Source organism: Oceanobacillus chungangensis, from assembly GCF_003369565.1.
Taxonomy (GTDB): domain Bacteria; phylum Bacillota; class Bacilli; order Bacillales; family Amphibacillaceae; genus Oceanobacillus; species Oceanobacillus chungangensis.
This window is the reverse complement of the sequence record NZ_PIOD01000005.1, coordinates 288,358-403,700: the sequence shown is the minus strand read 5'-3', so window position 1 is coordinate 403,700 and position 115,343 is coordinate 288,358. Positions and strand designations below refer to the sequence as shown.

The 115,343-nt window shown below is 36.6% G+C and carries 93 protein-coding genes and 1 pseudogene (2 of these 94 only partly in view); 14 read left to right on the top strand and 80 right to left on the bottom strand.

Annotation, left to right across the window (positions count from 1 at the left end):
- From CWR45_RS05575 to CWR45_RS05545, 7 genes are all read right to left on the bottom strand, one after another.
- On the bottom strand, nucleotides 1-56 hold the 5' portion of the coding sequence (locus CWR45_RS05575) for a thiamine pyrophosphate-dependent dehydrogenase E1 component subunit alpha (RefSeq protein WP_115748806.1). 937 nt of this gene lie to the left of the window's left edge; 56 of the gene's 993 nt are visible here — the first part of the coding sequence; it begins with the start codon at nucleotides 54-56; its stop codon lies off the left edge, out of view.
- A 159-nt stretch (nucleotides 57-215) separates the two neighbouring features.
- Nucleotides 216-1,502, bottom strand: a complete 1,287-nt coding sequence (locus tag CWR45_RS05570) for an NAD(P)H-dependent oxidoreductase (RefSeq protein ID WP_115748804.1) — start codon at nucleotides 1,500-1,502, stop codon at nucleotides 216-218.
- A 24-nt stretch (nucleotides 1,503-1,526) separates the two neighbouring features.
- Nucleotides 1,527-1,904 (bottom strand): PTS glucitol/sorbitol transporter subunit IIA, encoded by a 378-nt coding sequence (locus CWR45_RS05565; protein WP_115748803.1) that lies wholly within the window; start codon nucleotides 1,902-1,904, stop codon nucleotides 1,527-1,529.
- Nucleotides 1,905-2,010: 106 nt separating this feature from the next.
- Nucleotides 2,011-3,078, bottom strand: a complete 1,068-nt coding sequence (srlE, locus tag CWR45_RS05560) for a PTS glucitol/sorbitol transporter subunit IIB (protein ID WP_115748801.1) — start codon at nucleotides 3,076-3,078, stop codon at nucleotides 2,011-2,013.
- 26 nt (nucleotides 3,079-3,104) lie between these two features.
- Complete coding sequence (gene srlA / locus CWR45_RS05555) at nucleotides 3,105-3,647, bottom strand: PTS glucitol/sorbitol transporter subunit IIC (RefSeq protein WP_115748799.1); 543 nt, start codon at nucleotides 3,645-3,647, stop codon at nucleotides 3,105-3,107.
- Complete coding sequence (locus CWR45_RS05550) at nucleotides 3,635-4,030, bottom strand: transcriptional regulator GutM (RefSeq protein WP_115748798.1); 396 nt, start codon at nucleotides 4,028-4,030, stop codon at nucleotides 3,635-3,637. The genes srlA and CWR45_RS05550 overlap by 13 nt, the downstream gene beginning before the upstream one ends.
- Before the next feature lie 119 nt (nucleotides 4,031-4,149).
- On the bottom strand, nucleotides 4,150-5,091 hold the full coding sequence (locus tag CWR45_RS05545) for a sugar-binding transcriptional regulator (protein WP_170138799.1): 942 nt from the start codon (nucleotides 5,089-5,091) through the stop codon (nucleotides 4,150-4,152).
- A gap of 268 nt (nucleotides 5,092-5,359) precedes the next feature.
- On the opposite strand from CWR45_RS05545, the gene CWR45_RS05540 reads away from it, so the two are divergent.
- Both CWR45_RS05540 and CWR45_RS05535 read left to right on the top strand, forming a co-directional pair.
- Nucleotides 5,360-7,009 (top strand): glycerol-3-phosphate dehydrogenase/oxidase, encoded by a 1,650-nt coding sequence (locus CWR45_RS05540; RefSeq protein ID WP_115748796.1) that lies wholly within the window; start codon nucleotides 5,360-5,362, stop codon nucleotides 7,007-7,009.
- Nucleotides 7,010-7,027: 18 nt separating this feature from the next.
- On the top strand, nucleotides 7,028-8,068 hold the full coding sequence (locus CWR45_RS05535; RefSeq protein WP_170138798.1) for an alcohol dehydrogenase catalytic domain-containing protein: 1,041 nt from the start codon (nucleotides 7,028-7,030) through the stop codon (nucleotides 8,066-8,068).
- A gap of 45 nt (nucleotides 8,069-8,113) precedes the next feature.
- On the opposite strand, the gene CWR45_RS05530 is transcribed toward CWR45_RS05535, so the two are convergent.
- The 8 genes from CWR45_RS05530 to CWR45_RS05495 form a co-directional block, all read right to left on the bottom strand.
- Complete coding sequence (locus CWR45_RS05530; protein ID WP_115748794.1) at nucleotides 8,114-9,052, bottom strand: sugar-binding transcriptional regulator; 939 nt, start codon at nucleotides 9,050-9,052, stop codon at nucleotides 8,114-8,116.
- Nucleotides 9,053-9,297: 245 nt separating this feature from the next.
- Entirely contained in the window at nucleotides 9,298-10,398 is a 1,101-nt protein-coding gene (locus CWR45_RS05525) for a galactitol-1-phosphate 5-dehydrogenase (RefSeq protein ID WP_115748793.1), read from the bottom strand.
- Between the two features lie 583 nt (nucleotides 10,399-10,981).
- Nucleotides 10,982-11,653 (bottom strand): deoxyribose-phosphate aldolase, encoded by a 672-nt coding sequence (gene deoC, locus CWR45_RS05520; protein WP_115748792.1) that lies wholly within the window; start codon nucleotides 11,651-11,653, stop codon nucleotides 10,982-10,984.
- Nucleotides 11,654-11,730: 77 nt separating this feature from the next.
- Complete coding sequence (locus CWR45_RS05515) at nucleotides 11,731-12,762, bottom strand: zinc-binding dehydrogenase (protein ID WP_115748791.1); 1,032 nt, start codon at nucleotides 12,760-12,762, stop codon at nucleotides 11,731-11,733.
- A 110-nt stretch (nucleotides 12,763-12,872) separates the two neighbouring features.
- Nucleotides 12,873-14,132, bottom strand: coding sequence for a galactitol-specific PTS transporter subunit IIC (locus tag CWR45_RS05510; RefSeq protein WP_115748790.1), 1,260 nt, complete (start codon nucleotides 14,130-14,132; stop codon nucleotides 12,873-12,875).
- A 66-nt stretch (nucleotides 14,133-14,198) separates the two neighbouring features.
- On the bottom strand, nucleotides 14,199-14,477 hold the full coding sequence (locus tag CWR45_RS05505; RefSeq protein WP_115748789.1) for a PTS sugar transporter subunit IIB: 279 nt from the start codon (nucleotides 14,475-14,477) through the stop codon (nucleotides 14,199-14,201).
- Nucleotides 14,477-14,965, bottom strand: a complete 489-nt coding sequence (locus CWR45_RS05500) for a PTS sugar transporter subunit IIA (protein WP_115748788.1) — start codon at nucleotides 14,963-14,965, stop codon at nucleotides 14,477-14,479. The genes CWR45_RS05505 and CWR45_RS05500 overlap by 1 nt, the downstream gene beginning before the upstream one ends.
- Before the next feature lie 19 nt (nucleotides 14,966-14,984).
- On the bottom strand, nucleotides 14,985-17,060 hold the full coding sequence (locus CWR45_RS05495; RefSeq protein ID WP_115748787.1) for a BglG family transcription antiterminator: 2,076 nt from the start codon (nucleotides 17,058-17,060) through the stop codon (nucleotides 14,985-14,987).
- Nucleotides 17,061-17,316: 256 nt separating this feature from the next.
- Here CWR45_RS05495 and tkt point away from each other — a divergent pair, with 256 nt between their 5' ends.
- Together tkt and CWR45_RS05485 are read left to right on the top strand one after the other, a co-directional pair.
- Entirely contained in the window at nucleotides 17,317-19,317 is a 2,001-nt protein-coding gene (gene tkt / locus CWR45_RS05490) for a transketolase (RefSeq protein ID WP_115748786.1), read from the top strand.
- Nucleotides 19,318-19,638: 321 nt separating this feature from the next.
- Nucleotides 19,639-22,257: a glycoside hydrolase family 10-like protein gene (locus tag CWR45_RS05485; protein ID WP_115748785.1), complete on the top strand. Its 2,619-nt coding sequence runs from the start codon at nucleotides 19,639-19,641 to the stop codon at nucleotides 22,255-22,257.
- Between the two features lie 175 nt (nucleotides 22,258-22,432).
- Here CWR45_RS05485 and CWR45_RS05480 read toward each other — a convergent pair whose 3' ends face one another.
- The 23 genes from CWR45_RS05480 to CWR45_RS05370 form a co-directional block, all read right to left on the bottom strand.
- A complete protein-coding gene (locus CWR45_RS05480; protein WP_245975343.1) occupies nucleotides 22,433-23,263 on the bottom strand; it encodes a MurR/RpiR family transcriptional regulator in 831 nt (276 codons plus the stop codon).
- A gap of 13 nt (nucleotides 23,264-23,276) precedes the next feature.
- On the bottom strand, nucleotides 23,277-24,005 hold the full coding sequence (locus CWR45_RS05475) for an N-acetylmannosamine-6-phosphate 2-epimerase (protein WP_115748982.1): 729 nt from the start codon (nucleotides 24,003-24,005) through the stop codon (nucleotides 23,277-23,279).
- 90 nt (nucleotides 24,006-24,095) lie between these two features.
- Nucleotides 24,096-24,749: a YesL family protein gene (locus tag CWR45_RS05470; protein WP_115748784.1), complete on the bottom strand. Its 654-nt coding sequence runs from the start codon at nucleotides 24,747-24,749 to the stop codon at nucleotides 24,096-24,098.
- A 148-nt stretch (nucleotides 24,750-24,897) separates the two neighbouring features.
- Entirely contained in the window at nucleotides 24,898-25,818 is a 921-nt protein-coding gene (locus CWR45_RS05465) for a carbohydrate ABC transporter permease (RefSeq protein ID WP_115748783.1), read from the bottom strand.
- Nucleotides 25,819-25,832: 14 nt separating this feature from the next.
- Nucleotides 25,833-26,690 (bottom strand): carbohydrate ABC transporter permease, encoded by an 858-nt coding sequence (locus CWR45_RS05460; protein WP_115748782.1) that lies wholly within the window; start codon nucleotides 26,688-26,690, stop codon nucleotides 25,833-25,835.
- Between the two features lie 64 nt (nucleotides 26,691-26,754).
- On the bottom strand, nucleotides 26,755-28,089 hold the full coding sequence (locus tag CWR45_RS05455; RefSeq protein ID WP_115748781.1) for an ABC transporter substrate-binding protein: 1,335 nt from the start codon (nucleotides 28,087-28,089) through the stop codon (nucleotides 26,755-26,757).
- A gap of 192 nt (nucleotides 28,090-28,281) precedes the next feature.
- Nucleotides 28,282-29,841 (bottom strand): FAD-dependent oxidoreductase, encoded by a 1,560-nt coding sequence (locus CWR45_RS05450; protein ID WP_115748780.1) that lies wholly within the window; start codon nucleotides 29,839-29,841, stop codon nucleotides 28,282-28,284.
- A gap of 44 nt (nucleotides 29,842-29,885) precedes the next feature.
- Complete coding sequence (locus CWR45_RS05445; RefSeq protein WP_170138797.1) at nucleotides 29,886-31,394, bottom strand: DUF4127 family protein; 1,509 nt, start codon at nucleotides 31,392-31,394, stop codon at nucleotides 29,886-29,888.
- Between the two features lie 11 nt (nucleotides 31,395-31,405).
- Nucleotides 31,406-32,620, bottom strand: coding sequence for an alpha amylase family protein (locus tag CWR45_RS05440; RefSeq protein WP_170138796.1), 1,215 nt, complete (start codon nucleotides 32,618-32,620; stop codon nucleotides 31,406-31,408).
- Nucleotides 32,621-32,637: 17 nt separating this feature from the next.
- Nucleotides 32,638-33,594 (bottom strand): ROK family protein, encoded by a 957-nt coding sequence (locus CWR45_RS05435; protein WP_170138795.1) that lies wholly within the window; start codon nucleotides 33,592-33,594, stop codon nucleotides 32,638-32,640.
- 183 nt (nucleotides 33,595-33,777) lie between these two features.
- Entirely contained in the window at nucleotides 33,778-34,524 is a 747-nt protein-coding gene (locus CWR45_RS05430; protein ID WP_115748776.1) for an alpha/beta hydrolase, read from the bottom strand.
- A gap of 230 nt (nucleotides 34,525-34,754) precedes the next feature.
- Nucleotides 34,755-37,652, bottom strand: coding sequence for a family 10 glycosylhydrolase (locus CWR45_RS05425; RefSeq protein WP_170138794.1), 2,898 nt, complete (start codon nucleotides 37,650-37,652; stop codon nucleotides 34,755-34,757).
- A 538-nt stretch (nucleotides 37,653-38,190) separates the two neighbouring features.
- Nucleotides 38,191-39,264 carry an SGNH/GDSL hydrolase family protein gene (locus CWR45_RS05420; RefSeq protein ID WP_115748774.1) on the bottom strand — a complete coding sequence of 358 codons (1,074 nt, stop codon included), beginning with the start codon at nucleotides 39,262-39,264 and terminating at the stop codon, nucleotides 38,191-38,193.
- Nucleotides 39,265-39,527: 263 nt separating this feature from the next.
- The gene (locus CWR45_RS05415) at nucleotides 39,528-40,616 is read right to left on the bottom strand and encodes a GNAT family N-acetyltransferase (RefSeq protein ID WP_115748773.1); all 1,089 of its coding nucleotides are present in this window, start codon (nucleotides 40,614-40,616) and stop codon (nucleotides 39,528-39,530) included.
- Between the two features lie 93 nt (nucleotides 40,617-40,709).
- On the bottom strand, nucleotides 40,710-41,684 hold the full coding sequence (locus CWR45_RS05410; protein ID WP_115748772.1) for a Gfo/Idh/MocA family protein: 975 nt from the start codon (nucleotides 41,682-41,684) through the stop codon (nucleotides 40,710-40,712).
- Nucleotides 41,681-42,382: a hypothetical protein gene (locus tag CWR45_RS05405; RefSeq protein ID WP_115748771.1), complete on the bottom strand. Its 702-nt coding sequence runs from the start codon at nucleotides 42,380-42,382 to the stop codon at nucleotides 41,681-41,683. The genes CWR45_RS05410 and CWR45_RS05405 overlap by 4 nt, the downstream gene beginning before the upstream one ends.
- A gap of 119 nt (nucleotides 42,383-42,501) precedes the next feature.
- Nucleotides 42,502-43,335, bottom strand: coding sequence for a sugar phosphate isomerase/epimerase family protein (locus CWR45_RS05400; RefSeq protein WP_115748770.1), 834 nt, complete (start codon nucleotides 43,333-43,335; stop codon nucleotides 42,502-42,504).
- An 11-nt stretch (nucleotides 43,336-43,346) separates the two neighbouring features.
- Nucleotides 43,347-44,321, bottom strand: a complete 975-nt coding sequence (locus CWR45_RS05395) for an acetylxylan esterase (RefSeq protein ID WP_170138793.1) — start codon at nucleotides 44,319-44,321, stop codon at nucleotides 43,347-43,349.
- A 10-nt stretch (nucleotides 44,322-44,331) separates the two neighbouring features.
- On the bottom strand, nucleotides 44,332-45,882 hold the full coding sequence (locus tag CWR45_RS05390) for an FAD-dependent oxidoreductase (protein WP_115748981.1): 1,551 nt from the start codon (nucleotides 45,880-45,882) through the stop codon (nucleotides 44,332-44,334).
- Between the two features lie 9 nt (nucleotides 45,883-45,891).
- Entirely contained in the window at nucleotides 45,892-46,944 is a 1,053-nt protein-coding gene (locus tag CWR45_RS05385; RefSeq protein ID WP_115748768.1) for a Gfo/Idh/MocA family protein, read from the bottom strand.
- Nucleotides 46,945-47,033: 89 nt separating this feature from the next.
- On the bottom strand, nucleotides 47,034-48,032 hold the full coding sequence (locus CWR45_RS05380) for a zinc-dependent alcohol dehydrogenase (RefSeq protein ID WP_115748767.1): 999 nt from the start codon (nucleotides 48,030-48,032) through the stop codon (nucleotides 47,034-47,036).
- Between the two features lie 17 nt (nucleotides 48,033-48,049).
- Complete coding sequence (locus CWR45_RS05375; protein ID WP_211315935.1) at nucleotides 48,050-49,108, bottom strand: dihydrodipicolinate synthase family protein; 1,059 nt, start codon at nucleotides 49,106-49,108, stop codon at nucleotides 48,050-48,052.
- Nucleotides 49,109-50,125, bottom strand: coding sequence for an NAD-dependent epimerase/dehydratase family protein (locus CWR45_RS05370; RefSeq protein WP_115748766.1), 1,017 nt, complete (start codon nucleotides 50,123-50,125; stop codon nucleotides 49,109-49,111).
- Nucleotides 50,126-50,398: 273 nt separating this feature from the next.
- Between CWR45_RS05370 and CWR45_RS05365 the strand changes: the two genes are divergently transcribed.
- A complete protein-coding gene (locus tag CWR45_RS05365; protein ID WP_245975342.1) occupies nucleotides 50,399-51,739 on the top strand; it encodes a GGDEF domain-containing protein in 1,341 nt (446 codons plus the stop codon).
- A 149-nt stretch (nucleotides 51,740-51,888) separates the two neighbouring features.
- Here the strand turns inward: CWR45_RS05365 and CWR45_RS05360 are convergent, their stop codons facing one another.
- From CWR45_RS05360 to CWR45_RS05335, 6 genes are all read right to left on the bottom strand, one after another.
- Nucleotides 51,889-53,013, bottom strand: coding sequence for a mandelate racemase/muconate lactonizing enzyme family protein (locus CWR45_RS05360; RefSeq protein ID WP_115748764.1), 1,125 nt, complete (start codon nucleotides 53,011-53,013; stop codon nucleotides 51,889-51,891).
- Nucleotides 53,014-53,043: 30 nt separating this feature from the next.
- Complete coding sequence (locus tag CWR45_RS05355) at nucleotides 53,044-54,060, bottom strand: Gfo/Idh/MocA family protein (protein ID WP_245975341.1); 1,017 nt, start codon at nucleotides 54,058-54,060, stop codon at nucleotides 53,044-53,046.
- Between the two features lie 28 nt (nucleotides 54,061-54,088).
- On the bottom strand, nucleotides 54,089-54,991 hold the full coding sequence (locus tag CWR45_RS05350; RefSeq protein ID WP_115748763.1) for a Gfo/Idh/MocA family protein: 903 nt from the start codon (nucleotides 54,989-54,991) through the stop codon (nucleotides 54,089-54,091).
- Nucleotides 54,992-55,006: 15 nt separating this feature from the next.
- On the bottom strand, nucleotides 55,007-55,810 hold the full coding sequence (locus CWR45_RS05345; protein WP_115748979.1) for a carbohydrate ABC transporter permease: 804 nt from the start codon (nucleotides 55,808-55,810) through the stop codon (nucleotides 55,007-55,009).
- Nucleotides 55,811-55,846: 36 nt separating this feature from the next.
- Nucleotides 55,847-56,725 carry a carbohydrate ABC transporter permease gene (locus tag CWR45_RS05340; RefSeq protein WP_245975355.1) on the bottom strand — a complete coding sequence of 293 codons (879 nt, stop codon included), beginning with the start codon at nucleotides 56,723-56,725 and terminating at the stop codon, nucleotides 55,847-55,849.
- Between the two features lie 223 nt (nucleotides 56,726-56,948).
- Nucleotides 56,949-58,211, bottom strand: a complete 1,263-nt coding sequence (locus CWR45_RS05335) for a sugar ABC transporter substrate-binding protein (protein WP_115748762.1) — start codon at nucleotides 58,209-58,211, stop codon at nucleotides 56,949-56,951.
- A gap of 426 nt (nucleotides 58,212-58,637) precedes the next feature.
- On the opposite strand from CWR45_RS05335, the gene CWR45_RS05330 reads away from it, so the two are divergent.
- From CWR45_RS05330 to CWR45_RS05320, 3 genes are all read left to right on the top strand, one after another.
- Nucleotides 58,638-59,252: a YesL family protein gene (locus tag CWR45_RS05330; RefSeq protein WP_115748761.1), complete on the top strand. Its 615-nt coding sequence runs from the start codon at nucleotides 58,638-58,640 to the stop codon at nucleotides 59,250-59,252.
- A gap of 242 nt (nucleotides 59,253-59,494) precedes the next feature.
- Nucleotides 59,495-60,205 carry an FIMAH domain-containing protein gene (locus CWR45_RS05325; protein ID WP_115748760.1) on the top strand — a complete coding sequence of 237 codons (711 nt, stop codon included), beginning with the start codon at nucleotides 59,495-59,497 and terminating at the stop codon, nucleotides 60,203-60,205.
- 27 nt (nucleotides 60,206-60,232) lie between these two features.
- Nucleotides 60,233-63,220 (top strand): FIMAH domain-containing protein, encoded by a 2,988-nt coding sequence (locus tag CWR45_RS05320; RefSeq protein ID WP_115748759.1) that lies wholly within the window; start codon nucleotides 60,233-60,235, stop codon nucleotides 63,218-63,220.
- A 195-nt stretch (nucleotides 63,221-63,415) separates the two neighbouring features.
- On the opposite strand, the gene CWR45_RS05315 is transcribed toward CWR45_RS05320, so the two are convergent.
- The 11 genes from CWR45_RS05315 to CWR45_RS05265 form a co-directional block, all read right to left on the bottom strand.
- Nucleotides 63,416-65,008, bottom strand: coding sequence for an FAD-dependent oxidoreductase (locus CWR45_RS05315; protein ID WP_115748758.1), 1,593 nt, complete (start codon nucleotides 65,006-65,008; stop codon nucleotides 63,416-63,418).
- Nucleotides 65,005-66,681: an alpha-glucuronidase family glycosyl hydrolase gene (locus CWR45_RS05310; protein ID WP_170138792.1), complete on the bottom strand. Its 1,677-nt coding sequence runs from the start codon at nucleotides 66,679-66,681 to the stop codon at nucleotides 65,005-65,007. The genes CWR45_RS05315 and CWR45_RS05310 overlap by 4 nt, the downstream gene beginning before the upstream one ends.
- A gap of 384 nt (nucleotides 66,682-67,065) precedes the next feature.
- A complete protein-coding gene (locus CWR45_RS05305; RefSeq protein WP_115748756.1) occupies nucleotides 67,066-68,082 on the bottom strand; it encodes a hypothetical protein in 1,017 nt (338 codons plus the stop codon).
- Nucleotides 68,075-68,626 (bottom strand): sigma-70 family RNA polymerase sigma factor, encoded by a 552-nt coding sequence (locus CWR45_RS05300; RefSeq protein WP_115748755.1) that lies wholly within the window; start codon nucleotides 68,624-68,626, stop codon nucleotides 68,075-68,077. The genes CWR45_RS05305 and CWR45_RS05300 overlap by 8 nt, the downstream gene beginning before the upstream one ends.
- Nucleotides 68,627-68,950: 324 nt before the next feature.
- On the bottom strand, nucleotides 68,951-70,450 hold the full coding sequence (xylB, locus tag CWR45_RS05295) for a xylulokinase (protein ID WP_115748754.1): 1,500 nt from the start codon (nucleotides 70,448-70,450) through the stop codon (nucleotides 68,951-68,953).
- A gap of 25 nt (nucleotides 70,451-70,475) precedes the next feature.
- Nucleotides 70,476-71,801 (bottom strand): xylose isomerase, encoded by a 1,326-nt coding sequence (xylA, locus tag CWR45_RS05290; protein WP_115748753.1) that lies wholly within the window; start codon nucleotides 71,799-71,801, stop codon nucleotides 70,476-70,478.
- Between the two features lie 233 nt (nucleotides 71,802-72,034).
- Nucleotides 72,035-73,528 (bottom strand): arabinosylfuranosidase ArfA, encoded by a 1,494-nt coding sequence (gene arfA / locus CWR45_RS05285; protein WP_115748977.1) that lies wholly within the window; start codon nucleotides 73,526-73,528, stop codon nucleotides 72,035-72,037.
- Nucleotides 73,529-73,608: 80 nt separating this feature from the next.
- On the bottom strand, nucleotides 73,609-74,229 hold the full coding sequence (locus tag CWR45_RS05280; protein WP_147294824.1) for a YesL family protein: 621 nt from the start codon (nucleotides 74,227-74,229) through the stop codon (nucleotides 73,609-73,611).
- Nucleotides 74,230-74,268: 39 nt separating this feature from the next.
- Nucleotides 74,269-75,108, bottom strand: coding sequence for a carbohydrate ABC transporter permease (locus CWR45_RS05275; protein WP_115748751.1), 840 nt, complete (start codon nucleotides 75,106-75,108; stop codon nucleotides 74,269-74,271).
- A complete protein-coding gene (locus tag CWR45_RS05270; protein WP_115748750.1) occupies nucleotides 75,109-76,083 on the bottom strand; it encodes a carbohydrate ABC transporter permease in 975 nt (324 codons plus the stop codon).
- 75 nt (nucleotides 76,084-76,158) lie between these two features.
- A complete protein-coding gene (locus CWR45_RS05265) occupies nucleotides 76,159-77,508 on the bottom strand; it encodes an ABC transporter substrate-binding protein (RefSeq protein ID WP_115748749.1) in 1,350 nt (449 codons plus the stop codon).
- An 842-nt stretch (nucleotides 77,509-78,350) separates the two neighbouring features.
- On the opposite strand from CWR45_RS05265, the gene CWR45_RS05260 reads away from it, so the two are divergent.
- Nucleotides 78,351-79,244, top strand: a complete 894-nt coding sequence (locus tag CWR45_RS05260) for a 2-hydroxy-3-oxopropionate reductase (protein WP_115748748.1) — start codon at nucleotides 78,351-78,353, stop codon at nucleotides 79,242-79,244.
- Nucleotides 79,245-79,364: 120 nt separating this feature from the next.
- Here the strand turns inward: CWR45_RS05260 and dhaL are convergent, their stop codons facing one another.
- The 8 genes from dhaL to CWR45_RS05220 all read right to left on the bottom strand — a co-directional run bounded on the left by dhaL (nucleotide 79,365) and on the right by CWR45_RS05220 (nucleotide 87,919).
- The gene (gene dhaL, locus CWR45_RS05255; protein ID WP_115748747.1) at nucleotides 79,365-80,015 is read right to left on the bottom strand and encodes a dihydroxyacetone kinase subunit DhaL; all 651 of its coding nucleotides are present in this window, start codon (nucleotides 80,013-80,015) and stop codon (nucleotides 79,365-79,367) included.
- 12 nt (nucleotides 80,016-80,027) lie between these two features.
- Complete coding sequence (locus CWR45_RS05250) at nucleotides 80,028-81,029, bottom strand: dihydroxyacetone kinase subunit DhaK (protein ID WP_115748746.1); 1,002 nt, start codon at nucleotides 81,027-81,029, stop codon at nucleotides 80,028-80,030.
- A 111-nt stretch (nucleotides 81,030-81,140) separates the two neighbouring features.
- The gene (locus CWR45_RS05245) at nucleotides 81,141-81,962 is read right to left on the bottom strand and encodes a sugar phosphate isomerase/epimerase family protein (RefSeq protein ID WP_115748745.1); all 822 of its coding nucleotides are present in this window, start codon (nucleotides 81,960-81,962) and stop codon (nucleotides 81,141-81,143) included.
- Nucleotides 81,963-82,016: 54 nt separating this feature from the next.
- Nucleotides 82,017-82,847 carry a carbohydrate ABC transporter permease gene (locus tag CWR45_RS05240; protein WP_115748744.1) on the bottom strand — a complete coding sequence of 277 codons (831 nt, stop codon included), beginning with the start codon at nucleotides 82,845-82,847 and terminating at the stop codon, nucleotides 82,017-82,019.
- Complete coding sequence (locus CWR45_RS05235; protein ID WP_115748743.1) at nucleotides 82,844-83,767, bottom strand: carbohydrate ABC transporter permease; 924 nt, start codon at nucleotides 83,765-83,767, stop codon at nucleotides 82,844-82,846. Before CWR45_RS05235 ends, CWR45_RS05240 begins: the two co-directional genes overlap by 4 nt.
- Nucleotides 83,768-83,844: 77 nt before the next feature.
- Complete coding sequence (locus tag CWR45_RS05230; RefSeq protein ID WP_115748742.1) at nucleotides 83,845-85,137, bottom strand: ABC transporter substrate-binding protein; 1,293 nt, start codon at nucleotides 85,135-85,137, stop codon at nucleotides 83,845-83,847.
- A 192-nt stretch (nucleotides 85,138-85,329) separates the two neighbouring features.
- Nucleotides 85,330-86,901 (bottom strand): glycoside hydrolase family 43 protein, encoded by a 1,572-nt coding sequence (locus tag CWR45_RS05225; protein WP_115748741.1) that lies wholly within the window; start codon nucleotides 86,899-86,901, stop codon nucleotides 85,330-85,332.
- A 256-nt stretch (nucleotides 86,902-87,157) separates the two neighbouring features.
- Nucleotides 87,158-87,919 carry a DeoR/GlpR family DNA-binding transcription regulator gene (locus CWR45_RS05220; RefSeq protein WP_115748976.1) on the bottom strand — a complete coding sequence of 254 codons (762 nt, stop codon included), beginning with the start codon at nucleotides 87,917-87,919 and terminating at the stop codon, nucleotides 87,158-87,160.
- 254 nt (nucleotides 87,920-88,173) lie between these two features.
- Between CWR45_RS05220 and rpiB the strand changes: the two genes are divergently transcribed.
- Complete coding sequence (gene rpiB / locus CWR45_RS05215) at nucleotides 88,174-88,662, top strand: ribose 5-phosphate isomerase B (protein WP_115748740.1); 489 nt, start codon at nucleotides 88,174-88,176, stop codon at nucleotides 88,660-88,662.
- Between the two features lie 456 nt (nucleotides 88,663-89,118).
- Here the strand turns inward: rpiB and CWR45_RS05210 are convergent, their stop codons facing one another.
- The 5 genes from CWR45_RS05210 to CWR45_RS05190 all read right to left on the bottom strand — a co-directional run bounded on the left by CWR45_RS05210 (nucleotide 89,119) and on the right by CWR45_RS05190 (nucleotide 94,464).
- Nucleotides 89,119-90,102 (bottom strand): aldo/keto reductase, encoded by a 984-nt coding sequence (locus CWR45_RS05210; RefSeq protein WP_115748739.1) that lies wholly within the window; start codon nucleotides 90,100-90,102, stop codon nucleotides 89,119-89,121.
- Between the two features lie 408 nt (nucleotides 90,103-90,510).
- Nucleotides 90,511-91,638: a Gfo/Idh/MocA family protein gene (locus tag CWR45_RS05205; protein ID WP_115748975.1), complete on the bottom strand. Its 1,128-nt coding sequence runs from the start codon at nucleotides 91,636-91,638 to the stop codon at nucleotides 90,511-90,513.
- Nucleotides 91,639-91,661: 23 nt separating this feature from the next.
- Nucleotides 91,662-92,630, bottom strand: a complete 969-nt coding sequence (locus CWR45_RS05200; RefSeq protein ID WP_115748738.1) for a sugar phosphate isomerase/epimerase family protein — start codon at nucleotides 92,628-92,630, stop codon at nucleotides 91,662-91,664.
- Nucleotides 92,631-92,694: 64 nt separating this feature from the next.
- Entirely contained in the window at nucleotides 92,695-93,774 is a 1,080-nt protein-coding gene (locus CWR45_RS05195) for a Gfo/Idh/MocA family protein (RefSeq protein ID WP_115748737.1), read from the bottom strand.
- 39 nt (nucleotides 93,775-93,813) lie between these two features.
- Nucleotides 93,814-94,464, bottom strand: a complete 651-nt coding sequence (locus CWR45_RS05190; protein WP_115748736.1) for a ThuA domain-containing protein — start codon at nucleotides 94,462-94,464, stop codon at nucleotides 93,814-93,816.
- 290 nt (nucleotides 94,465-94,754) lie between these two features.
- Here CWR45_RS05190 and CWR45_RS05185 point away from each other — a divergent pair, with 290 nt between their 5' ends.
- Nucleotides 94,755-95,372 carry a YesL family protein gene (locus CWR45_RS05185; RefSeq protein ID WP_115748735.1) on the top strand — a complete coding sequence of 206 codons (618 nt, stop codon included), beginning with the start codon at nucleotides 94,755-94,757 and terminating at the stop codon, nucleotides 95,370-95,372.
- Between the two features lie 44 nt (nucleotides 95,373-95,416).
- Here the strand turns inward: CWR45_RS05185 and CWR45_RS05180 are convergent, their stop codons facing one another.
- From CWR45_RS05180 to CWR45_RS05170, 3 genes are all read right to left on the bottom strand, one after another.
- Nucleotides 95,417-96,238 (bottom strand): carbohydrate ABC transporter permease, encoded by an 822-nt coding sequence (locus tag CWR45_RS05180; RefSeq protein ID WP_115748734.1) that lies wholly within the window; start codon nucleotides 96,236-96,238, stop codon nucleotides 95,417-95,419.
- Between the two features lie 15 nt (nucleotides 96,239-96,253).
- On the bottom strand, nucleotides 96,254-97,132 hold the full coding sequence (locus CWR45_RS05175; protein WP_115748733.1) for a carbohydrate ABC transporter permease: 879 nt from the start codon (nucleotides 97,130-97,132) through the stop codon (nucleotides 96,254-96,256).
- A 95-nt stretch (nucleotides 97,133-97,227) separates the two neighbouring features.
- Entirely contained in the window at nucleotides 97,228-98,535 is a 1,308-nt protein-coding gene (locus CWR45_RS05170; protein ID WP_115748732.1) for an extracellular solute-binding protein, read from the bottom strand.
- Between the two features lie 148 nt (nucleotides 98,536-98,683).
- Between CWR45_RS05170 and CWR45_RS05165 the strand changes: the two genes are divergently transcribed.
- Nucleotides 98,684-99,868, top strand: coding sequence for an ROK family transcriptional regulator (locus CWR45_RS05165; RefSeq protein ID WP_115748731.1), 1,185 nt, complete (start codon nucleotides 98,684-98,686; stop codon nucleotides 99,866-99,868).
- A 123-nt stretch (nucleotides 99,869-99,991) separates the two neighbouring features.
- Nucleotides 99,992-101,602 (top strand): glycoside hydrolase family 43 protein, encoded by a 1,611-nt coding sequence (locus CWR45_RS05160; protein ID WP_115748730.1) that lies wholly within the window; start codon nucleotides 99,992-99,994, stop codon nucleotides 101,600-101,602.
- Between the two features lie 376 nt (nucleotides 101,603-101,978).
- Here CWR45_RS05160 and CWR45_RS05155 read toward each other — a convergent pair.
- The 6 genes and pseudogenes from CWR45_RS05155 to CWR45_RS05130 form a co-directional block, all read right to left on the bottom strand.
- A pseudogene (locus CWR45_RS05155) lies at nucleotides 101,979-102,760 on the bottom strand (Cof-type HAD-IIB family hydrolase).
- 173 nt (nucleotides 102,761-102,933) lie between these two features.
- On the bottom strand, nucleotides 102,934-104,328 hold the full coding sequence (gene argH, locus CWR45_RS05150; protein ID WP_115748729.1) for an argininosuccinate lyase: 1,395 nt from the start codon (nucleotides 104,326-104,328) through the stop codon (nucleotides 102,934-102,936).
- A 162-nt stretch (nucleotides 104,329-104,490) separates the two neighbouring features.
- Entirely contained in the window at nucleotides 104,491-106,176 is a 1,686-nt protein-coding gene (locus tag CWR45_RS05145; protein ID WP_115748728.1) for an ABC transporter permease, read from the bottom strand.
- Between the two features lie 7 nt (nucleotides 106,177-106,183).
- Nucleotides 106,184-107,281, bottom strand: coding sequence for an ABC transporter ATP-binding protein (locus tag CWR45_RS05140; RefSeq protein WP_115748727.1), 1,098 nt, complete (start codon nucleotides 107,279-107,281; stop codon nucleotides 106,184-106,186).
- A 21-nt stretch (nucleotides 107,282-107,302) separates the two neighbouring features.
- Entirely contained in the window at nucleotides 107,303-108,415 is a 1,113-nt protein-coding gene (locus CWR45_RS05135; RefSeq protein WP_115748974.1) for an extracellular solute-binding protein, read from the bottom strand.
- A gap of 25 nt (nucleotides 108,416-108,440) precedes the next feature.
- Nucleotides 108,441-109,604 carry an ROK family transcriptional regulator gene (locus CWR45_RS05130; protein ID WP_115748726.1) on the bottom strand — a complete coding sequence of 388 codons (1,164 nt, stop codon included), beginning with the start codon at nucleotides 109,602-109,604 and terminating at the stop codon, nucleotides 108,441-108,443.
- 407 nt (nucleotides 109,605-110,011) lie between these two features.
- Between CWR45_RS05130 and CWR45_RS05125 the strand changes: the two genes are divergently transcribed.
- On the top strand, nucleotides 110,012-112,507 hold the full coding sequence (locus tag CWR45_RS05125; protein WP_115748725.1) for a PIG-L family deacetylase: 2,496 nt from the start codon (nucleotides 110,012-110,014) through the stop codon (nucleotides 112,505-112,507).
- A 245-nt stretch (nucleotides 112,508-112,752) separates the two neighbouring features.
- Here CWR45_RS05125 and CWR45_RS05120 read toward each other — a convergent pair whose 3' ends face one another.
- The 3 genes from CWR45_RS05120 to CWR45_RS05110 form a co-directional block, all read right to left on the bottom strand.
- Nucleotides 112,753-113,892: a mannitol-1-phosphate 5-dehydrogenase gene (locus CWR45_RS05120; RefSeq protein ID WP_115748724.1), complete on the bottom strand. Its 1,140-nt coding sequence runs from the start codon at nucleotides 113,890-113,892 to the stop codon at nucleotides 112,753-112,755.
- Complete coding sequence (locus CWR45_RS05115) at nucleotides 113,893-114,330, bottom strand: PTS mannitol transporter subunit IIA (protein ID WP_115748723.1); 438 nt, start codon at nucleotides 114,328-114,330, stop codon at nucleotides 113,893-113,895.
- A gap of 95 nt (nucleotides 114,331-114,425) precedes the next feature.
- Nucleotides 114,426-115,343: the 3' end of a BglG family transcription antiterminator gene (locus CWR45_RS05110; RefSeq protein ID WP_245975340.1), read on the bottom strand. The gene runs 1,194 nt beyond the window's last position; 918 of the gene's 2,112 nt are visible here — the last part of the coding sequence; its start codon lies beyond the right edge, outside the window — the gene reads right to left on this strand; the stop codon is at nucleotides 114,426-114,428.

The following is a 115,343-nucleotide window of genomic DNA, read 5'->3' as shown; positions in this document are numbered from 1 at the left end:
TTTAACTTTTCATCCGATATTTCTGGAACGAGCTTTAGTGATTTCGTTTGTTCCATTTTGGTCACTCTCCTTTTAATATATATAACCTAACATTTTTTACAAATGTTCTTATACTGAACTTATGTAAATATAATATCGTTAATCTTTAGAAAAATCAAGTATATTGTAAAAAATAAAATCCCCTCTCAAATGAAATCGGAGGGGATTTTGCTATGTTAAGCATTATCTTGCATCGAACGTAACTTCCAAATAGTTGATTCCTTCGTTTGGATAATATCGTCATACGTAATTATTTCGCCTTTTTTAATCGATCTCGTTAGCTTTACATTAGAATCTACTAATCCTATTGGAAGTGCGCGGCTCTCTTTTGCTTCATCAGCCTTAAGCAATTTTCCGTAGACCGTATATCCTCCGATAGTATCTAAATGATCACCCTCATTTAAATCCTTTTTGGCAACAGTGACCGTTTCAGCTTGCAATCCATAATATGGTGCAATTGTTGCTTCATGGTCAAAGTACGCCTTTGCTATTGATAACGGTGTTTCCAGACTCGTTAAGTGGTACGGACGATAGAGAATATAATTTGGCCCATCACCCATTTTTAGATATTTCATCTCAGCGTTTACTTCTTCTTTATCAGAAGCTATGATAGCAAATACTCCTGGTGCTACTCCATTTACAAAATCTACTACTTTTCTACCATTAAGCACCCCACCACGTTCCTTCTCTAGGAAAATTCCTGGAAGCTCAGATACCGTGCCCTTGAATCCGTGCATGCCGGGTACATCTGGCAAAAATCCTGTAGCATTTGCAACCGCGTTCATTTCTACCATTGTTTTTGTTCCATCTTGAAAAGATGCAAGCATTTTAGGACTGGAACCCTTGGATTTAGCTTCCTCTTCTGCCGTGGTTGGATTCGCTTCCAAATTCAAAGGATTGTTTTTGCCCTTTCCTAATGCCACAATTTCAAATCCCATTGCATCAGCAAAATCATATAGCTCCATAATTGCACCTGGTTCATCCCCAGCAGATCCTGTATATACTACCCCACTAGCATCAGCCACTTTCTTTAGGATTGGCCCGACTGTAACGTCCGCTTCTACATTAAGCATTACAATATGCTTTTTATTTAAAATTGCATCCCATGCAATCTCAGCTCCGATATTCGGTACTCCAGTCGCATCTACTACAACATCTACTTCTGTTAATGATGTAACGAGCTTCATATTTTTAGTAGCAATAACCTTGTTTTCTTTAATAGCATTTTCAGCTGCATCTGAATCTTCTGTGACAATAATATTAGAAAAGTCAATTCCAGCATTCTCATATGCGCTTGTAATGTTATCAACATTCAAGTCTGCAGTTATGACGACACGCATTCCTTTCATGCTTTCAATCTGGGAAATCATTCCTCTTCCCATTTGTCCTGCCCCTACAAGTCCTACTTTTATATAAGCCCCATCATTTTCTAGCCTAGCTAGTTTTCGATTTAATCCGAGCATCCCCTTCACCCCTACTCTAATAGATTAATTTCTAATAAACGAAATAATAGAATCTTTATTTATCTGTGGAATTTCTTTATTTTCTAAACTAACCGTTCCTGGCATATCCGAAGAATCCTCTCCACTAAAGTGAAATGTGGCATGTCCAAGCTCCTTCATTGTCTCACTAACTTTATTCCCAACATGCAGAATCTTGAATGCTTCGCCATCGATTTCCATTTCGTCCCCTGCTTTTAGTTCTGCTGTGATTGATTCATTATCATGCACAACCGCGATACTCTTCAATTCAAACGGAACGGTATCATTAAATAATATTATCATTCCATCTTCAGCCATTAGTGATGCTTCCTCACCGATCTCTGTAACATTAATTTGTAAATAAGGTGACTTTACCATCTCCATGTTCTACCTCCTCAATAATAAACCCTATCTTTTTACAAATGTTCTAACTGTTTACATTTGTAATTATAGAGCGCTTACTTTTATTTGTCAATATTAGACAATTTACTTAGCTGTATAATCCAAAACTTGCGAAATAAGCAATTACTACTGCTGCAGGTCCCGTGATCAAACGTGAAAATAGTACAGCAGGGACTCCAATTTCTATCGTTTCTGGCTCTGCTTCTCCTAACGTTAATCCAACAGGAACAAAGTCTGTTCCAACTTGAGGATTAATTGCAAATAATGCTGGTAACGCCATTTGCGGAGGAATATTTCCTAATCCAATTTCTATCCCAATTAACACACCTACTACCTGTGCAATAACTGCTCCTGGTGCTAGTAGTGGAGAAATAATCGGTATTGCTGCAATCAGTGATAGAATCAGCATTCCTGTTAAACTTGTTGCTAAAGGAGCTACAAAATTGGCAATCCAGTTCCCAATACCCGTATAGTTAATAATTCCGATTAGCGCACTTACAAATGCCATAAACGGCAGGATATTTTTTATAATGGTATCAATTGTATCTCGACCAGATTGGAAGAATATACTGATTACATTACCAACCTTATTGCCTAAAAAATCGATTAAAGCCATAATCGGATTCTTTTTCTTTTCTGTACCAACCTGTTGTTGTGCAACCTTTTCCTTCGCTTCTTGTTTTAATTGTGTCGCTACATTTTTATTTAATAACGAGTCGTTGTTTTTATCTTTTTCTTTTGCTTCATTAGTAGCAATTTCAGGTTTCTCTACAGCTGCTGCTTCCTCAGTCACTAAAATATTTTTGACCTCAACACCCGAAACGAAATTTGTTTCTTTAATATACTTCATTAAAGGGCCAGACGGTGAATTACTAAATGTGTTGATCGTCATAATGCCCATTCTAGGATAGACTCCACTTCTTGCTGTACCTCCGCAGTTAATGACAGCAGCAGCAATCTCTTCTTTTGGTACTGATTTTTCAAATCCATCGATAGCAATACCACCTGTTAGATTAGCAATTTCTTTAGCAACCGGATGAATCCCTCCACCAGTAACAGAAACGATATATTTCTTCTCTTCACTTGGCGTGATTTCTAGAGGTCCTCCCCAACCAGATGACCCTTTTGTAACCTTGACAGAACTAAAATTACTCATCTTACTCCCTCCCCGAATATGAACGATTAAGCAACATTTGCTTGCGTATTTTTCTGTTTACTTTTTATCATGCGGTCAGTGATAAACTCAGTTACCAATCCTCTAAGTAGCATCACAACTAGCCCAACAAGTAAGAACCTTAATGCCAATGGTCCAAGCGAAAGTCCAAGCTCTGTAATACCTGCTGCTATTCCCATATAAACGAATAGTTCTGCCGCGTTTGCATGCGGGAATAATCCAGTTACCGGATGAACAAATGATACTGCTGAATCATAAAATGCAGGCTTTTGTTTTTCCGGTAAGAAGCGACCAAATGTGTAACACATTGGATTTGTTAAAAAGAAAACTGCTAAAAACGGGAATAATGTATATCTGAATATAAAATACTTGGTACACTTTTGTGCAAAGCCATAAACCCTTTCCTCTCCAATAAATCGGATGATAGCATTAACTGCTGTAATTAATACTACTAGCATTGGAATTATCCCTGTGACCATTCCCATGAATTGTTCTCCACCAGCCTCGAACATACCAATAAAACCTTCAGCTAGTTTAATTAAGAAATCCATAACTCATTCCCCTTTCCTTTATTAAATTCTTTTTTTATCATTTCTATAGAGCCTTTTAACGCATTTTTTTCCCTCTTATTTAAAAATTCCGACTCTTTACTTTCCGATAAACTCAATCCGATTAATTCTTTCTTATCTTTAAACCTAGAAAATACAGTCAGTCCTTTCATTATCTTTGCTTCAATTATTTCTAATTCATCATCACAAACTAGTAAAACAACTGCCCCAGCACCAAAAAACTTTTTATAATAACCTGTGCCTAAATAGCCTGATTTCCTTGATATGAACGCTTTAATATTTGATCGATAGTGCCTTACTTGCAATTGGGTTAAAAAGAATTGTAATGCCCAAAGTGATGCAAATATTATTATAAATGTCCCCATGAAATCATCCTTTCGTTTACATTTGTTTTGTAATGTTACTCTTGTAAAGGATTATAAAGCGCTTACAAAAATATGTCAATACGTATTTATTAATTTTACAAACTGCTTGTCATGCCAGATTAATAACTTTCAATTAATGCAGTAGCAGTAACATCATCAATAAACAATGTCGTAATATATTGTTTCTTTAAGGCTACATGAAGTGCTTCAATTTTGTGCACACCGCTTACAATTGTCATAACTTCTGGTATTATCGCTAAGTCCTTTAAGTCCAATCCAATAATCCGATCATTTATTTGGTGTTCTAACTCCATACCTTCTCTGTCATAAAAATTTGAATTAATATCTCCGATTACGTTTGACTCTTCTAAACTGAGACGGTCCTTATCATTTAGATAGCCCATCTCTGTCATCGTCGATTCTAAAGGATTTCCAACACCAACGATTGCTAAATCTACATTTTTACCTTGATTCAATACTTCTGAGACATCCTTTGATTCCATGATATTGTTTCTTAGACTAACTGTTTCGACCATTGCTGGAGCATACAGGTAAGAGCTGCTAGTATCCAATTTTTGTGCCATTTGAAAGGTTAAATGGTTTGAATGCAGATGAACATTATTTTGTCCCAATCCTCCAATTAATGGAATTACATGTATATGTGGTTTGTTTTGATATGTAAAAGCATCAACCAATGCATGTACAGACTTCCCCCATGATATTCCAATTGACTTGATATCGTCGATTTTACTGGAAAGGTAAGTAGCTGCTGTTCTTCCTAAGTGGCGCATAACCATTTCCTGATTATTCTTATTTGTTGCAATTACCGTCACTTCGTTCAAGTCATACTTATTTTCTAGGATTAACTCTAGCTCTACTGTGTGTAGTGATTCATCTTTGATATAAATTTCAACTATTCTTTCTTCCCTTGCTTGTTTTAACCATCTTGATATTATTGGTCTCGATTTACCAACTTTTTTACAAATTTGATTTTGTGTCCATCCTTCTAAATAATATAGCTTAGCTACTTTTATCATTAATCGTCGTTCTTCAGTTGTCATTTCGTTACCCCCAATTACACTTGTAAATATTAAATAATTATATAATAGCATAAATACTCCATTAGGGAAACGCTTACAAAAATATCATCTAATCTTGTCATCTTCATGACCTATTAACAAAGGATTACCTTAATTTAACCAAGCTTTCAAATGTAAGCACTTTCTTGACGGTAGTGAAAACAGTAGATATACTGTAGATAATTATTTTACATTCGACATCACCGTGAACAAATGTAATTAATCACATAGATAAGGGGCTGCTGATAGAATGAATTCAAACACATTTTCAACGCTAAATCGTGATTTATTATTAAATCAATTGGAAGAAGAAACATTTGATATCTTGGTTATTGGTGGCGGGATTACAGGAAGTGGAATTGCATTAGACGCAATAACAAGAGGACTAAAGGTTGCATTGGTCGAGCGATATGATTTTGCATCAGGCACAAGCAGTCGTTCAGGGAAATTAATTCACGGTGGATTAAAATACCTCCAGAATTTCGATATTCCTGTAGTCAAAGAAACGGGACGTGAACGCGATATCGTATATAAAAATGCTCGTCACCTCGTTTATCCAATTAAAATGAATTTCCCTATTATAAAAAAGGAATCTTATAACCTAGTAACATTAAAAGCTGGGCTTACACTATATGATCGACTAGCAGGTGTTAAAAAAGAGGAACGCCATACTATCTATGGTAAGAAAAACACATTAGAAAATGAGCCGCTTTTTAATAGCAAATTAGTTCAAGGAAGCGGCGTTTATGTTGAATATCGAACAGATGATAGTCGCTTAACGATGGAAGTAGCAAAAACTGCAGCAGAAAAAGGGGCTACTATCCTAAACTATGCAGAAATGACAGATTTTCTTAAAGATGCGAATAACCAAGTAAAAGGAATTGTTGTGAAGGATCATATCGATAATAAAACGATAACGATTCGTGCAAAGCATATTGTCAACGCTGCAGGTCCATGGGTTGACAAAGTTAGAGAGAAGGATCGTCCAGTCACAGGTAAATATATGGTACTTGCAAAAGGGATACACATTGTCTTTGATTATCATTCATTACCAGTTAATTCTTCCATTTACTTTCAACATAAAGGTCGAATGATAGCAGTTATCCCGGTAGGTAATCGTACTTATGTCGGTTCAACCGAATCCCTATACACAGAGAATATGGACAATATTATGGTGAATAAATCAGAAGTAGAATACCTACTTGGTTGTCTCCATGATATGTTCCCTACATTAAATCTTAATATTCATGATGTAATTTCTAGCTGGGCTGGGATTCGACCATTAATTGGTGAAGATGGTAAGTCTCCGTCTGAGCTATCCAGACATGATGAAATCTTTGAATCAGATACAGGATTAATAACAATTGCAGGCGGTAAATTAACTGGGTATCGTAAAATGGCCGAACGAATTCTGCAATATATTGAGAAAAAGGAAAAGAAAGCGATAACACCATCAAAAACGGACCATATCAAATTATCTGGCGCACAATTCAATTCAGCAGAAGATATTACGTCATTAACTACGCTCTTACATGGACGTTATATCGAGTTAAATCTAGCAGAAGAAGAAATCTATCAGTACGTATTACGGTATGGATCCAATACTGAAAAATTACTGCAAACCATTAGTGAATATAACGCTAAGGACTTAAACTTAGAAGAAAGAAATATATTAGCTGAATTAGCCTATACCATTGACAATGAAATGGTAGCCTCATTGTCTGACTTTTATGATCGCAGGACAAGTTATCTTTTATTTGATCTTGATAAGGTTAAACGATCACTTGAAATCATTACCAGTGAGATGTCGACAATTTTACGTTGGGATAATAAAAAGAGAGAAGAAGAAAATAGGGCGATGCAATACTTAATTAAACGAACATTAAGCTTTAAAGATTAAGAAAAGGAGATGAATTCCATGTATGCAGTGGCTCTTACAGGTAAGAACGCGTTAACACTACAAAAACGTGAATATCCAACGATAGGCCCTGATGAAGTTCTATTAAAAGTTCATGCAATTGGTGTATGCGGTTCTGATCTAAGAATCTATCAAAACGGAGATGATAGAGTACATTATCCCAGAGTTATTGGTCACGAAATAGCTGGTGAGGTTCTCGAAATCGGCAGCCAAGTAACAAGATTCCGAATGGGGGATAGAGTAACCTTAGGTGCACATATTCCATGTGGAGAATGCTATTTCTGTCAAAAAAACGAAGGGCATTTTTGTGTTCTCGGAAGATCCGTCGGTTATCAGATCGATGGTGGGTTTGCAGAATATGTTGTTTTACCTAAGGAATTTATTGAAAACGGATCCATTCAAAAAATAGCAGATAATACTTCCTATGAATTAGCAAGTTTATCAGAGCCCTTTTCTTGTGTGCTCAGTGGTCTCCATGAGGTAAAAATGGAAGCTGGTGATACGGTTGTTGTATATGGTGCTGGAGCAATTGGTTGCATGTACATCGCAGCCGCTAAAAAAATGGGGGCTGCAAAGGTAATTGCAGTCCAACGCTCAAAACCAAGACAGAAACTAGCACTTGAAGCTGGAGCTGATATCGTAATTGATCCTACTATAACGGATACCGTTCAAAAAGTACGAGAGGAAACTGAGGGGCTAGGGGCTGATACGGTGATTATTACAGCACCATCAGCACAAGTACAAAAGGAAGCACTAGAAGTTGCAAAGCAGCTAGGCAAACTCCTTTTCTTTGCAGGCAATAAAAGCGTAAAAGAAACCTCTTTAAATACAAATCATATTATTTACAAACAATTGCACATTGTTGGGACACATGGTGCTCCCCGTCATTTGCATATAGAAGCTGTGAAATGGATTGATGAAATGCTAATTGACTTTTCATTCTTTGTTACACACACCTTCCCATTAGCAGAAACCGAGAAGGCCTTCCAAACAGCACTAGATAAGGATGGACTGAAGGTTGTCGTTATTCCAACACAGTAATATAAAAAAACGAACTCCTAGTAGAGAGTTCGTTTTTTATATTACTTATAATAAGGCTTGGGCTGTTCGATCATCAGTAATAAGTACATTTAAGCACCCACCAAGGAGTGCTCCTTCAATACTTTCCAACTTATGGGATCCTTCAACAATTCCGATTACTTCTGGGATTTGTTTAATTTCTTCGATATTTAAACCAATAAAGCGATCATTTAATGGATGATCAATTTCTTCTCCAACTTCATTAAAAAAACATGAGCCTATATTTCCTACTGCTCCAGCTTTATGAAGGGATACTAAATCACTGTCATTCAAATATTCCATTTTTTCCAATGTTGATTCTTTAAATGGATTACCAATTCCAACAAGCGCCATGTCTACGTTCTTACCTTCTTCAAGGACAAGAGAAACATCTTTTGTATTTACCAGTCTTTCCTTTAAGTCATCATTTTCTACCATTGCAGGTGCGTAAAGGTATGAACATGTTGCATTCATTTTTTGCGCTAAATTATATGCTAACTGATTAGAATGCAAATAAACATGTGAATTTCCCATCCCGCCAATTATCGGGATTATATGGATATTCTCTCTTCTTTCAAATGGATATTCATCAACTAAAGATAACAGTGTGCTTCCCCATGATATTCCTAGGCTTTTAACATTCGATAAGTTCTTCGATATATATGAAGAAGCTGTTTTTCCAAGTTGTCGTTTTGCCATCTCTTGTGTAAATCCAGAAGTTGAAACAACTAGAACTTCTTTTAAGTCATATTTCTTTCTAAGCTTCTCTTCTAATTCGACTGTATGTACTGTCTCGTCTTTTATGTAAATTTCTACGATACCTTCTTTTTTCGCTGCATTTAACAGTTTAGATATAACAGGGCGAGAAACACCTTGTTTTTTTGCAATTTCCGCTTGTGTCAAGCCTTCAAAATAATATAGCTTCGATACTTTCACCATTAATCGTCGTTCTTCCCAATTTAACATACTATCTCTCTTTTCCTGCATTTTCGCTACATATGTTCCTTATAGTTACATTGGTAAAATCATAAGGTTTTGAGCGGATTTTGTCAAGTATGGAGAAAGAATTACAGTGAAGGGATAGTATTATGTCAGGTTTCTGTGAAAATCAACATTACCTTTTGTCATCGATTATTTTTATACTTGAATTAAATTAAATCAAAAAGACGTTCAACAAACGTCTTTTCAAATAAAATAATAATTAATCTAACCTATATCTCCTGTCCTACCGCTTCCCCAGCAAGCTGACCCGATACTGCCGTTTCTTCCGGATGGAAGATAACTTTAACAGAATCTATCTCTCTATTAATTACCTTTTGAAATGCTTCTGGTCCTTCTTGTAATGATAGCTTGTGAGAAATCATTGGTTTAACATTGATTTGACCAGTACTCATATAATGTACGGTTGATATCCATTCTTTTCCTGGGAATGGCGCTGAAATCGCGTTCCATGAACCGTATATTGTTAATTCATTTCGGACGATTTTCTCAAAATAAAAGCGTTCGATATTAATATCCGCATAGGGAATCCCCATGAATACGACTTCACCACCTTTTCTTGGTAATGCAAATACTTGTGAAGAAGTGATTGGAGATCCTGCTGATTCAATTGCTAAATCTACACCACGTCCATTTGTATATTCTAAAATTTGTTCATGTGCTGGTTTTTCTAATGAATTGATTACTACGTCAGCACCTAGTTCTTTAGCAATTTGGAGTTTCGTATCATCGATGTCGATTGCATAAACTTTTTTCGCACCGAAAATCTTTGCCCATTGTACTGCAAGAAGACCAATGCTACCAACACCCATTATTGCTACTTCTGAACCTGGTTGGATTTTTGTTCGATAGAAACCATGTGCAACTACGGAGGATGGCTCAACTAATGCTGCCGTATCATAGTCCACATTATCTGGAAGGGGAATGATATGGGTAGCAGGTAATTTAGTATATTCGGCGTAAGCACCTGGATGGCGCGCGCCAATTACGCTTAGCTTCTCACAGCGTGCTGGCTCTCCAGTACGGCAATATTCACATTCACCGCATACAAATGCAGGACATCCTGCGACACGATCGCCAATTTTAATCCCTTCAACGCCCGGTCCCACTTCTGTCACTTCACCAGCAAACTCATGGCCAAACGTCATTCCCTCTATATACGGGCCTAGCTTTTTGTATCTAGATGTATCTGATCCACATATTCCAACAGACTTTACTTTAATAATAACGTCATCATCATTCTCAATTACTGGAACTGGTGTGTTATCTTCAAAACGGATATCTTGTATGCCATAAAGATTTAAAGCCTTCACCCTTATCATCCTTCCAATGTCTATATACTTAAGGTTTTTTCTAAAAGTTTGTAGCTATAAGTGCCCAATTATAATTAGCTGTTGATATATGCGACCTTGCGCAATGTTGATTACAGTCACTTTCCGTAAGCAACGTCAGCTACAATTAACGGCCATATTTGGGAGCACAGAAACGATTCTTATCAGTAAATTTATAACAATCCCAGCGGAGGAAATACACGAAGACTCCTGCGGGAGGAACGGCCTAGGTGAGACTCCGAAGTGTGATAGCACAAGGAGGCTCACCAGCCGCCCGCGGAAAGCGCAGTGTATTTCCGCAGCGGCATGCCAAAATGAAAATTTCATCCTAAGCTAACTTGCAGATTCATTATTTGTTTCCTTTTTTTTACTGAAATATAGTTTATAAGCTGCAAACCCAACAATAAGTGAGTTAAATATAAGCTGGTATTCGAAATAAAAATCACTTATTCCTCTCATAGGCCCCAACATGAAATCTAAAAGTGCATCTACCAAAATTTCCCCTTCTCTCCTGAAAAGTGGTAAACGATTAAGCAGCATACTTAACCGTTTCTCACTTTATTATTTAATAAGATGCTGTTGATACATCGCCGTTAATTATTGCGATTGCTCCACTTGCACCAATACGGGTGGCACCTGCTTCTACAATATTTACTGCATCCTCAAAGATTTTAACCCCACCGGCAGCTTTTACACCGATTTTATTGCCTGCAACGGAACGGAGTAATCTAACATCTTCAACCGTTGCGCCGCCACCATTGAATCCTGTTGCTGTCTTGACAAAATCAGCTCCAGCTTCAATGATCAATTCCGTTACTTTTACTTTTTCCTCATCTGTTAATAACGCTGTTTCAATGATAACCTTCGTTGTTAAGCCTTGAGATGCTTTCACAACTTCTTCAATATCATGTTTTACAACATCATGTTCACCGGATTTTAAAGCACCTAAATTTACTAACATATCAATCTCTTCTGCACCATTTTTTATGGCTTCTTTCGTTTCTTCTACTTTTACATATGTAGTTGCGCCTCCGAGCGAGAAGCCTATCGGAACTCCGACTTTAATGCCATGTGGCGATAAGAGGCTATGCGCATAGGAAACATAGTAAGGGTTTACAAAAACTGTTTTAAATCCATATTCGATTGTTTCTTCACAAAATGCTTTAATATCCGCTTTCGTTGCAGTTGGTGATAATAATGTATAATCAATGATTGAAGTTAATTCCTCTTTGTTCATTGTAAGTATCCACCTTCCCTGAATACGTGCAATACAGGGCTGTAGCATATCTGAATTAGCTAAAGCCCTTGAATCGTTTATTTTACTGGAGTTAACAATACTTTTATTGCTTCCCCGCTTTTAATCGCTTGGTATGCCTCTTCCCATTGCGTTATGTCAAATTCATGTGTTACAAGTGCTTTTGCATTTACTTTTCCTTCATTCATTAATGCGAGTGATGGCTCCCAGTCTGCAGGTTTTTGACTTCTGCTGCCTACAACACGAATTTCTTTTTGAATGATTTTTTCTAAATCAAATTGTACTTCTGAATTTGCGAATATACCTACTTGTGCGTACTGCCCTTTTTTTCGTAAAACATCTAAGCCTTGTTTTGCAGCTGGTATGGCACCTGAGCACTCAAGAACAACATCTGCTCCATAACCATCTGTTAGTTTATTGACAAATTCTTTCAGATCTTCTTCTTGCGTATTAACGGTATAATCAATTCCTACCTCTAAAGCTTTATCTAAACGTACTTTATCATTTGTCAATCCGGTTATAATCACAGTTGCTCCACGGCTTTTTGCAACTTGAGCTGCTAATAACCCGATTGGTCCTGGTCCAATGACGACAACGATATCTCCATCATTTATTTCAGTTTTTGCTACAGCATGATATGTACATGCCAATGGCTCTGTCATTGCTGCCGACTGATAATCAACATTTTCAGGAAGATGGTGTACACTCTCTTTACGAGCGATTAAATAGTTAGTAAATCCACCATCTTGCTGCGTCCCTAATCCTTTACGATAGTTACATAGGTTGTAATCACCAGACTTGCAGTATTCACATTCTCCACAAATATAGAAGGTAGTCTCTGATGTAACACGATCACCAATATTAAATTCTGTAACACCTTCTCCAACCTCGACAACTTCTCCCGAGAATTCATGTCCTAATGTTACTGGTGCTGCAACTTTATAATGTCCTTCATACGTATGAATGTCTGATCCACAAATTCCTGCGTATTTTACTTCTATTTTTACTTGGTTTTCTCCTACTTGTGGCTCTTCTCTATCTTGTACTTCTAAGTTTCCAAATCCAAGTTCTGTTTTTACTAACGCTTTCATTCCTGTTTCCTCCTGTTGAATTTAGATTCATATAATATTAATACTTGATTCAAACTAGATTTCTTCACTGAATGAAATATCACTAATCTTGGGTAAGACTTGAGAACAGATTAGTTAAAGATTGCAAATATCTTCCAAATTACCCAGTTCACTAGGTTACCGCCTTGGTCAATACTTGATACCATTGCAGATCCTTCAGGCAAGTTAATGCTTGCTGTAGCAGCCATATCAGTAAATAATGGAGCGATGTCTGTTGCTAGATAAAGCGATATCGCAATCATGATCGTACCAACAATAATGGAGTGAATGATGTTCCCACGAGCTGCACCAACTACAAATGCGATTACAAAAGGAATTGTAGCTAAGTCACCAAATGGCAGTACAGCATTACCAGGTAAAATAACTGCAAGCAGTACAGTAATTGGTGTTAGAATAAGTGCAGTTGAAATTACTGATGGATGTCCTAATAGAACAGCAGCATCCAGTCCGATATAAATCTCGCGATCGCCAAAGTGTTTATTTAACCATGTACGTGCGGACTCTGATACAGGCATTAGGCCTTCCATTAAGATCTTAACCATACGAGGCATTAACACCATTACAGCGGCCATGGAGATACCGATATTGATAATATCGCCAACACCATATCCTGCAAGTGCTCCAATTGCTGCACCAAGGATTAATCCCATTACCATGGAGTCTCCAAATATACCAAAACGTTTTTGAATGGTATCTGGATCAGCCTTTATTTTATTTAGTCCAGGAATTTTTTGAATTAATTTTACTAAATAAATGAATGGTGCATATGAAATCGTACTACCTGTTGCAACAGAAACCCCAGGCATTTCATAGAAATCACTTACCATTGGTTGTGTCCAGTCTGCAACTTTAAGACAGACGATTTGGAACAGCAGTGCTGCAATTAAACCTTGAATAACACTTCCTGAAATCGTATAGACAACAGCAGCCATAAATGTATAATGCCAATAATTCCAAATATCTACGTTCATCGTTTTCGTTGTCTTCGTCAATAACATTAAAACGTTTACAACTAATCCTAGTGGAATAATAAATGCTGCAACGACAGATGCCCAAGCAATCGATGAAGTTGCTGGCCAACCAACATCAATTACATTTAAATCTACTCCTAATCGATCCACCATTCCTTGTGCAGCTGGTCCTAAGTTAAGCGTTAACAAATCAATTACTAAGAATATACCTACAAATGCTACTCCAATTGTTAATCCAGAACGAAATGCTTTCCCTGGTTTTTGACCAAATACTAGTCCAAGGATAAAAATCGCTACTGGCAAGATTACTGTCGCTCCTAAGTCTAGAAAAGCTTGAATAAAATCTACAAATCCTTGCATAGGTATTTCCCTCTCTCTCTAGATATACCTCTCGATTTCTCTTTATGCGAGAAATCGAGATTCTATTTATTTTTTAAGTTCATCCAAAATTTGTTTTTTTGTATCTTCAATGCCAATTCCTGTTAAAAATGCACGTGCATTAATAACTGGGAATCGATATTCTTTCTTAGTCATTGCTGTAGTAACTAAAAGATCTGCTGAATCTTCATACGCACTAACCTCAGCGATCTTGATTTGTTTAATGTCTAATTTAATGTTATTTTCTTTTGCCATTTCTTCAATTGCATTGTTTACTACTGTTGAAGTCGCAATACCTGCGCCACATGCTACGAGTACTTGTTTCATTATCTTTCACCTCCTTCAAAAGCTAAAAATCCTAAATTTTCTTCTAATACGTTTTTTATTTCCGTTTTATCTGCAAGACTTACTAACCGTTTTAATAAATCCTCATTTTGAAACATTGCCATCAATTTTTGCAGCAGACTAAGCTGTGAATGCGCCTCATCCATTGCAAGCATAAATACGAGTTGAACAGGTGTTGTCTCTATATCGTCACCCATAATTACGAAATCAACTGGTTTCTTTAATATAGCGACACTGATTGTTTTATTTATGACATGTTCCACATCCGTATGTGGAATTGCTACGGAAACACCGGCAGTTGGCAGTCCAGTTGCAAATTCAGCTTCCCTTTGAATGATTGCTGGAATGAAGCTTTCCTTTACTAAATCTAAGTCTACTAGGTTACTTCCCATTTTATTTAAAACTTCTTCCTTGGAATCTGCTGCTAAATCTAATAGAATGACAGATTCATCAAAAAATAATTGCCCCATCGATATCTCCCTTTCTGAACTAATTCGTAGTTGCCATTTCTTTTATAGAATATAGCTTTAAAATTTTATGAACTTCCTCAATTGAATCAGTTTCAATTGCATGTTTACGATCAATTTCCGAATTCGCAAACTGCATCAATTGCATCAATGCGCGAATATGCTGCTGCTTATCGACCGCAGCAATTACGACTACAAAATTTATCGCAAATTCCTCGGTATATTGTACTGGTTCCTTTAAACGCAATAAGCTCATCCCCACATCATTTACTCCATCTTCTGGTGCAGCATGTGGAATTGCTATATTTGGACCGATTACAATATAGGAATCTTCTTTAGAACTTCGAATCATTGCATCCACGTAGATTGGCTCAATAATTCCGCTTTCATTTAATGGTTGTGCCGCTTTACGGACTGCCTCTTCCCACGAATCAACGGAATCCAACAATGTAATATTCGCCGGTGTAATCATGTCATCTAAGTTAAGGTCTTGTGGTGGATTCTCTTTCTTCACAATCGCTGTGTCGTCTGCATGATTCAAATAGCTTTCTAATTCTTCTTTTAAAGCCCTTTCATTATTAACGGTTGAATACTTATTTATAATTTCTAGTAACTGATTAACATTTCTATCATTTGGTATATATCCATGGATTTCTAGCATTACCTGTTTTCGCAAACGATATTTCTCTTCTTCTCCTAAAAATACCTTGGAAATAAATAGTTTCTTATTCGTTTCTAAATATGTCGGAGAAAATACAATGTCATATTCCAACTTATAATTTAGAAATTCACGTACCGATAAGGAATCCAAAAATACGAACTCTGGAAATAATTCACTTAAATCATTAAACATTAGTCTTGAAACCGATACTCCCTGTGGGCAAACAACAATTGCTTTCACCTTACGATCAATACTTTCGCCCTGGCGATTCATCCACCCACCAATTAACATGGTAATATAGGTCGTTTCACTAGCTGGAATTTCAGAGCCAATTAACTCTTTAAGTGGCTCTATGGATTTACTTACAAGATGGCGAATTTCTAGGAATTCCTTACTTAGCGAACCTTGAATTTGAATCGTATCTGTAAGGTGATACTTAATTCTGTAGTATGCCGGTTTAATATGCTGCAGCAATTTATCCATCAGCTGCTCCCGTTCCTGGAAATAGATACAAGCACTTTTTTCGAATAATCGTAGCATCGTATCAATTGCTGAAACTAAATTTGGTACAGTATCTTCAGTAAAATCCTCAGCCCAATAAACATTCGTTGTCAATAGATGCAACGTAATGAACAATCGTTCAGAAACAGGGATATCTTTTTTATCATATAAAAGTTCTTCTGTCGCCTGATATTCTTTTGTATCTGATAATTCATCATATTTAATAGAAAAAGCTTCTATTTCACTGCCCTTTTCTATTCTTCTAAGAATGAGAATCAAAGTAAATGGCATCGTTTCTAATTTCTCATCGGTGAACTTAATATTTAATTTATTTTCTACTTTTTCGATACGCTGTTTAAACTCATTGATTTGTTCATTCTTTATTCCTGTTAACGTCATTAATCTTGATTCACCATTACTCATTAGAAGAACTTGTTGTACGACATTATTTAGTAGTTTGCGAATTTGGAATTCATCGCCTTCTATCAAATACCCATGCTTTCTCGAATATCGATTAACTAAATTGTATTCATCTAGAAATACTTGTACTTGCTTCATGTCACTTAATATCGTATTCTTACTGACTTCCAATTCAATTGTAAAATGATTTAGAGACAGCTCTTCTTCTGAACCTAATAGCATTAGGAGTATTAATTGAACACGTTGCTCCTCCGCTAAAATCGTTGAATCCATAATGAAATTCTCATGATTTCCACTAAGTTTTGAAAAAACAGTTTGATCAATGATAAACTGACCTTTTCTCGTTCTTTCTATTAATGGAAGGTTATTGGTATAAAGCCAATCGTTAATTTTGTTAATGCTATAACCAAGCTGTCTACGAGTTAAATTATATTCTTCTTCAATTGTTGTACTAGTAACACTTGGATTATTAATCAATTCATCCAAGATTCTATTGTCTCGTTCATTTAATACCACTCGTAAACCTCCTCCTGAATTTATTGTACCACCAATTATACCATAACTGAATGCGGTTTCATCACAAAATGTTGGAATATTCAAGTACATCACAGTGATGTACATTTTAAAATTTAGAACTTTCTCCATTACCTCACAATAATGTACAAAATAATTAGTTTAACAAATAAACTAATTAATACTTGTCTCTGAAAACGGTTTATAATAGAATATAGAAGTGAAGATAGAATAATTCATAAACAAAGGAGATTACACAATGTCAACTAATATCGAACAGTTATCCATTAATACGATTCGTACATTGTCGATTGATGCAATCGAAAAAGCGAATTCTGGTCATCCTGGTCTTCCAATGGGTGCTGCACCAATGGCATACACATTATGGACTGATTTCATGAATCACAATCCTAAGAATTCAAAATGGTTTGATCGCGACCGCTTCGTACTTTCAGCTGGTCACGGTTCTGCACTTTTATATAGCCTACTTCATTTATCTGGATATCAAGTATCTATCGACGACTTAAAATCATTCCGTCAATGGGGTTCAAAAACTCCAGGACATCCTGAAGTACATCACACAGATGGTGTAGAAGCAACAACAGGTCCACTTGGACAAGGGATTGCAATGTCTGTTGGTTTTGCAATGGCAGAATCACATTTAGCAGCAAAATACAATAAAGAAGACATTTCTGTTGTTGATCATTATACTTACGCACTTGTTAGTGATGGCGATCTAATGGAAGGTATTTCTCATGAGGCAGCATCATTAGCAGGTCATTTAGGATTAGGTAAATTAATCGCATTATATGACTCTAATGATATTTCATTAGACGGTGATTTGAATAAATCATTCTCTGAAAATACGGAACAACGCTTTAAAGCATATGGCTGGCAAGTACTTCGTGTAGAAGATGGTAACGATGTAGATGCAATCCGTGCCGCAATCAAAGAAGCGCAAGCAAATACAGAGCAACCAACATTGATTGAAGTTAGAACAATCATTGGCTACGGTTCACCTAATAAGTCAGGTTCTTCTACTTCACATGGTTCACCGCTTGGTACCGATGAAGTGAAACTTACAAAAGAATTCTACAAATGGACACATGAAGATTTCTCTGTTCCAGAAGAAGTTTATGCTGATTTCAATGAAAAAATCGGTAAAGACGGCGAAGAAAAAGAAGCAGCATGGAATGAATTACTTGCTACTTACAAAGAAAAATACCCTGAATTAGCAAACGAATTCGAAACAGCTATCAGCGGCAAACTTCCTGAGGGCTGGGAAAAAGAACTTCCTGCATTTGAAGTTGGAGACAATATGGCTACTCGTGCATCTTCAGGTAAAGTACTAAATGCTGTAGCTAAAGCGGTTCCGAACTTCTTCGGTGGAAGTGCTGACTTAGCTGGTTCTAACAAAACAACAATTAACGGTGAAGGCGACTATTCACGTAATTCATATAACGAGAGAAACATTTGGTTTGGTGTACGTGAACATGCAATGGGAGCAGCACTAAACGGTATGGCATTGCACGGTGGATTGAACGTATTCGGCGGAACATTCTTCGTGTTCAGTGACTACCTGCGTCCATCTATCCGTTTAGCATCAATAATGAACGCACCTGTTACGTATGTGTTCACACATGATTCAATTGCAGTTGGCGAAGATGGTCCTACACATGAGCCTGTTGAGCATTTAGCAGCATTGCGTGTAATTCCTAACCTATCTCTAATCCGCCCTGCAGATGCTAATGAAACTGCAGCAGCATGGCGCTTAGCGGTTGAATCAACAGATCAACCAACAGCACTTGCATTAACTAGACAGGATCTACCTACTTTAGAAGGTACGAAAGAAAATGCATACGAAGGCGTTAAGAAAGGTGCTTATGTTGTAAGCGAATCTGATAAAGAAACTCCAGATGCATTAATCTTAGCTACTGGATCTGAAGTACAATTAGCAGTATCTGCACAAAAAGCATTAAAAGAAAAAGATATCGACGTTCGCGTTGTCAGCATGCCATCATGGGATCGCTTCGAGCAACAAGACGAAGCTTACAAAGAATCTGTTATTCCTTCTAATGTTAAAGCACGTGTTGGTGTTGAAATGGCATCTTCATTCGGCTGGAACCGTTATGTAGGTGACGCTGGAAAAGTAATCGCAATCGATACATTCGGCGCATCCGCACCAGGTGAAAAAGTAATGGAAGAATACGGATTTACTGTAGAAAACGTTGTTAAGCATGTTGAATCTGTAGTTAAATAAGGATTGATTGGAGAGTGCTCGGGCTTCGGCCTGAGTGCTCTTTTTTTATGAGATTTTAGATGTTTCCGAGGTTTCATATATACAAACAAACTTCTATTTACAGGGTTAGGGATCCATATTTTCAATATTGATATAAGATTCTGAAATGTCAGGGTTTTATTTGACATAAATATCTGCCTGACATTATAATAACAGAAGAAATATTCACCATTTTCTTTCAAAAAGGAGGGTAATTCCATAAAGAATGTTAATTAACAAACATTGAGGGACAAAGTTTCTGTTGTCAGTTCCACGGTAAAACTATATCTTTGGGAGGTTAACATGAAAAAAATTATTTCCGTTATACTTATTTTGTTACTGTTGGTTGGATTTAATACAAGTCTGTATGCAGAGGTAGCTGATGATGAGACGAAAGTTCAGCCATCTATTACCTTATCCGATGGCAGTAGCTACATTCTTACCGGTGTCGATAAACCAATAATAACCGATTCTCTTATCGTCTACACAAATGAAAGCGGTTCCTCTACAGAACCTTTTGATAGTACAACAGTCCAAGCTATCATCGTTAATGATATAGTCGTTGAAGTTGTGACTGATGGTGCAGAAGGCGCTAGTATACCTTCAAATGGATATACCCTTTCTGGAAGTGGCAGTTATAAGGATTTGGTAGAGAGTCTAACAGTCGGGGAAATTGTGACAATGAATAATCTGGACATTACAATATTACCCGAGAAATACTTCACATTTAATGGTAACATTTATCCAATTGATCTAGTTAACGGAGCACGTGGTTCTGCAATGACCGTCCTTTACGACAGTTCGTATGGTGTGGTAACAGATACGAATGAATGGGGACTTGAGATAGCCATTAAAAATGGTCAGGTAACAGATATTCGTTATTTGGGAGAAAAAAATCCACTGGCAATCCCAACAGACGGTTTCGTTTTATCTATACAATCTGACAGTGAATATGATAATTTGCTAGGTCCAGTTGTTAAGGTTGGGGATCAAATAGATATTTCTTTGGAAAACGTAGTAATTTATAACGGAACACGTATTAAATATGATGCTATGAATCCAAAAACAAAGGAGGATAATCCTAATGGATGGGATGAGGCTAATAATCAACCATTTCCAGGTTTCCGTGGTGCAAATCAAGTAATCGTTTATGACAGTTCATATGGAAATGAGACTGGTACCAATAGTTTCGGTTACGAATTTATTGTTGATGCTAACGGGATGATTGTTAGTACTGGTGGTAATAATAGCGTTATTCCTGAAGATGGCTATGTCATTTCAGCACATGGAAGTGCCATACCAGTATTAATGTCAGCTGGAATCTTGGCATCAACTGTGAGTATAGATGAAGAAAACAATGAAGTTGTTGTCATTTATACTCCTCAATCGACCATAGATAGGGCTGCCATGTTAATTGAAAAAGAAACAGCCAATCTAGAACATTCGAAGATTACTTATAAAGATGTAGACTATGAAAAGATTCAAGATTATCTTTCTATTTCAGAAGTTTATCTTGAAAAAGCACAATCTGCTTTAAGCGTTAAGGATTATGTTGGTATGAAGTCAGCAACAGATAAAGTAATAGAAGAAACATCTAATGCACATTTCACAAACTTTGAATCGAGAAATGTGGAAATGCGAGCGGTATGGATGCGACCTACCGAAACAACACGTGAAGCTGTTCAAGCAAAAGTGAATGAATTAAAGGAAGTAGGCGTCAATGCTATTTATCTTGAAACTTCCAATGATCGTTATACCATTTACCCTAGCAGCTCACCATATGTATCAATAAACCCTGCTTTCAATGGCCAAGATATGTTAGAAATTTATATTGAAGAGGCACATGCAGCAGGAATTGAATTGCATGCATGGTATAAGGCCTTCATGGTCGAACCATCTGTTATAGAGAAAGCTCCCGATTTGTCACTTGAAACTCGTGACGGTTTAAAATACGAGCCGAAAACAGGCTATTCATGGATAAGCCCAGCTAATCAGGATGCTCGTGACTATACACTCATGATGGCCACAGACTTGGTAGAGAAATATGACATTGATGGACTGCAGTTAGATTATATTCGTTATCCAGACTATGACATGGGTTATGAGACTTCATCAATTGATCCATTTATTGCAGAATATGGCGTTGACCCACGTACATTAACAGAAGATGATGAAGCTTGGATGGATTGGGCAATGTACAGACAAAGCTTCGTAAACACGATGGTATATGAAATCTTTGAATCTGCACGTGAGATAAATCCTAAGATAGAGCGTTCCGCTTCCGTTTGGCCGCAATATGATCTTGGACCGATAGAAAAAATGCAAAATCCTAAAGATTGGATTGACAAAGGTTATTTAGATGCTTTGTTCCCAATGTCTTACAACATTGATAAAACAGATACTGTTCGTGATTTGAATAATACAATAGACATAGTGAAAGATAACGCATACCAGATCTTTGGCGTTGGTTCTTACTTTGGACTGAGTCATGAAGCTTTATTGGAACAAATGGAAGCCGTTAACAACGCTTCAGAAGGTACTGCTATTTTCGAATCCAGTTCATTCTTAGAAATGGGCTATGGGGATAGAGCTTCACAAGGAATTTACAGCCGTACTGCCATTACGCCGGAAAATAACCCTAATCTTTCTGTAAAATTGATTTTAAATGATATCAGCCGTAAGATTGATGAAATCTATTTACCATTGGGCGGAATAGATCATCGCTCTGCAAAACCGCTACATGCACAGCTAGATAGTCTTATCAAAAAAACAGATGATCTTGACAAACTTGAAAAGCGCTTGAATCAGTTTTTGAAAAAAGTACAAAAAGATGCTAAAATCAGTCCAGAAGTTGTGGCACGAATTACAACCGATATTCACTACGCACAGCGTATCACTAACAAGGCACTAAATTTAAAATAGGATTAGAATGCTCCAACGAGGTTAACACTTACAAGCATCAAAATGGCTGTCTCTATTGAGACAGCCATTTGTTATTAAATATTCAGTTTCAGGATTTCTAATTAGATGTTGAACTGTGCTTCGCTCGTGTATGGTTTTCCTACTTAACTCGCAGTCATAAAAGGACTCTGTCCAATCAATAAATTTTGTTTACAACTGCTTTGGCGGTTTTGTTTTTCATTTCTAATGTTTTATCTTTTGTTAGTAAGGCTAATCCAGTACAAAGCAGGTCTACAACATAAAGTTGGGAAATCTTAGCGGTTAATGAGCCGCCTTCTAAAGGTGATTCTTTAGCACCACCGAGTAAGACGATATCTGCAAATTGGGTGATTGGAGATCTGGAGTAATACGTAACTGCAATAATCTTTGCACCAGCTTTCTTGGCAATTTCAAGTGATTCAAGTGTATCTCTGGTGCTTCCCGAAATACTTAGTCCGACAACAACATCTTCTTTAGAAAGAGCTGCTGCTGACATTGCTTGTAAATGTGAATCAACAATGGCTTCAGTAGATCTTCCGATTCTAAGTAACCTGCTTTTCGCATCCTGAGCAGTAATTCCGGAAGTTCCAACACCAAAGAAATGAATCGAGCGTGCGCCATTTAATAAGTGGATTGCTGCGTTTAGATCCTGCTCATTAATCATAGATGCAGTATTTTCAATTGCTTTTACCGTATTACTGCAAAGCGCCTGAACTAAGTTCGTGGATTCTGATTTGACTTTTTCCTTTTCCTCTTCTGATATATTTTGTGCGATTGTTAGTTTAAATTCTTGATAACCCTTAAATCCGATTTTTCTACAAAACCTCAGGACGGTCGTTTCACCGACGCCAGCCTCTTCCGCTAAGTCCGTTACGGAATAATACATCACTGTATCTAAGTTCGCTAACACAAATGATGCTACTTTTTGTTCAGAGTTTGTCAATGATGGATAGTAGCTATTAATTATTTCAATCATAGGTTTCTTCATTTCTAATACCGCCTTATTTTGACATTATAGCTTTGGTAAATTGCTCTGTTATGAGCTTTGGTCTGGATATAGCTGAACCAACGATAACTGCATGTGCTCCGATTTCTAATAGAAGGACCGCTTCCTCTGGTGTTGAAATTCTACCTTCAGCAATAACCGGATAATTGCTTTGTTTACAAAGCTCGCGGACAAGCTCTATATCAGGCCCCTGATTTTTAGACTTTGTATATTCCGTGTACCCCGACATTGTGGTAGAAATAATGTCAGCGCCTAGCTGCTGTGCATTTAAGCCTTCCTCAACAGTAGAAATATCTGCAAGCACCAATTGACCACGGCTATGAGCATACTCAATTAAATCTTCAAGTTTTTCACCATTAGGCCGCTTTCTTTTAGTAGCATCTAATGCGATGAGGTCTACGCCTACGTCTATTAACGCAGCAATTTCTTTTTTTGTCGGTGTAATATAAACTTCGCTATCATCGTAGTTACGCTTTATTAATCCAATGATAGGTAAGCTAATTTCCTTTTTAATTGCAGCAATATCTTCTACGCCATTTGCGCGAATTCCAGCAGCGCCACCTTGATCTGCTGCCAGCGCCATTTTAGCCATAATCTCAGATCCATAGAGTGGTTCATCATCAAGTGCTTGGCAAGACACAATAAGCTTTCCTCTTACCCTATTGAGGAATTCTTCTCTTTTACATTGTAGCACCTGGTGAACAGAATCACCTTCCACTGACATCTTTGTGTAGGCTTGCTCGTTAGTAATCATTTTCGAAAACCCCTTTATTATTTTCTCATGTTTAGAAATAGCCTTAGTAAAAATTCGCCTCTATACCTTATTAAACCCTTTTGATGCGTTATGTAATTTTGTGTATTTTATTTCTATTTTATTTCTGACAATTTGGTTCATACACGTTAGCCATAAAATGCCACCGCCGCCCGATAAAAATATTAGTGCAGCAGGATATCGAAACGTGATTAACCCAATAGCCAGTACACCGATAAGATTAATGATTGTTAAATGGATGTATGCAGCCCCAGTAAAAAATGCTTTCTGTATTAATTCTTTTAGCCCAAGCCCCTGCTCTATCATCATCGGAAGCATATAAAGATTAACAACTAAAACCAAAAAGAGTAAAATTGAAAAAGCAATGATCATTACATCCCAAATCAGATGATTATCAAAAGAAAGGAATAAGCGAATGTCAACAATTAGAATGAGATAGACCATCGCAAATGAATAGCCAATCACCTGTGATTTCAAAAAATACTTTTTAAATGCTTCTTTATATGTGTTCCAAATAGATACATCTGCATTTCCCTTCACCCATTCATTTGTAACAGCAACGGCCGCAGCAGTTGCTGGGAAAAGACCAACAACAAATAATCCAACGAAACAAGATAACAACCATAATATATTTAATTTCACAATTCTCATAAACCAATCAAAGCCTGCGAAGATACCTGATGTAATAGAATTCATGTAAAAACACCAACCTTCCGAAATTTGATCCAGTATTATGTAAGGTAGCAATAGGGGAGTAGTATTCTTTGAAAAGGAAAATGGTTTTTACCCTCAAAAATCCGATATGCTTCCCTGTTGTCTTGAGATAGTCCCCGTATCATGCTTTTTACCCTTTCACCGAGCTGGAATAGGCAGCTTCGATAAAATATCGCTGGAAGGCTACGAATACAATAATAACTGGAATTAATGCGATCATTGCCCCGGCAGCAACTAATCTTGTATTTGATGAAAATGCTCCTTGAAGTTGATAGAGTCCAAGTGTGATAGGGTAAGTATTTGGATCATTAAGTATAATTAATGGCCATAAGAAACTATTCCATGCCCCCATAAAGCTTAATATTGCAAGGACTCCGAGCATTGGTTTAACCATTGGGAACATTATTTTCCAAAAAAGCTGCCATACATTTGCACCATCAATGATAGCAGATTCCTCCACCTCTCTTGGAATTCCCATAAATCCTTGGCGCATTAGGAATATACCCATTACACTGATTGCACCTGGAAGAATAACACCTGTGTATGACCCCATTAATCCAAGTTTATTAATAATTAGATAGGTTGGAATCATTGTAACTTCACCTGGAATCATCATCGTTGCAATAACTAGCATAAATACGAGATTTCTGCCCCTGAAATTCATTCTTGCTAGCGGGAAAGCGGCAAACGAACATAGTATCAAAGGAAGTACAACACCAAAAACAGTAAGGATAACACTATTTAATAAATACCTTGGAATCGGCAATGTATTCCATACCGTAATGAAATTATCTAACGTTATAGTATCAGGTATTAATTGTGGAGGAATAGAAAATATGATGTCATTTTCCCCTTTTAACGCTGTTGATAAGGCAAACAAGAACGGGACAATTGTAATGACAGTAATCAATAGAAGAAAAATATAGGAAATAGATCCACTCAATAGCTTTCTTTTATTGAACTTTTTTCGCTGTGCAGCAACTTTTGACTTGTTATTATTATTTGGTTCTTTTAACTTTTGTAGATTATTATCTATTAACGGCTGCTCCATAATATTCCCCTCCTTTATTTATTGGGGTTTTGATCCAACAATTTTTGATTTATAAGTGTAATAATTAGGATAAGCGCAAATAAAATAAAGGAAATAGCACTTGCATAACCCATTTCAAGATTTGTAAATGCTTCTTTAAAAACGAGGTATACAGCTGTTGTAGAAGCATCCAATGGCCCACCTTTAGTCATCGTTAGCATCAAAGTAAATTCTTTAAATGCACCCATTGTTGATATTACTGCTACGAAGAAAATCATTGGTTTAATTATCGGGATTGTTATACTAATATGCTTTCTCCAAAAGCCAGCCCCATCTAATTCCGCTGCTTCATATAAATCTTTTGGAACACCTTGTAATGCTGCTAAATAAAACAGCATATAGTAACCAAATCCTTGCCAAATTGTTACAATTGCTAATGCAGGCATAACGGTTACTGTATTTGTTAACCAGCCAAAAGGATCAATTCCAAAAAAGCTTAAGAAATAGTTAATAATACCTTGTTCAGCAAACAACCAGCTAAATAAAATTGCTGTTACAACGACAGATACTAATGTTGGGAAGTAGAAAATTAATCTAAATAATTTTACCCCTTTTAGTTTTTGGTTAACAAGGATAGCAACAAAAATTGGTAATACTACTAATGCAGGTGTTACCAGCAACCAATAGTACACTGTATTAAACATAGCCTTCCTAAACGTTGCATCCTGAAATGCTTCAATATAGTTCGCAAAACCTACAAATTCTAAAGGACGGAATATATTGTAATTTGTAAAACTGAGTGCAAGTGCTGCAATACTAGGTATAAACGTAAATAGAAGTAATAATATAAGTGGTATGGATAAAAAGCCCCATGCATGTCTTGCTTTGTACATTATTTAACCTCCTTATAAGAGTGCGGGTCTCCTTCAATAAATAGGAGACCCTAATAAATCGTGATTATTGGAGAAGGCTATTCACTTCTGCTTCAGCATCTGCAAGTGCATCAGCTGGATCCACATCCTCTAATATCACTCTTTGGAAAGCGGTGTGAATAATCTCATTTACTGCAGATACATGTTCAGTTGCAGGTGTCATATTTACAGCAGCTGCTAGTGATTGGGCTGCATAATATCTGCCTCTGATTGTTGCATCTTCTGATTCTGCTCCTTCTTCAAAAAACGGATCGTTAACTGCTTCTTCAACTGGAGGTAAGACAGATGCAAGTTTACCAAATTCTAATTGGTTATCCGCATTTGTAACAAACTTAGCAAATTCAATTGCAGCTTCTTTTGATTCACTGCTTTCTGCAACTGCTATATTCATTGGATTTGCATGCTGTTTTCCTGCTTCTCCTTCAAGTGGTGGTCCAGCTAATGATTTCTCATAGACTTCTGGTGCAATGTCATTCACTTGACGGAATAACTGTGGTCCTGTACCCCACCATGCAACTTTCTCTTGAGCATACAATTCCGCTAGTGATACTTGGTTAAGCATAATATCTAACGGGTATAACCCTTGATCATAGTATTCTTTAAAGCTAGCCCATAATTCTGCTGCTTCAGGAGTATTAAAAGCTGCTGCCGTGTAGTCTTCATTTAAGATATCAATACCGTTTTTCGGAAATAATAGTTGCATATCTGGAGCAATTACTTCCCCGTATGCTCCTGTTTTTTCTAATATTGTCGCTGACATTTCCCATGCCTCTTCATATGTTGCTGGTGGTGCATCAAAACCAGCCTTTTCAAGTAGTTCAGGGTTGTAAATCAATCCACTTGTTGTTGTATACCATGGTAGTGCATATACTGTGCCGTTTACACCACCCGTTTCCCAGAGACCTTCATAGAAAGTATCTTTAACATCGGCAGCTGCTTCATCCATATTCACTAATGCCCCATTTGCACCGATTTTTTTAACAAATTCAGTATTTAAGTTCATAACATCAGGCATATTACCACTAGATGCTGATGTTAAAACAATTTGTTCCACTTGATCAAATGGTACATCTCTAAGCTCAACGGTTACCCCAGGGTGTTCTGCTTCAAAAGCAGCCTTTACCCCATTTAAGTACTCATCAAAGGTCGGGCTTAATGAAATTGTCATAAATTCTATTTCCCCAGATAGCTCGCCACTAGCTTCTTCATTTGTTCCTTCTGATTCACTTTCATTAGTTTCTTTAGAATTATCCGTATCAGCATTCGTATCCTCTGCGCCTGAGCAAGCGGTTACAATTACTAGTATAGATCCTAAAATAAGCAACAATAAAAATATCTTATTCATTTTAAATTTCTCCATCCGAATTCTCCCCTTGTTATAAGTATTAATGAAATAATAATGAAAAAATATGGAATTAACCTCCTTATTTTATTATAAAAGTGAAAATTTCCTCCTATTGTCATTATAGGCTTATTCCCAATAGTCTGTCAATATTATTTCTGATTATTTTAAATTATCTATGATAATTCTAGTAATTATCATTTCCCCCAACTAGATTGCGCCAACTTCTGGCCAATGTAGGGCTATGCCATTACGTTCTAAAAGAAGCTGAAGTTCTTTTATATGATGTGGATCATTAAAAACTTCCTGTAAACTAGAATTATTTTTCATTGTAAATGCTGCCAGTGTCCCTGCAGCTTCTCCAATATTCCATTCAACCGGATGAACCCTGAAACACCCATTTGTGATTTGGGTTGATCCAATATTTTTACATGCTGGGATTAAGTTTTTAATTCTTACTGGTATTAGACTTCCCAATGGGATTTCAAATGGATAGCTTTTTGCATAGAATAATCGATTCGTTACGGTTGTTGGATGTAAATCAATTCGATAAGCACCTATTCCTACAGAATCACTTAATCGCTTTATTCCTTTATCTTCTCTAAGATCAGCATTAATATCTTCTTCAACAACGGTATGTAATGCTTTAATTCTACGGGACTCACGGATATAAGGATGCAGTGCAAGTCCGTCATTAGTACCCACAATATCTGGTCTTAGCTTTAATTCAGGATATCCAATTCCTCCATTCCTTCTTGGTGCTTCTGTCTGCAGCCAATAAAGCAGGGATAGACTCAGTTGTTTTGCCTCAAATAAATGCTTCTCCTTTTTCTTTTCACTCACATCAATAATCGACCCACCCCAATAATCATTCTGTGGCCAATTAATCAGAGAAATATCTCCTTTGAAAAATCCTTGTTCAAATTGGTCTGCATCGATAATTCTTCTGTAATCCCATAAGCCTAAGGAATTACCATCGGGGAATACTGGTAAATACTTTGATTCACCTGTTGCTGCATCAGGAATGTATTCACTTAACTGATTATGTTTTAAAAATGGGGCACGGTAATTTCTCCAAAAGTCATACATCTCAGGCTTTTGAATGGTATGATTTTCCCCTTTTGCATATTCTAAAGCAAAAACATGTGTGATCGATTGCATATCTTCAGGATTTTTTTCAGCTAATGCATGATACTCACCTGTTTCATCCTTTGATTCAGCTCCGAGTGAATATTCCGCTCCTGCTAATGGCAGCAAGTCTCCAAGTTCTGTTGCATCAAGAAAAAACTGTGCCTCGATACTTTGTTCTTCTGCATTACGAAGGTTTTTTATAAATACTTTTTTTATTTCGTCATGTTCGACTTCAGCTCTGGTAATCTTATGTTCTAGTAATAAATGAATTTGCCCATTGGATAGGTAAGGTTGCAAAAAATCATAAAGTACTTTCAGCGCAACTTTTGGCTCATGTGCAATTCTTGAGACCCAAGCATTTCCCGGATTTAGATGATTACTTTTCATTGCTGTATCATTTAATGGATAATTTCGTTTATAATAGGCCCTAATTTCATTTCTAAATTGTCGATATGTTTTTGTACAGCCAAATTCCTCAATCCATTGGTGTTCATCTGGGGGAACAGCTTGACTTGTTAGCTGCCCCCCAATCCATTTGGTTTCTTCTGTCAGCACCACATTTTTTCCAAGCTTTGCTGCGGATAATGCTGCAAGACATCCGCCAATTCCCCCGCCTATAATTGCAATATCTTTCTTCAAGACAAGCCCTCCTTAAAAGAAAATCAGAAAAACTAAACGAACTTTTAATTTTGAGATTTTAACGTAATACCAATTTCAAATGTTCGATCCCATGGAAGATAAATATTCTCTATGGTGTGCGTAAAGCCAGTTTCCTCTATTAATTGTCCTGCTTTTTCCTGAAATAACTCTTTCACTTTCTTCACCAAGTCTCTTGATGATACATTTTCTTCAATAACAGCTTTTCTTACCTCTTGCCTAATAATGGTTTGATATAAATAATCATCTAAAAGGCGAATAAGCAATAGAGTTTCCTTTTTCTTCTTTGTATCATTACCTTTTTTATTTGCTAAATGGACTAATGCGGCTTGGGCAACTACCGTACCAATTGTATTTCCAGCTGTATTCCAGGCAGCATACCCAGCTAATTGTTTTAATGAAAAGGCAGATAATAAACGTGGTGTCATTGCTAGATCTGCCCCATTTGCATAGGCCACATCAGCAATTGCTATTTGCTTACCCTGCTTATAATAATGGTTAAGTCTGCTTATCCACTCACCAATATTTCGATCATTAGTGTCTACATCATGTAAATATAGTTGAAGTGCCAGGTCACCTTGCTTTCTCCCAGGAACATTCACCCCAAGAATCAGATTTGCATCTTCTGGTCCATCTACTGTATGACTGCCAAAAGCATAAATCTGCCCTTTTACAGACTCCTGCAGTGGTCGATCTTCATACATTGCAGTTGACAATGAGCCTTTAATCCCACTGTAGACTGGATAGAAGGTCGGCACTATTTCTTCTTCCAGTTGGTAGATCAATCTTGCAGTTAACACACTTGCTACTTCATCTGCTCCTGGATAAATATATATTTTCTCATGCAGATTAAGTCGTACAACCTTCTCCTGCAATTTTTCCTGTTCCATTATATTTAGACCATATTCACTCGTATCATCTTGAGGAAATACTAGTAAATCGATTATTTCTTGTTGGACATAGTCAATCAGTGATTGATTGATATGGAAGTTCCGTTCCCGTGTTTGTAAATAATCCTCTAAAATCCATTCTGGAATTTTTGCTTTCATTGATGAAAAAATTATTTCATCTTCATCTGACTGGTATTTTAAATAACGATGATAATGGTAGGAATACGACCATATCTCTTTTCCATACTGATCCCAGTAATCTTTTTCTTCTTGATTTACGTAACTATTGGATAAACGCATCGTCGAGCTGAAAGCCATGATTTCGATTGCTGGATAAATTTCTTTTATCTTGATAAATTGGCTTAGTCGCTCTTCGATGATTGACTTACTGTCATTGTTAATTCTTGAAGGTACTAAACCACCATATAAAATCATATCAATCGATACAATAATGCCTTCAACTTGTGGTGACACTGCTTGCATCCATTGAAAAAGCTCGGTGAAATCGGCTGGCTCCTTTAAAAAACCAAGTACCGATTTTGGCGGTGTCAATAGTTGCCAATCTGCTACCATTGCAAGTTCTTTAGGTAGATCATATGTCACAGGTCTTGCATCAACAGGAATTAAAGCTAGCTTTCTAGTCATGTGCATCCCTCTTAGCCTTTTTTAGCGGTGTTCAATTCATCATATAGAATATTCCACCAATTATAGTCTTCTAGATAAACCGTATCAAATAGCATGACACCATTTGATTTTTCTTTACACATTTTTATTGCCTTTCTAAATTGATCTGGATTACCTTTGTAATTCTTTAAAAATAAGCTCCCAACTACTGGTATACTTCCATTGATAACTTCGAGGCTTTTTTCAACTGCACCTTCAACACTATACCAATCCGCTGGTCGATTATTAGCTCTTGCTTCTTCGATTGTTACTTCCGGATAATAGCAGCCAGTCATAATGAAATCTAATTCTTCAGCAAGACCAGAAACAGAATACGTGTCCGCAGTCCACTCCAGATTCGGGAGGTATGTTTCACTGCCCCAATTAACCCCTTCACTAAAATAAAGTGGGTACCAGGAGCCTACATAATCAGCAAATAAAAGATTTTCATTATGGGACTTCACAACATTTCTCGCCTTGTTAACAAAGTTCTTGATATTAAGTGCTCGCCACTCCGCCCATTTCGGAAAAAGGGAACCAAACTGAACCTCTTTTGTTTCCTTTTCAATCGTGAAAATATCCTGTGGCCATGTTTTCACTTTTTCCCCGATATATGCTTCGAAGTTCGTTTTGCTTAAGTCACTGAAATCTCCATAAATATTGGGATAGCGGCACCTGTCAACGACAATGCCATCAAGGTTATATGTACAAACCTCTTTAATGATGTTAAGTTCATATTCGATTACTTCTGGGTGGATCGGATTCACAAAGATTGTATCAGCATCCTTGTATTCCGCAGCATTCGATTCATTGGAGACAGCATCATTGTAGAATGTAACTTTCCATTCCGGCTTATCATAGGCCATCCCACCATCACGTGAGAATGTCGTACCTTCTGAGAAAACGTCTACATTTGCTAAGACCTTAATATTATCGATGTCTTTCATTTTGCTTAAAAATTCACTCAGAAAATCGCGATCCTTCCATTCGTCGAATCTTCCATCAGACCAAGTACTTACATGATATCCATATTTGCTCTGAAACGTTGTTTGCCCAAATGGTACTTTTGCGTCGATAATCATATGTGTTATTCCAGACTTTACAGCATGAGTAATCAACTTATGCTGCTCGGCTTCATCCGCTAATCTTTCACCATTCGCTAAGAAATCAACCCAAAGAATATTTGCTTCCTTCATATTAGTAATCATCATATTTCCTCCACTATTTATTTGTCAGCCCATACTTGATAAGCTGCACCAATTAGTCCTGCATCATAGCCTAATTCAGATACTTTTATCTCAACATCCTTTACTAAAGAAGATAATCCAATTTCTTTCACTTTCTTTTGAACTTCTGTAATAAACCAACGATTCGATTCCGCAAGTCCTCCACCGAAAATAATAGTAGACGGATTAAATGTATGAATCACATTGACAACACCATATGCTAATGCTGTGATTGCCAGATTAATAACCTCTTTTGCTTCACTAAAATCGTGCTCATACCATTCAAATACTTCTTTACTCGTGAGTTTCTCTGGATGTTCTTTGTAGTAGGAAAATTTCTCTGATGTTACATTTTGTAGTCTTTCTCTCATTCGATTTGCAATCCCGCTCCCCGATGCGTATGTTTCAATACATCCTATAGAACCGCAGTTACATTTTGGCCCATCAAACTTTACTGTTAGATGGCCTAATTCAGCCGCACCACCCCATGCCCCACGAAGCACTTTTCCACCAGTTACGACGCCCCCACCAATTCCAGTGCCAAGTGTAATACTAATGATATCGTTTACATTCTTACCTCCACCAAGCTGATGTTCTGCAATCACGAAAGTATTTGCATCATTATCAACATAGATTGGCAGTTTCGTAGTTTGTGAGAGAAAGCCTCTAATATCCACGTTATTCCAGTCTTTAATATTTACGGTTCCTGAAAGTATCTTCCCATTCTCATAATCAACTTGCCCAGCTGAACCAATGCCTACACTTACTAAATGCATGCTTTCTTGATTAGCAATATCAATAAGATTTAAAACGTTTTCATTTAATAATTTCATAGTTTCCAGATTTGTTGTATTTGGCGTTGGATAAGTATTTTTATAAAAAACTTTCCCATTTTGGTCAACGATTGCCATTGCAATTTTCGTTCCGCCAATATCAACCCCTATGCTATACTCCATTAATCTCTCTCCTCTTGTTCGATGCATGATCTAGCAATTGAATGAAGGAAAATAATTTTTATTTTTATACTTTAGGAGGATTATTTCTCCAATTTAAATTATAAATTATTCCAAATTATTAATCAATAGATTATCAAATATTTATGGACTTTTCGGAAAAATTTTACGTTTTTTGGAAAATTCCTAGTTGCAATTATGTTCGTCAGGAATATTTTCATACTGTCCAGCTGCAAAAAAATCAAGTGCCTCAGGCAAATTCCTTCTCCAAAAATCCCATAAGTGGTGCTCTTCTTTTTCTACATATTTGATGTTCACCTGCTTGTCTTTAAAAATACAATACATTTCTTTATTTAACGTGGTTATATATAACCTTTCATTTGATATTGTCGAAACAAATTCGTCTTCAAATATGCCGACTGTTTGATAGACATTCCAATGGAGTTTTTCCTTCTTTCTTAATTCCTGCAAATCTTCCTTAGATACTGCTGCAGATTGAAGCAATAAATGTGTCCATATTTCTGGGTTACGCATTGCAATGTTGAGACTGATATTTGCTCCTAAAGAATCACCAAGCAAGCCTCTTTTAACAATCTTTGCATTAAATTCGGCTTCCAATTTAGGCATTAGTTCTTCTGTAAAAAAGAAAAGATAATTGTCAAATTCTTCTCCTTTACGATTATAGGATTGCCATCTTTCTTCCGATGTACCTGGTGAGATGAGGACAGCGATTAGATTCCTCGCTTGCTCTGGATATTGAATGGATAATTCTTTGAACGCTTCTTCAAATTCACCTAGCTCCAAATAATCTCCTCCGTCCTGGACATAGAGGATATCTGCCTCTTCTTTAAATTCATTTGCAGCTGACAGAAGATGAACCTCGAATTCTCGATTACAATAGTTACTTGTTATACGCTTTTTGATTAGATTCAATTTGTTTTATGCTCCTTCTATTTTTTTTCTAAGTAATTCTTATCACCAGTATGGACGGTATTACAGCTTGAATGAAAGAGTAGAACTAATTTACGTCTATTCAGGAGTATACATACTAATTCCAATGAGTCCCTACTACAAAAGCACTCCAGAGCATTTACATAAGCAGGGATTTTCCAAAACCCCTTTTGGAACCCCCCTGCCACTCTAACGTGAAACTAGTATTTCATTTAATAATCTGTCATCGTACGTTTTTCGATAATATATTGAAGCATGTTAATAAGCTCGGATGCATCTTCCTCATCAATATGCTTTCCAACATGGTTCTTAACTCGCTCCTTGATTTCCTCTAGTTTTCCATACCCATTATTTTCATATTTCTCTGCTTGCTTGTCTTTTCCTTCCTCCCTAAACTCTGCCGCTTTGCTAAAATCCCTCTCAGCATTACGCAATTGAACAAATAGAGAGTTCCGGATCCCCTCTGGATTTATCACAGAAACTTCCAGCAAATCTCTTACTGTTTCTAAAGTTGGTTCTGCAGCAGTCATTTGTACTACTTTATGATGCGTTTTAAGTCCATCAACGTAAACGACTATCTCTATTTCATTTGTTCCTGGCTGCAGTTCGACAACACTTGAAAAATCACCGTTTTCTTCTACATTAGCTGAAATTCCATTCACAGTAACTTCCGCTTCACCCGGACCAACAACTTTAACCGTCCCACGGAAATCAACACTTAGGCTATTAAACATTTGCCCTTCATAATTTAAAAATCCACTTAACAAAGCAGCTCTTACATCGTCACCTATATTGTAGTTATTGGCAACGAGCTGGCGTTTCTCTCTGGATCCAGATGAATCTTGAGCAGAGATAACAAATCCACCTTCTGGAATCAAACTATTATTATCTTCCTGTGTTCCCCAGCTCCAATCCATTGCCTGGCGTTTATTTACCATTTTTACTACTTGACCGGAAGCATCCACAACTGCTTCAACACCCCATTTATTAGTAGCGGTCGACGGTCCAAATATTTCTGTGAAGACATTAATATTTTCATCATTACGATTAATATTTAGGAAATCCCCTTCAATAAAATTTGATGAATCTTTGGGATTACTTATTCCTAATTGATAATCTTTGACATAATCCTCATTATTAATCGACGCTTTTATTACTGGAAAGTTTGCCTGTGAATAATCGAAAAGCATGAGACCATTCGTGTTTGTTAAACCAGCTTGGAAAACCTCTCTTTGAACAGCTGGATCCTGAACGTTCGCTAATGCCATCCCTGCATAGAGTGGAATTTGTCCATCGGTTAAAATATTTCCTTGCGTAATATACTTTTTCACTTCATTTGCTGTCGTTTGATAAGTACCGATCATTAAGAAATCTAAATCGTCCGTATAGCCAGTTTCATAGTATTCTTCTGTATATAAACTTTCCTGAGGGAATTGTAGTCTTTCATCATATTCGAATGTTGGACTAGCCCAGTTCACTCCATTTAAGTAATACGATTCATACCAAGAACCAACATAGGAAGATAGTAAAACATCTCGATTTTCTGCCTCATTATATTGATCAACTAATTCTCTTACCTCACTCGTAAAACTTTTGATCACACTTGATCGATACGTATACCATTCATCAATTAATGGACCATCAATTCGAGTGCTTCCTTCATACGTAAAAATATCTTCTGGCCAGTTGGTTAACTTTTTTCCTCGTTCATCCAAATATGCTTCAAATTGCAATCTGGATTCCTCACTGAAATCAGCAAAATAGTTATCGTATCTTCCACGGTCTAATAGTACGCCGTCAACATCATAGTTCTTAATAACCTCTTCGAACGATTTTAATTGAAAGTCTCGTACTTCAGGATGTGCTGGATTCACAAATGCTACTAATGCACCACTTTGGCCATACTTACTTTCTCGCAATCTTAAAATTTGCCCATTGTCCTCATAGCGATATACTTGCTCTTCCCAATGTAGATGATCATTAAGAACAGCATATTCATCATGCGCAATAGAACCTTCAGCAAATACATTCAAAGCTGCGTGAATCTCTAATCCTAGACTATGGCCATGTTTGATAAATTCTTCTAAAAGATCGATATCTGGATTTGCCCCTGCCCTGGAAGGTGAAGTCATTTCACTGATGTATGGTCTTCCAGTCAAATCATTTTCTTTATAGGCAGCAAATCCTTCCACACCTTTTACATCCAGTGCAATAGCAGTTACTCCTGCATCCTTTGCCTCCACAAGCATATGATAAATATCTTCTGACGATTGGAATCTACGCGCATTTGGTCCTTGCTCTACCCATAGAAATACTTCTTTTTCCTCCGCTTTCGCTTCCTTATAATACACAACTAAGGATTGGACTTCATGCAAGCTTCCATTTTTATAGATTTCTAAATCGATGTAGTTCGTACCTTTTTCTAATTCAGCTGAATGGCTAAATGTCCCATCGGTTGTGAAATCTACCTCTTGTCCATTCGCTAGCAACTGATAGTTCTCATCTTCTTCAAAATTTCTAATAGACCCTGTTATTTCAGTTTTGGCTTCGGTGACGGTATACATTAAAGCATTATTTAAGTTAATACCTGCAATTAACCCTTCACCTGTCATAAATTCAGTAATTGGAACAACTTCTCCATTTTTCCGTAACTTGATCACATCATTAACTTTAAAATTCGTTGCTAAATACTTTCGGAAGTCTTTATTATTCCATGAATCATCATGGGCTAATAAAACGTATCCTCCATCGGGCACTTCCAAGTACTGTTCATCCTCCCAAATAGGTGCCGCTCCATTATTTGATTGACTTACTACTCTTACCACTTGGTTATTATGATTTACCTGAACTGCCACCCAAAACTTTTTCACAAGAATTTCACTTGCAAACTCTTCTGTATATAGTGCGATGAAGTCTGCCTTTCCCTCAATACTTTCGTCAACAAAATCTATTTCATGTCTCGGGCCTTCTACGCTAACTGTCGGATCGATTGGAGCTGCTTCTACTTCAATAATGTCATCATCCGCTATCTCTGCTAACGTTGAATTAGGGAGCATTGAAAAAATTAAAATTATTGATAGTAGTAAACTTAATGGTCGGTAAAACTTCATGTGAACTTCCACCCTCTTTTGCATTTTTTAATTAATAGCTGAAGCAAAGTTATTTTCTAGTAATACCTTCTATCCTTTAATGTGTAGCGCTTACATAATAATTCTAAATAAAGAGAGATTCATTAAACCAATGTATTACGAATCTGCTAATCTACCGTTAACAGTTTCAATCTCCCCATGTTCTTGATAAAGTTCCTATTCTAAAATAAGGGGAATTTTACCACCTTTTATTTATCTGAATTTGAATAATTCCTTCTTTTCTAAAAATATACTAGCCTAATTTCAATGTCAATATAAAAATAGAAAGTTACAAATGATTTGATCATTTATTCCTACTTTTTGCTGTAATTGTAAGGTAAAAGTCAAATTATTATCATATGAATTTTTGAACGCTTGACTTATACAAGCTTTTAGCAGTTGCCAATCCTAATCCTTATGCATGGAGAAATCAGAATCCATGTTTATTAAAGTTCAATTACCACAATATAATCGCTACTATATTCACTCATAACTTCGATATAGACCAAATCAAGCTCCACTATAAAACCCCTGCCATCTTCAAACTCGACCGCAAAGGTATTTCCAAACCATTCGCCATATTCATGAACCCAAGATCATTAGGATGACTACCATCAACGGTACATTCATGCCATCTTTCACCAAGCAAGGTTGAACCATCCACAAACATAATCCGATCATCCCCATTACGCTTCAATTCTTCTACAGTTGATTCAGAATGATTCCTACGTTTCATAAAGTCATTATTGAGTTTTGGTATTATGTTCTGTGCATGATAAATTCGGGAAATAACGATGATTGGTACAAATGGGTGATATTCTCTAAATAACTGTATAAATGGAACTAATGTCGCGTCATACTCCTCAGGTGTTACATTTGCTTCATAATCTATTACAAAACAAGCAGGATTTTCGATTTCCCTTATTGTTAATACAACATCTTTCTCCCCTTTTCCGCTGCCAGAAAATCCTAGATTAATATGTTCCAAATGAAATCTTCTGCTTAAAATATTTGTATAAGACATACCTGGCCTGCTTGCACATCCCCCCTGTGTAATGGATGTACCATAAAATAGGACTCGCTTTTTAGAATCATAGGGTGTTGGAAGTTCGATGGAAGCATCTGGGTCCACTCCGATTAGCACCTTTGAAACACCTTGATAAAGTGGAAAATTAATTGTAACTTCCCTTAACTGATTGGGTTCTCCAGTAAAGTCCCACAAAATACTCTCATAAGATGTTTCTTGAATTGGTGGAATCGCGGAAGAAAAATACTGCTGTTTACCAGGTTCCCCTATATATAAATCAAAGCCGCACTGTCCTACAGCTGTCATATGCCCCATTGTTGCTGGTTCTGATAGCTCTGCTTTAATTGAAAGTTTAACAGCGTTTGTTTTAAAGCGAATCTGTCCACCAGAAGTATTATTCGCTAGTTCGTTAACTCTGCTAGGAAATCCTGGCACTAATTGTTTAGGGAGTCTGCGATACATATTTTCCTGTTTAAACCAGGCAAAACCATTTATCTGGAATGGATATTCTTTTGGACTGTACCATGTTAATTGGTTTTCCTTCATTAAACCTTTATTTCCCCCCACATCTATCCCTCTTTTACATTATTTGTTTGCATATCATTAGCCCATACAAAGGGTACCCCGCCTTAATGGCAGTCAGTTTTACTTTAATAGGATGATTAAAGAACTTCAGAGAGCCTGGATACCTATATAAAATATGATTGGATTCGGATGTTTAATCAATGTTTTGCGCTGAGTTGGTAAGCGTTATTCTACCTTTTAGAGCTAAATTCTTGTAACAATCAGATATACCTAAAGAAACATCTTAAAACTAAATTTTTTCTAACTCACACATAATTAATTCCTTCCAACCCTGGCAACGGTACAGGAAACACGCCATTTAACTCCCTAATATCACTTTCAAATCCAAACAACAACTCTACTAATATCCCATTAGTTAAAGTCTTCTCTATCTCGCCAATTTTTAGCAAGACATTTCCATCTTCAATTTGAGTTACCTCAAGCTCTTGAGTCAGACCTTTTTCCCGGAAGTAGGGGCCAAGTTGCTCAATCAACCTTCCAGCATTTACAATGTACACCGTTCCGCCATTCTTCTTTATCTCGTGTTTATATCCAGTTAATTCGCTGTTCAATTCATCCTGCCATGGCACACTAATTTCAATTCTTGAAACCGTGTTAGTCTGTAATAGGTCTGCCAATATACCATGTACAGCTTCTGGCTCACCGCCCCAATCCGTAACGATTCCATGCTCATAATTACTTGCTTCGGTCGGCAGTCCAATTACTGCATACCCATTTAAAATGCTATTTTTCTCTGCTACATACAATGCTTGTTTCATCTTAAAGATACTTGCAAATCCACCTGCCTCAAGTAACATTTTCCATTCCCAAATACCGTTTTCAAAACTTACTCTCTTATCCTGCCTTAACTGATCCAACCGAAAAATATCTGTATTTTTAGCCAGCCGTATTTTCTCATCATCCGTAACACCAATACTAACCCGATCAATAGAATATTTACTCACCCTGCCAAAATGATCGCATTGATTTCTTAGATATAACCCTCGATCACCAGAAACAAATAATAATGTTGCTTCCGCTTTGTCAATATAATCGTAAATTTCTTTTAAAATAGCACTAGATATCCCTTGATTACGATAATCAATTTCCGTACAAACAGCCCCGATTGAAAATACATTTAAAACGGATTCGCCAACATGAATTTTTGAAGGGACTAGACCAATAAAACTGACGAGCTTTTCTCCATCAAATGCACCGTAAGATAGTTGTAAATCATTTGAAAACACCTGAGGAAATGCTTCTCCCATTGAGATATGACCTTCTTTTCGAAATGTTTTATCCGCTAATTGAATTGCTTGTTCAAATTCATTTGCTTTTACGCGTCTAATTTCCATTTACATTCATTCTCCCTTCGAGTAGACTAATTTCTTATAAAAATAAAGCTTCGCTTAAAAATAGGCACCTTAATCTAGGTACCCATTGAATTTCTACAGTTTAACTGTTGACTCCATTTCACTTGATTTGTACGCAGCAAGTGCTACTTCTAGTGCCTTTAACCCATCAAAACCTGTGATTGACGGTACTCTTCCTTGCTCCACACATTCCACAAAATCCTGTATCAAGCCAAAGTCCATATCATTCCCGTAAAATACATGGCTTAACGATTTTGCATCATTCGCATACATTCGAAGATGTTCCTTATAAGCATCGACTTTAACGGTTTGTTTTGTGCCAATTACTTCAATTGTTACATCGCCCCACATTGGATATTCTGCAAATCGTGACCAACTCGCATCATGTGTAGCAATGACACCATTTTCAAAATCTAAAGTGAGAATTCCTGCGTCATCAACGGAAATATCGTGAAAATAGGAGTCAACGATTGCGTCAACTTGGATGATTTCCTCTCCTAGATACCAGCGCATGATATCCACCATATGTACCGTATGATCTAATACTGCACCACCACCAGATAGGTTCTTTTCTATAAACCAGCCACCTGGATTTTGCCCACGGTTTGTCGTGCGAAAAGCTACGATATCACCTAGTTCACCATCATCAATCAGCTTTTTCAACTCAACAATTGGCGAGCTAAAACGAACTGGAAAAGCAATTTGTAAAATTACGCCGTTTTCCTCGCAGGCCTCTATCATTTCTTTTGCATCTTTAATCGTTGTTGCAATTGGCTTTTCACATAAGATATGTTTTTTCGCTTTTGCCGCATTAAGTACCATTTCCTTATGGCGGATGTTTTCACTGCAAATAATAACCGCATCCATTTCTTCTTTTAGAAATTCCTCCTGGTCTTTGTAATGCTTTGTATGATATTTACCAGCTACTTCCTGTCCACGCTCAAGGTCGTCATCAAAAACTCCAACGATTTCAACAGTTGGTATTTTCTTCAGGCTCTCTGCATAGCTATATGCATGCATATGTGCAAAACTCATCATACCAATTTTCATTTCGTAACACCTCCAGATAACAGGGAGTTAAACTCCTCCAAACGATTTAATAAATCTTGATTTACTTTACGTGCGGTCGCTAAGATAGAATCAACTGAATAGGTCAATGGAAGCCTTGTATACCTTCTCGGATAAATCGGTTTCATTTCTTCACTATTAAATTCGATAATTTGCTTTATGCCGCTCCACTCAAACTCTATTTGCTCCTCTTTATAGAGATCGGATACTGTATACTCCAAATGTGCCATTGTCCCATTTTCAAATTTTATAGTTACAATCGTATGATTGGGTGTAGCTTTGGGATTTGTACGTTTCACCTGTACATCCAGTGGTTCACCAAGGAATTCTGAAAACACAACTAAATCACTAGCTATTAATCTCTCACTCTGGGTTATGGGTAACGTTCTTCTAAAACGAAGCACTCCCTGTCGATTTGCAATGACTTCTTTTGCCTTTTGAAAAAATGGATATTGCTCTAATTCGAAATAGACGTGGACATTTTCTTTAGTCGTTTCTATCATTGTTGAAGGAATAAATACTTTATCTGTATCATTGTTGACTGAATCAATTTCATTATCTTCTAATAGGTATACTCCATTTTCTTCAGTCAATCGATCTGTTGATTCAATAATTTTAGCCTCTATTGTAGATGTGGTAAAATCAATTTTATCTAGTTTAGTAAATATTATTGTGCGCATCCCTTAACCTAACCTCCCTCATTTTTTGTAATTTCTGTAGTTGATTCACTGCAGCAATGATTTTCTTACTCTATTCTATAGTGCTCTCTTCCGTTTTGGTGAGCATCTCAGGAACCTATTTACTTCAATAACTCTCTCAATCTATTAACTGCCTCTTCATTTGCCACCTGTGCATCCTCAAATCCTTCATACTCAATTGATAACCAGCCATCATAATTGCTATCCTTTAGGCCCTGTACGATATAAGCTAGATTTACTTGGCCATCTCCGGGAACAGTACCGACTAATTCCATTCCTTGGGTAGAAAGAAATCCTGTTACTGATTCACTTGCGGCCTTTTCACGGAAATCTTTAAAGTGAACATGCACAATTTTGTCTTTTAATCGATCAAAAGCAACTTTTGGTTCTTCATGAACTAATAAAAAGTTTCCCGTATCGAATGTTGATTTGACGAACGGACTTCCTACTTTATTAATGATTTCTTCCACTTGCTCACTTTTTCCTGCTAGCAGGCCGTGATTTTCAATTGCTAAGTAAATTTGTTCTTTTTCTGCAGATTCAGCACAGTTTTTTAACCCTTCAACAATCCATGCTTGGGCGTCTTCATAAGTTAGTTGGCCTTGCAGGTCACCAGAAAATACACGGACAATATTAGTTCCCAATAGTTTTGCAGTTTGAATTCCGTCTTTCACTTTGGCAATTTCGATTGCACGCTCTGCACTCGATTTCTTCACAAAATTATTCGTAACATCATAGGCGGAGACGGCTAAGTTATGCTTCTTTAAGACAGCAATCGTTTCTTTCAATTCTTTTCCCTTATCATTCCAGTAAAAATCAAGCAACTCTACTCCATCTAATGAAATGCTTTTTGCATAATTAATAAAATCTGCAATCGACCATTTTTCCTTCTGAACCGTTGAGTTTAAACTATACATGCTTACACTGATTTTCATAAATATCCCCCTTAATTTTCTAATTGTTTCATCAAGAATTCTATCTTCTTTTCCTCATGAAATGGATTAAACTCATGCGTGAACTGACGATAAACTTCAATTGTCTTATCGTCCGCTTTTAGATGATTAAATGCTGCAAATACTGTTGATGGAGGGGTTATCGCATCCTCCAACCCGACCGCCATTAACGTTGGGCAGGTAATCCCTTCACAGAAGTGGACACTATCAATATAGCCTAGCGTCTTCATCACTTTTTCGTAGGTTTTATATTCAGGATCATTCCATTTGAAATAGTTAACTATTTCCATATATGGTCCAGCTAAAGCAATATCTAACGCTCGTTCAAAATGAGCAATAAACGGCCAATCAGCAATACAAAAGTCGATATTTTTTTCCACTCCTGCTGCAACGAGTGCTAAGCCGCCACCAAGGGATGCACCCATCACACCTAATTTTGTCGGGACTACAGGTGACTCCTCTGATTGCAGCCAGTTTAATTGCAACAGGATATCACGATACACGTTTGTATAATAATAGTTTTCGTGATCCTGTATACCTAGAAGCATCCACCCGGGAATTCTGCTGCCGTTTTTATAGTTACTAAAATCAGGGGATTCTCCTTGTCCACGAACGTCAAAAGCAATAACTGCAATGCCTAACGTCGTCCATTTTAAGACATCCGCTGCTAATCCACGATTCCCTGTATAGCCATGAAAACTAAGAATGACCGGGCACTTCTCCATTCCTTTAGGCTTGACCAGAATTCCTGTTAGCGGTGTATTATCCCAACTCATAAACGTAATATCCGCTACTTCCACACTAGGTACAGCATAATCTCTCCACACAATCTTTACATGTGGGTGAAATCCATTCATTTTCATTTTCTGCTCCGCCCAAAAAGCATCAAAGTCATCTGGTTTATTACCTAAATTCGGACGATAATTGCGTAACTCTTCAAGTGGAAAATCTCCTATTTGTCTACCCACAGTGCTCACCTCATTGGTAAAATTCTTCTGGCCATTCCAGTTCAAATCCATCTTCCCTTAGCTCATCCTGAAATTGAGCCAACAGCTTTTCTTCATTCCGTACTGCTTTTGGCTCTATATTATTTTTCAAGCAAAAAGCAATTAACGCCCCACATGCTTCACCAATATTCCATTCGGTTGGATGTAGTCGGTAACAACCATTTGTAATATGGGTTGTACCGATGTTTTTACATCCGGCAAGCAGATTGTCAGCATCTTTCGGAATCAGTGCACCTAATGGTATATGAAAAGGGAGTGCAGGAATATCAAGATAACTTCGACCAGCCATACTTGGATGTAAATCGATACTATACGACCCGATCCCGACACGATCATGATATATTTTTCCAGTTTTCCCCTCATTGAAATCAGGAGAAACATCTTGTTCAACAACTGTGTACTCGGCTTTTATTCTCCTTGATTCCCTTATATATGGAGCCTTCGCCAATCCATCCTCTGTAGCAAAAATATCCTTTCTTAGTTTTAGTCCGGAATAGCCTTTCCCGCCATCTGGCCGAAGTGCTTCCGTCTGCAGCCAATATAATAAGGATAGACTTAGCTGTTTTGCTTGGTATTCATTTTTTCCTTTTTCTTTATCTGATACATCATAAATATTTCCTAGAAAGTAATCATTTTGTGGCCAATTCATCAACGTAACATCACCGTTATTACTGGGTGTTTCAAATTGATTCTTATCAAAAATTCGCCGGTACTCCCACAGCGGGAATCCTGTCTCTTCACGGAAAAGCGTATATTCTCTTTTTTCCTTTGTGATTGGATGCGGTGCATAGAAACTTAGAAATTTGTCTGGCCAAATCGCAGGATGGAATTCCTTCCAAAAATGATACATTTCAGGCTCTGGAATTGTATGGTCTTCTCCCGCTCGATATTCCATCCCTAAAACATAAGTAAATGCTTGAATATCATTGGGATTGGCAGTGTCTGGTGCATGAGCCTCTCCTGTTTCGGATTTCGCTTCAGCACCTGTGACATATTCTAAGCTTGCGAGGGGTAACACGTCCCCAGCCTCTGTTGCATCAATAAAATAAGGTGCATTCACTCGAAATTGATTGCCAGTTTGCATATTTTTGAACGTCATTTCTTGTATGGTTCCCTCTGTTTTTTTCACTGATGTAATTCTAGTGTTCAATTCTATTTTCAATTGGTTAGTCAAAACGTATGGCAGAAGCATTTCATTTAATACATGCAATGTAACTCGTGGATCATGGCAAATATTACTAACTAAACCGTTTCCAGGATTAAAGCATGCTTCCTCATTTTTCACGTTCATCGTTCGTAAATACGTTTCCCTTACATTATTACGATAGTCGCGATACCGTTTGGTCGAACCAAATTCCTCAATCCATTGATGTTCGTCAGGTGGAACTCCTTGCGATGTCACTTGACCACCAAGCCAATCTGTTTCCTCTGTTAGCAAAACGCGCAAGCCTTTATCACAAGAAGCTAATGCTGCCGCAACTCCACCCAGTCCTCCGCCAACAATGACAACATTTGCATTCATGGTAATCACCTACAAATAAACTTCCTTGCCTAGCTTAGCAGATTCATAGATAGCATTTAGCATTTTCATTACTTGCACGCCATCTGATACAGGTGCAATATTTTCTGTACCATCTAAACAGCTTGACACGAAATGGTTAATTTCATTTTGAAATGCTTTTTCAAAATCGAAGCTTAGATTATCAATTTGCGGGGTAACGTTTAGAATCGTATTATATTTTTCTGCGACTATTGCTAGTTCTGGCTCAATTTCTGCGCCACCTTTTTCACCAAAAAGCTTCACATATAATTCATCCTGTTTTGCATGTAATGTATAACTCACGTCAACCAAAATGGATGCGCCATTTTCAAAACGAATGATGGCATTTGTTAAATCTTCTACATCACTTAGGTGTGGATCGTAATCTGCAGCTTTGTAAAAGGATAGATTTTTAATGTTACTGCGGTTACCTAATTTGTTATACGTATTACCACTGACGGAAACGGGACGAGGTTTGCCCATAAAATACCAGCATATATCGATCATATGAACACCTAGATCAATTAATGGACCGCCACCAGATCTTGAGCTGTCACTAAACCAGCCACCAGGATTTCCTAGTCTTCTAATACAAGATGTTTTTGCGTAATAGATTTCTCCTAATTCATCATTATCAATAAATGTTTTTAGTAGTTTTGCATTATCACCGTGTCTCCTTACAAAGCCAACTTGCAGTACTTTCCCTGTTTTTTCTACTGCAGCTTCAACTGCTTCCGCTTCTTTCACAGTCATACTTAATGGTTTTTCAACCAATACATGTTTTCCAGCTTCTAATGCAGCAATTGCAATTTCTGCATGGGCGTTATTCCAAGTACAAATGCTTACCGCGTCAATTGCTTCATTCTTTAACAGTTCACGATAATCACTATATAACTCTGTCACTCCATGGAATGCACCTTTCGCTATTAATCGCGCTTCATTAATGTCACTCAATGCAAACAATTCCACCTGTTCATTTGCTAGATATGGTTTAATATGATGATCTGAAATAGAACCTACTCCGATTACTCCAACTTTTAACATACTTATTCGTCTCCTTTTGTTTATTAGGTTGCTGTCAGTCAATTTCTTGGTTGTTTTCCCGTCTCTCGATTTTCAAGCTATTAATAAAACTAAAATTCTATCAGCTTTGTTAATGTACTAGATTGCTTATTCAGCAAATCTCTGAACGCTCCGGGTGCATCTGCAAATTTGATCTCATCTGTAATAAATGTGCTTACGTCAATGCGCCCTTCGCTGACTAACCGAATGTATTCCGCTATGTTTCTTCCTTCCGTCCAGCGAACAAATCCATACGGATAGTCAATCGCATCTGCTTCGTAAACGCTGTCATATCTACCAGGACCACCAGCACGTGAAATTAATAACTCTGCTTCCTTAACAAACATCAAGTCCCTTGGGAAATCAGGTTCAACATCACCAACAATGACTACCTTCCCTTTATCACGTATCCACTTGATGCTTTGATGTGTCAACGGGGAACGTTTGCCACCTGCACATAATAATACTGCATCTGCACCATTATTATTCGTTGCTTGCGAGATTGCCGATTCCATATCTTCAAGCTGTGAATAAGCTTCAATTTTCGTTTCTTTATGAAGCATATTTGACCTGCTTTCTTGTAGATCAAATGCGATGACGTTATAGGCTGCTGCGTTAGCTATTTTAGCAATCATTTGGCCGAGTAGACCTAAACCGACTACAGCAACTGTTTCTCCAAATTGTAATTTCGCGGTACGCAATGCATGGATTGCAATCGCGCCAATTCCAGCAAGAGCAGCTTCTTTTGGCTCAACGCCTGAAGGAATTTTTGAATACAATGTTTTCGGTACTAAAAGATATTCCGCATGATGCACGTAAGGCGCACCGTAACATGCAACGAAGTCTCCTTTTACTACATCAGTTATTTCACTCCCACATTGCTCGACAACTCCCATCGCACTATATCCTAAAGGAATCTTCTTACCCTCGCTGCTGGCAATCGCCAATAATTCTGTACCTGGTGAAATTACCGAATAAAGCGTTTTAATTAATATATAGGAGGGTTTAATCTCTGGAGCTTCTTCCTCAGCTATTTCTACCTGCTTATTATGTGCGATGATTTTTTGCATTAATAATTCCTCCTTTCCTATTCTTCATTGAACCATTTTGCTAAATTCGTTTTGACAAATTCATCATCGTGTAAATGTGGATATTCCGCATAGACGCGATCAATTTCTTCTGCTTGACCAGGGCTCAAAGCCTCTCTCTCTAATAAACACCAGTTTCCCTTCAGTAATCCCTGTCTTGCGAGCACTTCATTTATCCCCGCAATACTGCCTTTAAATCCGTTACTAGGATCGAAAAAAGCTGCATTTGCATCTGTTATTTCTTGACCAAGTGTTAATAGCTCACTTGATATCGATTCATTTCCTTGAGCTTCTTTAATCTTTTCAAATATCTCTACAACACGTTTTGTCCAAACAGACCAATGTCCAAGCAGGCCACCGACGATTTTCTTTTTCAGCTTATTGTCACCAACACTAACTTTATAAGTAGTTAATAAGTCACTTACGATATTGTCATCATTCCCTGTATACAAAGCAATCTCTTCATTTCGCTCAGAATTGCATACCGCTCTAACTACATCAAAAGAGTTGTAGCGATTGAAAGGGGCAATTTTTATCGCTTGAACGTTTTCTATGTTTGCGAATTTTTGCCAGAAATCATAAGAGAAAACTCTTCCACCTACAGATGGCTGCAGATAAAACCCGAATACAGGAATAACTTCTGCCACTTTTTCTACTCTGTAGATTAACTCATCTTCTGTAAGATCTTGTAAACCGCCCATGCTCAGCAGACCTAGATCGTATCCAACCGCTTTACTAAACTTCGCTTCCGCGACAGCTTGATCAACGGGACCACAAATGCCAGCAATTTTTATAAAGGAATCACCTACATTCCAATTCTCCATTTCTTCCATCGCTAAATTAAGTACGGGCTCGAATAAATTAAATTGCCGATCCCTGATTTCAAATTGTGTCGTATGCACCCCCACTGCAATTCCCCCGACTCCAGCATCAATATAATAGCGGGTAAGTGCACGTTGACCTGTCTCATCAAGCTTTCTTTCAGCCGTTAATGCCAGTGGATGAGCTGGAATAACCGTACCTTCATGTAACTTTCTTTTCACAGCTTCCTTCAACATTTAAAACGCACCTTCTCGTTCTTGAAAATGTGTTGGTTTATTATGTGTAGCACCATCATTACTTAGCCATGCAGCAGTCATGTCAATCATTTGCTCAACTGAAACTTTCGGATAGCCAAAAAGTTTATGTGCATTTGCTGCATTATTCAGTAATGCTTTAGAATCTTCTTCATTGATAAAGATAGCTTCTTTATTAAATCGTTTACTAAACTCCTTCGCTAACCAACGTACAGATAACGTCTCTGGTCCTGTAACATTTAAAATTCTTGGCGGATGGTCTGTATGTAATAGGGATCGAATCGCATATTCATTCGCATCACCTTGCCAGATTACATTTACATTACCCATTGTTAAATCAATCGGTTTACTTTCATATACTTGCTTGGCAATTTCAAGCAATACGCCATACCGTAAATCGATTGCATAATTTAGCCTGAAAATCAGCATTGGTGTTTTATTTTTATGTGAGAAATAAGTAAGCACACGCTCACGACCCAAACAAGATTGTGCATATTCACCGATTGGATTTACAGGTTTATCCTCAGAACTATTATTTCTTACGACATCTGTTAATGGATAAACATTCCCTGTTGAAAATGCAACAATTTTCGAGTCACTGAATTTTTCTGCAAGTCTTCCAGGAAGATATGCATTCATTGCCCAAGTAAAATGCTCATTGCCAACCGTACCGAATTTATTCCCAGCCATATAAATAATGTTCTTCACGTTGGGAAGTGCTTGCAGATCGTCCTCATTTAACAAATCAGCTGCTATCGTTTCGATGCCATAAGCTTCCAGCTCATCCCTTAAATTTCCTGAGGAAAATCGGGAAACACCGATAACTTTTTTATCTAAACCCGCTTTATCAATTGCTCTTTTCGTCATTTTTGCTAGTGTTGGTCCCATTTTCCCACCAATACCCAAAATTAATATGTCCCCATCCAACTGCTTTAAATCATTCATTAACGCTTCAGTGGGTACCGTCATAAATTCCTCTAGTTCTGCAATCGTTTTCATATAATCGCTCTCCTTTTTATAGATAAGGTGAAACTTCAGCCAGTGGGATTTACTACCGCGATGAAATTTCTGAATAATAATTAATTTCATTGTATGTAGAGAGATTTTAAAAGACAAGTCTAAATAGTGTCTTTTAATACGTAATATTGTTAATTATTATATTTTCTAAATTTTGACAATCTCTTTTGAAAAAAGTATGATTAATAAAAATAACATTTAAAGACAAGTCTTTTAAAAAGTCTTTAAAGAATGCTTATTGAAGGAGAAGTGATCATGCAACTTAATAATTCTGAAATAACCATTGGAATCATTGGACCTGAAGCATTAATGAAACAAACTAGGGAAGTTTTGAAAGCGTTTCCTAATTTTAAACCTATTTACTCTACTACCACCCCAGCTAGTGTTACCAAAGCAGTTACGGAAGAATTAATCGACGAAGTAGATGTATTATTGTTCACAGAATTCCATCTATACTTCGAAGCTAAGCAGCACATCAATTTTTCCATACCTGTCCATCATGTGCCACTGACAGGAACAGGACTTTATCGTTCCTTATTCATAATAAAAAGTAATTTTGGATTAAAAAATCTATCGATTGATACAATCGAAGAAAAGTATGTTGAGCAAATCCTCTTTGAATTAGCTGAATCTGATTATAACTGCTATTCATTTAATCAACATACAAATCAGAACCTCATTGATCATATGACCCGATTTCATAAAAATAACTATCATAAAAATCAATCAATCGCAATCACTGGTATCCAAGAAGTATCTAACAGACTATCTGAGCTTGATATCCCGAATGAGTGGGTAATTCCAACACATCAGGATATGATTGTGTCTTTAGAACGTGCACTTTTGGCGGCAGAAACCCGCAGAAATAAAGAATCACAAATCGTCTTTGGTATCATTGATATCGACAATTTTACTCGAGTAATAGAAAAATATACGTCTGAGCATGATGTTCAGCTATTAAAATTGCAAATCCAGCAAATGCTGCTTAATTACACAAAACAGCTTGATGGTCATCTCATTAATTCAGGGGGCGAAGAGTATTCTTTTATAACCACTCGTGGCATTTTTGAACGAGAGACAAGAGGCTACAAGTTTATTCCTTTATTAAAAGAAACCAAGAGTGAATTAGGGATAACATTAAGTGTTGGTGTTGGTTTCGGCAGCTCCGCTGCTGAAGCGGGAAGCCATGCTCGTTTAGCACTGCGTCAATCGAAAGAATTAGGCGGTAATATCTGCTATATTGTCCGTGAAGATCGAAGCGTTCTTGGGCCTGTTGATATTTCTGCCAATACACAATATGAAAGATATGACTTAGCCATTACAGATACTGGACTACTGGACAAGGCTGAAAAAGCTGGTATGTCTGCAGTATACATGACAAAGCTTATGGCCCGAGTTGCAAGGCATAAAAAGTTTGATTATACTGCACAAGAACTTGCGACAACATTAGACATTACGATAAGAAGTGCACATCGAATCCTGTTAAAATGGATGGATGCTGAATTAGTCGACATCGTTGGCGAAGAAAAGGTAACACATAAAGGCAGGCCACGGCGGATATATCGCCTTAGTTTTATTGTTGATGACATCTCTTGAGTGATACTTTGTCTGTCGCTCGATTTGCCAGTGGATTGGCTCGATTCTGAACTGGCGTCGCTCGATTTGGTGCCGGAGTGGCTCGATTTTACACTGGCCTCGCTCGATTTGCTGGTGGAGTGGATTGGCCGTTGCTAATCTTAATAATTTTACACTGTAATAGAATATTGCTTTAGTTTTTTCTTATCCACTATCCATCCAATCCCGTTTCCCTTTGGGAGTTGAATCTTCCCTTCCTGAATGACGGCCATCTCTTTTGATGGATCATCAGCCAAAAATAGTGGACCATTTAGATCAACAGGTGTTGCGATATCTAATGCTTGAAATAAATGAGCACTGGCATACAAGCCTAATGAAGATTCGGTTAACCCTCCGCCAAGTAATTCAAGACCTGCCGCCTTTGCTATATCACCACATCGTTTTGCACGTGATAAACCACCCATTTTTGTTACCTTTATTACAATCATATCGCAAGCACTTAATTGAATCGCACGAACAACATCTGCTGGTGTCCAAATACTTTCATCCAAGGCAATCGGAATGGTTGTAAATTCACGGAGCTTCGCATGGCCAATTAAATCACCAGCAACCAGTGGTTGTTCAAAAACACTTATGCCAATTTCCTCCATTCCTTTACAAAGTCTCATTGCATCCTTTAAATGATAAGCTTGATTCGCATCAACTCGGAAATAAACATCTGGTAAAATTTCCTTTATCGTTTTCAAAATAGCTAAATCCTTGCCTGGATTTATTCCGATTTTGACATCCACTCCGGAATATCCTTCCGCTTTCGCAATTCTTGCTTTCTCAGCTGCCTCTTCCTCATTTGAAACACTTATTAAATAGGAAAGTGTTATCATGTTTTGTGGTTCGGTAAACCAACTATGAACAATTGGTTGATGAATCGTTTTTGCAATTGCATCCAGAACAGCCATATCAATTGCAGCTTTCGCAATTGGTTGCCCCCTTGTAATACCAGAAGCGATTTGCTTATCCATAATGTAATGAATTTCCTCCAGTGCAAAAATTGAAACTCCTTTTAGTGCATCGACGAAATAATTGTTAATCGTTGTTACTACCGTTTCTATCGTTTCATAGCTCCACCTATGGCTTGGTCGAGCTTCTCCCCATCCTTCTATTCCATCATCTGTCGTCACCTTGACATATACATGTGGTGCACCAGCATTTTTATCTCCCACTTTTCCACCTGATATCGAAAAGCTCTGTAACATTGGCAAGTGTACTGGAAAAACATCAATAGCAGATATTTGCATTCTAATAAACTCCTTTATTGGTAAACAGACTTAACTGCTGAACGGGTGGAATTCAGAGAGTTTAATTTCCCTGCCTATTTTTGCTGATTCATAGATTGCTAAGATAATTTCTACCGATTTACGTGCTTCGACACCAGTTATCATTGGTTCCCGATCATCTATGACAGCATCGACCATGTCATTAATAATAATTGCATGCCCATCGTGATCAGACGCTGGTAATGCTGGTTTGCTATTTTCATTGTCTATAACTTCCCAGATTTCTACATTTGTGTCACTCACTTTTAATGTTCCTTTATTTCCATTTAGTTCAATACTCGTCTCTTGTTCTGGAAAAACAGACGTTGCACCCTGAATCGTTCCAAGGGCTCCATTTTTGAATTTTAAAACCGCTACTGCTGTATCTTCTACTTCAATATTTTTTCGGGCAAGTGTTGCCGTGTATGCCATCACACTTTCAATTTCCCCGCCAATCCATTGCATAAGATCGATACCATGCACCCCTTGATTCATGAGTGCACCGCCTCCATCAAGCTTCCACTTTCCACGCCAGCCGGCACTGGCATAATATTCATCCGAACGGAAATATTTTAAATAAGCTTGAATCATCATTAAGTCACCAATTGCGCCTGAATCGAACGTGTTTTTAGCTGCTAGGAAATGTGGCAATGTCCTCCGCTGAAATACCGCACCAAGTTTCACTCCTGAATTATTGCAAGCATTAATCATTTCATCCATATGTTCAAACGTAATATCTAAAGGCTTTTCCGTCAAAACATGTTTACCCATTTCTGCGCATTTCACTGCTAGTGCTGCATGCATCCCGCTAGGAACACATAAACATACGACATCAATTGGTTCTAATAGCATTTTTTCATAGTCTGTAAATACTTTCTCAATGTTGAATTCCTTAGCTAATTTATCAGCTTTTTCAAGATCAATATCTACAATTGCTGCAAGCATCGCGCGCGGGTTCGAGTAAATCGCATTTGCATGAAGCGGTGCCAAGATTCCCGCTCCAATAATTCCAAATTGAATTTGCTTCACATTTACACCCTCTTTAATAAAATATGTACTAAATCAAGACAGACTTTCCAGAATCCCTGCTTTCATTAGCCGCTTCTATAAATCGAATAATCTCTTTTGTCTCACTTAAAGGAATCCTCGATACACCATTCTCAAAGAAAAGCATGATTTGTTCTAGTAAACTAGCGTAATACGGCTTCTGCTTAGAATGTATAGAAACAAATTCACTTCCTCCTTCAAAATGAACTACTGCCCCGAATTGAAAATTCCCCTTTCGATTTCCTCGGACCGTCCCAATCCGACCATCCTTCCAAACTCCGGTTAGTAGATCATGATCGTCATTTTTCACTGTTACCACACGGTCTGAACCTTCACCTAAAATCGTAAACAGCATTTCGACAGCATGAATTCCATACCAAAAGAAGCCCGGCTGCTGCTCCTGCAATTCCATCGGACCAAAACAATCTGCACCAATAATTTTTCCTCTTGTTTGATTATCTAATACACTAGTCAATCCTTCAGAAAATCGGAGGGCAGAAGTGCTCATTATTGGTGTTTCATATAGTTCTGAAAGACGAATCATCTCCTGCGCATCCTCTGTGCTCAAACAAAATGGTTTATCGATAAAAATAGGCTTCTTATAAGAAATAATTTTCCTTAACTGCTCCAAATGAACCCTGCCATCAACAGATTCTAATAATATAGCATCACTTTTATCCGCAACGGTTTCCATCGTATCGGCGATGGAAACACCAAAGCTATCACGCAGTTCGCTCGTAAAGCCACCAACACGGGACCTGCTTAGCTCAAAATCCTCCGTCCCACCTGGAAATGCAGTCTCCACCTTCGCCCCTTTTATATGATAAGTTTCATCGGAATCATTCAATAACCTCGTAAAAGCAATTGCATGAGAAGTATCTAAACCTATCATGCCAATCGTCAAATCCTCCATTCTTCTCCACCTTTCTTACTTCATTCCTGACATTTGAATTCCTTCTGTGAAATATCTTTGGAAGAACAAGAAAATCAAGAAAGTAGGAATAAACGAAAGGGTCGCCCCAGCCATTTCAATCCCAAAGTTCCCTTCCTTGCCTAGTAACGATGCTAACCCAACTGTTACAGGAAACATTTTTTCTTGTGTCATATAAATTAATGGTTGAAATAAGTCATTCCAGTTACTAATAAACGCAAATGTTCCAACCGTTGCAATGACAGGCATTGACAGCGGAAAGATAATTTTGAAGAAAACCTTAATATCATTTGCACCATCAATGCGTGCCGCCTCTTCTAATTCAACTGGAATACCTTGCATAAATTGCCTTACTAAAAACACTCCCATAATCGCCCATAATTCAGGAACAATCAATGCCCAATACGTATTGATCCAACCGAAATCAGAAAACATAATGTACTTCGGAATGATTAACAGCTGTTGCGGCACCATAATCACTGCCATAAATATCCAAAAGATTACTTCCTTCCCAGGGAATTGTTTTTTTGCAAAAATATAACCTAATATTCCAGCAAATAACATCTGACTAAAAACTGGGATAATCGTAATTACGAAAGAGTTATAAATCCACCTTAAAAACATTCCATCATTAAAAAGATATTGGAAGTTACTTAAGGTTGGATCATCTGGTATCCAAAAAAGTGGATCTAATTGTGCAAATTGTGTTTCCTTGAGTGATCCTAGAGCCATAATGATAAATGGCAGAAGGAAAGTAAAGCCTAGTAATATTAACGCCGTATATGAGAAAATTTTCTTAATCACTCCACTTATTCTCCCTTCCTGAAAGGCTTGAGATCAATAAATATTGTCCTCTTTACCAAGATATTTTCTTTGTATTAGTGAGATTATTAAAATGATAAAGAACAGTGCGTAAGACAAAACAGCTGCATAGCTTAAATTAAGCCCCGCAAATCCTTGTTGATACAAATAATAAACGATTGTTGTTGTAGAATGGTTAGGTCCCCCGCCTGTAAGTAAATAGGCAGAATCAAAGATTTGAAAGGAACCGATTGTAGTTACAATCAACACATAAAAGTGAATTGGTTTCAAAAGGGGAAATGTAATCCTCCAGAATATTTTAACCGGCGATGCCCCATCGATTCGAGCCGCTTCATATAATTCCCTAGGAATCGATTGCAGACCTGCAAAATAATAAATCATCGTACTGCCAGCTACCTTAAAAATACTTAATCCAGCAAGTACGATAAGCGCCTGACTAGAATCGGATAAAAACAATTGCGTATCAATTCCAATTAAACCAATTAAATAGTTAATTAAACCTGATTTTGTTCCACCGAATAACCATCCCCAAATACCAGCAATTACCACGAAGGATGTAACAACAGGGAGGAAAAATATTCCCTTAAAAAAGCCTGTAAATTTAACCTTTAAATTAATGATTAACGCTAAAATTAACCCAAGCGCCATTGTAGGCAAAATATAATAAATCGAAAACAATACCGTATTCCAAATTGCTTTCCAGGCTAGATCATCATTAAAAAACTGAATCCAATTTTTCAGCCCGACAAATTCAGAGTCTCCAATAATCTTCCAGTCTAAAAATGTTAAAACAAAACTATAAGCGAATGGAATGATTTGAAAGATTAAGAAGTGAATCAGTGCAGGAATTAGAAAGATATAGACAATTGCGTTTCTGTCCCATTCACGTTTTATTCTTTGTTTAAAAGGTAATTTTCTTTTGTTTGCATTTTTCTTCCTAGGTAATTGATCTTTAGATGCAAAACTATTATTCTCTTTTATATTCTCCAGTGTAATCACCTTATTTCATATGAAAGTTAGTAACAGAGAGTTTGATCTGAAGCTCTGACCAATGCTCTCTGTTAAATTCTAAAGTAATAGGCACATCTAGTTGTGTGCTTTCTTGCTTTTAGTCTATTTAGTATTTAGCTAGTTCCGCTTCAATCAATTCTGCTGCTGCATCTGCTGCTTCTTCTGGTGACTTCTTACCTTCCATCATGGTTTGTACTTCTGCTTGAATTAATGGCATGATGTTGCGTCCTATTGGATGTATTACGCCAGGTAACGCAAATTCCGTATATGTTGCAAGTTGGCTTAAATATTCTTGACTATCAAAGATATCCTTAGCAGATTCTCTTGTTGGGATATATTGTGTTACCGTATTAAATTCTCTCTGACTATCAGCATTTGTCACTACTTTCACGAATTCTGCAGCTGCATCAGGGTTATCACTATTTGAAGGAACAACGAACATTCCTGTCGTACCATAAGTTACTTGTTCTTCATTTTGTAATGGTGGTGCGATTACGAAATTAAAATCCTCAATTGCTTGTAAGTTCGTTAGTGAAATTCCTGACCCGAGGACTGCTAGCATTTCTCCACCTTGAAATAATGCATCATGCTCCATTGCAGTGATTGAATCTTCAGGAATATATCCTTTTTCATACATATTGTTGATGAATTCGAATGCCTCCACACTTTCAGGACTGTTTATCAAGACCTCATCATCCTGGGTAATAACATCCCCACCTGCTTGCCATATCCAAGGATATAATGTTCCATTCATCGAACCGCCACCCGCATAGCTAAGTGCATAGAAGTCTTTCTCTTTTGCTTTCTCAGCCCATGCTTGGAATTCTTCCCAAGTTGTTGGCAGATTCTCTGGGTCTTCACCAATTGCTTCAATCACGTCAGCATTATAGAAAAAAGTATATGCCTCTTGAAGGATTGGCAGGCCATACATTTTATCCTTCCATGTAGTTGATACTAAAGCCGAATCAACGAAATCATCCATATCATAGTCTTCTAAATAAGGATCAAGCTCAAGCAGCATACCTTCATCTGCATATTGTGGCATTTGGTCAGGAATTGCATAGAACACATCTGGGCCGTTATTTGCTGCAAGTGCAGTTAATATTTTTTGATCACGGTTAGACCATGGAATCGTTTCAATATTTACCTTAACTTCAGGAAACTCCTCATTATATCTAGCAATTATCCCATCCCACATTTCTTTTTCTGCTTCTGCATCACCTGTGTAAGGATGTACCCAAACAGTAATTTCTCCAGAAGCATCTCCGTCTCCACCAGTTCCAGTTGTCTCCTCACCATCCGAATTACAAGCAGCTAATACGAGTCCCAGCGTAAGTAACAGTACTAGAAATCCAATTCTCTTCCGCATAAACTAAACCCCCTTAATTTTTAGAAAACTTGGTTGTCACAAGACTTTTAGGTGACAGCATTAGTTGTACTAATGTAGTAAGAAAGTCGTTATACTTTCTTATCTACTAAAATATACAACCTAAAGTTATGAATCATTTTTATACGACTTTACACCTCCTTAGATCATACAGTTGCCTCCTAATATTAGAAATCCAAAGATAGGAAAGCGTTAACATTATTGTGTTATAAAGCTTTCACCTCATCGTATTTGCTAACTTTATATTAAGATTTTTTTGAACAAGTGACAAGTCTCTAAAGTGTCTTTAATAGGAATATTGGACAATATCAGAAAATAATACCGGTATGTTGCAGTTTAAAGATGGAGAAATATTTGCAAAATAAGATTAACTTAACGTATAGTTGATTTTTAAAGGAGGGGGAATTATTGGTAAGCTGGGACAAATTTAATACAATCGCATTATGGATGTTAAAAGTAGGTTATTTAAATTTAATTTGGATATTATTTACATGTATCGGAGTCGTTGTGTTTGGCTTCTTTCCAGCAACAGGAGCAATGTTCTCCATCGTGAGGAAGTGGTATAAAAAGGAAAATGACTTTCGCATCTTCCCAGCCTTTTGGAAAATTTACAAGAAGGAATTCTTTAAATTAAACGGATTTGCAGTACTATTTACGATTGTTGGATATGTTTTGTATTATGATTTTACTTTTTTACAGATAAATAGTGGGAAGCTATCTTTTCTATTTCCAGTATTGGTGTTGATTCTAATTGCATACGTCATCACATTGCTCTTTTTCTTCCCGGTTTATATTCATTTTGAATTGAAATTCTTTCAATATATTAAACAAGCATTTTTAATTGCAGTGACCTCTCCGGTAGAAACACTATCAATTGCACTGTCTTTCGTTGCTTTATACTTTATCGTCACTCTCATACCGGGCATTATTCCGTTATTCACAGGTAATGTACTAGCAGTTGTTAGCACTTGGATTAGTAATCGTGCATTTAGAAGAATTAAAATTCGAAAAAGTATAAGATAGTTACATAGGATCTTAGAAAAGGGTGCTGCCTTCAGGTTGCACCCTTTTCTACTGCACTTATTAATTTTATGTATAGGTCTTTGACCCATAAAACTTATGGTCTAATTAAAGACTTGTATCTTGAACAGAATTGATTTATGAATATTATTAAGAGAAAAATATATCGTTCTGTAGTTTTCATTCATCATTATTGAAAGCGTTGTCAAAGAGAATATCATCACTTGTAATTGAATCTTTAATATTTGAGAGGAGGTTTTTTAGGAATTGATCCAACCGAAACTGCAGCGAAAATCTTCGTTTGGGATATTGAAGAAGAAGAGAAATTAACTGAGTTTGTCCCTAAGATACCTGATGCAGCTGTTCAGCCAAAAATGATAAGCGGTATGAGTCTTGGACCTGATGAGTTATTATGGTCGGCAGCTGATGGAACGATCTTTGCAATGGATCCAGATACATTAGAAATCGTAAAGAGCAAGAATATCTATCCCGATGTAACAGATTATGGCAGATGGCGCCCAATTCATATCCGTTGGGGTGTGGATGGATTAATGTATACGACATTGGCAGGGAAGTTGACTGTGGTAAATCCGAGTACACTAGAGTTAGAAACATTAGCTGAAACGGAATTGATGACAATCGGTGACGATGGGAATATCTACTACGCTGACGGATCTGATGTGATGATGAAAATAGAAGTAATGGAAAAAGTGACACTGGAAATAATACTCGATTTAATCGAGCAGCAATCGAAGGATGGAAATATCCAACACTCCTTAAGTAAAAAATTAGTTCATTCGGTGAAACAAGCAATCCATCACCGTGACATGGATAGACTGCAACAAGCTGATAAATTTGTACAAAAAGCTTTAAGGCATTTGGAAGAAGCTCATCAATCTGAAATTACAGCTGATGCCAAAATGGAAATAAGAGGCTTACTTGAAAATCTAAAGTAAATAAAAACAATAGAGGTGAATATATTGATGAAGTATAGGTTACGAAAAAGCTTCATAATGACGTATTGTATAATTTTCATTGTCGGAATATTACTAATGTTCCCGGCGGTATCTCAAGCAGTAAGTAATGATATAACAGAAGAGGTTGTTAATCCCGGGTTTGAACTACCATTGAATGAAAACGGAGAAATAATTGGTTGGAAATCAGAAAATCGGGCTACTGGAGTTACCATCAGTCCAGATAAATACAACAATGGAGTGCAAAGCGTGCATTTTCATGATACAAGTGGCACTGCTGGACTTCGAGTTCTAAGTGATAAAATAGCCGTTGTACCTGAGAAACCGTATTTGGCAACCGTTCAAACGAATGTTGTAAATCAAACACATAATATAGTTTACGAGGTTCATTATTATGATAGTGAAAATAAAAAACTAGAAGTAAAACAAGAATTATTTGGCAATTTACCTAAAAACATGTGGTCAGAATTGAAAGTATTAGGTGATGCCCCTAAAAATAGTGCATATGCAAGAGTTGCCTTTTATTCTGGCGGTATCAGTCTTACAGAAGCATATTTTGATGATGTTACTTTTGAACAAACAGAAGAAGATGCATTATTAGAACGTGAATATTCGACGCCTGTTAATTTAGGTGAAATGGTAGACGTTCAACTAGGACAGGCCGCAGCTATCCAACAAAATCAGTTAGGTGAAAATGAAGTATATTACCACTCCAATGGTCTGCCAGGTACATTTTCCGTACTGAACGCTGAAACTGGAGAACTTAAATTTTCTGAAGTCATTGAAGGAACTGAAGCATTGTGGGCGATGACAACTTCACCAGACAAAAATGTGTATTTTGCTGGAACTGGAGATGGCAAGCTTTACAGATATTCACCTGAGAAAAAAATTGTAGAATTTTTAGGTGCAAATCCATCTGATGATTGGGTATGGGATTTAGAAGCTTCAGCAGATGGCAAAATTTATGGATCAACCTATCCAAATGCAAGTGTTTTTGAATATGATATTAAAACTGAAACATTCCGTGATTATGGTCCTGTCATTGATGATGAGGATTATGCCCGAGGTATCGCTGTAACAGATGAATATATTTTCGTTGGGATTGGTACAACAAAACACCTTTATAAAATTAATAGAGTCACTGGTGAAAAAGAAGAAGTTATGATTGAAGGCCATTCCGGAGAAGAAGGATTTTTTGAGGATATGTATGTAATCAATGATATGCTTTTTCTCTCTGTAGGATCTATCAACATGCTCGTTATTGATCCGGAAACAAATGAGATTATCCATACATTTAATTACAGCAATAAAATTTCGGAGCCCTCACCGGATAACCCAAATGTTATCTATTATAAATTTCAAACGAAGCTGTATCAATATGATTTTAGAACTAACCAATCTACAGTGATCGAAGACATTCCGTTACTCCCCGATACGGTCCGTGTAAAGGATATGGAATGGATCACCTTATCGAGTGGAGAGACCGTATTAGCAATGATTACACAATACGGGGAGTACATGCAATACGAGCCAGATAACAATGATTTATCCTTTATACCTTTAGATATTGCCTCTCAATCCGTGGCCATCCAAGCACTGGAAACAGGGCATGATGGAAAACTGTATATGGGTGGATACCAGCGCGGGATGAGCATTTTTAATCCTTTTACAGAGGAAATAGAAGTTAATATCCCTTCCTTTGCACAACCAGAAGGAATTGGCTTCCTAAACGACAAGGTTTACTACGGAACATATGTTGGTGCAATAATGTATAGCTATGACCCATTAAAAGAAGTCGATTTAAATAGTAACCCGAATTTTGAATTTGATATTACGAACCAACAAGATCGGCCATTCATGATTACTTCTGGGGACAATAAATTATTTGTTGGTACTGTACCAGATTATGGTGTTTTAGGTGGATCGCTCGCAATCTATGATGATAATACAAAAGAATGGTCTGAATTCCGAAATGTAGTAAAAGATCAAAGTATTATTGGCTTGGCATATCATGACGGAAAGTTGTATGGCAGTACGTCGGTTTGGGGCGGATTAGGTGTTGATCCTAAAGCAAAGGAAGCCAAAATATTCGTTTGGGATGTTGAAAAGGGTGAGAAGATAGACGAATTTACTCCTGACATTCCCGGAATTGATGAAACACCACGAATGATTGGTGAACTATCGTTTGGACCCGTTGGAAACTTATGGGGTGCAGTAGATGGAACAATCTTTGCAATGAACCCAGATACGAAAGAGGTTGTTAAGAGCAAAGTCATTCGACCAAGCTTGTATAATAGTAGTAAATGGAAGCCATATGAGCTTCATTGGAGTCCAGATGGAATGTTGTATACAACATTATCTAGAAAACTAATTGTGATAGATCCAGAAACATTGGCATATCAAGTAATCGTCGACGAATTTATGAACAACATGACGATTGGAGTTGACGGCAGTATCTATTATGCGCTTGGAAATAAGCTTTATCGAATCCCTGTACCTGAAACAGATGCAACGTTAAGCTCAATTACAATTGGCGGCAAACGAATAGCAGACTTCTCACCAGGTATTACTGACTACACCATAAACTCGGATGTTAATGATGATATTGTCGTAGAGACGACCCAAGCCAATGCACAAATCGAAATCGTCAATTTGGATAGTCCTGAAAGAGTAACCCAGATTAACGTAACTGCAGAGGATGGAAAATCTGTTAGACAATATAACATTCATTGGGCAGATGAAGCAGTTACCTTCTCTTCACTCACAAATAAGATATTAGCGCTTGAAGAAGATGGGGAAATCAAGCACTCCTTATCTAAACAATTAACAAACAGGTTAAAACAAGCGGAAAATCATTACAAAAAGGGTCATATGACTCAGGCTAAAAAGCATTTACAAGATTTCCGTAAGCATCTAGAAAAAAGTAATGCACCGACAGAAATAAAAGAAATGCTGTTAAACGATGTCAATACAATTGAAACTTCGCTAATTGATTAACCTGCTTTATAAGGAAGAAATCGGCTTTTGATAAGCCGATTTCTTTTTATAAGAATATAATTTGTTAATCAATCGACCTTTGGTGAGTTTTTACTTTATTCGTGATTGCGTCCACTTGATTTGAGCATGAGAAAGCTAGGTTTGGTGGCATCACATCCGCTCGAATCGTACTGCCTCTTAACTCAATTCAAGGAATCACTCCTTCCCAAACGTCTGCTTCATTCTCTCAACAGGATCATCCTCAATCGAATTATCCCATGCAAGAACTTGATTTTCTTTCATTAGCCCTTCTTTTAATTCATTGTAATCAACATCCTGAACAGCCAATTTATTCTTGAATGCTAAACTAACCGCCATCCCTACCGATTGCCCAATAATCATAAATACTGGCTCCATGCGAATAGAACCATATGCAATATGTGAACTGGATAAACAGACAGGTACTAGCAGATTTGTACATTCTTCCTTTCGTGGACGAACAGAACGGTAGGTTATTGGATAAGGTGAAATAGGGATTTCGACATCCCCCTCATTTACAATTCTGCCATCCACCAGCACTCTTCTTACATGATGTGAATCCATTTGATAGGATGCGAGTCCAATAGAGTCTTCAATTACAGTTTCTCCTAAGCAATTATTATCTGTCATCACATAATCAGAAATCATTCTTCTGCCTTCCCGAATGTAGAGCTGATGCGGCCAATTCCCCGTCTCTTCAAATTCATCTTTTGGCAATCCCCATTGTCCTACTTCTTGTCGGACATATAGTGGTACGCGCTGATCATTTGCTAAAAAGTATAGCATTCCCATACTATAATTCACATGATCCCGGAAAATTTTCTCTCGTGTTTCATAGCTGCCATCTGGCCATTCATAATTCATACCGATGTTGTCTGTCGAAAATCCTCCATAATTATTTAAATCTGTTTTGCCATTTGGCAGCATCGTATGAAGATTCATGGCATCCCAAACCCCTGCGCGAATATACCTTAGTAAAAGCAAGTATCTTTCTGGATCATATTTTGGTGGTTTTGGAAATGGAATAAGATTATCTGCATCCTTCGTTAGACAAATTCGAAAGTTATATGCTTGAACCCGGTTATCTCCTTGTCCTCTAGTTTCCTCTTCATTGATGATTTCTGTAATTCCTGGAATCAGACCACTTTCTTTGTTGCCCTCAATCACATAAGGATCTACTGCAACTTCAAATTTATGATGGGGATACCCAAATTGAATGCCATTATATGTTTCGTTATACGTTTCATTAGACTCACGCCCTACAGAATAGGAAACACCCGCCTTGGCCATCACATCCCCCTCATAGCTTGCATCCACGAAATATTCACCGATAAAAGCATTTCCATTTTCCATGATAATCGCTTTAATTTCGCTATTTTCCATGACCACCTCTTTTAGATGCTGGAGGTAATAAATCGGAATATCATGCTCTTTAACCCATTCCGTAAAAACCAGTTTCGCTACCTTTGGTTCAAACGTCCACTGTTCTTCTTTTCGATAATAGCTCCCAAGTCGTTGATAAAATTCCCTTGATAGTCCACCGATTGCTTCTTTCGCGCCTAAATCGGTAGCTCCTAATCCACTGGCCGTAATTCCGCCAATATGATTACTAAATTCTGCTATCGCAACACTTAGTCCCATTTTTTTAGCTTGAATGGCTGCAGTAATCCCTGCTGGTGTTGCACCGTATACGATTAAATCTTTTGTGATAACCTCGGAGTCTGCGCAACTTTTTGATGGCATATAATAGTTAAGGTCAATAAAATTCATTTAGTTACCTCCAACATCTTTGTCCATGCTTTCTTATAAAATTTTGCTGTCTCTTTCAAGTAGTAAAAATAAATCAATAGCATTTCCTGATTTGAAAACGAAACGGCATTATTTTTGTTTTGAATCATTAGCAGATCCTTATCTATTTCTATGTCTTGCTTGTTAAAGAATAAAATAATTTCATCTAGGAATTCGATTATCCCTGTTGCATCATTTGGATGGCTGACCTTCTCCGGATCCACCACTCTCGCTGGAAATAATGGGAAATTCCATTTCGTATGCTGGGAGACTATTTTCTCTAATTCTAATAAAATCTCCACATATCTTTCATTATTTGGTCCAAGCATTGAGCCAAACTGTCTCAAAAGTTGGTCTCCGTTTTTCCCCCAACTCAAGCCTGCATAGAAATAGTTATTCAACTGTTGAATCCATTTCCATGGATATTTTTTCGGCATTTCTGATGATTGCTCTTTTTCATGAATTGGCACAATTAGATTAAGTAAACCATCTATTTTTAACTTACGATATGCTTTAACATCTTCCTCTATCCGTTTTACTAACGGTGGAAATAGTTCACTTAACATGAAATGATCACTGTAATATTCTAAAACGGTGATTGATCTCTGTTTAGCTTCTGTTTGTTTTTTCCAGTCCTTTAAGGCGTTTATTGCACGGGTTTGCTCAGTTGAGTTGTTGTCGATGGACTGTGAATAATCTCTGCCCCAATATGCATAAAGTATGTCAACTTGATTGGTAGGGACTGTCTTTTCATTTCGCTCTAACATATTCCAAGCTAAACCTGCATTGTAGACAATATGCTCCACTTCAACTCGTAATTTCTCAGCTTTTAATGCGGTTTTTAATCGCTCTGCAAAAACAATGTAGATTTGCATAAAATCAGAAAAATGATCCTCTTCTATACCGATATCCTCCGGCCACAATGAGATTCTCGTTACCACTGGGGTCTTTTTACAGATGTTAACTATTTCTTCAATAACTTGATTTTGCAATGGCGATTCAGCTATAAAAAAACCGACACTTTCATTTGATGATCGCTCCGCTGCTACTAATAGAAAACGTAAACTATGTCCCCCTAACGTAACATTTACACTTCGCTTTTCCAGATCTTCTCTTATATATTCCCCTATCTCGTCCCAAAGAAAAAAGGTAAAAAAGAATTCATTAAGTCCATTCTTAACACCCCAGTCTATCAACTTACTAATATAAATTGGATCATTTATCGTTTCTAAAATATTTCCCCTTCTATTGAAAGCGGGTTCATTTATGTTCCAATTGTTAATACCCTGAATAAAATTAGATTCTTTTAAGTGTTCTTCTCCTATGCTAAACCAGTTGTAACCAAGTCTTTTCTCACAAAAATGGTACACGCCATATAATGTTGAGCGTTCTTCCTTTCCAATGATCCACGTTTCATTTTCGTTTTCAAATATGGCGAACCCATCTTTTTCAATGAACAGATCTCCTTTAGAAAATGAGGAGGAATTAAACTCATCCTGGAGCATGATAGAGATTCGTTTGGACTCCTTTAAAGTGTTTAGATCAGGATTCTGATAAATATTTACTTGTAATCCCGCCTTCTTCATTAACCGCCTTAATTCCTCTACAGCAAACTTTATTGTTACATGATTATTAAAATATATTATTGAGTTCAAGTGAATCTAATCCCCTCTATTTATTATTTCCACCTATATATTTAGAATATTATCATTACTAATACTAACTGTCACTTGATCTTTGGGACGTTAAATGGGCTTTAATGGATTTAAGATTTAGTGTTGATTGATTGACTAGGCTTTTCAGATTATTGAAAGGTGGGGTGAGCACTTATTCGGAATCACAAGCGTTTAAGGGTGTATATAAACTTTTAACTTTTCACCTATAAACATGATCTTATGTTAATTTTCGTTTTCATTTATGTTAAGAAAATTCTATATTAAATCATTTGGATTTTTACAATGAATAATAAAGAGAACCCCGATATTCTTAATCGAAGGTTCTCTCGTTATGCTTAATAATGTTAATCAAGTAACTAATCTTTAATTGGCTGAGCATTCCGTAAGCAACCACTTTCCTTCCAACTTTTTCATTGTAAAAGTCAAGTTAAGCTTTCCATACATACCACTTTCAATGGTTTGCATTAATTGATATGTTTCATCGTTAATCTTTTTTATTTGGTATGGATCACTCTGAACGAACCACGCTGGAATCTTATCCATTGGTATTTGGAATAAACCTTCCTCAGTTTCAGCTAGTCTTTCCTTCCAAAAGTACTCTGCCAAACCTCTTGACATATAATCACTTAGTAAAGCATATACCTGTTCTTTCGAAGTTAAAGTTTTATGTTTGTATCCTGGTGCTTCCTCACTATAGTCATTAGGATCAACATCTGCTAATACAACATCCTGCATTGAATTAAATTTATACATAAGATTAAGAAAAACACTTTCATCATCAATATTCGGTAGTGGATCATTTTCCCCTATATTTTCATTAGGGGTTTCTTGCCCTTCTTCTGTTTTCTCATTTTCATTCATTGGCTCTTCATCTACAGCCGACTGCTCTTTCTTTTGTTCTTTTGTATCATGCTGACCTTCAGTTCCCTTACTTTCTTCTTCTTTTTCTACTACTTCAGTTTCTGACTCTTTTTCTTCTGTCTCTGTTTCTGTTACTGTTACTTCTGATTTAAAGTCACTCTGAGACTGGTCCTCGTTTTCTTCCGAATCCATGCCATCCTCAGACTGATTTTCTTTTTCTTCTTTTAAATCTGCAACTTCTTCCCTTTCTCTATCTGGTAATTCTTTCTCCAATCCGCTCTTGCTCGAAAACGGGGATGGAGTCATTTCATATGAAACTTCCTCATCTTGTATCAGTGTTATAAAAAGAAGAAGGGATAATACTGCTGTTAATGAAAATATCGAATAGTACATGAAATTATTCCGTTTTTTACTGTGAATTGCATTCTGAATCTTCATCTTTTCATCACTGCTGAAATTGATGCTTTTATTCAAGTAAGTGTTTATTTCTCTTTTTATTTGCTCATCAATATTACTCATAATTGTATCCCCTCCTTTCTAAATCGCTTTTTAATAACATTCTTCCACGGGTTAGTCTTGACTTCACGGTATTAATTTTTATACTGCACACTTCACTTATCTCTTTCATCGTCATCTCTTGATAATAAAACATAATTAATACTTCTTTATATTTAAATGATAGCTGCGAAATAGCATCGATTATTTGATTTGAATCTTCTTCATTCTCATATACCGTTTGAGGGGATTCAGTAAAATAGTTCTTAACTGGTTTAATTAGAGGTTTGTAAACGATATTTTTAAAGCTCCACTTTTTCTGATAATCTTTACATTTATTAATCGTAATTCGATAAAGCCATGTTTTATAACTGGACTGATTCTTAAACTTATTAAGGTTGTTATAACAGGAAATAAATACTTCTTGAATGATGTCTTCACATTGCGTTAAATCATTGACATACAAAAATGCAATTCTTTTTAACTCATCTCCATACAGATTGATAAGTTCATTTAAAATAAGTTCATTCGCCCCTATAGAATTACTAATTTCAGGTTCATTAATCATTTATCGTCTTCCTCCTCCCTTCATTAGATTAGACGAATCTCGAATCATAAGTGTTTCAATTTTCTGTTCATTCATTAGTTCTTCTGCTTCTTGCGCATTTTCAAGCTTACTTGACAACAATTAACAATCCCGTATTTACCATCAAACTCTGATTAACAAACTCAACCAGCCCTTAGTACGTCACAGTGACTTGGAAGGTGAAGGTGGTGTTTGCTTTATTGCCAGCTTTGACTCCAGCAGTGACGGTAATGTAATGACTTCCTGGCTCCCACCGACCACTAATAACCAAAAAAGAGACTACCCTAAGATAGCCTCACCTAATTACTAATCCCGATATTCCATTAAACGATCATTCAAACCATTTGTATTCCCATAAACCTCTCTATATATACCAAATAACCCCTTATATCTCGCCACATTCTCAGGAATTGGCTCATATACTTTATCCTCTTTCAAGAACTCATCGGCACAATCTTTCAAGGAATTAAACCAGCCACAACCGAAAGCAGCTAGCATTGCAGCTCCCATACCAGGACCTTGCTCACTTTGAAGCTTCACGATGTTTGCATTGAAAATATCAGCTTGCATTTGAAGCCAAGATTCATTCTTCGCACCACCACCAATGGAAACTACAGTATCGATGGTTTTCCCATTTTCACGAAAGATCTCTACTGATTCATTTAGAGAAAATGTGATCCCCTCAAGTACTGCACGAGAGAAATGCTTCATTTCATGTGACGCATCCATTCCAATAAAGCTTCCACGAATGTTAGCATCTACATGTGGTGTTCTTTCACCAACAATGTAAGGGGTAAACAGTAATCCATTTGAACCAGCTGCTACACTTCCTACCTCCGCTAACAGTTCATCGAAATCGACATCCTTTGCAAAAGTATCTTTAAACCACGAAAGGCTGTAACCCGCTGCTAAAGTAACACCCATCGTATAAAATACATCTGGTGCACTATGGTTAAAATAATGAACCTTACCTTGGAAGTCCTTATCATCGTTAGCTTCATAAGACAGCACAACACCAGATGTGCCTATACTCACCATTGTTTTCCCTTCTTCTAAAATACCTGCACCAATTGCACCACAGGCATTATCAGCTCCACCTGCAAATACACGAGTAGACGTGCTCAAGCCAGTAGTTTCGGCAATTTCACTTGTAATCGTTCCTACTTCATCCTGTGAACCTACTAAAGGTGGGCAAATTTCCGAGTCAATTCCAAGTAACTCACAGATTTCTTTGCTCCAGGCCCTTTCTTTCACGTTTAACAACAATGTACCTGCTGCATCGGAATATTCCATATGCAGTTTCCCTGTTAGCATATAGCGTACATAATCCTTTGGTAAAACAAAGGCATTAGCTTTACTAAAGATTTCTGGTTCATGGTTTTTCACCCAAAGAATTTTCGGTAATGTAAATCCTTCTAATGCGGGATTCTTTGTTATAGCTAATAAAAGTTCTTCTCCAACACGATCATAAATTTCCTGACACTCCTGTGTTGTACGTGTATCATTCCAAAGAATCGCGTTTCGTAAAACTTTATTATTTTCATCAAGCAATACCAATCCATGCATTTGGCCAGAAAAACTTACCCCTTCAATATCTTCTGGATCCCCATCAAACTTATGTAGAAGATCAGACAATCCTGCAATTGTCTGATCCACCCATGCATTTGGATCCTGTTCGCTATATCCGGTTTTTTCCTGGATTAAAGGATAGGATTTAGAAACTTCCTCCGTTACCTCGCCATTTTGATTGACTAATAGAATCTTTACAGCGCTTGTTCCTAAATCAACTCCGATTACATATTTCATAGCAAACCTCTCCTACTTATAAGTATTACTCTCCAGCATACGCTCTTAATAAATATTGATTAATAGTAGATTTAATGCGTTCTAGTTTACCTGATTGATTTTTGATTTCGGTTAATCCTAGTGCATGTTCTTCTAGTTTGTGGAAGTCTGCTTTTCCTTCAACAATTTCAAGACCAATGCCATCTTTGTAACTGCTGTAACGGTCTTCAACAATACCATCCAGTACGTTATCATCGATTAATTTTTGAGCTACTTTTAGACCAACTGCAAAGCTATCCATTCCAGCGATATGTGCATGGAATAAATCTTCCGCTTCAAATGATCCACGACGTACCTTCGCATCAAAGTTTAGTCCACCACGGCCAAGTCCACCATTTTTCAAGATTTCATACATTGCTAGTGTTGTAGTATATAAATCTGTTGGAAATTCATCCGTGTCCCATCCTAGTAATGGATGTCCTTGGTTTGCATCAACTGAACCTAACATGCCATGGATTCGCGCATAGCGAAGTTCATGTTCAAATGTATGTCCAGCAAGTGTTGCATGGTTTGCTTCAATATTGAATTTAAGATGGTCTTGTAAACCATAGTTTTGTAAGAATGCATATCCACTCGCTACGTCAAAATCATATTGATGAGTAGTAGGCTCTTTTGGTTTTGGCTCAATTAAGAATTGTGCATCGAAATCAATTTCTTTCGCATAATCAATCGCCATATGGAACATACGAGCTAAATTATCCATTTCTAGTTTCATGTCTGTATTTAGTAGTGTCTCGTATCCTTCACGTCCACCCCAGAATACATAGTTTTCTGCACCTAGCTCCTTACCAACTTCTAAACCTTTTTTTACTTTAGCAGCAGAATATGCGAAAACATCTGCATTACTAGAAGATGCTGCACCATGAACGAAACGTGGATTACTGAAGTTATTAACTGTATTCCAAAGTAGTTTCGTTTTGCTATCTTTCATGTAATCTTTAATCATTGCAACGATTGTGTCTAGGTTTTGATTAGTCTCTCTTAATGTTGATCCTTCTGGTGCGATATCTACATCGTGAAACGCAAAAAATGGTACATTTAGTTTTTCAAAGAATTCAAATGCTCCTTCAACACGTGCTTTTGCAAGGTCCATTCCTGAGAATTTGTCCCATGGTCGAATTGCTGTACCTGTACCAAATGGATCGGATAGGTCTTCAGTAAATGTATGCCAGTACGCTACACCAAAGCGTAGGATTTCTTCCATTGATTTTCCGTTAATTTTTTCTTCTGGATTATAAAATTTAAATGCAAGTGGGGTTGTTGAATTCGGCCCTTCGTATTTAATGTTGCTTACATTTTTAAAATAAGTCATGTTTAGTTGCCTCCTAGGTTTTATTTATGATATTAATTCCCTGTTTTGTAAATGCTTTCATAAATGTATTATAGCACCACTTCGTTAGTTCGTCTATTGAATGAACAAAGTTTATTAGATATTTTTTCATTTATTAAGAATTTCACAGCGATGAACACTGTTGTAAGGGGTAAAACTTTTATACTTCCTTACTCTTTGAAGTTGAAGACAGAAAAAATCCTGTCTTTTTACTGTTACTGATTAGACTTTTGTAATCGAATCATATTCCAAGACATTTTCGGTAGTACTCCTACTAGTTTGTCATCTTCTATAAATGACAGACCTTGAGAATGTGGTTTAACTTGCTCATTACGAAGCGTATTCACAGCTTTCGCATCTTCATTTTCAAGCACCACATGTTCAACTATTTCAAACCCATCAAATGATCGAATATCTACATCAACTTTCAGCCTATTTTGCAAATGGCGGTTTACAGCAAAGATCACGAGTTCATCGTTTTCCTCATTATATACAACTGAACTATCAAGATAAGGCACGTCTGTATAGTCTTTACTATCATACTTTGGTGAAATAATAATCGGATTCAATGCAACGCCTCTGCCGTAAACGGATGTGTAGTAATATGGATAGAAAATCGACTGTTTCCAAATCCCCCCGCCCGTTTCGGTCATTATTGGCGCAATAACATTTACGAGTTGGGCCATACAAGCAATTTTTACTCGATCCGAGTGCTTAAGTAATGTGTTAAGCATGGATCCAACTAAAATTGCATCTTCAAATGTGTAAATATCCTCAAGTTGTGGCGGTGCAATTGCCCATGGCTCGAGTTTATTATCTTGATCATTAGAGTGGAACCATACATTCCATTCATCAAAACTCAAATTAATTGTCTTTTTACTACGTTTTTTTGCTTTCATATAATCACAGGTAGCAATAACCGTATTAATAAAATTATCCATATCAAGGGAATTTGCTAAATAGTTTGCAGTGTCATCATCACGATTTCCATAATATTGGTGTAAGGAGATATAATCAGCAAATTCATATGTATGCTCGAGAGTTGTTGCTTCCCATTCAGGAAATGTTGGCATTCCTGAACCTGAGCTACCACAACTAACCAATTCAATGGTTGGATCGACCTGTCTCATTGCTTTCCCTGTTTCAGCAGCGAGGCGGCCATATTCATATGCTGTCTTCTGACCAATTTGCCATGGGCCATCCATTTCATTTCCTAAACACCATGTTTTAATTTTATGTGGCTGTTCATATCCATGCTGTTTGCGAAGCTCACTCCAATATGTACCACCTGGGTGATTACAGTATTCTAATAAACTCCGAGCAGCATCAATTCCCCTCGTTCCCAAATTAACAGCCATCATCGCTTCAGAACCAACTGCTTTAGACCAATCCATAAATTCATTGGTTCCAACCTGATTCGTCTCAGTAACACGCCATGCCAACTCCAAACGATGAGGGCGCTCTTCCTTAGGTCCTATTCCATCTTCCCAATTATAAGCTGACACCATATTCCCACCTGGATAGCGAATGATTGGCACTTGTAACTGTTTTACTAAATCGATGACATCTTGTCGAAAGCCATTTTCATCTGCAGTAGGATGATTTGGTTCATAAATGCCACCATAAACCGCTCTACCTAATTGTTCAATGAAAGATCCGTAGATTCTAGGATCTATTTCTGAAATTACAAATTCTTTATCTAACATCATCTTGGCCGCGATAGTTTCTTTTGTCACACTATTTCTTCCTTTCTTAGTCTAAATATATTTTTGGTTGTTTGTAAATTGAATCAATTAGTTGCAGTATCCATCTTTTTAAATATACCTTGTGAAATCCATGACCAACATAGAGCCCCAATACTAACTGTAAAAAATAGAATCATACCTGGGAATTCTAAGGATACATAGGTAACACAGAATAAAAGAATTAATATAGTTAATGTATAATGAATGTTTACTATCCCCAGAATAATGGCATTCTTCATATGCTGGATTATTGAACCATTATAGTTTGAGAGTAACGGAAATGACCAGATTATTATATTTATATATAAGAAGGTTAGCAGGTAAAAGGCTATAATTATTATTATTGAAACTTCTCCATGACTTGTACTCATTACTAGAAAGTTTAAATATAATAGTAAGCCCATAAACATAATTGCCCAGCCAAGAATGTTTGATGCTAAAAATTCATCACGATAAATCCTTTTAAAGGTTTTCCAAATTGGGATATCCTTTTCCCCCTCTTGCCATTTTCTACATATAGTTAAGGCAGCAATCGTCGAGGGGAAAATACCAGCAATAAGTAGTCCTTGAATGGAAAAAATAATCCATAATACATTTAGTAATGCCAAGCGAGTTATCCAAGTAAGAATTGTATTCAGTGAACCAGTTAATCCATTTACATTCATGTGACTTTCCCCTTTTTCCAAAATAGTTACCTCTTACATTTATCCTTTTACCCCACCAGTTGAAAGTCCTGCCACAAAGTAACGCTGGAAGAAAGCAAAGAGAATAACAATTGGAATTACTGTCATTACAGCACCTGCAATTAAGATGTCATAGTTGTTACCATATGGAGTTAGTAATGTTGCTAAACCAATTGGCAACGTAAATAAATCATTTGATCTTACCACAAGTAGTGGCCATAAGAAGTTATTCCAGCTATGCAATCCTTGTAGAATAGCCATTGCAGCAAACGATGGTAACATCAATGGTGCCATAATCTTAAAAAATATTCCATACTCTGTACATCCATCAATTCTTGCAGCGTCCATAAGTTCTTTCGGTAGGCCAATTGCATATTGTCTAAAGAAAAATACTGCCGTTGGTGAAACAATTAGCGGTAACATAATACCAGTAAATGTATCGATTAATCGTGTATCTATCATTAATTGATACAGTGGTAACATTAGAACTTCAAACGGTATCATGATAATGACTAGAACAAATAAGAAAATCAAATTTCTTCCTTTAAAATTATAAGTTGCCAACGAATATCCGACCATCGAAGAGAAAAATAGAGATAAGATAATCGTTAGTCCTGAAATAATTAAACTATTTCCGTACCACTCCCAATACTCACCTGCTTGGGTAAATATATATATATAGTTATTCAAAGATAACTCATTCCAATTGATCGAAAAAGTTATTCCATTCCTCATTAGTTCGGTAGAAGGACGAAATGAGGAAATAATTAAACCAATCAACGGAAACAGCGCTATGAAGGCTACAATAGCAAAGATGATATTAAGAATCCATTTAGCTACCGTATTATTTTTCTTTTTCATTTATTCGTCACCTCTTTTAAATCCACCTGTTAAGAACAAGTAGAGTATACTTACTATAAAAATAAGTATTAGGACAATTACCCCAATTGCTGATCCAAATCCCAGATCGTTTTGCTGAATACCTTCTTGGTATAAATATCCTACTAGAGTTAATCCGATGTTTCCGGGAGAATTACCTTGCCATAATACATAGCTTTCTTCAAAAACCCTAAATCCACCAATTATACTAATTGTAGTCACAAAAATAATAATAGGTTTCAAAAAAGGAAGTGTTATATGACGGAATCTTTGAAATATATTTGCTCCATCAATTTCTGCGGATTCATAAATTTCCTTTGGAATATTTTGTAATCCTGCTAGGAAGTATAAAATATTAACTCCCATCCAACGCCAGGATGCAATTAATACCATTAGTAACATCCCAGACCACCCAGTATATTGCCAGCTTACTGGATCAACCCCAAATATTCCGATAATTTGGTTAGCTATAGAACTTTCTGACTCAGCAAATACTAGTCGAAAAATAATACCCGCTACTACCACGGATGTTAGCGAAGGAATAAATAAAGCCGAACGAAAAAGTGTTTTAAATTTTACAAATTTAGAATCTAATAGAATAGCTAATATTATTGGTACCGAAACAAGAACAACCACTGTTGAAATAGTATAAATCGTTGTATTTGTTAATGCTTTAAAAAACGAAGGATTAAAAATCCGCTCATAATTTTGAAAACCTATAAATGTAACTTGACCAGGTAAAATCCTTTGAAAACTCATGACAAAGGCTTGAATTGCCGGATAGAGAGTGAGTATCAAAAAAGAAATAATAAACGGTAAAACAAAAACATATGGGACAACCCTTTTTGAATTAAGAATTTTTAAAAACTTATTAGGTTTTTTTTGTACTGGTGGTTCCTCTATATTTTTCCCCTCAAAATTATACTCTTCAACATTTAGTCTAGAATTATTTATCATTTTATCCCTTCTTATAATTATATTTTTGGGAATAAGGACAGGTTATTAATCCACCTGTCCATTTTTAATTATCGATTAATTGGCACTCTTCATTTTTTGTCTTATAGTATCAGCAGATTGTTTTAAAGCCTCTTCTGGTGTTTGATTTCCTTCTCTTAGCACACTGTGCATGATATTGGAATCAATCTCCGACAAGACATCTGGTGTATTTTCTGATAGATTTATACCAGTAACATCATCTTTAATGCTTAGTAAGATATCAAATATATCATCATGGAAGTACTCATAAAATACGTTATCTTCTCTTACTTCTGGGGTATCCCATACATCCCACCGTGGAGGGTCAAACCCAAGTTCTGTCCATAAATGGATATTTCCCTCTTTAGATAGTTTTGCGTAATATAGGAATTCTTTAGCCAAATCTACGTGCTCAGATTGACTTATTACTGCAGTACCTGTCCCACCCATTCCAACAGATTTAGTATCTGAACCCGCTGCTAGCGGCATTGGACGGATTTGCATTTTTCCTTTTAAGTCAGGCATATATTCTACAAAATCTTTCATGTAAAACATTGGTATTACAATGGAAGCTTGTCCACCATTATTCATAAAACCATAAAATTCTTCTGAATGGTTCCCCCCGCCAGGTGTGACTTCAGCAATTTTATGTTCATTAACTAAGGAATTAATGAATTCTAGTGTTTCAACATTCTCTTCATTATCAAGAGTTAGTTCACCGTTTTCATCAAAGAAGTCTGATCCTCTTTGAGTAACATATGGCCAAATACCATACCAATTAGTTGGTATCGTCGTCATTGGTTTATCAGTAACTTCAACAACTTGTTTACCAGCTTCTATATAATCATCCCAAGTTTCAATAGAGTCGATGTCAACACCAGCTTCATCCATAATTTCCTGATTATAATATACTACTGTAGCACCTACGTGTGTTGGAGCGCCGTAGTATGTACCATCTTTAGCATATATATTTAATCTATCTTCTACAAAGTTCTCTATTTCTGGTTCAATTAAATCATTTAGGGATTCTAATTGGATATCGCCTTTTAAGAAGTTAGGGAATTTGGCAAGTTCAATATCTGCCAAATCCGGTGCACCACTTCCAGATTGTAATGCTAACAATAAATTATTGTGCATTTGATCAAAAGGATATGTTTCAATGGATAATTTAATTGCCTTGTCAGGATTTTCCGTATTCCATCTTTCAGCAGCGCTTGCATAGAAATCAGCATGTGTCCCAGCAAAGGTCCAAAATGATAATTCCGTTGCATCTTCTAAATCCTCTCCAGCAATTGTAGATTCGCCACCATCCCCTGAATTAGTAGATTCAGAGTCAGCGTCTCCACTACATGCACCCAATATTAAAAGCATAAAAACTAGTGTACCAAATAAGGTAAGCCTTTTCATTTTTATTCCCCCTTAATAATATTTTGATAGGATATACAAAACTTTCAAGCCCATTCCTTCTAAACCGTTCACCTCTTTCGCAAAAGATTCAGCTATGAAACCGATTGAAACATTCCGTTGTTGACAACGCTTACAACAGATACCCTCTTAAAGAGGAGAATAAATCTTGTACGAATGAGATGTGGTTATTCAATATTAAATATCAATTCATACGTATAAGTATATTATAAATTATGCTAATCTTCTTTGCAATATATTTTAGGTACTTTGTCCAATAATAATAAAAATTTTCTGTCTACATATTTTTTTACCATTGTACCCATTTTTTCTTATGTATCTCCCGCTCTACGAATTTTTGAAGGGAATATATAGTCAGATATAAAAGTAGTAATATTAATAAAAAATATATAACAATGATACATTGGAACTCGTACGTTCAAGTTCAGTAGAATTATTTTATTTAGTAGTGATGGATGAAAATAAAATACAATATCGCAGCAGATTCAATTGGTCAAAAAAATTTCCTCTTTATTTCTAATGTCTATTAATATTTTTCAAGGTTGGATACCTTTATCAGATATAGCACATTCAATTCCACTCCTATCTAGGAGATCATACAATTTATCAGGCAATAACTCTAAATAAAAAATAGGTACGATGAGCTCTACCTGCATATATCTGCATTTTTAAGTTGGCACCGGTTTTCACTACTTTTTGTTACTTTTGTTATCAATTACTGTCAAAAATTTTTATTTATTTTTGAAATTCAATAGAAAGCTATATACATTTTTTTCATATTGTTATAAAATAGTAGTGAAAACACTTACATGGAGGGGTTACGCATGAAAGTAGGGTTTATTGGTCTAGGAATTATGGGCAAACCAATGGCAAGACATATAATTCACGCAGGCTATGAAACATATCTATTAGATTTAAATAAAGAGGCAGTTCGTGAGCTTACTGCATTGGGTGGACATGCTTGCGACTCTAATGTAGAAGTAGCAGAAAAATGTGATGTAATTTTCACCATGCTACCTGCTGCGAAACATGTAGAACAGGTATTATTTAATGATGATGGTCTTGCTAAAAATGGCAAACCAGGCACTGTGATTATTGATATGAGTTCAGTTTCACCTGAGGATTCGAAGTTTTTTGCTAAAAGATTACAAGAATACGGGATGCACTGTATAGATGCACCTGTTAGTGGTGGAGAACCGATGGCTGTTGAAGGTAAACTGTCTATCATGGCTGGTGGAGATGAGGAGCAATTTAACCGTGTGTTACCATTATTTGAAGCAATGGGAGAAAATATTGTTCATGTTGGGACAAACGGTGCTGGTTCAACAACTAAGCTTGCTAACCAAATCATTGTTAGCATTCATCTTGCCGCATTATCAGAAGCAAGTGTATTTGCAAGTAAATCAGGTATTGATTTAAACAAAATGTACGAAGCAATTCACGGTGGTTTAGCTGGTAGTGCAGTAATGGAAGCAAAAATGCCATTAATTATTGATAGAAACTTCGATCCAGGTGGACGAATGGAAATCAACTTTAAAGATTTGAATAATATTCAATCGTCTGCAAATGCTATAGGTATGCCACTTCCCATTACTAGTATGGTTAAGGAAATCTTTAGCTCAGAGATTGCTAACGGAAATGCGAAGAAGGATCATTCCTTTATTATTAATTATTTTGAAAGAATAGCTAATCATCAAACACCAAAGGGTGGTAAGTAAAAAACCTTGTAGAGCTAAGTAGATGAAAAAATCTACTTAGCTCTTATATTAATAATAAATCAAAAAAATAAAGCTTGTAAAAAGGCAGATTAACCTTTGAACAAGCTTTTTCGTATTCGTTTATTTTACTGATTCTACCTCTAAGACCTTTTGGAACGTTTCGATGATTAGATACGCAGATGTAGCTCCAGGATCTTGAACACCTAATGACCGCTCTCCTAAACGACTAGATCGCCCAATCTTCGAGATTAGATCTTTGGTAGATTCCATTCCCCTTTCCCCAGCCTGGACCGCTTCACTAAATGCAGCAAGAATATCTTGTGATTCTGCAAATTTTGCTTCTAGTTTTTTTGCAAAGGGATCTAGCGTGTCAACAATGGTCTTATCACCAACTTGTGCCTTTCCTCTCTCTTTCACACCGTTAACAAATGCTACCCAGAATTCAGCAATATCTGAGTCGGTTAGTTCTGTTTTATTTTTAAGTACTTTTGCTCCTTTAATAAATCCAGTTGCATATAATGGACCAACTGAAGAGCCAACTGCATTTAAAAATGTCATTCCAACAACAGAGCTAATTTTCCCACAATCCGTCTCATCCAATAACTCTGTATCAAGTTTTTCATTTACACTTTGCCAGCCAATAGACATCGTAACCCCATGGTCTCCGTCTCCTAGCTTACGGTCAAGTTCACAGAGGTAATCTTTTTCATTTTCAATAACTTCTGTTACCTGTTTAAAATAATTCAGATATTCTCTCGCACTTAAACTCATCATATATCCCCCTTATTTTTGTACGAACATAGGACAATCTACTGGATGATCAATTAGTTTCTTCAATTCATCATCTACTTTGGTAAGTGTTATTGAGCAGCCACCCATTTCTAGTGAAGTAATATAATCTCCAACATATGAGCGATAAATATGAATCCCTTTTTCCTTTAAGACTTGCTCCACTCTTCTATACATAATATATAGTTCCAAACGTGGCGTTGACCCTAGGCCATTTACTAAAACAGCTACTTCATCGTCTTTATTAAGTGGCATATCGGCAAAGATATGTTTTAACAGTTCATCAGCAATGTTATCAGCCTTATCCATTGGAACTTTTTTAATTCCAGGTTCTCCATGATGCCCTAAACCAAGTTCCATTTCATTATCACCAATTTCAAAGCTAGGTTCGCCTGTTTGCGGCAATGAACATGGGGTTAAACCAACACCCATAGATCTTGTAAATTCATTTGTTTTTCTAGCAATTCTTGCAACTTCCCCCAAATTGTATCCTTGATCTGCTGCAGCCCCTGCCGTTTTAAATACAAAAAACTCTCCAGCGATTCCTCGTCGCTTCTCTTTTTCTTCTATCGGAGCTGAGGCTACATCGTCCGTTGTTAATACCATTTCTACATGGATATCTTCCATATCTGCCAAATCAGCAGCCATACCAAAATTCATAACATCACCAGCATAATTCCCGTAAAGATATACAACTCCAGCACCTTTATCGATTGCCTTGGTTACTTCTAAAATTGGTGCTGGTGGCGGAGAAGCAAAAATATTGCCTACAGCAACACCATCTGCCATTCCATCTCCTACATACCCTAAGAAGCCAGGTTCATGACCAGATCCGCCTCCAATTAGTATTCCTACTTTGTTATCAGTAGTTTTTCTTGCTGTAACTAGTGATCTATCATTTTCCTCTAAACGTTTAATATATGTTGGATGTGCTTTAACATATCCATCTATCATTTCTTCAACAACATTATTGGGATTATTTATTAGTTTTTTCAATCGTTACACTCCTCTTTTAATAGTTATATAGGATAGAATGGAAGCTATAATTCTCAGTTGTTTATAGCGTTATGTTCAGTTCCTCTACTAATGAAGACTACCTGTTCTAGTCTAGTCTCCATTAACTATCGGCATTAACCTTTCACTTACATACTCACTAATTTCAATAATAACTTTCTCTGTTTGAGTTTGGGCTTCTGGAGTTTCCTCTTCAACCATTATCCAACCTTCGTAACCACCATCTTTAAGAACCTGTACACATCCTGCAAAATCGATGTCACCTTCGCCCATTTTCTTCCATTCACAGCCTACGGATGCATCTTTAAAGTGTACATGCTTAATCAAAGGTAGATAATCCTTAATTATCTGAACTGGATCCATTCCACCAAACATAATGTGACCAACATCAGGTGTATATCCCATGTATCTTGGATCTAAGCCTTCAAGAAGTACTTCATAATCCTCTTTGAATCTAAAATACGAAGTTTTATAGGAAATAGGATGAATCGATGTAATGATTCCATTCTCAAATGCCCGTTTCCCTAGTTTATTTGCACCTGCTATGATTTCTTTTTGACGTTGTAGTAAATTGTCACGATTTGGTCCGATTCTTGAAGGTACATTTAGTTTTGCACCTGGGAATTTTTTTAAGTAATTTATATAGAAATCGGTTAATTCCCTCTCCTTAGGAGATTCCTCACCACCTAAGAAATTCATTGGTAAAGTTAATGCTGCTAATTCTAGACCTCTCTTATCTAGTTCTTCTTTAAATCTTTCCGGTTGACTTTTATATTTACCTAATAAAGCAACCTGCATATCAAGCCCTTTAAATCCTGCTTTATTTATTGTACTCATCACTTGATCTTGAATATCTGCTTCAATATCATAATCCAATACCCATGTTGATCCTTGACATCCAAATTTTATTGTCATTGTATTTTCCTCCTTTGTTTAGAAAAATGATGTACATAAATTTAGATAAGCCCTTTACCCTTTAACCGATCCACTTGTTAATCCTTTAACTACTTTCTCTTGAGCAAGAATAAAGATTAATATTACTGGAACACTACTGAGCGTTAATGCGGCCATTATTCCTGGTACATTTACAGAGAACTCTCCATAGAATTTTTGAAGTCCAATTGGTAAGGTCATGTTTCCTTTATCTTGGATAAGCACTAATGCAAAGACAAATTCATTCCAAATGTGTACAAAGTTATAAATTACAACGGTAGATATAGCTGGCTTAATATTAGGGAGTATTACCTTAGAAAATATCTTCCAGTGACCTGCTCCATCCATCTTGGCCGCTTCTTCAAGTTCTACTGGTATATCAGACATAAATTGTGTCATAATAAAAATTGAAATTGGTAAGGCAAAAGCCACATATGGTCCTAATAAAGCAAATAATGTATCGTAAAATCCTAGTTCATTTGACATCATGAAAATTGGAATTAAGGACGCGTGAACAGGTATCATCATTCCAACTAAGAAAAGAACGAAAAGTGGACGATTCAATCTGAATTTCATTCTACTTAATGGATAACTAGCAAGCGCCGAAACAAATACAACAATTGCAACTGACGCAACGGTAATAATGATACTGTTTATGAAGTATGTATGTAATCCCATCTCAAAAACAGATGCAAACTGATCTAACGTTAAAGAGCCTGAAATGATAGAAAATGGATTATCGAAAAATTCCCCCATTGTCTTAAATGATGTGGAAACCATATAGAGAAATGGATAACCTGAAAAAACGAGTAACATGGCTGCAAAAATATATAGGGATGTTTTTTGAATTAGATTACCAGGTCTCATTTTAATCCACTCCTTTTCTGCCGATTGTTATCTGTGAATAAAATAATAACTGTGCTAAGCAGTGCTAAGATAAACATCATGGAGGCTATTGTACTACCGTAGCCCATATTAAAATTAATAAAGCTTTGCCTATACATATATGTCCCTAAGATTTCGGTTGCGCTTCCTGAACCTCCACCCAACATAATGAAAAACATATCGAATGTTTTAAGCGAACCAACTACTGCTAATATAGAAGAGCTTACAATCGTAGGCATTAATGATGGGAGTGTAATATAGAAAAATTGCTGAATTCCATTTGCCCCATCAATTTCAGCTGCTTCATATTGCTCTTCAGGAATACCAACCAGTGATGCTTTAAACAGAATCATATAAAAAGGTGCGAATTGCCAAACAAGTACAATTAACACAGCAATAATTGCCATATTACTTGAAGCCAACCAGTGTACAGATTCAATACCAAATATATTTAAAAATTGGTTGATTGGTCCTTTTACAGGGTCATACATGAATACCCATAACAAACCGATAGCAACTGAAGACATTAAATAAGGTAAGAAATAAATAACATTTAATACTTTCTTTCCTCTAATTTTACTTAGTAGAACTATTGCCATAATTAGCCCAAACGGAACTTGTACAAAAACAGAAACTAATACTAGATATAAGTTATTTTTCAATGCAGTCCAGAAAGTTGAATCTGATAATAATGTTGTGAAATTCTCAAGACCTATGAACACTTTATCTCCCATTCCATTCCAGTCATATAAACTGTAATTAAATGTTGCTAAGATTGGATAGAGAATAAACGCCAAATATACAAGTAAGGATGGTAAGAGAAAAAGTAATATAGTAAGAGACTTATTTCTTGTTCGCTTCTTTTGTTCTTCTAATAAGATCATATCGTTATTTATTGCCATTATGTAACACTTCCCTTACAACAATTTGTTTGAAGTAGGAGAAAGCTCTTTAATAGAGCCTTCTCAATATAAAACTTTTACTCCCCAAATATCTTCTTAGCTTCTGCCTCCATTGATTCAGCAGCTTCTTCTGGTGTCACTTCCAAACCAAACAAGTCAAACGTTGTATTCTTATGAAGTTCTCCTAATTCCGGGGGTAACGTTTGATCATAAGGAAACTGGATAGAATTTGCTTTGTTAATCCATTCTGTAAAGATACTTACATATTCATCTTTTAGTTCTACACCTTTAACTGCAACAGGCGTACTAGATTTATCAACATAACCTTGTGCAGTTTCTACGCTAGTTAATTCATCTATAAGTTCAACTGCCAGCTCTGATTGATCAGTCTCTTCATATATAGACCAAACCGGAGATACACCTGCACTTATATTAGATGGGTCACCATTACCCTCTTCTATTACTGGGAATCCGAATACGCCCATTTTTTCTTCAAATTCTGGAAATTCTTCACGTACATTATTTACAAATCCTGAAGTCATAAGCATCATTGCAGCTTCACCAGTGTACATTAATTGTCTACCTTGTCCTGAATCATATGGAATACCATTAAATCCAGGGTTAAATGCATCTCTTTCAACTAAATCTTGAATGTACTCGCCTGCCTGGACATATGCATCATCATCAAAACCTCCACCAGTTCTACGATATGCTGATTGGAAAACATCTTCTCCACCTAAACGATCTGCAAAATACATTAAGTAAAAAGCACCTGGCCATTTTGGTTGATTTGCTAAAGCAAGTGGATAAACGTCATTTTCTTTTAATACATCAACAACGTTAAGAAATTCATCATATGTCTCTGGAACTTCTAAATTATGTTCCGCAAAAATCTCTTTATTGTAATAGAATGAATAAGTCGCAATACCTAAAGGCAAACCATACACTTTGTCATCAAAAGTTGAGTTTTTAACCGCTACATCTATAAAGCGATCATAATCGATATCTTCATTCGTTAAATCTTTGATTTTATTAGAATCAACAAATTCTTCTAACCATCCACCGCCCCAACTTGCAAATACATCCGGAGGGTTTCCACCAGACATAGCTACAACAACGCGTTGTTTATAATCATCATTTGGAATTTGTAGTACATTAACTTTTACATTTTCATGTTTCTCTTCAAAGCGATCTACAGCTTCTTGATATACTTCCATCCTTGCACCTGGGTCAAAATGCCATAAATCTAAAACAATCTCCCCATCAGATGATGCATTATCGCCACCAGATGATGCATCATCTCCTTCATCACAAGCTGCCAATAGGAACAACACAAACAAACTAATTAATAACATATATAATTTTCTCATTTCATTCACCCTTTCAATTTTGTTCATTTACATTAGACCAATACGGTTTTAGATAACTTTTCTTCGAATACTCAGACTTTTGTATCTATAAGTAAAACGCTAAAATATAGGTAACTTAGTTTATCTAATGACTGTACTAAGTTTAGATATATTGTTAGCATATCATACATTTTAGTCCTTACAGAGAAGGGTCTATTCAGTGATCTCCTTGTAATTAAAATACGCAAAATCAGCATGCTTGTTTTGGCCACTTAAATCCTGTGCACACATACCTACGAATGTACCTGTAAATCGAATATAATCTGCATCATCATCGGAAAGATGGCTAATATCTATTTTATCTCCTACCTGTATCCAACTTTCGCCATCCATTGAATAGGAAAAATTCAACCATTGGTCCTTAATATGTGCTTTTAAATGATGCAATGACTGTCCTAGTAATGCTATGTCATCAGAGAGTAGTTCATCATAATTCCCATATTTTGATTCGATAATCCCTAAACATATGCCTTTGTCTTCATCATGTGTTACCCTCAGGTACACATAATCATCAGTATCATAATAAACAATTAAACCAGCCATTTGTTGGAAACTATCAGGTTGATAATCTAGTGATGTTTCTATCTCAACGTCAAAACTCTCTAGTCTCCTCGCTATTAAACTTTGATGATGTAACGAGCTCATTGATTCTTGCCCCTTCAATCGAAGATAACCTCTGCGCTCCGTTAGGGAAACCCAGTCCTCAGAAAATGGCCTTCTTAAGGAATTCCAGTACTTCTTGAATGAATCAGTATCAAAGTGATCGTCATTGCTTTCCATTTCCAATACGACAGGTTCTAAGTCTGGTGCTTGGACAATAACTTTTGGTTCATCTCCACCTTCGACCCTCAACCATCCATCGTCTGTCCAATAACATTTTTGAATAGCCGTTTCTCTCCCTAATATGCACTTACCGTCTACAACAGGTCTTCCGCATAAATGAGCAATGTACCATTCACCATTTTGTGTTTCTACTAAACTAGCATGTCCGGCTTTTTGTAATTCGTTATGCTCTTTGGATGTAAGAATTGGATTTTCCGGACCTACTTCATAAGGACCAACAATTGATTTTGAACGAGCCACTGTAACAGCATGACCGTATTTTGTTCCACCTTCAGCAACCATTAAATAATACATGTTGTCTTTTTTGTATATATGGGGCGCCTCTAAACTTCCAAGTTCTGTACCAGAAAATATATTTGTTATTGGACCAACTAATTTTTTCTCTTCTAATGAGAACTGTTGTAAAACGATACCCGAGAATGAATTTTTCCCTTTTCTATGATCCCAACGCATGTTAACGAACCATTTTTTACCATCTTCATCATGAAAAAGTGATGGATCAAATCCACTGCTATTTAAGTAAATCGGATCTGACCATGGACCTTCAATGTTCTCTGCGATAGATACATAATTATGGGTGTCCTTGAATGCACCTTTTCTAGATTTTACATCTGTATATATTAAGTAATATAAGCCATTATCATAGCTTAGGCATGGAGCCCATACGCCACCGGAATTTATATTTCCAATCATATCGAGTTGAGATTTTCTTGTTAAAGGATTTGTGAGTAACTTCCAATGAACCATATCTTTAGAATGGTAGATTTGAACTCCTGGAAACCATTCAAAGGTTGATGTTGCAATATAATAATCACCGCCAACCCTTAATATGGATGGATCAGGGTGAAAGCCCGGTAAAATGGGATTATTAATTTCAGCCATGTAATCGCTCCCTTTATTATGATTTGATAGTTTTTAACTTTAGAGATAACGCTTTCAATGTTTCAATAAAAAATTACACATTTCCGGATTAAGTTAGTTCATCTGTCGGATTAACTATAATAATAATACCTAGCATAATTTATGTCAACAAAAAAAAACAAAAAATGATACTATTCGAAAACAAAGGAAAATATGTATAGATAGAAGTTCCTACATACTATGTTTAAAGTAAGTTTTCACTTTCTATCTATTTCGACTAATATATTACCTTTATTTGATATAATGCTAAATTCTCTAACATTTCGGTAGACAAGTTTTGATCCGTTATAATTGTATCAATTTGTCTTGTTTCAGCAAATGAAGCGATTGAGCTATTACCTATTTTGGTATGATCAAGAAGTGCTACCACTTTACTTGCTTTCTCAACCATTAGTCTCTTTAAATCTACTTCATAGACATTAAAGTCAGTAAGTCCTTCTTCTACAGTAAACCCACTTGCTGATGTAAACATAATATCAATATTAATTTTGTCTAAAATTGCTTTGCCTAGATGACCTTCTAATGCCATGGATCCCATTCTCACAATACCACCTAGTAAAATTACATTAAGTTTAGGATTTTCCTTTAATTCAATAGCCGTTCGAAGACCATTTGTAACAACAGTCAATTTTATATCCATATCTTTCAAATTCCGCGCTAACTCTAGTGCTGTAGTGCTCGCATCCAATAAAATACTATTCTTATCTTCAATAAGTGTTATTGCCTTTTTTGTTATTGACTTTTTATTTTCTACATTCTTTAAAGCTCTTTCCGAAAAAAGGTTTTGTCGGTTGTCGTTATTATTAAGTACTGCCCCCCCATGTGTTCTGGTTAATAAACCTTCCTCTTCCATCAAATTTAGATCTGTACGTAATGTGGCTTCTGATACACTAAGTGATTTAGCTAACTCTTTAACAGTTAAGCGTTTTTCTTCCTGCAATAGTTTTAAAATTAAATTTCTACGCTCCTCAGCAAACATTTTCTTCAAAATATCACCTTCTATCCAATTTAAAATACAAACTCTTATTATTTTCCTTTATCATATCATGAAGATAACCGAAAGTAAAAAAAAGAATAAGAAAATATAATTAACATTTAATATTTAACCCATTGTATTATAGCAATAAAACTAATCTTTTTTATATAAATGAAAATAAATGAAGGTATATGTTGATAAAAACAAAAAAATACAATAAGATAAAAGAGTATAAAAAAATTGGAGGTGGATTATATATGAAACTCGCAATCGGTTGTGATCATAATGCATTTGAATTAAAAGAGATTATTAAGGAATTTCTTAATAGTACAGAACATACGGTGGTTGACTTCGGCTGTCACTCTCTTAATGAAGTAGATTATCCAGATGTAGCATTCGAGGTTTCCAAAGCAATTAGTGAAGGAAATGCTGACCGTGGGATTCTTATTTGCGGTACAGGTATTGGTGTATGTATTGCAGCGAACAAATATCCAGGCATCCGTGCTGCACTAGCGCATGATGTATATTCTGCAGAACGTGCCCAATTAAGTAATAATGCACAAATAATTACCTTAGGATCCCAAATAGTCGGACCAGAAGTTGCTAAGAAGGTAGTTCAAGCCTACTTAAGCGTTGAATGGAAAGAGGGTTCTAAAAGAAAAGTAGATAAGATTATTGAAAAAGAATCAATATTTTTAGCTGATGATTATAAAAAATCTTCATATGCCGGTGGTCATTGTGATTAAGATGAGACACTTAAAGGATGAATTAACATCCGCTTAACTCCCATCACTGCCATTATTTTATGTAAATGTTCCGTTCGTTTCATCTCCTTTTAAGTTTATACATGAAGAAGCACTGGCAACTTTTAGTGAGACTAATTCGTTCATGAAATAAAAGAAAGCGCATACTTAAAATATCGACACATTCCTATTACATAATGACGAAGGTAGAATATATTTCGTAAACATGTTTTAGGATCGCCGCGGGGGCATCATAATTTTCATGTATACTAATGCAGGAGTATAGTGTTGAACAACAAAAAATAATTGGCAAAAAGAAATTGGTTTCAATAGAGATGTGGTCTCAAGATACATCGGGAGAAATCTTATAAACCAAATGAATATAAATAGAAATGAAAATGATTTCATTCCATATTTGGACTGGAATCATTTTCATTTACTAAATATTGCCATTGCTGATTAATATGCTCCACGAATATACGGATGTATTTCTTCTTTATAAAAGATACTCAATCTTTTTAATTCCTCATCCGTATAGTCTCGGACAGACAATGCTCCTATATTATCTTCTGCCTGTTTTACGTTTCGGAATCCTGGGATTACACTTGTTACTGCTTTTTGATTAAGAATCCATTTAAGTGCAGCTCTTGTCATATTTCCTCTACCTTCTGCAATCCATTCAAGCTGTTTACTAAGTTCAACACCTTTTTTAAATTCAAGTCCGGCAAATGTTTCACCAACATTAAATGCCTGACCATCTCTATTAAAATTACGATGATCGTCCTGGTCAAATGTCGTGTTTTCATTAAACTTCCCTGTTAGTAATCCACTCGCTAAAGGCACCCTAGCAAGCACCCCTACTCCTTTATTCATCGCCTCAGGAAATAATTTTTCTAAAGGCTTTTGGCGAAAAATATTAAAAATTACTTGTAGCGAACTAGCATTGGAATTATCAAGAACATACAAGCCTTCTTCTACTGTTTCAACACTAACACCATAATAACGAATTTTTCCCTCTTCTTTAATTCTCTCTAGTACTTCAAAGACGCTTCCATCCTGTAAAATTTCTAATGGTGGACAGTGAATCTGATACAAATCAATTGTATCTCGGTTCAATCGCTTCAAACTGTTCTCACAATATTCTTTGACACTTTTCATTGAATAGTTATTCGGATCATGGATATCACCAGATCGGCAAAATTTGGTTGCAATATGAATATCTGCTTCCTTCCCTTTCGTTGCTTTCGCTAGTAATTCTTCTGCATGACCATTTCCATAAACATCCGCTGTATCAAAGAAATTCACACCCACATCCATTGCGTGCTCTAGACCATATAAAGCATCGGTATCATTCGATTTCCCCCAGTCACCACCAATGGCCCATGTCCCAAAGCTTAATTCGCTAATCGTTAGGTCTGTTTTACCCAGCTGATTGTATTTCATAAATGTTCCTCCTCCATTCCGAATAGATCACTTAATGCGACGAACTGATAGCCAAGAGCCTAAGTTCAGGGATAAGTATAAGAACTGCCTCTATTGTTTCTGAGCGGTCTCCGTAGCTATCATGATAGATGAAAATACTACCATTTATTATTTACTTTCGTTACTGCGATACGATATGATTCACTCCAGGTTATTCCTAATCATAAAGAAGGTAGCTGCCATTTTGGCTGACTAAGAATTTCTACAATGCTAGTCCCTAATCAACTCCGATTATATATTTCATAGTAAGCACTTCTTAACAATTACTCTCCCGCATACGATGTCCTGTCTATCTTTGTTACCTATTCGTTTATTCCTTCATGCCAATGACCATCAGTTTCAGCTAAATATCTATTCTATAAAAACTTTTTATACGTTTACCCACTGCTTAGACTCAGCAGATTTCTCAACAGCCACTAATACTTTTTGGTTTTTTAAGCCGTCTTCAAAATTTGGTGACGGTTGATAGTTATTTGCAATTCCATTAAGAAATTCATGTACCAAATGAATAAATGTATGCTCATAACCAATGATGTGCCCAGCTGGCCAGTATGCACCTGCATATGGATGAAATTCTTCTGTACAATTAATTAATCTAAACCCTTGTAATCCTGGTTCATCATCATGAAAATAGACCTCGAGATTATTCATATTTTCCATGTCCCAGCGAACAGAACCTTTTTCACCGTTAATTTCAAATTTATTTTTATTCCGGTTTCCACCTGCAAATCGAGTTGCTTCAAATGTACCAAGTGCTCCATTTTCAAATCTGGCTAAAAACGCGGTAGCGTCATCAACTGTAACTTCTCCTAAAGTACTATTATCCGATACAGCACTAAGTCCCTCCGTCATTTCCCCTACTGGTCGTTCTTTGATGAAAGTTTCCATCATAGATACTACTTCTTTGAACTCCCCAACTAAAAACCGCGCTAAGTCTATACTATGTGCTCCGATGTCACCAAGAACCCCAGAACCTGATACATCCTTTTTTAAACGCCAGACAAGAGGGAACTGTGGATCCATAATAAAATCTTGTAAATAGTTTGCTCGGAAATGATAGATTTTTCCTAGTCTTCCTTGATCAATTAATTTTTTAGTGAACTGAACTGCTGGAGAAAAACGATAGTTGTGACAAATCATATGGGTAACCTTATTTTTTTGAACAGCTTCATACATTTGCTGCGCTTCATCCAATGTTAGAGCAAGGGGTTTTTCTGTTATAATATTTTTTCCTGCCTCAGCCGCTGCTATGGCTATTTCTGCATGTGTATGATTTGGGGTAACAATATCAATAACATCAATATCTTCACGTTCAATTAAACGGCGCCAATCGGTTTCGTACGATTCCCATCCAAATCTTTCTGCTGCTTTCTTTACAGCCGATTCATTTCGCCCTGAAATTGCTTTTTGTACCGGTTTTATACCTGTATCAAAGAAAAAGGGCAAATCACGATATGCGTGGCTGTGTGCTTTTCCCATAAATTGATAGCCAACCATACCAATTCTAATTTCTTTTTGATTTACGCCCACCATATTTCACCGACCCTTTCTTTTATTAATATATTCTTCAGCAAAGTTGCACCTTTTTGAAATCCTTCTTCAACTGACATAAGACTATCTTCATGTTCGATACTAATTGTGCCTTCATAGCCAACTAGCTGCAGTGTACTAATAATCTTGCGCCAAGTTTCTTCGGCATGACCATATCCGACCGTGCGGAATATCCAGGATCGATTTAGTTCATCACTATAAGGTTTTGTATCGAGCACACCATTTGTTGCAGTATTTTGTACGTCAATTGCCGTATCCTTAGCATGAAAATGATATAATGCACCATGTTTGGCAATTTCTTTTATACTAGCGACTGGATCTATGTTCTGCCAGAAAAAATGGCTTGGGTCAAAATTAACTCCAATATTATCTCCACATTCTTTCCGAAGACGTATTGCTGTTTCGTTATTATAGACATTAAATCCTGGATGTGGCTCTATCGCTACTCGAACACCATGTTCAGCTAGAAATTTACTTTGATTCGTCCAGTAAGGGATAACTTTCTCTTTCCATTGCCATTCCAATACTTCTGTGTGGTCCTCTGGCCATGGGCATGTTACCCAAACAGGAAAACGGGAATGTATCGATTCACCAGGACAACCCGAAAACGTAATTACCGTATCCACCTCAAGTTTTTCAGCTAAACGTACTGTGTTCTGAAATTGTTCATGATGCTTTTGGGAAATTTCTTTATTTGGGTGAAGGGGATTCCCATGGCAACTTAAAGCACTTATTTTCAATCCTCGTTCATCAATGGCCTTTTTAAAACTTTCTCGTTTGTTTTCATTGGTTAGCAGTTCTTTAGGATCACAATACGAATCCCCAGGATAGCCACCTGTTCCAATTTCTATTGATTCTAGCCCCATTTCAGCAATAACATCCAATGCTTCCTCAAATTTTTTATCTCCAAATAAAACAGCAAAAACACCTAATTTCATTCATAACCTCTCCTTCTCTATTTTTAAAAATTATTGATTGAATAATTCATCAACTTACCATTCATTAAACCAGTGGAAGAGGTCTAGGTTGTTCGCATGTACTAACTGGCTCATAATGTTTGTTTGCTTCAGATGCATCTTGGAAACCGTGCATAACATCTAAAACGTGAAATGCAAGTTCACCATTTGCTCTAGGTGTTTCACCCCTTAAAATGGAATAAGCCATATCGGCTACACCTAATCCTCTACTATTATCCGTATATCCGTATGTTAAAGGTATTTCAGACCAGCTATTCTGATCATAACGTCTTAAAAAAACGGGTCCTCCGAATCTGTTAGGATCGGGTACAACTAAACTTCCCTTTGTACCATAAATTTCAATATTGGGTAAATGATGATACCAAGTATCAAAACTTGTAATGATGGAAGCCACTGCACCACTTTCAAAATCAAGCACACCATTGATTTGCGTCGGTGTGTTCACTTGAATTTTCTCACCATACTTAGGTTGACTTGTGATAGTCCTTTCTGGAAAAGTAATATTGGCTGACCCTGTTACACGCTTAATAGAACCCATTAATGTGATCAGCGCTGTAAGATAGTATGGTCCCATGTCAAACATAGGTCCACCGCCTTCTTGATAATAAAAGTTAGGATTTGGATGCCAACTTTCATGACCGTGGTTCATCATGAATGCGGTTGCAGAAACTGGGTCACCAATCCAACCATCATCGATCAATTTCCTACAAGTTTGTATGCCACCACCCAAAAACGTGTCTGGGGCACAACCAACAAGTAACCCCTTTGCCTTTGCAGCTTCTAATATTTTCTTACCTTCTTCTCGAGTAACCGCAAGTGGTTTTTCTCCATAGACATGTTTCCCTGCTTCAAGAGCTGCTAAATCAATCTTCGCATGTACTGCGGGTGTTGTAAGATTAATTACGAGATCAATCTCTGAATCTGCTAGCAGCTCTTCCGTGTTACAAGCTTTTGGGATATCAAATTCTTCTGACCTTTGTTTTGCGAGATTAATATCTATATCAGCACAGGCTACAATATCAAATGATTCAAATCTTTTACTATTTTTAAAATATATTTCACTTATATTTCCGCAACCTACAACTCCTGCTTTTATTTTTTTCATTACACCCATCCTATTCTTGTTTCATTTATATATACTTTTCTATCTGCTTGCCCAAACGAACCCTTTCCGCATCAAGTTCATAACTTCCGGCATTCTAACGATTTCTGCAACATGGCCTAATGAACAATAGTAGACTTTTCCTTTTCCCCATTTTTTTGTCCAAACTACTGGCATATCCACCTCACCATTTGTTTGGTGAGCACCTTCTGCTACTGGAAATCTAGTTGTAGCATGAACATGAACTGCAGGATCCACATGCATGTAATACTGCTCCGATACAACGGTAAAATTCTCCATACCTTCTGTAAGCGGATGGTCTGAATCCAAAATATGTACTTGATATGTGACACCATCATTCCCTGGATGTGCTACCCATTGACCGCCAACCATAAATTGATACTCCGTCTCCCATCGAAATGAGTCTCCTAGTCCACCATGCAAGCCAGCTAAACCAGTACCATTTGCTATAGCATTAATGAGAGGTTGTAACTGTTCTTGGGTAATTGTTCCTTGTGTCCAGTTAGGAACAATTAAGTCATACGTGTTCAAATCATCTTCTTCGAGTGTTGTTAGTGTATTTGTAACTTTTACATGAAAATCTTCTTCTTTAAGAATTCCAGCTAAAATACTTGCTACTTCTTTGGGTTCGTGTCCATCCCAACCACCTTGGAAAATTAATGCTCTTTTCATAAAATATCATCTCCTAATAAGTTTGAGAATCGCTATATATATTTCCAATAATAAGCATGTACGTGTTACTTGAATTTATTTCTGAAGGTCATAATGTTGTAGCTTCATAACTAGTTTGCTACTACTCGCTGAGCAAATAAAGCTCGTTAATGTAAGTACTTTCATGTAGAATAATATTTATAAATTATTAGTATAGCTATCGAATGAACAAAGTTAAATTAATTTCCTAATGGCTTCATCCGGCAATTACACATGGAATTACTACTAGATCAACTATCAGGGGGATGTTCATGAATACTATTAACGCTGCAATTTACAATATATTAGAGTGGATTACGAGATTTGCTTATATTAACCTTCTATGGATTCTTTTCACATTATTAGGTGGAGTCATTTTTGGTTTCTTCCCATCAACGATTGCAATGTTTGCCATTGTTCGAGATTGGCTAAGAGGCAAATCCGATTTTCCAATCTTAAAATCTTTTTGGAAATATTACCGAGGTGATTTTCTAAAAAGTAATCAGCTCGGTATATTCATTTCGTTGATTACAGCTATAATAACTATCAATCTATTTTTCATCCAATTAAACACACTAGATTGGTTAACATGGACATATGCTCCACTATTCGCATTTATTCTAGTATTTGTTTTGTTTCTATTTTATATATTTCCTGCATTCGTTCATTTTGATTTAAAGATTTTCAAACTAATTAAAAATGCTTTCCTAATTATGCTAGTAAATCCAATCCAAACTATCTTAATGCTCCTAAGTCTTGTTTCAATCTTTTTTATCATGTATTTGATTCCACCGTTATTCTTTATCTTCGGCGGTAGTTCCTATGCTTTTATTACAATGTGGCTATGTTTAAACATCTTCAATAAAATAACGGAAAATACAGCTAAATAACACCGCAAACCACCTTCTCTATTGATGTAAGGTGGTTTTGCTGCCTATCCTTTTACAGCGCTCGATGTAATACCCTCTACTATTCGATCGCTAAAGAATAAGAAGGCTATTAAAATCGGTAAAAAGCTAATGACCAAGGTAGCTCCGATTGCTCCCCAGTCCGTCATGTATTGACCTATAAAGTTTTGCATCCCAACTGTCAATGTTTTATATTTATCTGAACTAATAAATGTATTTACAAAGACAAACTCATTCCAGTTATAGATCATGTTTATAATTACAGTCGTTGATAATACTGGTGCTGATATTGGCAATATAATTCGGAAAAACAATCGATGAATCGAACTACCGTCAACTATCGCCGCCTCTTCTATTTCACGAGGAATCGTACTATAAAATCCTAATAATATCATCATTGTAATCGGCAAATTATACGCCGTGTATGTAATAATAATGGATATAGGATTATCAATTAAACCTGCTTCCATGAACATCTTGAATAATGGTATTAAAGCGGAATGCATCGGTATCATAAGCCCAATTAGAAATAAACTTAATACTAGCTTACTCAATTTCCAGCGCATCCTTGTGATTACAAATGTAGCCATACTAGCGATTAGAACGGTTAACATTGTAGAAACAATTGTTGTCCAAATACTGTTCCAAAAATAAGTACCTATGCCGCCTTGAAATACACTTAGGTAGTTTTCCCATTTTACTGCTTCTGGTAATGCAAATGGATTTCCTGCAAATATTTCATAGTTATCTTTTAAAGAAAACAGAATTAACCAAAAGATAGGGAAAACCTGGAACACAGCTACGGCCGCTAAACATAGGTAGAGAAAAACATAACCAATGCGTCCCATATGCTAAACCTCCTATTAATATTCAATTTCTTCCTTTGTTGCAGTTACTTTTCTGATAATCACAGTAACAATTAAGGTTATGATTAATAAGAGGAACCCAATTGCACTTCCATAGCCAAAGTCATTGCTTGAAAAAGCTAGCTTATACATATATGATGCCATTACTTCACTAGCTCCATTTGGTCCTCCACCAGTCATTACGTAGATTAAATCGAAATATTTTAATGAACCGACGACAGCTAACACAATCGTTACTTTAAATACATTCATAATCAATGGTAATTTAATCTTTAGTGCTATTTGTAATGGAGTCGCTCCATCGATTTTTGCTGCTTCTATCACAGTGTCTGGGATATTTTTCAGTGCTGCATAATAAATCAAAATATAAAATCCAGCATATTGCCAGATGATTGGTATAAAGATCGCAAATAATACGATAGAAGGGTCTGCCAACCACTCTGGTGGATTCTCAATCCCGATTGCCATCAAAATACTATTTAACATACCATTTGTTGGATTATATACTTTAATCCAAAGCTGTGCGATTGCAACTGATGATAGCAGCATGGGAATTAAATATATTTTTCTTAATAAATTTGTCCCTTTTATCTTTGATGCCAAAATAAGCGCAACAGCTAAGTAAACAATTAGACTAAGCGTTGAGAACGCTGCTAATAAAAATGAATGTAACGCACTACTCCAAAACTTCATATCTTGAAGTGCTTGAATGTAATTCTCAAATCCGATAAACTGCATTATCCCTATTCCGTCCCAGTTCATTAAACCGTAATATCCAGACAATATTAATGGAATAAAAATCAATACTGCTATTAGGAGGAAAGCTGGTAGTAAATACAGTGTAATAATCCATTTGTTAGACATCACTTTATGCATCTTCTCACCCCGTTTTATTACAAAATGGGAAAGGAACTAACCACAATGAAAGGCTAGTCCTTTTCACTTGATTATATAAAGAAAATTCTACTTATCTATTCTTCTTTTGTCAGTGCATCCTCATGTTCCTTCGCAAATCCCTCTGGCGTTACTTCCCCACCAAATAATGCTTGGATTGCATTTAGATGAACTTGTGCCACATCTGGACTTAATTGAACGTCTGCAAATAAGGTAATGTTACTAGCAGAATTTAAATCACTTAATACATCGACATACAATTCCGGTAGATCTAATGCTCCAGCATCCACTTTTGTAGCAGGTATTACTCCCGCTTCTGTAACAGATTTTTCTCCCCATTGTTTTGCAAAATAGGCAGCAAATGCTTTTGCCTCTTCTTTAACTTCTGAATCCTCCGAAACGAATAATCCAACACCAGGTCCACCTACAAAACTATTCATATCCCCTTTTCCTTCAACAGTTGGAAAGTTAAAGTATCCTACCGAATCTCTAAATTCCTGTGGAACATCTTCGTTCGTAGTATAGTTTGGTAGATCCCATGTTGCGATTAAGTACATTGCTGCTTGCTTGTTCATAAACATACTTTTAGCTTCTTGATCTGAAAGTCCATTAAATCCTTTTACGAACGCATTCATATCTACTAAACCTTGCACTTCTTCAGCAGCCTTAACTAATGATGGATCCTCGAAAGAACCTGTTCGGTTAATCGCGTTTGTCAAAACATCTGAACCACCGATTCGATCTGCAAAATACATATACCAAAGCGATCCTGTCCATCGATCTTTATTCCCAAGTGCAATTGGAGCTACTCCATTATCACTTAATGTTTGAATTACATTCTGCATTTCTTCGTATGTTTCTGGTACTTCTAAACCATTTTCATTGAAAATTTCTTTATTATAAAATACGGTTGCAATATTTAATTCTAACGGAAGTCCATATGTTTTATTGTCAATTGCATAAGATTCTACTGTTCCTGATACAAATAAATCTTTCTCTATAACATCGTCTAATGCGGCAAACTTGTTCCCATTGACATATGGCTCAAGGAATCCGGCTGCCCATGTCATTCCCACATCTGGTAACTCATTCGATGCTGATAAAACTTTTAATTTGTCTTTATATTGTTCATTGCTTAGTACTTCGGGTTCAATTTTAATATCTTGATTTTCTTCTTCAAAATCACTAATGATATCGCTTACAATTTGATGATGCAGTTTTGAACTTCCTTCAGGCCATAAGTGCATAAACTTTACCGTCTTTGTATCACCAGAGTCAGACCCACTAGAACTTGTCTTTTCATCATTTGATCCTGAACAGCCTGCAAGTAATAAAACAGCAACAACAGCTCCAAACAATAATGCAATTGCTTTCTTTGCCTTCATCGTTAAACCCCCTATAATATTGTATCGGCTTATGTATCAAGCACATTTATAGATTACCAAAATTATCTTTGTTTGTCTAGTGTATGAACAAAGTGTATAATGTAATTATATGATCAATTACTTTTAAAAGATAGTGGTGAAATTGCAAATGGAAGTGAATAAAACATGGAACCAACACGTTGTAAAACAAGAGAACAAAGCATTAGTATTAAGGAAAATTATTGAAAGTTCACCTATTACAAGACCAATGATTGCTAATGAAACTGGACTAAATAAAGGTACAGTCTCCTCCCTCGTTAATCAATTGCTAGAAGAAAAAATTATTTACGAATCTGGTCCAGGGGAATCTAGTGGCGGAAGAAGACCTGTAATGCTCCTCTACAATCAAGTAGCAGGATATTCAATTGGAATCGATATAGGCGTTAACTACATGCTAGGAATAATAACAGATCTGCAAGGAAACATTCATCATGAAGAACTGATTAAATTCAGTAATCTTTCTTTTGAAGAAATTACTGGAAAATTATTTGGCATTATTGATTTATTACTTTCAACAGCACCCTCAAGTCCCTATGGAATTATTGGAATTGGCATCGGTGTACCAGGGGTAGTAGATAGAAGCGAAGAAATATTATTGGCTCCTAATCTTGGTTGGAGAAATATTAAGTTAAAGGAAATATTAGAAGAAAAATATAATCTTCCAATCACGATCGAAAATGAAGCGAATGCAGGGGCATATGGTGAGAAGATGTTTGGTGCCGGCAAGGATTTTAATAATATTATATATGTAAGTGATGGAATCGGGATTGGGGTTGGTCTTATTTTAAATGGAGAGCTTTATCGAGGTAATAATGGTTTCTCTGGAGAATTAGGACATATGACAATCGAAGTAAACGGGGATAAATGTAGATGCGGGAATAACGGCTGCTGGGAATTATATGCTTCAGAGCAGGCTTTATTAAAAAATGCGGAACGATTAGAAATAATAACTGCTCAAGATGGTGAGCTTTCTTTGGAAAGCTTAATCGAACTTGCAAACTCCGGAGATATCGAGGCAATCCGATTATTCGAAGACTTGGGGCATTATTTAGGGGTTGGAATTAATAACATTATCAATACCTTTAATCCGCAACAAGTAATCATTGGCAATCGAATAGCAACTGCTAAGAAATGGTTAACCGAAGCGCTTCTTAATCGAAGCAATCAAACACTATCGTTCAACCAAAAGGGTTTGCAAATAGACTTTTCCGAGCTATCAACTCATTCTACAGCGTTAGGTGTTGCTGCATTTTCAGTTGATAACTTTTTAGTCAAAGAGATATTTTCTCTCTAAAAATGAAATAACTTTGCTACTTATTTATCTTTTAAGTAAGTAGTTATCTTAATATGAAAGCGCATTCGAACAGATGAATGCTTTCTAATATATTCATTCAAAAAAATAAAGGGGAGATTTATCATGACTACGATTCAAAATCCAATTTTAACTGGTTTTAACCCTGATCCAAGTATTTGTCGAGCTGGGGATGATTATTACATTGCTGTATCTACTTTTGAGTGGTTCCCTGGAGTCGGAATTTACCATTCCAAGGACTTAAAAAACTGGCGTCTTGTTTCAAGACCACTTAAACGATTAAGCCAGTTGAATATGATGGGTAATCCTGATTCCGGTGGCGTTTGGGCACCTGCTCTTTCCTACAGCGATGGGAAGTTTTGGCTCATTTATTCCGATGTAAAAGTAACTGAAGGACGATGGAAGGATGTTCATAATTATCTTGTTACTTGTGAAACGATTGATGGCGAGTGGTCTGAACCCATTCCAATGAATAGTTCTGGGTTTGATCCATCCTTGTTCCATGATGAGGATGGAAGGAAGTATTTCGTCAATATGTATTGGGATCATCGAATCGGGAAGCACAACTTTAATGGAATTATTCTTCAGGAATACAATGCCAGTGAGCAAAAACTTGTAGGAAAATCTGAAATCATTTTTCGAGGTACAGATATAAAATTAACTGAGGCGCCACATTTGTATAAAATCAACGGCTATTATTATCTATTAACAGCTGAAGGTGGCACAAAGTATGAGCATCAAGCAACAATCGCTCGTTCTAAAAACCTATGGGGACCGTATGAAGTACATCCAGAAAATCCGTTAATCACCTCCATGATGGATCCGAGAAATCCGTTACAAAAGGCTGGACATGCATCTATTGTTCATACCCATACGGATGACTGGTTCCTCGTCCATTTAACAGGACGTCCATTACCAAAAGAGGATGAACCATTACTTGATCCCAGAGGCTTTTGTCCGCTTGGCAGGGAAACAGCGATTCAAAGGTTGGAATGGAAGGATGATTGGCCATATGTCGTTGGTGGCAATCAACCTTCATTAGAAATTAAAGGACCAAAGATAGAGGAAGTAATCTGGGAAAAGGATTTTGATGAAAAAGATGACTTTGATTCTGAACAATTAAATCAGCATTTTCAATCTTTACGAATTCCATTAGGGGAAGAAATCGTTTCACTCAAGGATAATCCTGGTCATTTAAGATTATATGGAAAAGAGTCTCTCACATCTAAGTTTACACAAGCTTTTATCGCTCGTCGCTGGCAGCATTTTAATTTCACTGCGGAGACGAAGGTTGCATTTAATCCAGAATCCTTCCAACAGGCAGCAGGTTTAGTGAACTATTACAACACACAAAACTGGACGGCACTACAGATAACATGGGATGAAGAACTTGGCAGAATTCTAGACTTAACCACTTGTGATAACTTTGCATTTGATCAACCACTAAGAAGAGAAAAAATTAGTATCCCGGATGAAGTAGATTATATTTATTTACGTGTTGAAGTTAAAACCAACATTTATCAGTATTTCTACTCTTTTGATGGTAAAGAATGGAGCGTAATTCCGGTTGAATTGTATGCTTATAAACTATCCGATGATTATATTCAAGGTGGGGGGTTCTTCACAGGTGCGTTTGTTGGAATGCAATGTCAGGATACTTCTGGACAGAATCTATCTGCTGACTTCGATTATTTTGTTTATAAGGAAACAAAATGACGAAAAGTAGACTATCAGTAAAATTACAATGATGGGTTACCCACAAAAGGGAGTGTAATATAAACTGTGTAAGTAAGAGAGCGTAGGGATCGGTACCCTCTTACTTCGCAGATTATGGTAGCGCAATTAGTAAAGAGATGTACATAACAAACGCAGTAGAAGTATTCATCACTGCTTCAGTAAAGTAATTAAAAAAGGAGCATTCCCCAATGTGAATGCTCAGTTTCGAGGAGGAGCTTGTTCCAAGTCCCTCCCCGATTACTATCAGATATTAACGCATTTTTTGTAGATATTTCCCAGGAAATGACGGAATAATATCATGGTAAATATCTTGTGTTCATGTCATATTATACCGCTATCCAACCATTACCAAAAACTACTTCAACAACCCAACCATCTTCAATCCATGCAGTATCCCATCATCACCAACATGCTTCGTCACGTACTTCGCTACCTTTTTTGCCTCTTCATGTCCATTGCCCATTGCAATGCTATTTGGAATATATTTAAGCATTTCAATATCATTCAACCCATCACCAAAAGCGTAAACATCCTTCAACTCGATGCCTAAATGGCGAACAAGCTGTTCAATTCCGTTTGCTTTTGAGCCTCCCATTGGAATTACATCTAATGAGTATGTATGCCATCTTACAAAATCAAGTTCGGGAAACTTATTCTGATACATAGAATCACTTTCTTCCGTGCAGAAAAGCAGTGTTTGATAAATTTCCCGTCCTTCAAAGAAGGTAGGATTATACGTCAGTTCACTATTTACCTTTAGTGAATCTATTGCTTCACTTATTTGTTCATGGCTCTCAATATTAGAATTCCATTCCGCTTCGTTCATATATACTAACGGATGTTCCTTTTCCACGGAGAAACTCGTCAATTCTGCTAATTTCTTGGGATCACAATCGCGTTCTTATAAATGACTTCGTTATTATGTACAACATATTGACCATTAAAACTTACATATGCATCAATGTTTAACTCTGCTTGTAGTTCTTTAAAATTAAATGGCGAGCGACCAGTTGCAATCGCAATTTCATGACCTTGATCCTGTAATTGTCCTATTGCTATCTTTGTTGATGAAGGCAGTTTCTTCTCATCATCAAACAGCGTTCCATCTATATCAAAAAATATTAGTTTTTTTGTCATGTTATATCCCTCGCTTTTTGATACTACTTTAGCATAGATAGTTAAAGATTCCTAAACTTTCATCTCACTATTTAAATTTTGAATTTCCATAGTTACATTTGAATTCGTTGATAACATAAAAACACCCGATGAAGTAGATCAATACAATTACTCCACAGGGTGTTACAAAGATTTTATAATTTCCTATTATCAATCATCGCACGGACTACGTCTGGGTTCGGTCCTCCAGTAATATTCCTTCTCTCAACAAAACGATCTGGATTGATAATTGCTTCCCAATCATCATTTGATAGCTGAACATCTCCAAGCCACTGGTTTACCAATTTTAGTGGAATCTCATACAATTCTTTGCCTTCAGCATCAGTTTTTTTCGCAATGACACTCGCCTTTTGATGCGCTTTTCTAAAGGAAATACCATAATCTCGTGCTAAAACATCGGCTAGTTCCGTTATGGTTATCATATTTTCTCTTGCTTGTTGGTAAGCACGTTTACTATCAAAATCCATTGTTAAAATTACAGCCCGCATTAATCTCAATACTCGAACAGATTTTTTAAAACCGCTGTACAAATGAGGTTGTAAATCATCCTCTGTATCATTAATATCACCGAATGGAGTATTGTGAATCATATGAACTACCGCCATTCCTTCTGCAGCTGCACTACTGGCGATAGCTCGAGAATGCTCAATGGAAACTGGATTTCTCTTTTGTGGCATAATACTACTTATTTGTACATATGCGTCCGATACTTTTATCAATCCAACTTCCTTTGATGTCATACGTAGAAACTCTTGAATCCATCTTCCCATGTTTGTCATTAAGCTTACAAGGGTCTGGGCTGCTTCGATTAAGTAATCCCCAGCACCAATTGCATCATAAGAGTTTTCTATTAACCCATCGAATCCAAGCAACTCAACCATTCTTTCCCTATTGATAGGAAAACCAGTAGTTGTTATAGCAGCCGCTCCCATTGGTGATTGATTTACAATGCGATACGCTTGCTTTAAACGGTCGATATCCCTTTGCACATTATCATAAATGGCGACTAAATAATGCCCGAACGTGGTAGGTTGTGCGGGTTGAGTATGCGTATGCGCTGGCATGGTCGATTGTACATGTTGTTCTGCTTGGTAAAGAATTGCTTCACAAAGATTCTCTGCATTTTCAATTGTCAGGTTCAGATAATTACGTATTACAATGCGATACATCGCTTCGCCCATATCATTCCTACTTTTTGCAATATGCATCTTTCCTGCCAAATCGTCACCAATGATCTCGCCAATCTTTGATTCTACTAAGAAAAATAAATCCTCGTATTGTGGGGAATACTCGATTTTACTTTGATCCAGTTGTTCTACTTGATTCACGGCATCTAAAATCTTTCTGCATTCCTCTTCCGTCAGTATTCCTTGTTCAGCTAGCATCGTTGTATGTGCTTTATGAATCATAAACATTGCGTCGAATAAGTATTCCTTTTGATCATGGAATACCGGCTTTAATAATTCATCGATATATGTTTTCCCTGGGAATGCGAATCCCTCCGAATTTTCAAATCGTTCTTTTAGCATGAACTAGCACCTCAATATTCTTCATAGTAAACAGTAACCCTCTTCTAAATACAGGATTACTGTTTGGTTCTTATATCAAGATTTATACAGAGAATAGCCTTACCTGGATTCAGTGCAACTAAGGTGTCACAAAGAAGATTGGCTACACCTTTTTTTCTAAAATTATAATGCATCCTGATTCCTCACTTTTAGGAACTTACTAGAAATAATCATGACAATTGCAATTAACCCAACTTGAATCATTCCATATGCTGCAGCTATTCCCATGTTAAACATACGTAATTGGTTCATTATTTCAATTGAAATTGGTCGATTATCCAATGTATACAGTAGAACAGACGTTGGAAATTCTCCTACTGCTTGAACAAATGCTAGTAACGTACCACTTAAAACCCCAGGCAATATAATCGGAATGACAACTCGTCTAAATGCGTAAAACCATTTCGCACCTAGATTTTGCGCTGCTTCCTCAAGCGAATCATCCATTTGTTCTAAAACCGCCGACGCCGAACGAACTACTAATGGAATAAATCGGACAAAATAAGCAAGTGGTAAAATCCAGAAAGAACCGACAAGCACTTTACCAAACGAGAATACACTCGGTTCATTAAATGCCAATACTAAATTCATCCCAACAACGGTCGCTGGTAATATCCATGGTAGCATTACAAGAATATCCAATAAGTTTTTACCGATAAATTTACGTTTAACAAGTGTATAGGAAGCAATGATTCCAAAGATAAATACCCCTAAACATGCGATAAAGGACATGATTAAACTATTTCTTACTGGATCCCAAACATTTGGATTTTCAAATAATAATCGGAAGTTTTCCAGACTAAATGCTGTTGGATATGTTTGCCACGTCCAAGCTCCTTCAGGCACAAGTGATAAAATTAATAGAGTCACATGTGGTAATAACAAAACAATCACAGCAAGAATTCCAAGTGTTACCATCGACCATTTTAGAACTGGATTACTTACCTCGCTGCGGTGGGCACCAATGCCTTTAGAGGACATTCTATAATCCTTTCGATTTTGATACCATCTCATGAACAATAAGAATGATACGGAAACGATTGTCAATATAACAGATTGTGTTGCAGCCATTTCCAAATCTCCATTCATTTTGGAGAAATAGATTTGTAAACTTAGTACTCTGAATCCTCCAGCTAGTAAAAATGGCGCACTAAAGGAAGCCATCGATACCATGAATACTAATAATGATGCAGCAACTAATCCTGGTGTTAGTAATGGGAAGGTTACCTTCCAAAATACTCTAAAGCGATTAGCACCTAAATTATTAGCAGCTTCCTCTAATGATGGATCAATATTATTTAGCGCCGATGCTGTAGTCATATAAAAATATGGATACATTGTATAAGCATGGACGATTAATATTCCGGAAATCCCCCCAATACTAAACGGAACTTCTGCTAAGTTAAACAAGTCTTTAATCATGTTTGGAACTAAGCCAGCTTCCCCATATAAATACATAAATGCCATTACACCAACAAGTGATGGTAGAACGATTGGCATGATTGCAATATTGGAGAAAAACTTACGTCCAGGGAAATCATACCGGTTAAAAATATATGCTAATGGCACACCGATTAATGCACTAAAAAATACGGATACGAGCGAAATCCAGACTGAATTCCATAATGCTTCAAAATTCGCTGCAGATTTTGCACCAAAGAAGTCTTGATAATTTTGTAAAGAAATAAAACCATCCTTTTTGAAACTCTCAATCATCGTTTCGATTAATGGATATAGCACATAACCTACTAAAACGATAATAATTGGAATTAAAAGTAATATCGTTTTTCTTTTTTCAGCATTTATCATGTCCTTCTCACTTCCTAGCCTTTGGGATCACTCGTATTTGATCAGGGGGCAGTAGAACATACACTTTTTGACCTATGCTTAAATATGTACTCGGACCTTTATTTAAATCTGTAGACCGAATAATTACGTCATTGTTCAACTTTATATATGTGTGGACAGATGCCCCAGTAAATTGCACCTCTACTACTTCACCCTGTAGTACATTCTCACCTTGTATTTCATTCATATGAATTTGAACCGCTTCTGGTCGAATTGACATGACTAGTTCGTCTGAATCTTCATAGGATGCGATGTTTAATGGGGAGTCATTGACGTGGAAAGAAGCATCCAGGTCATTATTACGATATAGCTTTTGATTACTAAGCGCTTTTTCAAACATGACTGGTAAAAGGGTTGTTTCGCCAATAAATTCCGCGACAAAATCATTAACTGGCTGATTGTATATTTCTGTAGGTGTACCAATTTGTTGACATACACCTGTATTGAAAACAGCGATCCGGTCACTCATCGACAATGCCTCTACCTGATCATGTGTAACATAAATCGTTGTAATCCCATATTCTCTCTGCAGTCGCAAAATTTCATTTCGCATTTCATCTCGTAATCTAGCATCTAAATTACTCAATGGCTCATCTAATAATAGAATATCTGGTTCAATCACTAATGCACGCGCTAATGCTACTCGTTGCTGCTGGCCTCCGCTTAATTGACTTACTTGGCGCTTGATAAATTGATCCAATCGAACTTTTTCTAATACGTCATGAACCCGTTTTTGAATTTCACTATAACTTAACTTTCTTACTTTCAATCCAAAAGCTACATTCTCGAAAACAGTCATATGAGGAAATAAGGCATAGTTTTGGAAAACCATGCCCGTATTTCTTTTTTCTGGTGAGACGGTAGTCATATCTTTATCATTAAACATTACTTTTCCTATTGTAGGATAGTAGAATCCAGCAATCATTCGAAGCGTTGTTGTTTTACCACATCCACTTGGACCAAGAAACGTAAAAAATTCGCCTTCATTAATCAATAAATCTAATTTATTGACTGCTGTAACACTACCAAACTTCTTTGTAATGCCTGATAAATTCACTGTTGACATGAAACAACAACTCCCTTTACTCTATTCTTCGCTTAAATCCTTTTCGGTATTTTTAATATTTGTATCCCAATACTCCATCCATTCGCTTTCTTTTTCTTGGAATAATGCCCAATCAATATCCATTGGTTTAATCTCTGTTTCACTAATCCAAGCTGGTAAATCTTCAATATCACTACGAGTAGGTATTCGGTAATATGTTTCCGCTAATAATTGTGCAGCTTCTTTTGTATTAACAAATTCATAAAAGGCTTCTGCTGCTTTAGGGTTTGGTGCATCTTTAATGATCGCGATCCCTTCAGTAAGGACAGGCGTTCCACTTTCTGGGATTACATAATCAAATGGATAGCCCTTCTCTTCTGCTAGCATTACAGTATCTGGCATATTCCAAACTGTTAAAGACCCTACACCTTTAGCTATTTGGTTATACATTAATTCTGGGTTTGCAGAATACTCTTTTGTATTTTCATCTAATTTACTTAACCATTCATATCCTTCAGTCGTATCTTCCGTTTCTTTATATGTTCGATATATCATTGCAGAATAGATTGTCCGCATTGTTCCAGAAGCTAATGGATAGCGAATAATAATTTCATCTTCCCATTTCGGATCTAGAAGATCGTCCCAATCCTTTGGTACATCTTCAGCGTCAATTTCCTGTGTATTATACATAATTACCTCTGGGGTAATCGATGTTCCAGACCACATCCAGTCTTCATCATGGTATAGTTCATCTAACGAATCAGCATAGGATGGCTTGTATTCAGCAAGTAATCCTTCTTCTTTTGCTTGATCAAAGTTCACTTGCGGTGCGCCCCACCACACATCAGCCTGTGTATTATTCGTTTCTGAACGAACTCGGTCTAGAATCTCTTGGGATCCCATATCTAAGAACTGCATATCAATTCCATATTCCTCTTCGAATTGTTTTTCAAATTCACTTAAAATATCACTTCCGTGCGGAGAATATACGACTACTTTGTCTTCTAATTCACTAGATTGATTGCCCGACGTTTCTACAGTTGTATCATCTGAGTCATCCGTATTCTCTTCTTCCTTATTGCCCCCACCTGCCATACAACCTGCAAGCACTACACTTACTAAAAGAACAAGTAAAAATAGCCAACCATTTCTCATCTTTCCCACTACAAATTCCCCCTTGCTAAATTTTATAAATACTGTCATATTCCTTTAGAAATAAAGCAACTGCCCCAATGACCCCAGCTTCTTTTCCAAAGGATGTTTGGACTACCTCGCATTTTCTTGGTGTGAATCGTGAAATGATGTCTTCCATCTTTCTACTTATAACAGGATACGATTCACTTACACCACCTCCTAAAACAATCAATTCTGGATCTAGCAGGGAAATATAATTAGCAATACCGAGCGATAAATTTTCAATTGCAAAATCAACCACTTCAACTGCATCTTTATCATTTTTTACGTAGAGATCAAAAGCATCCTTTGCTGTAATTTCCTTTCCAATACGCGCTGATAATTTGCTCCCTATCGATGATCCCCCTGACACACTTTCTAGAAAGCCATATCCTTCAAAAATAGGTTGGTAGGTTCGTGCATATTCTCTATCCGTAACCATATAACCTATTTCACCAGCACTATTATTACTACCGCGATATAACTCACCATTTATCATAATGCCACTGCCAATCCCTGTACCAATCGCGATATATACAAGATTTTTCTTGTCTATTCCAACACCTTTCCAATGCTCCCCAAGGACACTAATATTTACGTCGTTATCAATGTAAACAGGGTAAGCAAATTGTGAATGCAGCTTTTCCCCAACCGGAAAATCTCTCCATCCCATGGCCGGCGCTTCGTGAACAATCCCTGTCTCCACTTCTACAACTCCTGGCACCCCTACTCCCATTCCTAGAATCTTAGAATCATCTATTTGCAATTCTTTTTTCAATGCTTCTACTCGTATTTTTATTTCAGTAAATATATCCCCATCTAAATACTGCTGTGTCGGGAAATCAATAAGACCACAAACATTTCCATTTAAATCTGTTATTCCGATAGCTATTTTAGTACCACCGATATCAATTCCAATAATATATGCCTTTTTTGGATTGAATTTAATATTTACTGGTTTCCTTCCTCCACTAGTGGAAGAGACGCCATTACCAGTTTCATATATCCAGCCTTCTTCTAATAGTTGATCCACTATAGCTGATATGGTAGGTTTACTTATTGAAAGCGCTTTAGAAATAGATGCACGTGAAGTAGACTTTTCATTAATAATCCATTTAAGTACCAATTGTTTATTTATCTTTTTAATGTACGCCGAGTTACCTTTCTGCATTGCATAAGCCCCTTAATATAAAATTCCAATTCTGTTTGTATCTTTAAAAATTTTGTTCGTTAGTAAAGTTTACTTACTATCTTAATATTAACACTATTCTAATTGAAAGCGTTGTATTTGTAAAGTGCCTATTTTTTAATTTAATATTCATCTTTATTGCCTTGATACATTTACTTATCCCCCTTACGCTCGGGAGTAATTGCTCCTACTTTTTGACTATAAGAACATAGATAAATGGAACCTTTCGAATATTTACATTATAAATTAACATGCTATGTTATAAACTAATGACATGCATTCGTAGTCATTTTAATCCAGTTGGTTAGTAAACTTTACTAACTCAACATATTCGAAAGGAGGATATTTGTATCACCTAAATTTCCAACAATTTGAAAGGGGTTACAATTATGAAGAAGATTATTTATTTGTTATTAATCGTATTATTAATTGCTACAGTATCTCCAGCTCTTGGACAAGCAAAGGATGAACCTGACGTTGATTTATGGAATGCAGTTAAACCACTTGAAACTACAGTTACATTCTTAAATACTGGAGCACATCCAGATGATGAACGAAGTGATTTTCTTGCTTATTTATCAAGGGGATTAGGTGTTAAGACCTCTAGTCTAATTGCAAATCGCGGTGAGGGTGGGCAGAATGAAATCGGCACAGAATTAGGTAATGCGCTTGGGATTATTCGCTCCAATGAGATGATAGAAGCAGCAGAGATTACTGGGGTGAAAGCATACCATTTAAGTGAAACTACCTCAGACACGATCTATGATTTTGGTTTTTCTAAATCACCAGAGGAAACTCTTGATAAGTGGGGAGAAGAAGTAACCTATGAGCGATTAATTAAATTCATTCGAACATATCAGCCCGATATTGTGATGCCTTCCTTCCGTGATGTAGACACTCAACATGGGCACCACCGGACGATTTCTATTTTAAGTGAAAGGGCATTTGAAGATGCTGCAGATCCTACTGTATTCACTGAGCAACTCGAAAACGGTTTATCCACATGGCAAGTTAAGAAACTATACTTACCAGCTGAATCAGCAGAGACAGCAACTACTTCAATTGAAATTGGTGACTATGACCCTATCTATGACATGAGCTATCCACAATTAGGGGAAGCATCGAGATATATGCACAAAAGCCAAGGGATGGGTAATGATATTCCCATCGCACCGAGGCAAGTTCATTTAGAATTAATCGATTCTGTAGCTTCCACTGAAAATCCTGACCTTTTTGCAGGTATTCCTTATGATTTCAATGATTGGGGAAAAATTGTTCCAAAAAATGACTTGCGTGTCCAATTGAAAAAATTACAGAAGGATTTAAATTCGATTATTGAGCAATATCCTAATAGAGATGCTATCCAACCAAAATCTCAGAAAGCACTCAAGGATGTACAAAGAATAATAAAGAAAACAAAAGCAGCAAATCTAGATGTATCGTTAAAAAAAGATTTACTTCATAAACTTGAACTAAAAGAAGAACAATTAGAGGAATTAAGTTTTGTATCATCCAGTCTTTCGGTTGAAACAACAATTGAATCGAATGTTTTAACGAATGGGGAGCAAACAAAGGTAACGGTTAAATTAACAAATAACGGGAAATCCAAAATTCAAAACCTTGAAGCCACCCTTCTTACTCCTGAATACTTCCAACATGGTGGAGGAAGTAAAATAAATCAACTCAAACCAAATGAATCAAAAACATTAACATTTGATGTAACGGTTCCATCTGAATCAGATTTTTACCAACCATATGATGATGCGGTAATTCAAACAAACATAACGTTCAAACAAAAAGGTTATGAAACATCCAAAATCATAGATTTTGATAACACAGTATCGGTATTACCGGAACTAAGTGTTACGCCTGAACCTGTAAACATTACAATCAATACAGCCGATGTCCAAGAAACGGTCCCTGTTCAGGTAAAAGTAAAAAATTATTTTGCCGGGGAGAAGGACGCTACTGTTTCATTAAACCTCCCTGCAGGATGGACAAGCGAACCATCACAGCAAGAATTAACATTTACAGATAGATTTGAGGAAAAACAAGTAGCCTTTGTTTTACATCCACCTAAAAATGTAAATGAAGGAACTTTTTCAATTGCAGCTAATGCTATTTCTGATGGAAAAACATACGATACAACCGTACAGGAAATTAAATATGATCATATTGATGATTCTTATTTACTGTATCCAGCTACGATTAATGGTGTTGCATTCGAACTATTAAAGCCTGCCAATCTTAAAGTTGGTTACATTGAAAGTGGCTTTGACATGGTCGCTGATTATTTAGCAAATGCTGGATTTGACATCACGAAGCTTACAGAAGAAGATTTATCTTCTGCTGACCTGTCACATTACGATACAATTGTCACGGGAATCCGTGCAAATCTTTCTAGAACAGATCTTGTGCAAAACAACAATCGTTTACTAGAATACGTTGAGAACGGCGGACATCTAGTAGTCCAATATCATAAACCCGGGGATAATTGGGATAAAGTGAAAACACCAGCCTATCCATTAGAAATTGGTAATCCATCAATAAAATGGCGTGTTACAGACGAAAATGCAACCGTAACTGTCACACAACCAGAACACAAACTATTTAACTATCCGAATAAAATTACAGATAATGATTGGGATAATTGGGTACAAGAACGTGGGCTCTATTATCCTATGAATTGGGACAATCGTTATGAAACGTTTGTAAGTATGGCCGATCCAGGTGAAGATCCATTTACTGGTGGAATACTAATGGCTGAATATGGTGAAGGAACATACCTATACACGAACTTAGTATTTTACCGCCAAATTGATAATCAAGTCCCTGGTGGGTATCGAATCTTTACAAACTTAATTAGTTACGGTGCAAATGAATAAATATTCATTTTAGTGAACTTGGCTTAGCCACACGCCGTTTTCCGCAGTCTTGGTTTTCCTAATGAAATAAAAGTTTTATACTTCCTTACTAACAATAAAGCTACTACTCCCTAATGTTAGGAGTAGCAGCTTTTAATGTGGAAATTATTATTTAGCTTGGTGACTGCGGCTACCGGACTTGGAAGGAATAGTGGAGAACAGAGAATTATATCCTTGAACACAATTCTACTCTCCTACTCCATACCCTAAACTTCCCGCAATATCACTCCAACCAACGGATGATCCGCATCTAATCCTGATACCTTTTCAAGCGTTTTAACAATACCATGCTCAGCTATCATTTGCTGCAACTCAACAGCTTCTTTGTCTTCATCGAATTTGTAGTTTAGTGCTGCAGCAATAGTTTTCGCAAGGTATGTAGGCTCTTTTCCGCCAGTTACTTCCATATATACACTTGCAGGACGGATTAAGCGATCATGTGCTCCAAGCTTGCGGATTGGACCACGAGCCACCCTTGTTACCTCGTCCGAGATGTATGGATTCATAAATCTGCCAATAATTTTATTGATGTATTCTTGATGTTCAGCTCGATCAAAGTCATAGGTTTGGATGACTGCTTCACCGGATTCTGCTAATGCTCCTTTGATGATTTCTTGAACTTTTTCATCATGCATTGCTTCATTAATTGTTTTGTAACCCATTTGGCGACCAATATAGGCCGGGACTGCATGACCTGTGTTAACTGTAAATAGTTTTCGTTCGATGTAAGGCTTTAAATCCTGTACATAGGTTACACCATCAATTGTTGGTACTTCCCCTTTAAATGCTGGCTCCTCTACTACCCATTCAAAATAAGGCTCTACAGAAACTTCTAATGGATCCTCGTTTACTTGATTTGGTACGATTCTGTCAACAGCGGCATTTGGGAATCCGTAAAGTTCATCAAATGCAGCATGCTCTGCTTCTGTGATATGGCTGTATACTTTCTCTTTTAATAAATCACTTCCGCCTACCATGTTTTCACAAGCAATTAAATTCAGTGGCTTCTTGTTTGTTTTCGCTCGTTCACTTAAGCCTTTTGCGATTAACTCAGAAATAATCGCTAAGATATTCGGTCCAACAGCAGTTGTGATGAGGTCTGCTTCGCGAATAGCCTCAATCACTTTGTCTGGATCGGCGATACTATTAATTGCAGATACATTTTTCACTGTCACTGTTTCACTTTCTTCAGCGGCAAGCACGACATTGTATTGCTGCTTCTTATTTATTTCTTCAACTGTCGCTGCATTTACGTCTACAAATGTTGTGTGGTAGTTTGCTTGATTCAATAATAGTCCGATAAAACCTCTACCAATATTTCCTGCTCCAAAATGTACTGCTAACATTTAGTTCACCTCTTCAAAAATACGAATGACTTCTTCTTTTGTAGTTGCATCCACTATTTTTTGGATATTTTCTTCTTCTGATAATACGATCGCAATATTTGAAAGAACCTCTAGATGATCATCGCCTTTTCCTGCGATTCCGATTAAAATTTTGACAATATTCCCATCACCAAAATCTACGCCACTTGGTACCGTTACAACAGATAACCCAGTTTCTAACACTTGACTCTTCGCGTCTTCTGTACCATGAGGAATCGCAACGTTATTCCCCATAAATGTAGATGTTAATTCTTCTCTTTCTAACATTTTTTCAACATAGTTTGCTTCCACATAGCCATTATCAACGAGGATGCCACCCGTATAACGAATTGCCTCTTCCTTGCTGCTTAAGCTCACATTTAATTGGATATTATTTACTGTTAATATTTCTTTTGCCATTGCTTGATGCACTCCTTTTAGAGGTAGCTCAAAAAGTCCGGTAAAAATGACACTTCGAATTTCTCGGTCCTTTTTATCCTCCTTTTGAACATTACCTATAATAAATTTTTTTCGATTAGAAACTTCCGAAATTGTTCGGCTAAATAGTGTTTCACCTTTGCTTCATCACCTGTTGCAAATAATGCGATGCTTTCCTGATCTTGAATTAATAAACTGCTTAAGAAACTAAAAACCTCTAGTACTTCATGATTCACCATTTCAGGGGCAAGCATTAATAATATCGTGTCGGCCTTCATTTGTTCATTGTCCATCCCCTGAATCGTTATTGGATTGGTTAAAGCGCAAATGGTGAAGCTCGGTTCGATGATGTCGTTTGAGCGTGTATGATAAAGTGCTGCAGATGTATTGGGAATTCCTAGTCCACTTAACTGTTCCCTTTCTTGCAGCCTTTTAACAACATTTTCTTTATTTCGGATAAATTTTTGTGATTCCAATGATGTGCAGGCATCACCCAGAATCGATTCAATTGTCTGCTTTTCTGTTGTCTGCTGAATATGGAATGACTGCAGAAGATCTAAGATTGCCTTCGAGTAATTCTGGATTGATTCTATATTAAGCATACTCTCGTTGCTTTCCGATTCTTCATAAATAGAAATTGGTGCGATCTCACTATTTTCCGACTGAAAGCTGAGCTTCCGTTGCCTCACCTTTTTCTTAATTCGATGTATCTCTCCATTTGTTAACATTGGCGATGTTTGAAAATAATCACGGTCGAATCCCATTAATGGAATCGTCGAGACGATGATGTCATATCGATCAAGGTTCAAATGACTTAAATCAAAGAGTGATTTATTATCCACCTTTTTTATTTCAGGCACCCGCTGCATTAACTTAGTCGCAAGCATCTTTGCTGTACCAATTCCACTAGAGCAAATCACTAAAGCCCGTAAATCTAACGCTCTTTCATCATTTAATATCGTGGATGCGAAATGGAGCACAAGATAGCCAATTTC

What these genes read in the sequence shown, in the direction of transcription:
- CWR45_RS05570 (WP_115748804.1), bottom strand. Translation starts at nt 1,502, where the DNA reads ATGCTCGGATTAAATCGAAAACTAGCTAGGCTAGAAAATGATGGGGCT.
- CWR45_RS05425 (WP_170138794.1), bottom strand. Translation starts at nt 37,652, where the DNA reads ATGAAGTTTTACCGACCATTAAGTTTACTACTATCAATAATTTTAATT.
- CWR45_RS05220 (WP_115748976.1), bottom strand. Translation starts at nt 87,919, where the DNA reads ATGTTTGCTGAGGAGCGTAGAAATTTAATTTTAAAACTATTGCAGGAA.
- CWR45_RS05130 (WP_115748726.1), bottom strand. Translation starts at nt 109,604, where the DNA reads ATGCAGAAAGGTAACTCGGCGTACATTAAAAAGATAAATAAACAATTG.
- tkt (WP_115748786.1), top strand. Translation starts at nt 17,317, where the DNA reads ATGTCAACTAATATCGAACAGTTATCCATTAATACGATTCGTACATTG.
- CWR45_RS05175 (WP_115748733.1), bottom strand. Translation starts at nt 97,132, where the DNA reads ATGCATAAAGTGATGTCTAACAAATGGATTATTACACTGTATTTACTA.
- CWR45_RS05135 (WP_115748974.1), bottom strand. Translation starts at nt 108,415, where the DNA reads ATGAGAAATGGTTGGCTATTTTTACTTGTTCTTTTAGTAAGTGTAGTG.
- CWR45_RS05195 (WP_115748737.1), bottom strand. Translation starts at nt 93,774, where the DNA reads ATGAAAAAAATAAAAGCAGGAGTTGTAGGTTGCGGAAATATAAGTGAA.
- CWR45_RS05205 (WP_115748975.1), bottom strand. Translation starts at nt 91,638, where the DNA reads ATGGTTGGCTATCAATTTATGGGAAAAGCACACAGCCACGCATATCGT.
- CWR45_RS05460 (WP_115748782.1), bottom strand. Translation starts at nt 26,690, where the DNA reads ATGTACAAAGCAAGACATGCATGGGGCTTTTTATCCATACCACTTATA.
- CWR45_RS05370 (WP_115748766.1), bottom strand. Translation starts at nt 50,125, where the DNA reads ATGAAAACGATTGCAGAACTAGAGGAATTTATGACGGTACCCACTGAA.
- CWR45_RS05120 (WP_115748724.1), bottom strand. Translation starts at nt 113,892, where the DNA reads ATGTTAGCAGTACATTTTGGAGCAGGAAATATTGGTAGAGGTTTTATC.
- CWR45_RS05170 (WP_115748732.1), bottom strand. Translation starts at nt 98,535, where the DNA reads ATGAAGGCAAAGAAAGCAATTGCATTATTGTTTGGAGCTGTTGTTGCT.
- CWR45_RS05440 (WP_170138796.1), bottom strand. Translation starts at nt 32,620, where the DNA reads ATGATTACTAATATGAAGGAAGCAAATATTCTTTGGGTTGATTTCTTA.
- srlE (WP_115748801.1), bottom strand. Translation starts at nt 3,078, where the DNA reads ATGAGTAATTTTAGTTCTGTCAAGGTTACAAAAGGGTCATCTGGTTGG.
- CWR45_RS05265 (WP_115748749.1), bottom strand. Translation starts at nt 77,508, where the DNA reads ATGAAAAGGCTTACCTTATTTGGTACACTAGTTTTTATGCTTTTAATA.
- CWR45_RS05530 (WP_115748794.1), bottom strand. Translation starts at nt 9,052, where the DNA reads ATGTTAAATTGGGAAGAACGACGATTAATGGTGAAAGTATCGAAGCTA.
- CWR45_RS05390 (WP_115748981.1), bottom strand. Translation starts at nt 45,882, where the DNA reads ATGAATGCAAATGTTGTCATTGTTGGCGGAGGACTGGGTGGAGTTGCG.
- deoC (WP_115748792.1), bottom strand. Translation starts at nt 11,653, where the DNA reads ATGAACAAAGAGGAATTAACTTCAATCATTGATTATACATTATTATCA.
- CWR45_RS05320 (WP_115748759.1), top strand. Translation starts at nt 60,233, where the DNA reads ATGAAGTATAGGTTACGAAAAAGCTTCATAATGACGTATTGTATAATT.
- CWR45_RS05445 (WP_170138797.1), bottom strand. Translation starts at nt 31,394, where the DNA reads ATGACTAGAAAGCTAGCTTTAATTCCTGTTGATGCAAGACCTGTGACA.
- CWR45_RS05535 (WP_170138798.1), top strand. Translation starts at nt 7,028, where the DNA reads ATGTATGCAGTGGCTCTTACAGGTAAGAACGCGTTAACACTACAAAAA.
- CWR45_RS05235 (WP_115748743.1), bottom strand. Translation starts at nt 83,767, where the DNA reads ATGGCAATAAATAACGATATGATCTTATTAGAAGAACAAAAGAAGCGA.
- CWR45_RS05115 (WP_115748723.1), bottom strand. Translation starts at nt 114,330, where the DNA reads ATGGCAAAAGAAATATTAACAGTAAATAATATCCAATTAAATGTGAGC.
- CWR45_RS05160 (WP_115748730.1), top strand. Translation starts at nt 99,992, where the DNA reads ATGACTACGATTCAAAATCCAATTTTAACTGGTTTTAACCCTGATCCA.
- CWR45_RS05545 (WP_170138799.1), bottom strand. Translation starts at nt 5,091, where the DNA reads ATGACAACTGAAGAACGACGATTAATGATAAAAGTAGCTAAGCTATAT.
- CWR45_RS05335 (WP_115748762.1), bottom strand. Translation starts at nt 58,211, where the DNA reads ATGCGGAAGAGAATTGGATTTCTAGTACTGTTACTTACGCTGGGACTC.
- CWR45_RS05230 (WP_115748742.1), bottom strand. Translation starts at nt 85,137, where the DNA reads ATGAGAAAATTATATATGTTATTAATTAGTTTGTTTGTGTTGTTCCTA.
- CWR45_RS05385 (WP_115748768.1), bottom strand. Translation starts at nt 46,944, where the DNA reads ATGTTAAAAGTTGGAGTAATCGGAGTAGGTTCTATTTCAGATCATCAT.
- CWR45_RS05455 (WP_115748781.1), bottom strand. Translation starts at nt 28,089, where the DNA reads ATGGAGAAATTTAAAATGAATAAGATATTTTTATTGTTGCTTATTTTA.
- CWR45_RS05350 (WP_115748763.1), bottom strand. Translation starts at nt 54,991, where the DNA reads ATGGAGGATTTGACGATTGGCATGATAGGTTTAGATACTTCTCATGCA.
- CWR45_RS05410 (WP_115748772.1), bottom strand. Translation starts at nt 41,684, where the DNA reads ATGAAAATTGGTATGATGAGTTTTGCACATATGCATGCATATAGCTAT.
- CWR45_RS05210 (WP_115748739.1), bottom strand. Translation starts at nt 90,102, where the DNA reads ATGAAATACAATCAGCTGGGTAAAACAGACCTAACGATTAGCGAATTA.
- CWR45_RS05200 (WP_115748738.1), bottom strand. Translation starts at nt 92,630, where the DNA reads ATGAAATTAGGTGTTTTTGCTGTTTTATTTGGAGATAAAAAATTTGAG.
- CWR45_RS05240 (WP_115748744.1), bottom strand. Translation starts at nt 82,847, where the DNA reads ATGAGACCTGGTAATCTAATTCAAAAAACATCCCTATATATTTTTGCA.
- CWR45_RS05245 (WP_115748745.1), bottom strand. Translation starts at nt 81,962, where the DNA reads ATGACAATAAAATTTGGATGTCAAGGATCAACATGGGTATTGGATTAT.
- CWR45_RS05275 (WP_115748751.1), bottom strand. Translation starts at nt 75,108, where the DNA reads ATGAAAAAGAAAAATAATACGGTAGCTAAATGGATTCTTAATATCATC.
- CWR45_RS05300 (WP_115748755.1), bottom strand. Translation starts at nt 68,626, where the DNA reads ATGATTAATGAACCTGAAATTAGTAATTCTATAGGGGCGAATGAACTT.
- CWR45_RS05415 (WP_115748773.1), bottom strand. Translation starts at nt 40,616, where the DNA reads ATGGAAATTAGACGCGTAAAAGCAAATGAATTTGAACAAGCAATTCAA.
- CWR45_RS05480 (WP_245975343.1), bottom strand. Translation starts at nt 23,263, where the DNA reads ATGAAGAAACCTATGATTGAAATAATTAATAGCTACTATCCATCATTG.
- CWR45_RS05280 (WP_147294824.1), bottom strand. Translation starts at nt 74,229, where the DNA reads ATGAATGTAAATGGATTAACTGGTTCACTGAATACAATTCTTACTTGG.
- xylB (WP_115748754.1), bottom strand. Translation starts at nt 70,450, where the DNA reads ATGAAATATGTAATCGGAGTTGATTTAGGAACAAGCGCTGTAAAGATT.
- CWR45_RS05400 (WP_115748770.1), bottom strand. Translation starts at nt 43,335, where the DNA reads ATGAAAATCAGTGTAAGCATGTATAGTTTAAACTCAACGGTTCAGAAG.
- CWR45_RS05405 (WP_115748771.1), bottom strand. Translation starts at nt 42,382, where the DNA reads ATGCGCACAATAATATTTACTAAACTAGATAAAATTGATTTTACCACA.
- CWR45_RS05260 (WP_115748748.1), top strand. Translation starts at nt 78,351, where the DNA reads ATGAAAGTAGGGTTTATTGGTCTAGGAATTATGGGCAAACCAATGGCA.
- CWR45_RS05225 (WP_115748741.1), bottom strand. Translation starts at nt 86,901, where the DNA reads ATGGCTGAAATTAATAATCCCATTTTACCGGGCTTTCACCCTGATCCA.
- CWR45_RS05470 (WP_115748784.1), bottom strand. Translation starts at nt 24,749, where the DNA reads ATGAATTCTATTACATCAGGTATCTTCGCAGGCTTTGATTGGTTTATG.
- CWR45_RS05550 (WP_115748798.1), bottom strand. Translation starts at nt 4,030, where the DNA reads ATGGGGACATTTATAATAATATTTGCATCACTTTGGGCATTACAATTC.
- CWR45_RS05145 (WP_115748728.1), bottom strand. Translation starts at nt 106,176, where the DNA reads ATGATAAATGCTGAAAAAAGAAAAACGATATTACTTTTAATTCCAATT.
- CWR45_RS05515 (WP_115748791.1), bottom strand. Translation starts at nt 12,762, where the DNA reads ATGAAAGCGTTAGTAAAAACAGAACTTGGATTTGGAAACTTAGAAGTA.
- CWR45_RS05365 (WP_245975342.1), top strand. Translation starts at nt 50,399, where the DNA reads ATGCAACTTAATAATTCTGAAATAACCATTGGAATCATTGGACCTGAA.
- argH (WP_115748729.1), bottom strand. Translation starts at nt 104,328, where the DNA reads ATGCTAAAAGAACGATTTGAAAATTCGGAGGGATTCGCATTCCCAGGG.
- arfA (WP_115748977.1), bottom strand. Translation starts at nt 73,528, where the DNA reads ATGATGTTAGATAAAGAATTTGTAATTTCAGAAATAGATCCTAGAATC.
- CWR45_RS05165 (WP_115748731.1), top strand. Translation starts at nt 98,684, where the DNA reads ATGGAAGTGAATAAAACATGGAACCAACACGTTGTAAAACAAGAGAAC.
- CWR45_RS05465 (WP_115748783.1), bottom strand. Translation starts at nt 25,818, where the DNA reads ATGGAGCAGCCGTTAATAGATAATAATCTACAAAAGTTAAAAGAACCA.
- CWR45_RS05510 (WP_115748790.1), bottom strand. Translation starts at nt 14,132, where the DNA reads ATGCAAGGATTTGTAGATTTTATTCAAGCTTTTCTAGACTTAGGAGCG.
- CWR45_RS05125 (WP_115748725.1), top strand. Translation starts at nt 110,012, where the DNA reads ATGAAGAAGATTATTTATTTGTTATTAATCGTATTATTAATTGCTACA.
- CWR45_RS05190 (WP_115748736.1), bottom strand. Translation starts at nt 94,464, where the DNA reads ATGAAAAGAGCATTAATTTTCCAAGGTGGTTGGGATGGACACGAACCC.
- CWR45_RS05500 (WP_115748788.1), bottom strand. Translation starts at nt 14,965, where the DNA reads ATGGGGCAATTATTTTTTGATGAATCTGTCATTCTATTAGATTTAGCA.
- CWR45_RS05315 (WP_115748758.1), bottom strand. Translation starts at nt 65,008, where the DNA reads ATGAATTTTATTGACCTTAACTATTATATGCCATCAAAAAGTTGCGCA.
- CWR45_RS05540 (WP_115748796.1), top strand. Translation starts at nt 5,360, where the DNA reads ATGAATTCAAACACATTTTCAACGCTAAATCGTGATTTATTATTAAAT.
- CWR45_RS05180 (WP_115748734.1), bottom strand. Translation starts at nt 96,238, where the DNA reads ATGGGACGCATTGGTTATGTTTTTCTCTACCTATGTTTAGCGGCCGTA.
- rpiB (WP_115748740.1), top strand. Translation starts at nt 88,174, where the DNA reads ATGAAACTCGCAATCGGTTGTGATCATAATGCATTTGAATTAAAAGAG.
- xylA (WP_115748753.1), bottom strand. Translation starts at nt 71,801, where the DNA reads ATGACTTATTTTAAAAATGTAAGCAACATTAAATACGAAGGGCCGAAT.
- CWR45_RS05475 (WP_115748982.1), bottom strand. Translation starts at nt 24,005, where the DNA reads ATGTCAGTGGAAGGTGATTCTGTTCACCAGGTGCTACAATGTAAAAGA.
- CWR45_RS05185 (WP_115748735.1), top strand. Translation starts at nt 94,755, where the DNA reads ATGAATACTATTAACGCTGCAATTTACAATATATTAGAGTGGATTACG.
- CWR45_RS05565 (WP_115748803.1), bottom strand. Translation starts at nt 1,904, where the DNA reads ATGGAGATGGTAAAGTCACCTTATTTACAAATTAATGTTACAGAGATC.
- CWR45_RS05435 (WP_170138795.1), bottom strand. Translation starts at nt 33,594, where the DNA reads ATGGAGTATAGCATAGGGGTTGATATTGGCGGAACGAAAATTGCAATG.
- CWR45_RS05375 (WP_211315935.1), bottom strand. Translation starts at nt 49,108, where the DNA reads ATGTTGAAGGAAGCTGTGAAAAGAAAGTTACATGAAGGTACGGTTATT.
- CWR45_RS05380 (WP_115748767.1), bottom strand. Translation starts at nt 48,032, where the DNA reads ATGCAAAAAATCATCGCACATAATAAGCAGGTAGAAATAGCTGAGGAA.
- CWR45_RS05485 (WP_115748785.1), top strand. Translation starts at nt 19,639, where the DNA reads ATGAAAAAAATTATTTCCGTTATACTTATTTTGTTACTGTTGGTTGGA.
- srlA (WP_115748799.1), bottom strand. Translation starts at nt 3,647, where the DNA reads ATGGATTTCTTAATTAAACTAGCTGAAGGTTTTATTGGTATGTTCGAG.
- CWR45_RS05505 (WP_115748789.1), bottom strand. Translation starts at nt 14,477, where the DNA reads ATGAAACAAGTACTCGTAGCATGTGGCGCAGGTATTGCGACTTCAACA.
- CWR45_RS05305 (WP_115748756.1), bottom strand. Translation starts at nt 68,082, where the DNA reads ATGAGTAATATTGATGAGCAAATAAAAAGAGAAATAAACACTTACTTG.
- CWR45_RS05360 (WP_115748764.1), bottom strand. Translation starts at nt 53,013, where the DNA reads ATGCAAATATCTGCTATTGATGTTTTTCCAGTACACTTGCCAATGTTA.
- dhaL (WP_115748747.1), bottom strand. Translation starts at nt 80,015, where the DNA reads ATGAGTTTAAGTGCGAGAGAATATCTGAATTATTTTAAACAGGTAACA.
- CWR45_RS05270 (WP_115748750.1), bottom strand. Translation starts at nt 76,083, where the DNA reads ATGATAAATAATTCTAGACTAAATGTTGAAGAGTATAATTTTGAGGGG.
- CWR45_RS05140 (WP_115748727.1), bottom strand. Translation starts at nt 107,281, where the DNA reads ATGTCAACAGTGAATTTATCAGGCATTACAAAGAAGTTTGGTAGTGTT.